We start from the raw sequence: 84,528 nt of genomic DNA on the forward strand, positions 1-84,528 counted from the left end.
CCTTAGTGCGACAAATTTCATCATTTTTTGTCACAACTAACTGATTTTCAATAGCGATTTTTCAACATGGCAACAGGGGCGGACAAGTCAGGAATTAAAGTCGGGCGGGGAGTTTATCCTGCCGCGGCAGGAACAAAATGTTGGGTGCTGTATATCTCTGTCACGGAAAGCATTTCCGCGCCAGAGCATTAATTGTGGCAAATACGCCATAATTAAAATCAGGATTGTAATCCGATTCCCATACCCCACGATACTCAACTGTATTCCTGTTACGAAGCCAGTCTGAAATGAATTACGGCATTTGCATTACGTCGTTATTGCGCTATTGTTTTACCAGTTGCATTTCCTGATATGGTGTTTTCAGAATGTATATTCCGTTTTCAAAACCATGCAGATCGATAATGTCTGCACCCTTTTGCAAAAAACCTTTTTGAACGAGCCTGCCTTCGGCATCTGAAATTTCATAGGGAGTAGCTGATTCACCTGTGTTTTCAACGCGGAACATGCCTTCGGATGGATTGGGGAATACGCTCAGCTGATATATTTCTTCATTTTCAGTGAATGATGTAATGGTCACCTGAAAACAATCCGACATTTCGAAACAACCATTCTGATAGACAACCACCGCATAGTTTCCGGATTGAGCTGGAGTGAACGATTGAGCAGTTTCTCCGGGAATGGTCAAAAAGGCGTTATTGCAATCGACCCATTGATACAGGGCTGGTGTTGCCTGAGAAGTAAGAGTGTTGCCATTTTGAGTAACAGCGGTATTTGGTGGAACGATGGAAAGGTTGATGGTGATTATGCTGTCGCAACCTACCATGTTGGGAATGGTGTCGTGATATGTTCCGTTCGCATTATAGGTGTAATTGCCGCTGGGAACCGTATAATTGTCGCAAACCACGGGGTTAATGGTGCTGTATGTATTTTGAGCAATGGTCAGATGAAATGTGATAACGCTGTCGCATTGTTCAGCATTGAATATGGTATCAGTGTAGGTTCCATTGGTTGTCCAGATATAGTTGCCACTGGGCGAAACCATCCCTGAACAAACAGTCATAGTTGTATCCGATGCTGTTGGCATGCATGGAGTACATGCAATCAGTTTTACGACAAATGCATCGGTAGACCCGCTGGCGGTTAGATTTAACGTCGTTATTTCAGGATCGAAATCGGCATTACCACTATAGCTGCCTGCATAGTAGGAAAATCCGTTGTTATCAATGGCCATGGCCATGCCATAATCGGTAGAACCGGAGCCTCCCATACCACCGGCACAAAAAAAAGCGCCGGACGAATCGAGTGTGCTTGCAAACACATCATAACCACCATTCGTTACGAGATTGAACTCTGCTACACCCGGGTCAAAATCGGCATCACCTGAAAAATAACCTGTCGAATGAACAAATCCCGATTTGTCAACTTTGACTGCACGCCCTATGTCATCATATATACTGCCCATATTGGCAACCCAGGCCAATTGGCCCATTGAATCAAGTTTTTCAACAAAAACATCCATTCCTCCGTTGGAAATCAGCTTGTGCAGGGCAGGCGCCGGATCGAAATCAGCCGAATCGGTAAACGTGCCGGTAATAAAAACATTTCCAACGCTATCGGCATCGATGCCATAACACCAGTCGGTTGCCAGGCCGCCGATTCCCGAAGCCCATTTAAAAACACCAGCTGAGTCGAGTTTACAGGCATATACATCGGACAATCCAATTGAAGTAAGTTGAAATCCTGCACCGCCTGGATTGAAATCGGCTGTGCCATTGTAATAACCACCCGCATAAATATTTCCTGCCCGATCAGCAGCAATACAGTTTGCCCTGTCTACTCCTGAACCGCCCATGCGTTTGGCCCATTTGTAACTACCGGAAGAATCAAGCTTGCAGATGAAAATATCGTCGCTGCCTGCCGAAATCAGGTTGGCGGTACCTGTTCCCGGGTCAAAGTCGGCTGTCCCGCCGAACCAACCAGATGAAAAAACATTGCCCATGGTATCAACGGCAATTGCATAGCCGTAATCGCTTGTTGCTCCACCCATTTTTTTTGCCCAGAGCAAATTTCCGGTATTATTGAATTTGGCAACAAAAACATCCCAGCCACCAGAAGAAGTAAGTGGATAACTGGCAGCACCAGGATCAAAATCGACCGTCGAATAAAAGACGCCTGTGATATAGAAATTTCCATGACTATCTGTGCAGATGCCATATCCATAATCAGCACTGGTGCCGCCAACGCGGAAAGCCCATTGCAACTGGCCCGAAGCATTTGTTTTGCTTACAAAAACATCATCATTTCCGGCAGAGGTCAAGGAATAAACTCCCGCACCCGGATCAAAATCTACAGTACCCCAGAAGTGGCCAACAGAATACACATTCCCGTTATTGTCAACTGCCACACCGTAAGAATAGCATGTTGTTGACGTTCCACCCGTGTGATTGGCCCAGACAAGTTCAGGCTGTGCCTGCGCTTTTGCAAGCAATAGAACTGCTAACATTGAAAACAACAAAAATTTCATATTAAATGATTAGTATGAATTATTCAAGAGATCTCCGCTTGATAAACAACAGAATGCTGCATTTTCTCAAACAAACAAAGATATACAAAAAACAAGATACATGTTGTTAGTGCAAATCTGGGTTGATGGCAGCTCAGCACCCAACAGCCTGTCCGCCTGCCGGTAGAATTTCGTGTCCGTACCTTCTCCTAAATTAAGGTCTGACGGATGACAGAATGCTGGGTGCTGTATACCCCTGTCACGGATAGCATTTCCGCGCCAGGGAAGAGTCCTTTATTTCCCTGTCACGGAAAGCATTTCCGCACAAGGGATGAGTGAAAATATTTTACAGTTGAGCGAAGTATCCTTACTTCGCTCAACAATTTTTAATATCTTCGCATTCCGCATGGACAACTACCACAATCAATATACACTGGGTGAAGTTTTGCAGCAGCTGATCGATAAATTCAGATTGCGCAACCGCATGAACAGTGAATCGCTGCAGGCTGCCTGGCCCGAGATAGCCGGCGCGCTGGTGGCGCGTCACACCAAATCGGTGCAGCTCGACGGACCAGTGTTGTATATTGAAGTCGATGAGCCTGCGCTGCGCAACGAGCTGCTGTACATGCAGAGCGATATCATCAGCGCTGTGAACAAACGTCTGCACAACGATGTGGTTGAAAAAATAGTAATCAGATAATTTAAGAACATATGAATATAAAGCTGCGTCCGGCCACTGAAGCCGATTTACCTGAAATACTCGGCATGATAAAAGAGCTTGCTCTGTTTGAAAAAGCCCCCGAAAAAGTGACCAACTCCGTTGAACAAATGCAACGCGAGAAAGACTTTTTCCGCTGCATCATGGCTGAAAATGAGGATGGGACCATCGTTGGAATGGCGCTCTATTTCTTTGCTTACTACACCTGGGTAGGGAAGTCGCTCTATCTTGACGATTTATACATTAAACCCGATTATCGCGGAAACGGCATTGGCACAATGCTTTTGAACGAAATAATGAAAATTTCCAAAGAAGAAAAATGCACCCGAATCCGCTGGCAGGTCCTCGACTGGAACACCCCGGCCATTGAACTCTACAAAAAGATGGGCATGACCCTCGACGGCGAGTGGATTAATTGTGACTGGATCAATGAATAGCAGTAAGTGGTGAACAGGAAATCGTTTACAATTTCATATGCAGAAATTCCAGTAGATTAATTTGTTTTATGCCCTTAAAATCATTTCCGATTATTGGGTCGTTCAGAGTAACAACATATTTCGGATAATTGTCGGGGATTAGCATCAGATTGCCGAATTCGCGACCGACAACCTCTTTGCCAGTAAGTTGCAGACACACCTGAACATAAATCTGAAGCCCGTTGCGGTTAGCAACAAAATCGATTTCCTGTTGGTCGAGTTTTCCAACCTTTACAGCATATCCCGATTGAATCAAGTGCAAAAACACAGCATTTTCAAGAGTCTTATGTAAATCGTTTCTGGTGTGATGGCCGGTGATAGCATTACACAATCCGGTATCTTCGAAATAATATTTTTCGCCGATTTCAAATATTTTCAATCCATTTATTTCGGCGCGCTGAACCTTACGGATAATGTATGCATTAGCCAGTGCCCGAAGATAATTCAGTGTCAGTTGCGGAGATATTGCGATATGCTGTGACTTCAGAAATTTACTAATGTTTGCAGCCGAAAAAAGGCTTCCAACATTGTCGGCCAGATAACGGATCAGATTTTCCAGGAACGTTACATTCCGTATGTTTTCACGTGCAACGACATCTTTTAGCATAATGGTTGAATAAACGCTGCGGAGATATTCGAACGGCAAATCTCCACTTAGCTCCACATTAGTCAGATAGGGCATTCCCCCATAAGTGAGGTATTTCATCATACTGCTATACTCAGACTTCAACTTATGAAAACGAAGAAATTCACTAAAACTGAGCGCATGGATTGGAATCTCTATATACCTTCCGGCCAAATGGGTGGCCAGCTCTCCTGATAACATGTGCGCATTGCTCCCCGTACAGTAAATATCACATTTTTTTTCAGCAAGCAAACTCCGCACTGCCAACTGAAAACCCTCTATTTCCTGCACTTCATCAATGAAAAGAAAATTCTTTTGTCCTTTTTCCAACTGTTCCTTTACATATGCCAACAAATCGGTATGTGTCTTTAAATGAAGGAAACTTTCTGTCTCGCAATTGATAAAAACAATATTAGCCTTGGGATTTTCTTTGCGGATAACATCTGCTATTTGCATCATAATATAGCTTTTGCCGACTCTTCGTTGCCCCGTAAGTATCTTTATCAGAGGCTTTGAAATATAAGGACGGACTTTTTCAATATAATCAGGACGTAGAATGTATCTGGCCATAATAGTTTCATTTATACATGAATGATTTTACAAATATACGAAATATTTCATTTATATCGTAAATATATTTTAATTAAAAATCGCCATAGAACTCAAAAAAGATGGGCATGACCCTCGACGGTGAGTGGATTAATTGTGATTGGATCAATGAATAGTAGCCAGTTGTGAGTGGTCAGTGGACAGTACGCGTTAGGCAGAAGGGGTAAGGAGTAAGGGGTAAGGAGTAACCGGGGAGTGGCCAGTGGTGAGTTGCCAGTTGTGAGTTTATGCAGTGATAATAAACGTTTATCCCAAAAATTATCATAGTCGATTCCTTTGAAAACGATCCGCCAGCTGGCGGATCGAATAATAATAGCCCGATGCCCTGATTGCTGAGTATGCGAAGCTCAGGGCTGCGGGGATAAGAAGAGCGACATGTCACGTTTTACGTGAAGCACCTTCGAAAATACGAATTCGCCGCGGCGGACGAGATACGAATGGATGTTAGAATGTGAGTGGCATTAATAAGTGGCTACTGGCTAATGACAACTGAACACTTGCAGATCTGTCTCTGAGAAAAAATCAGTAGCCCCCATGCAACCAATTTCCCCTAAATTTGCACTGATAATCAAAGACTTTTTTATGCGCGCATTTTTTGTTCTTATGGCGGTCGTTTCGATGACTGTTTTTTCTGTTGCCCAGACCGTTGAATATTCCTACCGTTTCGGCGATTACAAAGTTGTTGATAAAGGCGATTTTCAAACCATTATTTTTGACGGAACCCAGCAATACGGCGTTGTGGGCGAACCTACGTTGCCATATCAGCAAGTTTCGCTGCTGTTGCCGCCTGGCGCTGAAGTGGCGTCGGTTGAATATATTCTTGAAAATGAAATCGTCATTCCGGGAAAATACAATCTGCCGCCGGTGCAGCCCGATTATCCGTACAGTGTTGGAAGCAAAGGTCAGGAAGTAAAAGACGAAAACGTCTATTCACTCAATGCAGCTTATCCGCATAAATACAGCAGCTCGCTTGCGACGCAGTTTCTGAATGGTTATTCATTTGCACTTGGAAAATTTACGCCTGTACGATGGAACCCTGCAACCGGTTCTCTGTCATATTTCTCGAATGTCAGAGTCATTGTTCATACAACACAAACAGCACTTTCATTGAAAGCGATTGAGAATATCAGTTCTGCTGAAAATGCGCTGTTGCGCGTTCGCACACTGGCACAGAACAATGCCATGATGGATCGTTATCCCACCAAAGAACCCATGGATGCGTATCAGTTGCTGATAGTGACAACAACAACGTTGAAAGCCGGATTTGCGCCACTTCAGCATTATTACGACAGTCTCGGCATCAGCACACGCGTAGTGACAACAGATAGCATTAATACAGTAATGCCAGGAAGCAGTATTCGGACAAAAATCAGAGATTATATCATTCAGGAATACCAGAACAATTCCATTGAATATGTGATTCTAGGCGGTGATGTGAATAAAATTGGCGCACGCGGTTTCTATTGCTATGTTGTTTCCGGATCTGGTTACGAAGACACCGGTATTCCGGCCGACTTGTATTATTCGGCGCTGGATGGCACTTTTGATGAAGACGGAGACGGCACCTATGGCGAAGCACTGCAGGATTCTATCGATCTGTTGCCCGAAATATCCATCGGACGTTTTCCTGTTGAAACAACTTCCGAACTCGCCATCATGGTGAACAAAACCATCAATTATCAGAAAAATCCGGTCATGGCTGATATGAATAAAATCATCATGTTGGGCGAGCTGTTGCTCGATGCACCACTCACGCTCGGACAGGACTATCTTGAATTGTTGATTGACAATCAAAGCAACAATGGTTACAATACGAGCGGGATTCCTTCGGCAACAACCTCCATCGACACATTGTACGATCAATGGAATTCTGCAGGCGGATATGTTTCGTACGAATGGGATCTGCCCGAACTGTCCACCTCGTTGAATGCGGGTTCATCTTTCATTTATCACGTCGGACATTCTTCGGAATTGTACATGATGCGCATGAGTGATATGGAACTCGACAACACCACCTTTTCATCAATGAATGGAACCGATCATTCTTATGGACTTTTGTATTCGCACGGCTGCATGTGTGGTTCGTTCGACTGGGACGACTGCATTGCAGAGATCTCAATGACACTTGATAATTATCTGGCGGCTTGCGTTGTAAACTCGCGCTACGGCTGGTTTAATGAAGGTCAGACAGAAGGCCCGTCGCAGCATTTGAATCGTGAATTTGTCAATGCCATTTACAATCCGGCCATAAATGAGCGTAATATTGGCGATGCATTTACCATGTCGAAAATTGCAACGGCGCCCTGGGTTGATTTGGCCGGTGAATATGAATTCGGCGCCCAGCGCTGGGTACACTACGATAATAATTTATTGGGCGATCCGGTTTTGCGCATGTGGGTCGATGCCATTGAGGTCGGAGTGGGTGATTCAGAAAAAATTTCGTTCAGTGTTTATCCGAATCCATCGGATGGAAATATTGTTCTTGACCAGCAATTTGACGGAGCTCAGCTCAGCGTTTTCAATGCAATGGGTGATTTGGTGTATTCCGGAATTGTTGAGAGCCAGAAAATAAATCTGACACATTTATCTTCCGGATTATATTTGATGCAAATCAAACAAGGCAACGAAAGTTCAAACTCTAAAATCATTCTTCGCTAACGTAAGAGGCTGTCTCAAAATTGCCGGTTGTTTCGACATTCCACCGTTCCGGCCGCAATTAACCCTCGACGAGTTACGAACTCTTGGAGGGTTTTCTAAACAGGCCGGAACATGGAACCGTCGTAACAACAGCAAAAACAACGGTTCCATGTCCTTCAGCTTCTTCGTCGCTTCGGACGGTGGAATGTTGTTTTTGCACTTGATTTCTTTTTGAGACATCCTCGATTACGAAGGTCGTGAGCAATGAGCAGAATGAAGAGGTTGGAAAGTTAGAAATTGAATTGGCAATGCGTTGAATAATAATCCACGTTGTGTAAATCTCAAGACTTTTGTGTCCAATTCAAATAAAACATCAGTATTGCCATTTTTTTTCACAAGGTAATTTTAGTACCTTTGTGATTCTTTTGCTTTAATTTTCTCAAATAATTGATTATCAATATTTTAGATTTCAGAAGATGAACGCAAAATGAACTGAAAACAAAAATGACATGAAAGAGAAAAACGAAAAAACAGTTGCGGCCAACGCAATTGAAACAGCTGCAAGAAAAATTCAAAGCGAAAATATTGTGCTCCGCGAGCATGCCGAATTTCACAATTGCTACACCGTGCAGAGTGTTCAGGACGATATTCGTTTTCTGCAGGTTGTATATGGAAAACCAATTTCCATCAAGCCCGAAGACGTAACCATTGATTTTGTGAACAATCTTAAAGTGATTGGAAAAGATATTTATTTCTTTTTCAAATTGCTCGAGACCGACATGAACCCGCACAACTATATTAAATCGAAATACGAGTTCATTCGTCACCGCATTCCCAATGGCGATCCAAACCTATTTTATATAGCCTGGAATGGATTGATCAGAAATGACAGTTTTCGTCGCTTGCTGATTCAAACCTTTAATCTGAGCCGATTCAGCGACATTCTGTGTCCGCAAAGTATTGCAACACCCGGCGCATCTTTTACACGTTACAGAACCAAATTGGTGTTAGCCGACGACATGGCCACAACACCCGACGGAAAGCGTCGCACAACTGGCCGTGCACTTGAAGACGGCAGCGGGTTGATGATGAACGAAGAAATTGTGTGGTTGCCCAATGGCAAAGCCATTCCATTGTTTCCACAGGCCTATGTCCCCTTGAATCAGACACACATCATCATGATTCGCCACGGAAAATCGGAACATGAATCAGGTGGCGAAAATCCAGAATTTGTAGGCTCGGGTATTTGGGATACCTGGAGCAGCAACCGGCGCCTCAGTGGCTCGATGAGCAATTTTCTGAGCGATGCAGGGAAGAAAACCGCACAAGAACTTGGGCTTGATTTTAAAGTAGCTGTTGACATTCTTGATAAGGCCGGATATCCGATGTGGTCATGGTCGAAAGACAATCCTGTTCAGGTTTTCGGAAGCGAATCGGAAAATACGGAACAGACCGCACGCTTCTTTTTGCAGAATGCAGGATACAACAACATGCAGTTTCATGCTATGTTTGGACTCAATTCGCAGAAATACGGCGCATTGACATTCAAGTATAAAAACGAAATTATTGAGCAACTGGCCCGCATTCATTCCAACGGAGTAGAACCAACACCCGAAATTAAATCGAAGGTTTCGAAAATATTTAAAAATCGTTTTTATCATTATCCCGAAGGCGAGACCCTGATAGAAGCTGACTGGCGGATTGCGTATTCGTTTATTGATTTGTTGAACCAGAATTTAGGCAAACGCATTTTGCTGGCCGATCACTCGGGTGCCATCCGTGTATTCGAAGCTGTTATCCGCACTCTCGACTTTGCAGAATACAGCACCATTAAAGAAGCGCAGGACAGCATTATTGCCATGAGTTATCAACCCGGCAAAAACCTTCGCTACGACTATTTGCAGCGAAAAGATTTTCCACTTCGTAAACGCGAGAAGAAATAAGATCATGACCACAACACTAGTAATTTTATTGGCAGCTGGCTGCATGATTGCAGGGATTGCAGCAGCCATCCTGCTCATTCACCCGCGTTTGAGGTATTTGCACCGCCGCCTGATGACCGATCACAATACAGGTTTGATGAATTACGAAGGCTTCCTTCATTATCTGAAAAAACATCAGAAGAGAGAATCTTTTGTTTTGTTTCTGCTCGATCTGGATGATTTCAGGCGTTTCAACCGCCAGGGCTACGACACCGGCGATGAAGTGCTCAAATTATTTGCAGCAAAACTATCGAAGGCCATGAGTGGTCATGCAGTATGTGCACGCTACAGGTTGGGCGATGAATTTCTGGTCATAGTTCGCGAAAAAGACTCCCACAAAATTTCCGAAATTCTGGAAAAACTCAATCAGCAAGTGAATTATAAAAATGATTCTGTCCATTTTTCATGCGGCATTGCTGTTATTGAAGGAAGCGATACCGATTGTTTCGCGGCCCTCAGAAATGCACATGAAATCCTGATGAGTAAAAAGAAATAATTGCAAGGGGCTGGCTCAAATAGAAGGTTGTATCCGACATTCCACCGCTCCGGCTGCTGATTTGGTAATATTCTGGACAATTGAGCCGGAACATGGAACCGTCGGAACAACTTGCAAAAACAACGGTTCCATGTCCTCCAGCTCCGTTGTCGCTTCCAGACGGTGGAATGTTGTTTTTGCCGCTAAAGTCGTTTTGAGACAGTCTCAATTTTATTTTACTTCAATCAACATTTCTTTTCTTTCCGTCAGGTAGCCCAACGATGTTGAAGGCATATTGTTGGATTTTAAAATTTCTTCAATCTCGCTGCAAAAGCCAGGTTCAACGGCTATCAGCAGTCCGCCGCTGGTTTGCGGATCACACAGAAGCGACTTCCAGTCATCGATTTCGAGCTGTATATTGTGACCATAGCTATCCCAATTGCGGTTAGTTCCGCCCGGAATGCACTTTTGAGCGATATAATCATCAATCGCTTCGAAGCGCGGAATGTTGTTATACTCAATCAATGCAGATAAATTACTGCCTTCGCACATTTCGCGCAAATGGCCCATCAGGCCAAATCCAGTGACATCGGTCATGGCTGTGATTCCCGGCATTTTGGCAAATTCAGCACCGATGATATTGGGTTTTATCATCGATTCGGTTGCAACGCGTGCATGTTCAGGCCGCAGTTTACCTTGCTTTTCGGCGGTCGTTAGAATCCCGATGCCGAGCGGTTTGGTGAGATATAATTTGCAACCGGCTTTTGCTGTGTTGTTTTGCTTTAAGTTTTTAATATCTACGCGTCCGGTTACAGCCAGTCCGAAAATGGGTTCAGGACTGTCGATGCTGTGGCCGCCGGCCAAAAGAATTCCTGCATTTTTACACGCCTGACGACCGCCATCGACCACAATGCGCGCCACTTCAGGATCAATTTTTCCGATGGGCCAACCCAGTACAGCAATGGCGACGAGCGGTTTTCCACCCATCGCATACACGTCACTGATGGCATTGGTAGCGGCAATCATACCGAAATCGAAAGGATCATCAACAATCGGCATAAAAAAATCGGTGGTACTTATAACAGCAGTACCATCGCCCAAGTCATATACTGCCGCATCGTCGCAGCTTTCGTGACCGACCAGCAAACGCGCATCGGCTTGAGTTTCAATCTGACTATCGAGTATGGTGCTCAGCACTTTTGGCGATATTTTGCAGCCGCATCCCGCACCATGACTAAATTGTGTGAGACGTATTTTATTTTCCACGTTCATATTCATCCAAGATTAATTCTGTATTTTTTTCAGTGTTGATGCTCTCTGCTGCAATCATCAGCACCTTTTTATTATCATGAAATTCAAGGCCGCGGCTATAGGCTTTGTCGTAATACGAAAGCGACAGAAACGCCACCTCGTACAAATTCCCTTCATCGAGCCATTGCAGTGCCTGATTGACATTCTGACCGCCCAGCCGGCGTGAAATTTTCAAAATAGATTCTTTCAGATCATCAATGCTGGCAGCAGCGTAATCAGTAACCAGATATTCAGCCCGGACGCTGCGCGGGATATCAAGAAAAAATACCGGAGCCGCACGCATTTGCGTAAACAGCGCTGCCGGCAGATTTACTTTGCCAATATTACAGCTTTCATCTTCGAGCCAAACGGGCAGGGCCGGATTGAAGCGGCTCCAGATGTCGTACAAATTATTTTCGAACTGTTCGGTTGTTGGCTGTGGCTTCTGGCCGATGGCACCAAAGGCCGAACCCTTGTGACAAGCTAACCCTTCGAGATCAATGGCCTGATGGCCGAGCTCCTGAAGTTTTTTAACAATCGGCGTTTTCCCGCTGCCGGTATAACCACCCAGAATCAGCACCTGATGCGGTTTCGACCAATGTTCATTCAACAGACGTCGCCACGATTTGTATCCACCCGTGATGACCGAAATATTTTCAAAACCGTTTTCGTGCAGGTGTTCCGCAAACAAGCGACTGCGCATTCCACCGCGCCAGCAGTGAATTACAACAGAACCATCGGGCGCCACATTGCGCACTTCGTCAATAAACCATTGCTTTTTCGGATTGGCATATGCATAACCAATTTGCATCGCTTCATCGCGCGAGCGGCGCACATACACGGTTCCGATATGCGCACGTTCGTCGTCAGAAAACAAAGGAACATTTACCGCACCCGGGATGTGACCCTGTTCAAACTCGCCCGGCGAGCGCACATCGATGAGTGGCTTTGGATCTGCTAATAATTCCTGTATGGAAATGGATTGAATCACGATGTAAAAGTAGTGAAAGATATTTTAAGTAGCCAGTGGTGAGTAGCCAGTGGTCAGTAGTGATGAGTTATAGAACTAGTAATTTAATTATTATTAATCGACATCTGGCAAAATGCTCATTTTCGTTCTTTTTTTAGTCCGATGGCATCTTTTCTGATCGATTTTCGCCAGCGTTTGCCGTATTGCTGATCAAGATAACGGAATATTTCACGATTATAACCAACATTATCCTGTTGCGGCAGAACCTCACAACCCTCAAACCAGTATTCGATATGATATTTGTTTTCAAACAAAGTGTCCTTTGCTGAAAGCGAATAATCGCGTGCACCATTTATTTCAAGAATAATTCTCATTGTATTATTTTCTATATCACTTATAGCACCTTGACTATTGTAATGCGAAGGATACAGCCAATATTCTCCCAAACTGCTGTCGCGCACCTGCGGCAAAATAAATTGCTCAATATTTCCAGTAACTGTAAGTGCCGTATCGAACTTATAAAAATGAAAATATTGTCCATAAAGGCGATAATTACCAGGCAGTAGATTTTCAAAAATAAATTCTCCATCGAAACCCGAATACTGATGCGTATGCATTTCCATTCCTTCCATAGTAACAAGCACAAATGGGACAGGTTCAAGCGTTCCGGCATTGATTGCTTTCCCTTTTAAAACAAACGTATCCTGTGCAAACACAATACTAACCATCGATAGAGTCTGCAACAGCATAAAAACAATAAAATTCTTCATTTGAAAAATTCATAATTTACATTCAACAAAGCTAAAAATAAAACGGATCAGTCATTCATTTTTGTTCGGCTGAATCAGGGCCAACGCATTAAACTAAACAATTGTCATCAGAGTCGACTGGCGTTCTAACCAGTTCGAAACTACCGGCACGCAAAATTTGCTCCTGAGCCTGCGTGATCCAGGGTATTAAAACGAACCATCCTATCAAAACACAGCGGATCATCGGCTCATTTTTCATGAAAGATAACAACGATTTATGGTTGTATTTATAAAATCAGTTTCCAGATTAAATAAAAAACTGACACAGGATGTAAAACAGTTCGTTATGCATCAAATAACATATCAAAACCCTTGACAGAGCCTGATTTTTCACTATCTTTGCTCTCTTTTGCAAAAAATATTTCACATGGAAGAAAATACAGAATTGAACAATGGCAACATTGAAGAAACAAAACAGGAAAACCCTGTTGACGAAAAAAAAGTAGATGTGCAATCGCTTGTTGGCTCAAACATAAAAGCATTATTGGTTGATGTGGGCACTTCGATGTATCGCACCATCCGATATCCGGTTGGACAGTTTTTTGGGCCGGTTGACCTTGGGCTGCATCATTCGACCAAATATAATTCGATGAACATCGGGACCGGCTTGCTGGCAGGCTCAATTTTTCCTGGTTCAAACCGATTGATTTTTACGGGCTTCAGTCCTTGCTGGACCGGATTTTATATTTCAAGTATGGGTGGTGCCGGATTGGTTTTCGATAACCTCGGAATCGATTTACTCAGTATTACTGGCCGAGCTGCATCACCGTCGGTACTTATTCTCAATCGTATTCACGGAGAAGAAATTCAGTTGCGAGTTGAACCGCTCGAAATTCACGATATCTGGCGTTCAGGCAGGCAAGGAGTGTATTCACTTATGGATTATGTGAACGAAAATTTCCGCGACGAATACAGTGATGCCTACCGCATTCTGGCAACCGGTCCGGCCGCCGAAACAACAGATTTTGCAGGAGTTGTGAGTGTGCCTGTTCGTAAGCGCGAGCTAACGTTTGTCGATACCTGGGCCGGGCGGGGCGGATTTGGCTCGAAAATGTTTCAGGATTATAATATTGTTGCAATCATGTACGGAGGTACTTATATTGATAAGGACTTCCGCGATCGCAGCGTAGCGGATAAATGGTTTCAGGACCGATACAATAAAAAGCTGGCTGCCAAAGATCTGGAAGCCACGACCAAGTATCGCTTTGATCCGAAATTCGAGACCGGTGGTACTTTTGGAGTGAATTTCGCCACCATGAGCGGAAATATAATGGCATTCAATTACGATTCAATGTTCTGGTCCGAAGCTGACCGTAAGAAAGTGCACAAAGAATTTATTCTCGATCATTATCTCAAGCAATTCAACGACGAAACCATCAAACAAAAGCAGAACTGGACCTGCGGTGAGCCCTGTGTGGCCGTTTGCAAGAAGATGAACGCTGAGTTTAAAAAAGATTACGAGCCATATCAGACTATGGGTCCGCAGTGCGGTATATTCGATCAGCGAGCTGCAGAGCTTCTGAATCACCATGCCGATATGCTTGGATTTGATGCAATCTCGGTTGGCGGCGTGGTTTCGTGGCTAATGGAATTGCTTGCCCGAGGATTGCTCACCAAAGAAGATCTGCAGGTAACCCGCTACCCGATCTGGCACCGCGAGCGCTTCGATGTGGTAAAGGATTCGATGCATAATGCCCGACTTGGCGTTGAAATTTTAGATACCATTGTTCAAAAACGCGGTATCGTTGACTTCCAGCTTGGACCACGCCGTTGGGGCCGCAAACTGGCTCGTGAACGCGGCCGCGAAATTCTTGACAGTTTCCTCTACCTGGCTTTTGGACGTCGTGGCTGGATGGTGCCAAATCAATATTGGGTTCCCGGCGTATTGTCGCCCATGCCTATTGTTGGCAAATACTATATGTATTACGGAAGCGATTTTATGCATCCGCGCGAGCTTGGGCATACCGATACTACACGCTTTCAGAAAGAGCTGATCATGGACAATCTTGGGCTATGCCGCTTTCACCGCAATTGGGCCGAAGATTTCATGCCCGATATTATTGGTCAATTGTATGGCGAGGAGATCAAGGATAAATTTCTTGAAAGTCTGAAAAGCATAGCATACAACATCAACAGCCGTAACAACAGTACCTTGTGGGAATCGTGGCGCAATGTAGAATTGCTCGAAACTTATCTGAAACGCAAAAACGAAGAAGAAGGCAACAACGATCCCGATCTGATTGGCTGGATTGACTATTTCAAACGCGACCGACGCACAGCAGCCATCGATTATTGGTACGAAGTGCATAAGGGTATTTGCGAGTCGATGAATGAGTTCTAGATTAGTCGACAGGCGAGAGGCGTAAGTCGTTAGGCGTAATTAGGGAGTTGCCAGTGGTGCAAACATGCGCTAAATGCGCGCAGCACATGAAATGTAAAATGCTCTGGCGTCAGGAGACGTACGCCCATCGTGTTGCAGTTTGCGTCAGCGTAAAACAGCTTGCCACGTTTTACGTGGTTGTAAGCGAGAGACGCGCGCTCAGGTTGAGAGGACGAGATCAAGGTTCAGGAGCCTATGGCAAAAAAAAGCTGCGGAGCACAAATAGCACCTAAGGCGCAGCAGATATTAGCCCAGGGACATCGTCCCGGGTACACAAAAATGTGAGCAGCATCTATAAAATAAAAGAGCATTAGAATTTTAAGAGCAGGTTAAAATTCCGGATAGTGTAGGATTTCAATAAAATCCATATTTGATGCGGGTTTCGAATGATTTTTTATTGGAAATAAGTCGCTGAGAATTTAATAAAAACAGTTTTCAGCCCACATGGCAGCAAATTTAAGATTTCTGGAAGGGTAGAGCATCGTGTCGAAAATTCACGAATGTTTAAGCGGGGCAATAGATGAATATATTCCGGACCAACTGATAAGGTCCATGAAAAATCACTGTATGGTAAGTAAGAAATGTGCTCGAATGTTACATATGTCACCACGCTTTTCTTTACAAATTAAGGTTACATATGTAATTACAATTGTAATTATTAGTTGATATTTGTATACATTGGGTATAAGTATAAATGATAACAATAATTATGTTTATATAGCGGATTAACAATACTATAAGTGTAATCATATAATCCATATATTCAAGTTAAGTAGTATCATTTGATAGTATTAATGAATATAACCAGTCGAATATGTTAGGCTGTGTAAAACAATGCCTTAGCAATAGTATCACTATTGTCACATCACATATGGATTGTTTACAAATGTAATTACAATTGTAATTTAGCACAATTGCTATTTGTAACATTAAATAGTTTAATTTTGTAAACAAACCCAACGGTCATGATTGAAAGAATTCAGCTACTAATGAAAATCCATCAGATGTCGGCAGCCGACCTGGCCGATAAGCTTGGCACAGAGCGTTCAGGAATCTCTCATTTTCTGTCAGGCAGAAATAAACCAAGTCTTGCCTTTGTAACTAAGCTTCTGGAAAAGTTTCCTGATGTGAGTCCCGATTGGCTGGTAATGGGAAGCGGGCCAATGATGCGTGGTGATCAAAACGCGTTGCCGATGGTAGATGAGAAAAATATGAATTCATCCCCTGTGAAGGAGAAAGTAGGCCAGATGACTATAGATCAAGCAAATACAAAACACCCAGCCGTTAACGACGAGGAACCAGCCCCCTATAATACAATCACAACTAAGACTGAAAGGCCTGCAAAGCTGGAAAGCAAAAGCAATCTTGCTCCGCTGCCCGTCTCAAACAGTGGAGAAATAGAAAGAATAGTCATTTTTTACAATGACCATTCTTTCAGTGAGTATAAAATGAGATAACTACCTGATTAAAGACCTCTTAGTCGAAAAGCTCTTCAGGCTTAAACATCAGATTCGTTTCGCGTTCGGCATTTTCGTCACTGTCTGAACCGTGAATAGCGTTCATGGTGATGTTGGTGCCGAATTTACCACGAATGGTATCCGGAGCTGCGGCTTTTGGGTCAGTTGCTCCAACGAGTTTGCGGAAATCATCAACAGCATTTGGAGCTGTAATGCTGGCAACCACAATGGGGCCTGAAGACATAAAATCGATCAGTCCTTCGAAAAATTCCTGTTTTTTATGCACGGCATAGAATTCCTCAGCCTGCTTACGGGTTAACTGAATCATTTTCATTCCACGGATACGAAAACCACCGGCATTGATGGTGTGAACTATCGCGCCGATGTGACCGTTGGCTACTGCCTTGGGTTTAATGATTGCAAGTGTAATTGATCCTGCCATAGTTTGAACAGTTTAGTGAAACAATTGATGCAATTTATTAAATTTGCACTTTGAAACGTCAAAATTACTATTTTTTGAACACACCCGACAAAAATCATATCTGCAAGTTTATTTGCACTGATCCTCAGAATGTTGTTGTAGTCTCACATACAAGCCCCGATGGCGATGCCATTGGATCTGCGTTGGCCATGCAGAAAACAATGACGGCCTACGGACATAATGCTGTAGTGATAATTCCCGATACTTATCCTGACTATTATAGCTGGCTGCCTGGCATTGCCGATATTGTGGTGGCCGAAAACGAGTTTGAAAAAGCTGCTGAGCTCATTGCTAATGCAAGCCTTCAGGTGATTGTCGATATGAATGCATTCAAAAGAGGACAAATTATTGAGAAGGCGCTGGAACAGGCCGATGCAAAACGCATTCTGATTGATCATCACATTCTTACCAACAATATTTTTGATGCGGTTTATTCAACTCCCGACGTTTCTTCGACTTCTGAGCTGGTGTATGATGTGATTGAAAGTCTTAATCCGGAGCTGATCACCAAAGATGTGGCTGAATGTATTTACACGGGCATTGTGACTGATACTGCCAACTTTTTCCATGGCAATATGTCGCCCCGGACATTTGAAATTACTGCCAATCTCATGCGCAAGGGGATCGATATTGTGAAAATCAATCAGGTGCTCTATCACACTTTTTCTGAAAACAGGATTCGCCTGCTTGGATACAGCATCAGTGAGCGTTTGCGATTGTTGCCCGAATTCAATGCGACTTATATTTTTCTTACTAAGGAAGATCTGGTCCGATTCAATTATTCGGAAGGCGATAGCGAAGATATCGTGAATTATGGTCTTGCCATTAAAGGTATGCACATCAGCGCATTTTTTATAGAAAAAGCGGATTTTATTAAACTCAGCCTGCGTTCGGAGGGCGATATTAATGTGAACGCGATGGCATCGAAATATTTTAATGGTGGTGGTCATAAAAATGCTTCTGGCGCTCATTTCTATGGTTCTTTGCAGGATGCAATATCATTGTTCGAAAAAGCGTTAAGGGAATTATGATCAGAATTATATTTTACATTCTTTGCGGTTCATTCCTGCTGACTTCTTGTGGTAGCAAAAATACTGAAGAACAGCAAATTACCAATCCGGAACGCTACAGTAAGGATTTAGAAAAAGCCAATAATCTTTACACACAAAGTGAAGAAGTGCAGATCGATGATTATATTGCCCGCAATCAGTGGGAGATGACCAAAACGGGCAGTGGACTGCGTTCGATGATTTACAAAGCCGGGCAGGGCAGGAAGGTGGCCGATAAAACCATTGTGCGCTATCATTATAAAGTAAATCTGATAAATGGAACTTTGTGTGATGAATCGGCCAAAAGCGGTCCGAAAGAGATATGGATTGGTCATGCCGATGTTGTAAGTGGGCTCGAAGAAGGTCTTTTGTTGCTTCGCGAAGGCGATAAAGCCAAATTCATAATTCCTTCGCATCTGGCTTATGGCTGGATTGGTGATTCCAAAACGATTCCGTCGCGTGCTGTGCTGATCTATGATGTGGAAATTTTGCAGGTGCGCGATTACAATGCCGAATAATATGAAAAATGTACTTTTTTTAATACTGGTCGCTCTGTCGGCCATTTCTTGTTCTAATTCCGATTATCCGGGTTATGATTTGTCGGACAATGGTTTGAATTATAAAATCGTTGATGACCAGGAGGGCACACCGGTTGCTGTGGGCGATTTTATCAATGTCCGGATTCAGTATAAAACGATGAACGACAGCGTGTTTTTCGATAGCGAACAGGAAATTGTGCCTGTCTGGATTCCGGTGAATAGTGTTGCTTTTCGTGGCGACATTATGGAAGGGCTGGCAATGTTGTCGGTGGGCGACAGTGCCTCTTTCATTCTCAGAGCCGATACTTTTTTCCGCATGACAATTGGTGCACAGCAATTTCCAGCTTTTTTGGAAAATGATTCGATGATGTACGTCAATCTTAGAGTGCTGGAAGTTAAGACTCAGAGCGAATTTGCTCAGGAAAGACAGATTCTGGAAGAGGAAGTGGAAATGCAGTTTAAAGAGTTGAAAGAAAAAGAAGAACTCGATCTTAAATATTACCTGAAGCTCAATAATATTACGCAGACGCCTACAGGCTCAGGGTTGATTTTTATCCCGAAGAAAAACGGTTCAGGAGCTAAGCTTGTGGCCGGACAGACGATAAAATGTCATTACACAGGGACCTTGATCGATGGGCAGATTTTCGATTCATCCATCGGGAAAAATCCACTGGAAGTTGTTGTGGGTTCGCCCGATTTGATTGATGGGTTTAACGAAGCACTCACCATGATGTCGGTTGGAGGTCAGGCAACTGCCATCATGCCCAGTAAAATTGGTTTTGGTCGTTCCGAAATCGATTCTCCGATTCCGCCCTATGCCACTGTGATATTCGACATTACCGTTGTTGGAGCAGAGTAATTGCGTTGAAATAAATTTTCTGATTTTGATAAAATGAGATCTGGAATTAGTTTTCAGACCGGTTTCTATTGGTTGGCATTAAGGAAAATATAAAAATTTTACGGATGCATGATCAGCCATAAATTATCTGTTATATTTGCACAAAACAAACCACCATGAAGAAAAAATTATTTTATGCTCTATTTTTAGGATTTCTGGCTGTTACGGGCCTTTCTTTCAATTCATGCAGCGGAAACGCGTCAGATGATGGCAAAAATTCCGAAGCGACGACTGATACCGAAGCTGAGGAAGAAGAAATGTTTGTCAGCAAAGACGGCCAATTCAAAGCTTTTTTTCCCGGTGAACCGCAAAAAGATGCTCAAATGGTTGCTACCGAAGCCGGCGACATTGAAATGATTTCGTTTGTTTATGAAAAAAGCGCCACTGAAGCCAGCATGATTGCCTACAGCGATTATCCCAGCTCACTCATTGACGGTCAGGAACCAATGACTATTCTTGGAAATGCCCGTGATGGATCGCTGGAAGGAAATTTTGTTGAATCAAACGATGAAATGAAAGTGAATGGCTGGCCTGCAATCCGCACCAAAGCCATTGACAAGACCCAGAATCTGTATTATGTTCTTGAAGTGATTCTTGCCAAAAACCGTCTGTATCAGTTGCTGATGGTTCGCGACGGCAGCTATCCCACCGATGATGCCGTTGAGAAATTCATGGATACATTTGAAATCACCATGAAGAAGTAATTTTATTAAAGGGCACAAAAAAAACCGCAAAATGATCTTTTGCGGTTTTTTTTATGGATAGTTATTCACCACCAATTCTGAATCCCTGCTTGTAGCCCGTTACATAAACCTCAAAGTAAGGATTTGCATCTGACAAAGGTTTCAGATCGAAAATGAGATGATGTTTCACCTGTTTTTTGCCTTCTGTAGCTGCCACTCCGGGTATTATATTGAGGTAAGCTTTGGGTGGGTATGATTTGAGCCAGGCACCGTTGAAAACCATCGAAAATGCAACGTCAGTCTTTTCACCGGTATAAGTAATCAGGGTGTGAAGCATCAGATTTTCAATCCACACTGTGTCGATGGTAAAGGGCATTGTTTCAGCCGCCATTTTTTCGTCAGGATTTGTTTTGAGAACCTGTACCTGCTTTACTTCCTGCGTTTTTTCGATCATTTTATTGCATTTACATGAATACAATCCTGAAGTCAGAGCAAGCAGGATAAATAAATTACTGTTGATTTTCATAGCTGAGTTTTTTTTGTGCATAACAAAATTAATACCTTTTCGTTAAAAAACCAGAAACGACATTTTACTACCTTTGTATTAAATAAACGATTTGAAACCCCATATTGTCTTTCTTGCGGCCTGGTATCCCGATGAGCACGATCCGATGTTTGGATTGTTTGTTCACAAACATGCTGTACTATTAACGAAAGATTTCAATGTTTCCGTGTTGCATGTGACCAATTATTCCTGGGATGGCAATGGATTGTTTTTGAGTGAAAAAGATGGGGTGTCTATTATCCGGCTGAATATCAGCACTCAAAACCGGCTATTGCGATGGATTTACTTTTTCGTAGCGGGTTTAAAAGCATATCGTTACATCTGTAAAAAAGAAGGACGTCCAGTGCTGAATCATGTTCATGTGCTAACCCGCATGGGCGTGTTGGCAGCTTGGATCAAATGCAGGCGCGGAATTCCCTTTGTGATAACCGAACACTGGTCGAGGTATTGTCCTGAAAACAGTTCATTTAACGGCGTATTCCGCAAGGCTTTCACCCGATGCGTTACCCGCAAAGCGGCTGCTATATCCACTGTAAGTCTTTATCTGGCCAGGCATATGCACACTGCCGGACTTCGAAACAGTAAGCCATACTCAATACTACGCAATGTAGTTGATGAAAGCGTTTTTAAACTGAAAAACAGTTCGCCAGACAAGCAAATTAAGTCATTCATTAATGTCAGTTGTTTCGAGAATAAATCAAAAAACATCCGGGGAATGTTGGATGCGATAAAAGAACTGATATTGAAACGAACTGATTTTCAACTGATTTTAGTTGGCACCGGCATCGATTTCGATGAAATGGTTCAATACAGCGAGCAGATTGGAATTTCGGAATTCGTCAGGTTCACCGGCTTGCTTGCTGAAGCCGAAGTAGCTGATTTGCTTGTCACTATGGATTTTTATGTCCAAAGCAGTTTCTATGAAACCTCGTCGGTGGTAATAGCCGAAGCACTGACCTGCGGTTTACCCGTAGTTTCAACAGCAGTAGCTGCTGTCCCTGAAATAGTTAACAGCAGTAATGGCTATCTGGTCAATTCAACAAAATCCACCGAACTGGCAGCAGCCATCGATCTGATGCTTGATTCACACAAAGACTTTGACAGCCAGCAAATCAGGCAAAACGCGCTGAATCTGTTTTCGAAACCAGCCGTGTTGAAACAATTCAATGAATTCTACACAGACACATTAATCAGAAAATCATGAATAAAATCAGATTTGCTGTAATGATTAATGGGCAGGTTCTACGTCAGTGGCAGGTAGAAAGTATTGAGAAAATTCTGACGGAAACAAACAGTGAATTAGTTACTTACATTTCCAATCCCACGAATGGGCCGGCATCAACCTCTAATTTATTTCAGAAATTATTCAGGAAGAACGCGTTGTACACATTTTTGCTCAACCGTACTTTTCGGGTTCCACAGGACAAACAAGCAACGGTTTCATCACAAATACCTGTCATTGAATGTATTCCGCAACAAAAAGGCAAGTATTCTGAATACTTTTCGACAGAAGATGTGACCAAAATCGAAGGCCTGCAACTCGATTTCATTCTGCGATTTGGTTATAATATTTTAAGAGGCAGCATTTTAAACGCTGCGAAATATGGAATCTGGTCCTTTCACCATGGCGATGAGCGGGCATTCAGAGGCGGACCTCCCGGATTTTGGGAAATTGCAAAAAAGGCGCCCTCGACTGGGGTAATTCTACAGAAACTTACAAACAGATTAGATTCCGGAAATATCTTATTAAGAAGAGATTACATTACTGTATCTCATTCATTTAGTGAGATGCGACAACGATTACTTGCCGAGAATACCGATATGCCTATGCTGGCTATCAGGAAGTACATTCTCAATGGGCAAGAAATGCCGGAAGAGTCTGATTCTCAAGCGAAAATATATCAATTCCCCAACAATTTCCGCACACTGTCTTTCCTTTTTCAACTGGGCTGCAACCGAATTTCATTCTATTTCAACCGATGGTTTCAATTTGAAGATTGGCGAGTCGTTTTTGGGAATCACAAAATTCACAAAGAAGCTGATATTAAGGAGCTTGCAAGCAGTATTTACAATTGTAAACACTTGATTCCGGAGCAAAAATCACATTTCTACGCTGATCCATTCCTTGTTAAATCGGGAGACAATTACACAGTTTTATTTGAAGACTATTCCTACAAGGATGGAACTGGCTGTTTATCAGCATGGAATAATCAAACTGGGCTGCAGCCGGTTATGCAAAAACCCACTCATGTTTCATACCCTTATGTGTTTAATTATCAGTATTCAACATGGATAATTCCTGAAGAATCTGAGACGGATGAATGCAGGGCTTATGAATGGCTGGATAATAAGTGGTCGGGTAATAGCTTTGTTCTTCTTAATCAGCCAGTTGTTGATCCTTCAATGATTGAATGGGAGGGAAAGTATTATTTGTTTTGCGGATTGAAGGATGATTTGCCCAATGAAAAGCTGTATGTGTTTTATTCTGAGTCATTTGAAGGTCCTTATTTGCCTCATTTTCTCAATCCGGTGAAAGTATCGGCACAGGGTGCGCGGCCTGGTGGAAGTTTTTTTTCGATGGAGGAAAAGACATTCCGGCCAGCTCAGGTTTACAAAAATTATTATGGACATAATGTTTTAATAAACAAATTGATACAACTATCATCTCATGTCTTTGATGAAGTGGAATTTGTTTCGTTTTCTGCTGAAAAATTCGATAAAAATGCAGTAGGTTTACACACATTGTCGATTGCTGATAATTTTGTTGCTTTTGATATTAAGACTCATCGGGTTGGATTCAGGGCCTTTCGCATGAGATTGAACGAAATCAGGGAAAGAAAGGCAAAATATGATCACTAATATGCTGCGCACTTTGGCTGTTCGTGTTTTGACTGCGCTAATCAGTCTTGGAATTGTTGTTGTTTCAAGTCAAATGCTTGGTGTTGAAGTGGTTGGAGAAATTAGTCTCGTAATTATTTCTATAACTATCATCAATTTGGTGGGTGGCTTTGCCGGTGGCGCTGCCTTGGTTTATCTGATTCCCCGAAACGCGGGGGCAAGGTTGTTACCTGTTTCGCAGTTTTGGGCGCTGAGCTCAGGATTGTTTACAACAGCAATTTTGTTTTTCATAGGTGCGTTTCCGGCCGAAATGGTTTGGCATGTGCTTATTCTAGGCACCGTGGGTTCGCTTATTCAAAATTATCTGTCGGTTTTGCTTGCCAATCAGCGCATTAAAGCGCACAATTTTCTTTCTTTGATTCAAGCTGTGCTGATGATCGGGAGTTTGCTGGTTTTTACGTTTCTATTTAAAGTTACGGATATAAGTGCATACGTCTTTGCCTTGTATGCTTCTTACTTGCCGGTGCTGATTGTTTCTTTTATTCTTGTCAGGAATGAAAAGCAGATCGGGCAGGGTAGTTCTAAAGCGGCTTTGAAGGTACTTTTTGGTTATGGAAGTCTTGTTCAGGTAAGTTCTATCCTGGCGCTGCTGACCTACCGACTGACTTATTACTATACCGAAGCGTGGCTGGGACTGGCTGCACTCGGATTACTATCGGTAGCTGCGCAAATCAGCGAAGCAGTCTGGATATTGCCAAAGAGCATTGCGCTGGTGCAGTTCAGCAAAATATCGAACCTGAAAAATGACAATGACTCCGCCCATCTGACGTTTTTTCTGGGAACCGTAACTTCCGTTCTGACGTTGGTGGCACTTGCAATTCTGGTGCTTTTACCCGATCAGGTTTATACTTTAATTTTCGGAAGCGATTTCAAGGGCATCAATGCCGTGGTACAAATATTTGCTCCGGGTATTTTAGCTATGTCTCTCAATATAATTCTCAGTCATTATTTCAGTGGCACCGGGCGAATCATATTTAATTTGAGTGGCTCGGCCATTGGCCTTGTTACAGTTGCGCTGGCTGGCTGGTTTTTCATCCGGCAGGGCAATGTGAGCGATGCGGCAATGGTTTCTACCATAGGCTATGCCGCCAATTTCCTTTTCGCGTGGCTGTGTTTTTTCTGGATTACACGCCGCAAAGAGCTTTCACTCAGAAAAGGATTCCTGGTTTTTCGTGAAACGCCTAAATAATCAGGGCTGCTGACCAATTAATAATTCTTTCGATTTTTTCTTGAAGCCAACTTCATCGAAAGTCACGAAGTCGATGATCACGTTTTCGCCTTTCACTTTTTCAAGAAGTAAAATGACCGGGAAAAATGAGCCATTCAACGGGCGGGTGAAAGAAACACCGGATCTAAAGTTCTGTATTTGCTCACCATTTTTCAAACTTTCAACAATAACAACTTCTCCACAGGGAATCCCTTTCAGAGTGCCCCCTTCATAGAGGCCCTCGCACAAAAACAACTGAATCGTGAGCTGACCAGTAGTGCGTGAATGAATGTTGGTGACTTTGTCAGTAGCTACTACAGCCGTATTTGAATCGAGGTTGATTCTGTAACTGGTTTGGCCTTCGAATCGGGCGCTTTGTGATTTTGTTACCAGCGGAAAACTGATTAACAATAGAATGAAAAGAATTTTAAGAAGTTTCATGAGGGGGAATCAATTAACTATTTGTTTGTGAATTATTTGTCGATGTTAATGAGCCGATATTTTTTATTGCCCATGCCCATTTTCGCAGCATATTCAATCTGATGCTTTCCGCTCACTGAGTTGGCTTTCAGAAAGGCGTCATCGCATTTATGGGCTTTATCGACCAGATCGTGCGCAGCGGTTTCAATAGCTACAATATCAGTCGAAATCAGTATACCGATGTCGGATACAAAAGGCTTTTTGGGATTACCTGAGCAATCGCAACTGGGCGAAACATTCATGATCACATTGAAATACAGTGAATTTTTCATTTCGCAAACAGGTTTGGCATATTCAACCAACCCTTCCAGAAAACGCTGGGTTTTGTCGGCTGCTTCAGGATTGCTGATAGCATCGAAATGGCACGAAGAGATGCATTTACCGCATCCAATGCATTTTTCCTTATCAATGGTCAAAGGATTCAGTGTAATTGCGCCTGAAGGACAATCGGCCACACAAACACCACAACGCGTACACTTTGAATTGTCGGTTTTCGGAAAATTGTTGAAATGCATCAGCTTTTTCCCTTCAATGGTGGCCATACCCATCGAAACGTTTTTGATACATCCACCGAAACCCGCACTGCCATGACCTTTGAAATGAGTGAAATAGATGATGGTTTCGTAGTTTTCGATGTTTTTTCCAATGCGGGCCGAATCGAACCAGGTGCTTCCCTCGATAGGCAGCATCAGGGTTCCGCCATCATCGAGAATATCGATGGGCGCAAAAGTAAAGCCGTGATCTTTGGCCAGTTCTTTATGAGTTGTCGTTTCATGCCGGCGACCTTTATAAGCCACATTGGTTTCAATCAGCGTTGCATTCAGTTCTTTGCAAAGCGGCTCTACCAGCGTTGCCGGCAAGTAATAGGCATTGCCATCCTCCCCGAAATGTACTTTAATGCCAACATTGCCACGGACGCTGTCTTTAAAATACGTAAAGAGTTTCATGACGCCTTCGGGTGAAATATCTTCTGTAAAATAAACATCGGAGCGTTTATCGTCGTTTTGAGATGATACTTGGTTGCTAAATATTGTCAATAAAACAAGCAGCGGCAGCAGGAAGAATTTGATATTCATGAATGCAGTTAAATTATTTAGGTACAAAAATACACGAAACACCTTAAAAAACAAATCAAAATCTGTTACTGAAATAAAAAATGTAAGTATTTTTGCCTTTGCAGAATTACGGGGTAGAATTTGTTAGTCGAATTGTTAGTCAAATAGCATCTCCGTTTTCTGAAACCCGCATCTGCGGCAGTAGCTCAGTGGTAGAGCATCAGCTTCCCAAGCTGAGGGTCGTGGGTTCGAGCCCCATTTGCCGCTCAAACAAAACCATTTCCGAAAGGAAATGGTTTTTTGCTCTCAGGCTAGCCCGGAACGAAGTTACGAAGGCAGGACTGAGAGTAAAAAACTCAGCGCACAGAGTGCGATGGTTTTGTCTGAAAGCCCCCCGTCGGGTCCGCGGTATCGGGAGCGCCAGCGGACGATGCCGCAATCCCATTTGCCGCTTGTAATCACTATCACGGATTACAAATCCGCGTTAGTGAAAGGTTCAATAGTCCGGGCAAATGCAAAAAACTCAGCGCACAGAGTGCGATGGTTTTGTCTGAAAGCCCCCCCCGTCGGGTCCGCGGTATCGGGAGCGCCAGCGGACGATGCCGCAATCCCATTTGCCGCATTACCGCACCAGTTTAATAACTGCTTGCTGATCAGCCATCTGAATGCTGGCATAATAAACTCCTGCAGATACATTACCTAAAAGCTGGCCAACAGGTACCTGTAATGTTCCTGCTTCGGCACTTTCTTCATAAGTACTGATAATAGTACCGGTAGCATCAAATATGCAAATGTTTACCTCTCCGGCTTCCTGCATATTCAGAGTCAGAACCGAATTCTGCTGCATCGGGTTGGGGTAGACGTTTGTATTGTTACTGGACGTTTCAAAGCCTGTTGCCAAATTATAACTTCGCAAACTCGGAGACTCAAGTAAAATTCCGGAATCGTATATTTCGTCGCCGGCATCTGCTATAGCCAACTTCAGATGATAGCTTGCCATGGGAACAACCTGAATAGTAACAGTAATGGTAGTGGTATAACCATCATATACAAATCCGGTACCGCCAAGTATTTCATTATTAATATAATAACCCGAGTTTAATGAATCATTTACATTGTTGATTGACACAGGCATGGTTGTTCCCGGAACCAAAGCTACATTCATATTATCGTAATAATTACCCGCAGTGTCAGGGCCGCTGATGAAGAATCCAAAAACATCGTTAAAAGAAGAGTTAACCCATTCGAGATATTCTTCAGATGCAAAAACAAATTCAAATTGAAGCACAGATCCCACTGGCACCAGATCGAACTCGAGGACACTGGCATCGTAGGTTGAATAGCCCGGAATCAGCAAATCGAGCAAACTATCGCCAGGCTGTGAATTTGTGGTAGATGCAAAATTGCTTACTGGTGAACCGATTGCTGGAGACCCGGTTAACGACCCGGTTGTCAGAATAATGCCATGGTCAATATTCAGATTAGACGTAATTCCATTGGAAAAGGATCCGCTGGCCATTGAATCGCCGGTGTATTGAACGTTTGAAACCGAAACACCGGTCATGATGAAACTGTCTACCAAAGCAACAAAATTTGAACTCAGGCTAGTAACAATCTGACCATGGCCAACTGACGAAATCAGCACAAAAGCTGTAAAACAAAGTATTATTTTTTTCATGATGAGGTTGGTTAAATTGCCGATCTATTAATATTGAAACGCGTTTAAATTCGTCTAAAAACATTCAAAGATAAACGAAATTGTAAATTATTTGTTACCTTAAACTGATTTAATTTGACAAATTAATGATCAGCCCATCTTCAGCAGCCACCGTTTCAGGAAATATTTTCCTTGCTTCTTCCAACAGCAACTCCGGGGTGCGATAGCGCGACGAAAAATGCCCGATCAGCAGTTTCTTCACTCCGGCTTCGACGGCTATGGTTGCGGCATCGACCGAGGTGGCGTGCATTTTTTCGGCTGCTGAATTCTGCAGTGATTTATCATAGGTAGTTTCGTGATACAGCAAGTCGGCTCCTTGAATAAACGGAATCATGCTGCGATCGAATACGGTGTCCGAAACATAGGCAAAAGAGCGGGGCAGGGCAGGCTGCATAACAATTTCGTCGCGAGGAACTTCTTTGCCGCTGGCATCAAAAAATGGCTCGCTCCGAAGAATTGCATGAATTTGATCGTAATCGGGACTATATTTTTCAATAAAATCCTTTTTGATCTTTTCCTGACGCGGCTTTTCGGTTATGCGGAAACCAGAGGCTGGAATGCGGTGTTTGAGCGGAAAAACTTTGACAGAAAAATCATCGAAATCAATATTTTCCCCTGGTTTCATATCATCGATATCATGAAAATGAATAGGATACTTGGGAACGAAGCCCGCCATACCAAAATTGTAGTCGAGCAGCTCTTTCAGCTTGTGATGACCAACAATATGAAGCTCTTTCTTACGTCCAAGCAGATGAAAGGTGTTGAGCAATCCGGGCAATCCGAGGTAATGATCGCCATGCAGGTGCGAAATCAAAATGAGTTCGATACGGTTGAAATTGATTCCGAAGCGACGCAGATTGATCTGTGTGCCTTCGCCGCAGTCGATTAAAACAAAACGCTCATGCACATTGAGTACCTGAGCGCTTGTAAATCTACCCGGCAACGGGGCTCCGGATCCGGACCCTATGACGGTGAGACTAAATGACATTTATCGGTTGATAATTAGCTTACGGGCAACTGATTGAGCTCCCTTGGTTACAGAATAAAAGTATACACCTTCTGGCAGCGAAGCGACATTCAATGCAATGGTATTTTCACCGGCATTCACTTTGTGACTGGTGGATGAAACATTGCGACCAATCATATCCGTAATGTTTACAGCCACAACCGAAGTTTCATTATTGGTAACCACGATGTTAGCAACATCAGCGGCAGGATTGGGATACAGATCGGTAACGCCGAATGAATAATAGTCATTTTCGCCAAAACCAACAGTTCCAATCACGAGTTTGTAACCATTGACATCTTGAGGAACCTGGAACGGCATTGTCATTGCCGTTAAATGAATCATGCCTTTCACAACAAGAGGGTAGGTACCGACTTGTCCGGCAGTTGCTGTACCAGTAATTGCAACACAACCAGAATCGCCCCCATGAAAAAATGCTGAAACAGTATTGGCTGCCCATGTGAAACCAGCAGGGAGTCCCTGAATATCAGTAACTCCAACAGAATCAATATCCGCAGCGTAAGTCATGTACACGGTATCAGTAGGAATAACCGCTGTAATTACACCCGAGTAGGCAACTCCTACAGGAACAGGAGGCAGGTTGGTAACGGTATCCGGATAAAACCCAGGCGAAGTGTATGAATTGTTAGGAATGCATGGTTGAGCATTAACAGCAGCAACCAGAGATAAACCAGCAATCAGGGTGAAAATTCTTTTCATAGGATTTTTGTTTAGTGCAAATATAACAACTTTTTATATCAGATTATAAAATTAAGGAAGAAGTTGCAACCGAAAGATAAATTTTTCAGGTATGAATATCCCAAGTTTTTGGGAGAGACTATTGTGATTATGACAGTGATACACCCCGAAGGCTATCAGGGCCGCGCCATGGAGGTGTGATTATGCCGTAAAGACACGAAGGCGTCATGATATCCCGGCACAACTGAGTTTATAAAGTAGAAAGTTATCAAGTTTTTAAAGGCACTTCAAAGAATGTTTTGATTCATAATTCAAAACATCTGGAATCACTTCAAAAATCTAAAATTACTACCCTGAGCTTGTCGAAGGGCACCAATCTGATATCTTATATCGTCTGGTGTCTTTGTGCCCTTGTGGCCAGCCATAAAAAAAAAGCCCGCATTTCTGCAGGCTCTTATAATAATGGAAGAAAACTATTCTTCTCCTTCGCTGCCGTCTTCGGGAGTAGCTTTAGGAGCTTTTTTAGTTCCTTTCAGGTTGGCAAAGATATCGAGATCGCCAAGGGTTTCCTTATCAGCGTTCGGTTTTGCTTTCGAGAAAGAATCGTCCTGTCTTTTTTCAGGAGCTTCGCGTTTTCTGTCTTCTTTCACTTCCTGGAAGATTTTGCTGTGTGAAACAACGATTTTACGTGATTCCTTTGAGAATTCTATCACTTTGAAATCGAGTACTTCGTCCATTTCAGCTTTGCTGCCATCTTCTTTCTGCAAGTGACGGTTAGGAGCGTATCCTTCAACACCATAAGGCAGAGAAACTACAGCACCTTTGTCATTCTTCTCAATGATGGTTCCTTTATGAATGGAATCGATCGAGAAAATGGTTTCGAACACATCCCATGGATTTTCTTCCAGCTGTTTGTGACCGAGACTCAGGCGGCGGTTTTCAACATCAACATCGAGCACAACCACTTCGATTTCTTCACCGATTTTGGTGAATTCGGCCGGGTGCTTGATTTTCTTTGACCATGAGAGGTCGCTGATGTGAATAAGTCCGTCAACACCTTCTTCGAGTTCAACGAAGACACCAAAGTTGGTGAAATTGCGGACAGTTGCTTTATGACGTGAATTGATCGGGTAACGATCTTTAATATCTACCCATGGATCGGGTATAAGTTGTTTGATGCCGAGAGACATTTTGCGCTCTTCGCGGTCGAGACTGAGAATGATGGCTTCAACTTCGTCACCGACTTTCAGGAAATCCTGAGCCGAACGGAGATGTTGTGACCATGACATTTCAGAAACGTGGATGAGACCTTCAACGCCGGTAGCAATTTCTACAAATGCACCATAGTCAGCCAGAACAACAACACGACCTTTCACCTTGTCACCAACTTTGAGTTCGGTGTCGAGTGAATCCCAAGGATGGGCGGTGAGCTGTTTCAGACCAAGAGCGATACGTTTTTTGCTTTCGTCGAAATCGAGAATAACCACATTGAGTTTCTGGTCAAGTTCAACAATTTCTTCCGGGCGATTGATACGTCCCCAGCTAAGATCGGTAATGTGGATAAGACCATCAACACCACCCAGGTCGATAAATACGCCATAGGATGTGATGTTTTTGACTGTACCTTCGAGTACCTGACCTTTTTCGAGCTTGGCAATGATTTCTGCCTTCTGGGCTTCGAGTTCGTCTTCGATAAGCGCTTTGTGAGAAACAACAACGTTTTTGAATTCATTGTTGACTTTCACAATTTTGAAATCCATGATTTTACCGACAAAAACGTCGTAATCGCGGATTGGTTTCACATCGATCTGTGAACCCGGGAGGAATGCCTCAATGCCGAATACGTCGACAATAAGACCACCCTTGGTGCGGCATTTAACCTCACCTTTGATGACTTCGCCGGTTTCATACAGCACGTTGATGCGATCCCATGCCTTGAGCAGGCGCGCTTTTTTGTGCGACAGGATAAGCTGTCCAGTGCCATCTTCCTGACTTTCAACATAAACTTCAATAACATCACCGATTTTCAGATCGGGATTGTAACGAAGTTCGTTGGCGGCGATAACACCGTCGGATTTGAAGCCGATGTTTACGAAAATTTCGCGATCGGTTTTGGCAATGACGGTACCATCAATCACTTCTTTTTCTGTAATCTGGCTCAGGGTTTTTACGTAGAGACCTTCCAGTTTTTCACGCTCTGCAGCTGAATAAATCTGGTCTTTCTTTCCGATCGCATCCCAATTGAATTCTTCAACTACTGCGGTTGTTGCAGCCGGTGTTTCCAGAGCTGGCTGCTGCTCCTCTAGGTTAGTGTTTTCTGTTTTGTTAAGTTCGTCACTCATTAATTTTTCTCCTTTCCTTGTCTGGTTCTCAGACAATAGGGTGTTTTTGTAAATGGGCTGCAAAAGTAGAAATATTTTCTTATTTCGCCAAATAAATAATGAAGAATCAATCAATTAGTTTTTGTTTTCAGCTTGTCAGCATACAATACATGGCGCGGATTTGCAATCCGTGACAGTGAGCGAGGCCGCTTCATGCCGCTTACCGCATGCCTCATGCCCTATGCCGCAAGCCTCATGCCTTATGCATCTCCATGTACTTCTTCATCAATCCTTCCGGGTCGCTGACAGTTTTCAGAATCCATTGGGCGACAAGCAATTTTCGTTCGCTTTCATCAATAAAACGATTGATATTCAACGATATGGACTTATCGACAATTTTTTGCATGAATAAGGCGGCCGAAACCGAAATATTGAAGCTTTCTGTAAAACCATACATGGGCAAAGCAACGGTGAAATCTGCGCCCTGCAAGGCTTTTTCAGATAATCCTTCTTTTTCGGTGCCGAAAATAAGCGCCAGCGGCCGACTAACGTCAATTTCATCAACAAGAACCGGATTTCCGTGCGGAGTGGTGGCTGCAATGGCATACCCCTGCCGGCGCAGTTCTGCATAGCATTCATCAACTGCATTATCACCACTGAAGTTATTGATATTGAGCCACTTTTCGGCACCCAACGCAATCTCTTCATTAGGTTGAAATTTATACACATTTTCAATGGCAAAAACATTCTGAATTCCAAAACAATCACAAGTTCGCAGAACTGCGCTTGCATTGTGTCCCTGAAACAAATTTTCGAGTGCAACCGCAAAATGCCGCGTGCGTTTCGAGGCAACGTCGTTAATCCGCTCCAGTCGCTTTTCAGTGATAAAATCTGATAAAAATGTAGTCAGATTGTCAATATCAAGGTCTTTCAGATTGGGTTTAAATGCCTTCATATGCTGCGAGGAATTCTGAGGTTGAGGTTAAGGTCAAGGTTAAGTAGCTTTAAGCTGTGAGAATAAAGTTGAGTCGGAATTGTGCTAATGTACTTATTTGCTGCTGATTTGAAAATTTGAAAGTGTGATAATTTGAAAATTTGTAACGCCTGTAACGTGTAACGCTTGTAACGTTTGTAACGCGTAACGATTGTAACGTCTATTTCTGCGATGCAAGTGCGTGAATACAAAGCTGATAGAGCAGGCGACAGCCGACCGTTTCGTCCCACTGATTCTGATGATCAGGTCCAACTTCAACCAAATCGAAGCCAACAATCTGACGTCCGCTCTGAACCAGTTTTTTCAATACATACGCAGCCTGTTCAAACGTAAGTCCTTCGGGCACAGGTGTTCCGGTATGCGGGCACAGCGATGGCTTCAATGCGTCAATATCGAATGAAATATACACCTGCTGCGGTAAAGCCGCCACAATTTCTTCGGTGATTGTTTTCCAGGTTTCGCCTTCAAACATTCGATGGACCATGGCTGTATTGTAAAAAGTCTCAATTTTTTCCGAAGCTGCAGCAAAATTGGCTTCGTCGGTGCAGAGATCTCGCACAGCTACCTGAACCAGTTTTCCAACTTCGGGCACATTTTCAATCACGTTGCGCATGACCGAAGCATGTGAAAACTGAAAATCAAGATAATGCTTGCGCAGATCGGCATGGGCATCAAATTGAAGCACGCCTAAGCCAGGATATTTTTTTGCTGTTTCAGCAATAGCACTGAAGCTCACACTATGCTCGCCACCCAACACAGCCGGAATTTTATCGAAGGCCAGACATTTATTTACTTTGGCTGAAACATAGGAATTCATCTGAATACAAGCATTGTTTACTTCTTCCTGGGCTCTTTTAAGTCGCTCTGGAAGAGGCTCGTCGCTGTTTTCGCGATGGTCGATTATGGTTTTCGACTTGCGTCGTTCGAATGAATTCAGATCCATGATCCAATCCTCGAAAGGCGCATAAAAAATACCTTTCTGCCACTCATCTGGAACCATTGTATCAAACAGATCGATCTGATACGATGCTTCAAGAATGGCTTCAGGTGCGTATGCTGTGCCTTCCCGGTACGATGTTGTCACGTCCCAGGGAACAGGTATTATCAGAATTTTCGCATTCTTTTCATCTTTTGGCAATCCGAAAATTCCATTGTTTTTACTGAAATTCTCGTCAGGGTTGAATTGAAAGAGCATGTTTTAAATAGTTTGATGCAAAAATACAATTTAATGTGCTAATGTGGAAAATGTGGAAATGTGCGGCTCACGTAAAACGTGACTCGTTCGCCGATGTGCGCTTCGCAAATGTGGGAATATGATTGACATTTAGAAATATAAAATACGAGATACGAATCATGCGATAGGCGTTAGTAGTTATGAGTGTTGAGTTGCCGAAGGCGTTAAAAATAAGATGCGAAGCTCCATCAGATGCGCCTCCGCCTCCTGTGGAGTAAATTCCAGCGCAATAATTTGTTAGCCCTTGGGCCCCGCTGGGCGGGATAAACTCCGCTCCAGGAACAAGGTGTGCGATGTGTCACGTTTCACGTGAAGCACCTTTGAATATGCAAAATGCGTCATTGCGCTCTCTGCGAGATAATAATGTAATTTCTCTGCGTTACTGCGCTCTCTGCGCGCGACTTTTGTAAAATCTCTCTGCGTCACTGCGTTCTCTGCGAGACATTATTTTGTGCTCTCTGCGAGAGGAAATTTGAATGCTTTGCGAAAAACAGCAACTCTTAAGCGAGAAAAAAATGCAAAATCATGTCTATGGATGTAAAAAAGAAATATATTTGTAAAAAAAACAACGAATATGGGACTTCTCGGAAAAATTAAAGGCGAATTTATTGATATCATTCAATGGCTCGATCCGACCAATGATACTATTATTCACCGATTTGAAAGGTTTAACAACCAGATAAAATACGGCGCGAAACTTACTGTTCGCGAATCACAAATGGCTGTGTTCATCAACGAAGGCCAGATTGCCGATGTCTTTGGACCTGGCATGTACACCCTTGAAACTCAGAATGTCCCTATTCTTTCTACTCTGAAAGGATGGAAATACGGTTTCAACAGCCCTTTCCTGGCCGAAGTTTATTTTATCAATACCAAGAATTTCACCGACCGCAAATGGGGAACGAAAAATCCCATCATGATGCGTGATGCTGAATTCGGAATGGTGCGCCTCCGTGCTTTCGGAAACTATCAGTTCAGAGTAGGCGATCCGGCCAAATTCATTAAGGAAATTGCTGGTACCGATGGCGCTTTCACTACCGACGAAATCGAAGGTCAGATAAAAGATATTATCATGACCCGTTTCACTGACTATGTTGCTGAAGCCAAGATTCCGGTACTCGATCTTGCCTCGAATTATAATGAGCTTTCGAAAGGAATTCAGGAGCATATTAAACCTGAACTCGATGAGTATGGCTTGAATCTGACCAAATTTTTGATCGAGAATATTTCGCTTCCGCCTGAAGTTGAAGCGATGATCGACAAGCGTTCGAGCATGGGCATTGTGGGTGATTTGAATCAATTCACCAAATTCCAGACTGCCAACGCTATTGAAGAAGCTGCCAAAAATCCTGGTGGCGATGCCGGTGCCGGAATGGGCATGGGTATGGGCTTCGCGATGGCCAACCAGATGTCGCAAACACTCAATCAGCCAAATCAGCAACAGCAACAAGCTCCGCCACCACCGCTGATTCAGTATTTTGTGGCTGTGAATGGACAGCAAACCGGTCCTTTCCCGATGCCTACTTTGCAGCAGATGGTTCAGCAAGGCTCCCTCACCAAGGAAACCATGGTGTGGACCAATGGAATGGCCAACTGGGAACCAGCAGGTCAGGTGCAGGCAATTGCAGGAATTTTTCCTGTAACTCCGCCTCCCATGCCGCCGCAGTTATAAACCAAAATTGATAAAACGTCCCGCTCCGGTGGGACGTTCTTCGTTTGTTGTTAATAATAAAAACTGAAAATCATATGAGTGATCTTTCTCCGGAATTTGAAGAAAAACATGCCGAAACGCTGGAAACAAAATGTACCAACTGCGGTGCTGTTCTCAATTTTGCACCAGGCACCAACCACTTGAAATGTCAGTATTGTAACGCGGAAAACGAGATTTTTCCTGCAGAGGCGCCCATTGACGAGCTTGACTTTGACCAATATGTTCAGGAAGGCGCTACGAATGCCGATACGGTTCAAATAGCTACGGTGAAATGTTCGGGCTGCGGTGCTTCTACTACTTTTCAGCCCAATATTGCCAGCGACTCCTGCGCTTTCTGCGGCATGCCCATTGTCGTTAATGAGTCCTCGACCACAACAGTCATAAAACCGAAAAGTCTTCTTCCTTTTAAGGTAACGCAAAAAGAAGCTTTCGAAGGTTTTTTAAAATGGATTAAAAAACTCTGGTTTGCTCCTTCTTCGCTCAAAAAATATGTAACACAGCCCGATAAATTGAAGGGAATGTATATTCCTTTCTGGACTTATGATTCGGATACTACATCCAGGTACACCGGCGCACGCGGAACGCATTACTATGTGACTGAAACCTACACTTCGAACGGGAAAACCGAAACCCGGCAGGTTCAGAAAACCCGCTGGACACCGGTTTCAGGTACGGTTTTTAAATTCTTCGATGATGTACTTGTCGTTGCATCGACTTCATTGCCAATGAAATATGTCAACAAGCTGGAGCCATGGGATTTTGAAAATCTGGCCCCATTCGACGACCGCTATCTCAGCGGTTTCAGAACAGAGACCTATCAGATTGACCTGAAAAATGGTTTTGAACTTGCCAAAAAATTCATGGAACCCGGAATCCGCAGCCTTGTGAGGCAGGATATCGGTGGCGATGAGCAACAGATTTATTCGCTGAATACACAATACAGCAATGTGACATTCAAGCATTTACTGCTTCCGATCTGGATCAGTGCCTATCGCTTTAAAAACAAAATTTACCGATTCCTCATTAATGGCCGCACCGGCGAAGTTCAAGGCGAACGTCCATACAGCTTCTGGAAGATTTTCTTCTTTACACTTGGTTGTATTGCCGTTGTTGCAGGGCTTCTATGGGCCTTTGGGGTGTTCAAATAAAGAATGATTGTTCATTTTATATAAAGCACCGGTATTTGCCGGTGCTTTTTTTTACTTTTGTTGCGAAATCAATTTCCGCCAATGAAATCGTTCGAAGAAATACGCAAAAACATTGTAGGCGACGACGCCGTTTTGAAAACTCCCTACGGAGAATTTCCGCTCATTTACGCCGACTGGATTGCATCCGGACGTCTGTATAAGCCAATAGAGGAGCGCATTTCCGATGTTATTGGTCCGTGGGTAGGGAATACACATACTGAAACCAGCGCCACCGGCACGTTGATGACTCACGCCTACCAACACGCACGCGATATTATCAAGAAGCACGTAAATGCTGGCCCCGGCGATGTTTTTCTTCCGGTTGGCTTTGGTATGACGGCCGCGGTGAATAAACTTCAGCGAATACTTGGGTTGAAATATTGTGGCAAAATCAGCCATATATCAAAATGCTTAGGCACCGATGAACGTCCGGTGGTGCTGATCAGCCATATGGAGCATCATTCCAATCATACCAGCTGGTACGAAACCGCTGCCGATGTAGTGGTAGTGCCGCCTGGCAAAGATATGCTTGTTGATCTGAACAATCTGGAAACTGAATTACAAAAATATCAGGGACGTCGCATCATTGGCTCATTTTCAGCCGGATCGAATGTAACCGGAATCGAAACCCCGATTCACGAAATGGCAGCGCTGATGCACAAATACGGCGGTATCTGCTTTGCCGATTACGCTGCCACCGCTCCATATTGCGACATCAACATGCATCCGGGTCCCGAAGGCCATGATCTGGACGGCATTTTCTTCAGTCCTCATAAATTTCTGGGAGGTCCGGGATCGAGCGGGGTACTGATTTTCAATGGAAAACTTTACAGCAACAAAGCCCCCGACAATCCGGGCGGTGGCACCGTAGAATGGACCAATCCATGGGGCGAATACCGGTATATCGATGATATTGAGATACGCGAAGACGGTGGTACGCCTGGATTTCTGCAAACAATGCGAACAGCTTTGGTCATTCGGCTGAAAGAATTGATGGGAACGAAAAATATTCATATTGCTGAAGATCAGTTGCTTGCACAGGCATTTGAGCGCTTCGACAAATTGGAAGGAATTCACATTCTTGCCACCGAGCACCGGAAAAGAATCGGCGTGATTTCGTTTTATCATGAAAAAATGCATTACAATCTGATCGTGAAGCTGCTGAACGACCGTTTTGGCATTCAGGTCCGGGGTGGGTGTGCCTGTGCCGGAACCTATGGGCATTATCTGCTCGATGTGAGTCATGAGAAATCGCAGCATATTACCGACATGATCAATCACGGCGACCTGTCACTCAAACCAGGGTGGGTAAGACTGTCACTTCACCCGACCATGACAGCCCAAAATATAGATTACATTTGTAACGCACTACAAGGTATAATTGTAAACCATGAATCGTGGATTAAGGACTACAACTATGATTCACACAAGAATGACTTCGTTCACAAAAGCGGCAAAAGCACGTTTACAAATGTAACAAACTGGTTTAATCTCTAGCAATCATTTAGAATTTATAAGTAATTCCGTTGCTCAGAAACTGGGTGCTGTGCACCACGTTTTCGGGTGGATTGGAGTCGAAGAAGTAGCGCCATGAAGTAGTAAACGACAGATTTTTGGTGATTTTAAAGTTTAGGTCGAACTGATTGAATAAACGATAATCGGCAAAGGAACTGATTAATGGCTGATAATACAAGGTGTTGGTGACGATGGCGCTGGATTTAAACTTCCAGGTAGCTGAAATATAGTTGCTTAAACGATGATCGCGGTGAAACAGGCGGGGAGATTCAACTTCTTCAAATTCATACATATATAACGCTGCAGCATATACCCGGAAATGCTTTTTCCCGACGACCTTAAAACGCGGCCCGCACCCTGTAAGCCATCTGAATTGCACATTGAGCAGTTTGTTGAACTGACCTTGAGTAAATGCTTCAAACGTCAAATATGGCTTTATTTTATAGTTATAACGAAAGTGCAGGGTTCCGGCGTTGTCGAAGTCCGATTCTTTACTTTTTGTAAGTCCATAATCAAGAAAAATGAGATAAAGCGCCGAATCAGTTTTGTACTGAACATGATCTTTCATATTGACCGACAACAAAGTTTCAGTGTTTTTTGTCAGCGACGATGAAAACCCAACAGTGCCGGACCAACCCGTGGTATCGGTGATAATACGCTGTTGTTCAATGTTCAAAACCTGCCCTGAAGCGGACAACCCTGCCATCAGTGAGAGCAAAAGAAGTGAGTATCGCATGAAAATTTTTCTTCAAAGTAAATATATTTTGTCCAAAATGGAATGATTTATTACTTTTGCACTCCCAAATGGCGGGGTAGCTCAGGTGGTTAGAGCGACGGATTCATAACCCGTAGGTCACGAGTTCAACTCTCGTCCCCGCTACAAAAAACAGAGTGAGAAAGAGAGCGAGAGCGAAATTTCCACTCTGTTTTTTACTTCGCTCTCACACTCATTCTCGTTGTAGGATTATTGTTTTTTATATATTTTGAATTATATGAAAGAGTTTGATTTTCAAAAGCTTGATGTATATAAAAAAGCTAAACTATTTCACAAACAAATGAAGAGTTTCATAAGTGAAACTAAATTAGAGCGATACGTGAAAGACCAGTTGGGGAGAGCCTCATTTAGCGTTATATTGAATATAGCTGAGGGTTCAAGCCGTTTTTCAAAACCAGATCGAAAGCATTTTTTTGTTGTCGCCAGAGGTTCCTTGTTTGAATGTGTTGCGGTTTTGGATGAAATGAACGATGATAATCTTCTTGAAACCAGCAAGTATGAAGCACTTTTATCTGATGCTGACGAGCTGTCGCGTATGTTGTATTCTATGATTGTGAACCTGTCTTAAAAAACAGAACGAGAATCAGAGCGAGAGCGAAGATCAGCCATTCGCTATTACTCATATATTTACATACCTTTTCACTTTCAACTTAAAACTTTCAACTTGCGTAGCGCACAGAGCGGGCGAGTGGTCTCGTTTTTAGCTCATTCATTCCCACCCCTTATAATCTATCCATTAAACCTAAAAAGCTTAAGGATTTGCATATGCGCAGGTATCGAAAGTCCTGCAAAATATTTCTGTACGTGTATAACTGGCAGCCATCTGAACAATGTGTAGAATAGGTCATTTTAAGAGCTTCAGCTGAATATTTTTTATCAGGATATGAAAACGTATTTCACAATAATATTTTCTTGACTGAACGCTTACAATTTTGATTTTTTTTTCATTTCGAAACCGAAGGGGACAATGTCAGAAAAAATGATTCGCATTGAAAAATGAAGCTTTATTGTTAAAAATTTCTAGGAGAACAAAGGGGATGGATTTCTCTTTATTCAAAACAACAACTTGACATAATATTAATTATAGGACAATAGACCAGAGAAATTCATAAAACAAAATGGCCCTTAAACTTCTCCATAAATCGAAGTTTCAATTGAACGAGTCTTTGTATCATATTGATATTCTTTTGTTTACAGATACTATTTGCGATTTATAAAAATCCGAAAAGATTTAAAGAGATTTTATTTGTGACAAATCAGATATTTTTAAGTCGAAATTTCAGTACTTAAATTTTTAGAATTTTCTGAGTCACTGAAATTTTATCGTCCGAAATTTTCAACATATAAATTCCGGGATCTAAAAATCGCACATCCATTTTTTCTGCCGGATTTTCGATTTCGAATTTTCTCAACACTTGTCCATTCATATTCAAAATTTCGGCATATGTTCCCTGCCCGATTTTTACGCCGCTGACTTCAATGAAATCACTGCACGGATTGGGATAAATACTGAAATCAATATTCAGTTGCTGAATGCCCTCTGTTATACCATAAAGCTTCGCCAGAACAAATGAACCATATTCCGAATCCGGAACAAAGGCTTCACCATCAAACAATGTAGTATCGCGACAGAAGACACTTGCATAAATAGCATCATTCATGGAAATAAGTGCATTTGAACAGATTCTTTTTGTTGCTATGAGATTATCGAACAGCCAGTTTCCATTATTGTCAAAACCGGCAATAAAAGTATTTGGATAATAATGGTATTGATCCAATGCGAACAGGCTGTCATTTTCAATATATATTTTTGTCGGAAAGCTTCCTGCAACCACGACTTTGTCATTGTTTACACAAAGCATGTCTGGTATGTCGTTTTGAGGGCCACCACATTGATACCCCCAGATATAATTACCATTTGAATCCAGTTTTGCAACCAAAATATCACCGTATCCTAAAGAAATAAATGCATCGGTACCAGCAACAATTGTATCATAAAAACTTCCGGCCATGTATATATTATCAGCCTCATCCAACGCCAGTAAAGCATGGTCATCATTATGAACAACTGAAATAAACAAAGGTTTTGTCCAGATCGTATTGCCCTGGGGGTCGCTTTTAATCAGGAGTGTGTCGGAAATATAAATGATATCGCCCGAAGGCCCGATATCCATCTGATGAATAATTTGCTGCTGACCCTTAACCCAGATAAAATCACCGTCCGGAGAAAACTTAGCCATAAAGCGAGGCGCTACATTAAAATCGAGAACTGTGTCGGTGAAATGCATATCATGAGTTGATCCGCCACCGCAAAACACTATATTGTTGTCGTTATCGACAACTGTTTTGTAAATGTGAATACAGCTGGAATCCGTTGTTACAGGAACCTTGTACCAGTCAAGGTCTCCGTTAGAAAGATACTTCACCAGCAGAATGTTATGAGCCCAGTAATTTCCGGTAACTGTGTCATTCTCAATGATGGCAGTGTATGTAAACATGGCGCTGATAATCAGATTATCATCATTATCAACACAAATATCCTGAATGTCTTCCATATCCCAGCCACTGATCTGCCTTGCCCAAAGCATGTTTCCAAGACTGTCGAACTTGGCTGCAAATGCGTCGTATGAACCATCAGCGCTGTCGCAGATAAGTACGTTTCCCTGATAGCTTAATGTGTCGGCAAATGTGCCTGCAATGTACAAATTATCATGTGAGTCTGTGACCATGCGGACAGCTCCGGGAATCTGTTTCACCCACTGAAACTGCAGATCCTGTGCTGAAAGCTGTGATGTGATAAGAATGAATGTGAGGAGTAGAAATTTCTTCATAGACTACAATTTTATATACATTTTCTGAACATTTTTTTATACGAAGTTCAAATATAACAGCTTGCATTCCGAAATGCAAATATTTTGTTTTATCGGCAGAGAGTAATCAGTTTGCGGTAAAAATGCTTCGAAGGTTTTCGGGGAGATCACGGCACCTAAGAACTCTGAACAAGGAACAAGGAAGTATGAAGTAAGAAGTCAATTTGATGTAATAAATCCTTTATCATTCTCACTTCCTTGTCCAATATTCAGTTTTTTTGTGCCTACGTGGCAAATCTCTCTGCGAGCCATTTTCTGTGCGACCCACCGAATCAGTTTTCACCGCAGGTGAAGGCTGATTCACATTCGCGTCCATAAGACCTGCTGAGGAAAGGAAATTTCTTCGCGAAAATTTGCGTTCATTCGCGGAAGAAAGAACGGAGGTGCAGCTACAGTTTTCGAGGAGATCCCGGCTCTTCGCATGCTGCATCAAGCGCTGAGCTGGTGCTGGCTTCGGCCGGGAACTCAGTAGTAAATGATTGTAGTGACTTGGTGCCTTGGTGGCGGCAAAAAAAAAGCGGACCTCTCTCGAAGCCCGCCTTACCCTTTACTTCAGATTACAAACTGAAAGTATTCATAGCCCGGATGATTTCTTCGGGATCCTGAAGCAGTTCAGGATGTTTATCCAAATGAATCAGTGCCGAAATTGGTAATTTGGCCACATGGAATTCTGCTCCGCCGTCAGCGTTGGACGTCTTTACAACCAGCAATGACCCGGTTTTCAGAATGATGTTTATTGCAGAAGATGATTCAAATTTGAAACGCATTATGGCTTTTCCAAGATCAACGTTTTTATCGCTGTTTCCAATCAACATCCGATAAATATCATCGATGCAATCATTCACCTGTTTCATGGTCATCGGCTCCTTCGAAATCCCCATGCGCTCGCTTGCTTTCTCAGCCTTTTTGTTGGGATTATAAAACGTAAATCCGGAGGCCTCGAGAATATCAAGCAACGCTTCATGTACCTTTTCAATGTTGTTCTGATCATCGGTATCAATGAAGATATTTACCGGCAGATGTCGCTTCAGACCACGTTTTTTATAGGTTGAATTGATGGAATTAAATGAAATGTATTCGCTGAAAGCATTCTGCAGAATATAGATCTGATCTTTCAGACGCTGCAATTCTTTCACGTGATTTTTTTCGAGTTTGCCAATCCGCTCTTTGTAATACTCATAGTATTGTTTCATCATGGCATTCTGCGGGCCAGCAGCAACCAGACGTTTGCCTTCGTCGATGTCAGTAAAGTTCTGGAAATTCTCAATGAATTTGTCTGCCAGCATCTGTGCCTGATTGTCGTACTGAGCCGGATATTTCCACGATTTGCGCGGATTCAGAATCTTTGGATCAACATCGCCCAACTGCTTTGGAATCTGCAAACCGAAGAATGGCATTTCTTCCATCGGCGCTTCATCGATGCTGCCATCAATAATAGCATCGATAATTTTTCGGGTACTTGGCAAATCAATGCGACGTCCTGTACCATATGGACCTTCGATCCAGCCTGTGTTTACAAGATATGCGGTGGCATTGTGCTCATCCATTTTTTTTGCCAGCTCCTGCGCATACATTGCAGGATGCAGCATCAGAAAAGCGGCGCCGAAACATGCAGAAAATGTTGGTGTCGGTTCTTTCACGCCTCGTTCGGTTCCGGCCAGCTTGCTGGTGAAACCACTCATGAAATAATACATGGCCTGGTCGCGTGTAAGCTTGGCAACCGGCGGCAGCACTCCAAAAGCATCGGCTGTAAGGAAAATAACTTTCTTCGGATGGGTGCCCCTGGAAACAGGTGTAACTATATTGCGAATATGATGAATCGGGTACGAAACGCGTGTATTCTCGGTTTTGCTTTGATCTGCAAAATCAATTTCACCGGTCTTTTCGTCATAGACCACATTTTCGAGCAATGCATCGCGACGAATGGCTTCGTAAATATCGGGTTCGTTTTTCTTGCTAAGATTAATGCATTTTGCATAGCAGCCGCCTTCGAAATTAAAGACGCCATCATCGTCCCAGCCATGCTCGTCATCTCCGATCAGGAAACGTTCGGGATCGGCCGAGAGCGTTGTTTTGCCCGTTCCGCTCAGTCCGAAGAAAATGGCGGTGTCGCCGTTCTTGCCCATATTGGCCGAACAATGCATGGCAGCCATTCCGCGCAGCGGCAGAAAATAATTCATGATGCTGAAGAAACCTTTTTTGATTTCGCCACCATACCAGGTTCCACCAACCACAGCCATGCGCTCTTTGATATTAAAGGCCACATACACATCGCTGTTGAGCTTTTGCTTTTCCCAGTTTGGATTCACAGTCTTGCAGGAATGCAGCATCACAAAATCCGGTTTGAAATTCTCAAGTTCGCTGTCCGACGGACGGATGAACATGTTCTTTACAAAATGGGCTCCCCATGCTATTTCCGTGACAACACGGATTTTCAGACGGGTGTTTTCATTGGCGCCCAGATAGGCATCCATTACATAAAGCTTGCTGTTTGAATTCAGCTCTTTCTGACTGGTGGCCAAAAGGTCCTGCCAGATTTCCGGCGAGATGGGTTTATTGTCGCTTCCCTTCCGGCCTTCGCCAGCCCACCAGATATTATCGGAGCTTTCCGCTTCGAAAACCACGTATTTGTCCTTGGGCGAACGTCCGGTGAAAATGCCGGTGTCCACGTTCACAGCTCCCAGATTAGTTACAAACCCCCGTTCGTATCCTTCTAAACTTTTGTCGGTTTCGTGTTTGTATAATTCGTCGTAGGAAAGATTGTAATACAATTCGCCGACTGATTCAATTCCATATTCAGCCAGTTCTTTTTTAATTTTAGGCAACAGTTTTTCCATAAGGCGCTTTTTTGCAAAATTAGAAATACAATATCGATTTCAGCGATTAAATATATCACTTTTTTGTCTGTTTTTTTAAAAGTTGTATTTTTGCCTACTTGACTTAGGATGTTTTGATCGTTTTCAACAATCAGAAGCCAGTGGTCAGCTTTCAGCTTCCTGACATTTTACCGTCAGCTTGAATAGGCCAACAATCAGACCTGCTGACGTGGAATCGTCAGGAATTGCAATATTTAGAGAAAAATCATCCAAACACCCAACGATTCCGTGTCCGCACCACTGCGCCGAAAGAAGTCTTGCGGACGCCAAAATGTTGGGAGCGTTGTGCCGCCCGCCTATTTCCTATCGCCTTCCGACTATCGCCTTACGCCTCATTGCCTTCCATTTCAAAGGTGCTTCGCACACCTTGTCCCTGGGGCCTTCAGCCCAAGGCTAACATATTATGCGCCTTCAGCGCATTCAATGGTGCTTCGCAACTTTCTTTTATGCCTTCGGCTCATTTTCTTTGTGCTTTTTGCCCCGCATGCCGCAAGTCTTTACGTCGCCTTAATAAATTTAATAAACTTTACGAACTTTCAACTGAAGATACGCTGCGCATTGCGCCTAATGCCTATCGCCTTCTTCACTGATATTCATCACACAGCTGCTGCAGTTGTACGATAATTTATAAATATAATCTCCCTGCGCAATATATTGCGGATCGTGCGCTGGCTGCGCTTTTTGATAGGTCGGACAGCAACCCATTTCGTAACGCAGACACAATTTCATGGTCATCAATGTTTTGCCTTGGTTGTCATCGTTCAGCTCAAATGCAGTTTCTGTTTTTTCAACGCCATGTCGTTTGTAAAACTGCTCTGCAAGCGCGTTTGAAATATTGCTTCGATAATCCGTTTCTTTTTCAAAATACGAAATGTCGTTCGGTTCAATTTTGTTTTCTTCTCTTTTATATGCTGCAAGCAGCATCTGATCAAATGCTTCGAAGGCCTCTCTGCGAATCCGGTTCAACTCCCCTATCGGAAAAAACAGGGGACTCCCCCACTTCATTTCGAAATCTGAAACATCGTAGGACGTAGATCCAGTCTTACATAACTGCGCTTTTAAGGTGTCGGCGGCTTTCTGCTCGTCGCGGGCAGGAACTTTTTCAATCACATTATTTTTATTCAGCGAATACCGTCCACCTTGGGTGCTGATGCGCAATTCAAATCCGTCTTCGGTTTCACTAAACATCATTTTCACCGGAATGCGGCGCGCAGAGTCGGCTGCAGCCAGTTGTTTATTGAATACAAGATCGAGGTTTCTATAAATTTCGGTTCCTTTGGCTATATTAATTGGATCGTCCGAAAATATTTTACCATTGTCGGCATACTGAACAGCAAAGCCCTTAAGCTCACCGTTTTCATCAAACCAGCAAAGCCCGTCACCATTGCTGATGAGCGGTGCGTCCTCAATTTTGAAATAATTCCAGCCCGAATCGCTCACCTGCCCCAGCCGCTTCCCGAGCGACTTTGATGTGTGTGCCGAGACTTTTTCGGTGCGGCCGTGCAGAAAATATTCCGTAAAACCACGGTTGAATGACTTCTCCGGATCGGGCTCGAAATCGAATGTGCAGCGCCCCAATGACGCCCCTGACAGTCGCTCATTTTTATTCAGAATTTCATCGAGTGTTCTGCGATAATAGGCGGTTATGTTTTTTACATAATTTATATCCTTGAGCCTGCCTTCGATTTTGAAAGTTGAAACACCGGCGCGGATCATTTCTTCGATATGTGCGCTGCGGTTCATGTCGCGCAATGAGAGTGCATGCGTGTTTGCCTCGAGAATATTTTTTGCTGAATCAAGAATATCGTATTTCAGACGACATGGCTGAGCGCACTCGCCGCGGTTTCCGCTCCGATGTCCGTGAAAAGCACTCATATAGCACTGCCCGCTGAAACTAACACACAGCGCACCATGCACAAATGCTTCGAGTTCAATCTGAGTCTTCGATTTTATTTCTCCAATTTGCTTCAGCGACAATTCGCGTGCAAGAATCACGCGTGTGAAACCAACGTCTTGCAAAAACTGAATCCGCCTGACATCGTAGTTGTGAGTCTGAGTGCTGGCATGCAACGCAATCGGAGGCAAATCCATTTCTAGAATTCCCATATCCTGCACAATCAGTGCATCGGCACCGGCATTGTAAATGTCATGAATCAATTTCTCTGCCTCTGCCAATTCATCGTCATACAATATTGTATTCAGTGCCACATATACCTTTGCGTGAAACCGGTGCGCATAAACACAGAGTTTCTCAATGTCGCCGATTGAATTTCCAGCCGCCGCACGGGCACCGAATTTCGGGGCACCTATATAAACAGCGTCAGCGCCAAAGTTAATGGCAGCCATGCCGTGTTCCGCATCGCGCGCGGGACTGAGAAGTTCGATTATTGATTGATTCATTTTGCAAAGGTAGGAAAAGCTTATGAAGCATTTTCTATTGCTGGTTTCAAAACTTTAACCGGCTTTATTCAAGACAAAAGATAAAAGTAAGAAGATAAAAGGAGAAGAAGATAAAAGAGGACAGAATATGTTGTTGTTTTTGGGAGGAAATATTTTGTAGCTTAGCCATGTGAAAACGATGCGGAATATAAAGAGCTTTGTGAGGACTGGTAAGGCTGCGGGAGCTCCCACTGTCTCCTTCCTTGTCCGCTGCGAAGCTGGCGGAGATACATTTTTTTCTTCGTTTCACTTCGAAAAAAACACTCAGAATGACAGCGGCGGGGCTCATGATGAAAGTGGGACTCACTATGGAAGCGTCGTACAAAACAATGAACTTCGGCTCATCAAACAATAGCTGACAAATATTTTTCAAAAACACAGAAAAAACCATGAAATACGGATTTGCATTTTTACTTTCAGCGCTGGTGCTCACAACTGTTTCAGCACAGGAAGCCGGAAACTACCTCATTGGACAGAATAACAATAATAATTATTATCCGGCTTATACTCCCCAAATAGCCAGCCGCGTATTTTTGTCCGATAGCACGTTTATGATTCAGGCCAATGTGATGATGAATGTAATTGCCGACTGTTATGTAGCCACTTTTGGTGTGTCAGAAATTTCAACCAGCCTTCCCGAAGCCAACTCGAAAATGGATGCCCGCATCGAAAAATTCGTGGCAGCGCTTACTAAATTAGGCGTATCGATGAAAGATATTTATGTTGACATGACGACTCAGACACTGCTGGCTGATTATAAAATCAATGGAAATTATGCTGAGCAGTACATTAGTGGCTATGAGCAAAAGAAAAACGTGATTGTCAAATTCAAAAACATCGATGACCTTGACAAAATGATTTTGGCTGCTTCGGAACAAGGCATTTATGATCTCGCCAAAGTCGATTACATTGTCACAGATATCAACACGGTATATACGCAGCTTTTTCAAGCAGCACTGGAGGTTATCAACAGCAAAAAAGCACTCTACCTTCATGCCACCGGGCTAAAACTGAAACCCATTTCAGAGATTTTTGCGGAGTCATTTTTATGCTATTATCCGGCGCAGCTTTATAAAAGCTACACCGTGAATGTGACGACCCTTTTTTATGATTACAACTCGAATCAAAAACGAAAAGATTTGCCCCGAAATACCACCTATTACTACGACAAAATCAATTATTCAGGTTTCGACAAGGTCATCAATCCAGTTGTCACTGAGCCAGCTGTGGAATATGTCATGGCGCTACAAATCAAATATAACATTGACAAAATCAATAAATAGATTTCGACAGAATCTGTCTAAAAGAAATTCAACCACAAAAACTACAGTTCATCGTCCCTGCAACATCCATAGCAAATCTCTGATACATAATGAACATTCAGAAATCCGCTTAAGGAGAGGCTTTCTCGAACTCCTACCATCAGTTTCTGAAAACGGAAAGCCATTGGACCACGGCGGAGCCCGGCACGTCGAGCGCCCCGTACGACCTCTATGCATCGCGGTACTAAAACTTGCTGTCACACTGTGCGGAGTCGAAGTGTGAATAGCAGCTAACAAACCTGTTCGCAAGCTGCATTGGGCACACGCAGCCGCTGTGCAGTCGCTGCCAGAGTCTAAGCTCCTGTCTAGTCTTCGACTTCGCTCAGACTGACAGAAGCAGAATTATGGAAAATCAGAATCGTGAAGTTTAAAGATGTAACCGGAGTGCGACAGTGTTAGGCTGATGATGCAGTCTCACGCCTCAGTACAGATAAACTCCCTTATTTCGCCGTCAGCTTTCTAATCACCGCAATCAGCCGGTTTTCATCAAAGGGTTTTGTGATGTAGCTATCCATACCCACTTTGAGAAAACGCTCTTCGTCGCCGGTAATGGCATAGCCGGTAATGGCAATAATTGGAATATGCAGTCCACTGTATTTTTCCTTTTCCCTGATTCTGCGGGTAGCTTCAAAACCATCCATTTGCGGCATCTGCCCATCCATCAAAATAACATCATATGTATTAATTTCATATTTTTCGAGCGCCTGCAATCCATTAAAAGCCGAATCGACAATCATTCCCTTGCTGGTGAGAAATCCTTTCAGATACAACTGATTCAAAGCATCATCTTCAACAAGCAGAACCCTGCATTCGGCCGGCGTTGTATCCTCAGAAACAATTTCTGTTTTTTCCGGTTCGCTCAATGCAACATTAAACGGGATTTTCAAAACAAAGCGACTGCCACTGCCAAACTCACTCTCAACACTGATTTCACCGCCCATCATTTCGGCAAAACTTTTTACAATAGCCAGCCCCAACCCTGTTCCTGAAAACTTCTTGGTGGAAGAGCTATCAAGTTGTGTAAACGACTGGAAGAGTTTTCCAATATCTTCCTTTTTTATTCCAATTCCCGTATCTTCAACTTCTGTTGTAAGCAGTGTCTGACCATCAGGAGCAGGCGTAGCCGAAACACGAACGTTTACCGATCCTTTGTCTGTAAACTTAACGGCATTTCCGACAAGATTGATGACCATCTGACGCAAACGAATCTCATCGCCGCGCAAACGGGCCGGCACAGAAACATCTTTGCGGATTTCAAAATGAAGACTCTTGTTTATAGCCACAGACTTAAACATCGACCTAACCTCATTGAATATTCCATCGACATTAAAATCCTTATTTTCAAGTTCGATTCTGTTTGCCTCTATTTTAGAAAGATCCAGCACATCGTTTATAATATTGAGCAGATTGTCCGATGAAGTCAGAATTGCATCGACAATGTCCTGCACATCGTTGCTGAGCTGAGTGCGGGATAGCGTTTTGGCCATTCCGACAATTGAGTTCAACGGATTGCGGATTTCGTGACTTACATTGGCCAGAAATTCGGACTTCGCTCTGCTGGCTGCTTCGGCCAGATCCTTTTCCATTTGAAGCTGTTCAGTTTTAATAATTTTACTGATATCGCGGCAGACAGCAACAATTTTTATTTTATCGGGGCCTTCGTCCCGTACAACCTGACAACTGGTCTCAAACCAGCTATACGAGCCATCTTTCATCAATATCCGATGTTTGAAAAGCTCGGGATTCAGCCCATTATAAATATCAGACCGCATTTTTAGCAACAAAGGAACCTCTTCTTCATGAATAAATTCGAAAACCGAATGACCGTAAACCTCTTCAGGTTCCCACTTCACATATGCTCCGCTTCCGGGCGAAACATAAGTGATGGCACCTACCTCCAAATCGAAAGCAATGATCATGTCGTTCGAATTCTCGGTTATTAGCCTGAATTGTTCACGGCTCACAAGCAATTCTTTCATTACTCTTTGCCTGTCGATATGACTCCACAAGGCAGATCCGAGAATGGTGAGTTGTTTAATGCATTCGTCGTAATACTCATCTTCTTTGTTGCCAACTCCTATTACAGCAACAATGTGCTCATTGTCGAAAATAGGAACTGATAAATGACGTTTCAAAACGACATGTCCTTCAGGATATCCTTTTTTCAATGGGCTTTCAGCCGCATAGTCATTGGTGATAACTGGTTTACGCTGCCTGACGGATTCACCCCAGAGCCCGGTTTTTTCAAGCGGGTATTCCCGGGGTGCATTATTTATCCGGCATTCATCCATCGCACTTTTCGACCATGAATGCATTGTCAGAATGCCTTCGTTTTCATTTAGAAAAGCGAGGTATCCTAATTTACTGCCCGTCAGATTAATGACTTCTTCCAGAACGAAATTTGTGATTTCGTTCAAGGGGGCATTGATCATTTCACTGAGTTTAAGCAATGCCAGGGTCCGGCGTGTATTTACATCGCGCAGCTGCTCCGCTTTCTTTCGTTCTGTTATATCGGTCACTGACGCAATACGCAGCCGCAATCCATCACTGAATTCGGCATGCTGCGGCGAAACCTCAATCGGAAAAATTCGGCCGTCTTTTCTGATATGTGCAGCCTCGTATTTATCAGGCAGCTCGTTCAAAATATGTTCTTTCACTGTGTCAACAAACGCCGGAGCAATAAAATCGAGCAGATCTTTTCCAACCATTTCGCTTTCATCATGTAAGCCCATCATGTTCAGGTATGCTTGATTCACATCAATGATAATTCCTTTATTATGGAAAATAAGCCCTTCCTGAGAACATTCAAAAAACTTGCGCAACCTGCTCTCACTCTTATTGAGTGCATCTTTGGCCTTAAGCTGTTCAGTTATATCTGTTGCAAAACACTGATAAGTACCATCGGGCATCAGACGCGAGCTCATTTCAATAATGATCTCTTCTCCGTTTTTTCGGATCATCGGCCGTTGCCGGGTGAGGGTTTGTCCGGCATTTAGAATGTCATAGCTTAAGGGTACAGAGTCAAGTACTGTCTTTGAGAACAGATCTTTCATGTTCATTGCAAGCAACTCTTGACGCGAATACCCGGTAATAGCAACCGATGCTTCATTCACCTCAATGAAATTTCCAACAGGATCGCCATGAAAGAAAGCTTCGGGGGCCAGAGCCAAAATAGTTCTGTATTTTTCTTCGCTATCTCTTAACTCTTTTTCAGTTTTTGTTCGCTCTTCAATTTCATGCTCAAGCTTGCGTGTCTCTTGTTTAATTTTCAGATTATTGAACCCTGATTCGGAAATAAAAGCGGCAATTTGACCAAGAAATGATGTGGCCAGCATCAGATCCTTTTCCTGAATCACCTTCACATCACTTAAAGCCCGCAGGTATTCTTCTTCATTATAATCATACTTCTGAGCCTGTTTTCTGAAAAATTCAATATCTGGTTTCTCCAGAAGTAATTGCCCGGTAATCAGTACTGCAACGAACTTGTTGTTGATGAAAATAGGTGTGGCACAATCGTTTAATCCGTTATCACATTTTTCAATAACCAGTTGTCCTGGAGTTGAAAGTTTCTCGAAAAGTTTCCTGTTGCTTGCATTACAATTAATACCTGAAGCCGGACAGGGACGATGGAATTTAGTGCAGATATCTTTCCATCCGGAAGAAATCAGCATATTCAGATCGGGATACTCAAACAGACCTATTGTTAGTCCGGTAATCTGCGTAAATTTATCACATAGTTCTTTCAATAACCTTATATCAACTAAATCGGTTATTCTGAATGAGTTGCCGTTTATGGGATCTTGACTGTTTTCAGGAATTTGCATAAAATTACTGTTTGAAAGTCATTAACTTAGGAACAAAGATATGATTTCAAGGCGATTTTTGCAAGAGTAATTGCAATTTGCCCCGAATAATCATTATCACAGCTTATCGCAGATATATTTTTTATCTTCGTAAAAAAAAGTGCGACTCGCTTTTCTGTTTGTGTATCTGTATTCGGGTTTGATAAATGCTCAGCCAATTATTAAAGAGCAGATTCTTTCACCTGATAAAAAAATACAGCTTTCTTTCTGGGTGAGTGAAGGTAAATCATTTTATTCTGTTAAATTCAATGGGATTCAGATAGTTGATTCTTCATCTTTCTCATTTGAATTCAGCAATCAGACCTCACTTGATTCAAATCTGACGCTTTATGATGTAAAAAAGTCCGCATTTGATGAAATCTGGAAGCCAGTATGGGGTACTGCCTCTTTGGTGCGCAATAATTATAATTCTTCTGTGTTTTTTCTGAAAGAAACAACGTCACCCCAAAGAAAAATTAATGTTGAGTTCCGGGTGTTCAATGATGGCGTTGCTTTTCGCTATCTGTTTCCCAAAAAATCGGGAGACAGCCTGCTGATAACTGCAGAAAAAACACAGTTTTGCTTTGCGAAAAACGACAGCGCCTGGTGGATTCCTTCCGATGAATTTGCCTACGAATCGCTCTATCGCAACACTCCGTTATGCGAGATCCATGACGCCAATACCCCCATTACAATTGTAGGTCATGATTATAATCTCAGCATTCATGAAGCATCGTTGAAAGATTATTCCGAAATGATTCTGATTCGTGATCCCAAAAACCACTTGCTTTTTATTTCCAGTCTCTGGCCATGGCCTGATGGTGTTTGTGTAAGAGCTGAAGGACCTTTCAATACACCCTGGCGCACAATAATGATTACGCGAACCGCAGGTGAAATGATGGAGTCGCACCTGATTCAAAATCTTAATGAGCCCTGCGCTATTAAAGATGTTTCGTGGATAAAGCCCATGAAATTCATAGGAATCTGGTGGGGAATGCATACAGGAAAATACACATGGTCTGCGGGGCCCGCTCATGGGGCTACCACTCAACGTGCAAAATATTATATCGATTTTGCTGCAACGCATGGTATTGGCGGATTTTTGGCTGAAGGCTGGAATCAGGGCTGGGAGACATGGGCCTCTGATTCATCACCAGTGCAGGATTTCTGCAAAGCTTATCCAGATTTCGATTTGAACGAAGTGGTCAGCTATGCAAAAAAAAGAAATGTTGAATTTATCTCCCATCATGAGACTGGCGGAAATATTCCCATGTATGAGAGTCAGCTGGAACCAGCTTTGAAACTTTGCAGGGATTTGGGCATTCATTCACTTAAAACAGGTTATGCTGGTCCGATTGTTCTGCAAGGAATGCCCCATCATGGACAATATATGGTGCGCCATTTTCAGAAAATAGTTGAATTGGCTGCAAAATATCAGATTACCCTCAATGCCCATGAAAGTATTAAACCAACCGGACTTGATCGAACATGGCCAAATCTGATGAGTCAGGAATGCGCACGGGGAAATGAATGGAACGCCACTTACCGTGCTACCCCGCCCTATCACACCACTATTCTCCCATTCACCAGGTTTCTCGCTGGCCCTTATGATTTTACTCCAGGCATTTTCAGAATCAATCATTCACCTGAAAAAAACAAACGTCTGTATGGCACGCTGGCTAACCAACTTGCATTGTATGTCACTTTCTTTAGTCCATTGATGATGGTGGCCGACATGCCTGAAAACTATGACGGAAAGCCAGCTTTCAGATTCATAGAGGAAGTTCCCTGCAACTGGGATGAAACAAAAGTTATTGCGGCACGGCCCGGAGATTGGCTTTGTGTGGCCCGGCGCAGTGGGAACAACTGGTTTGTCGGAGCTCAGACCGATGAAAATGAAGCACTGCTTAGCATTCCACTCGATTTTCTGCAAAGAAATCTAACCTATAAAGCCACTCTTTTTGCCGATGCCATCGAAACTGACTGGGAATTCAATCCTGAAGAAATTGAGATTGGACAATACCGCGTCACAGGCTCTGATACTTTGCTTATTCCAATGTCGAAAGCCGGCGGATTTGCAATGTCGATCAAGCCATTCGATGTCACCGACAATGATTCAACGGTGCGCTCAATCAGCATTTTCAATGATATTGCTGCAGCGAAAATGATTCAGTTTTCACGACTGAAAACCTTTGGCAACCTTAATGTAAATCATCTTGCAATAGGTGCAGAAGTGAAACTGAATAAACCGTTTTCAGCTAAATATCCGGCCTCGGGCAATAACGCAATCTGCGACGGCGCAAGAGGATCACTCAATTTCTCAGATGGGGGCTGGCAGGGATTTGAAGGATATGGTATGGAAGCAGTCATCGGGCTGCCTTCTGAATTGTTATTGAGCAGCATTGAAGCAGGGTTTCTTTATTCACCCAATGACTGGATTTTTCTTCCGGAAATTGTTGAATTGTATATTTCAAATGACGGAAAAGACTTTGAATTTATCAGTCGTTTCGATAATCCGAATGAGCGACCAACTGACATGAAAATTATGGAAATAAAAAATCTGTCAGCTACCTTCAGCCCAATGAAGGCGCGATTTGTCAAAGTGAGAGCTGTCAGTTCTGGTGTTTGTCCCGACTGGCACTACGCCCATGGGCAAAAGTCGTGGATATTTGTTGATGAAATCATTATTAAGTAGTCAGTGGCCAGTGGTCAGTATAGAGTTAGGTTAAGGTTGAGGTCAAGGTTAAGGTCGAGGTGTTTCATTATAGCTGACAGCTTCAGCTGTCAGAAGTCAGTGGCGAAGCTCCGGGAATAGAATTATCGTTATTCCTAAATTGATTATATTTGAAAATCAAAAAGTGAAAAAACATGAAGTGGCAAGGCAGACAAGGAAGTTCGAACGTTGAAGACCGTCGTGGAAAATCCAAAGGACTTTTGGGCGGCGGAATCGGTACCATCGTCGTTGTTATAATCATTTATCTGCTGGGAGGCGACCCTTCCGGTATTATACAGAATGCCACGCAAAACCCAACGCAATCAAGCGAAGAATATAAACCTTCGGCTAAAGAGCAGGAACTGGCCGATTTTTCATCCGTGGTTTTGAAAGAAACTGAAGAAACCTGGACAAAGCTGTTTTCCGAAAATGGTAAAACCTACCGCCTGCCAAAGCTTGTTCTGTTTACCGACGCTGTTCAATCGGGTTGTGGTTCGGCAAGTGCCAATTCAGGCCCTTTCTATTGTCCAGCCGATGAAAAAGTATATATCGATCTGAGTTTCTTCGAGGAGCTGGGCACTCGTTTTGGCGCTCCGGGCGACTTTGCTATGGCCTACGTTATTGCACACGAAGTCGGTCATCATATTCAGCTTCTGCTTGGAATAAATGAGAAATACGAATCCTATCGCGACCGACTGAGCGAAACGGAATTCAATAAAATGACGGTGAAACTTGAACTGCAGGCCGACTATTTTGCCGGTGTCTGGGCGCATTATGCCGAACGCATGAATCTGCTTGAGGAAGGCGATCTCGAAGAAGCCCTCAACGCAGCCAGTGCCATCGGAGACGACCGTCTGCAGAAAAAATCACAGGGACATGTAAACCCCGATACGTTCACCCATGGCACATCGGAACAGCGCAGCCGCTGGTTCCTCAAAGGGTTCCGCTCCGGCAACATGAATGGCGGCGATACATTTGCAGCTAGCTCTTTATAACAACGCTATTCGAAGTTTATACTTCGAATAGCGAAAGGAACAATTTTGCATAGCATTGCTATGCAAAATTGTTATGCACATAACTCATTAGCTCCATCTCGGCCTGAGTCATCTGTTGATCGGCCATGGCGGCCTTGTCCATAAGCCGTATAATCTTAGCATGCTTCTTCGGATCATCGGGCATGCGCAAAACCAGTTTTTTGTTTTTTGCCATCTCAATCGCAGGCTGGATCTTCGTTGGATTGTAACCGAATTTTTTCGCCAGTGCTTTGGCAAACAACTCTTCTTCAGTCGCGAAATGACCATCTGCAGCCATCACTATCAGCGCATTATTAAAAGCATAATCGCGTACATCCATCAGATCATCAGCTTTGTCAACCCCAAACGAAAGCAGCTCGTCGGGCACATTTCCAGCAATGCGTTGCTTGTATTCACCAATTGAATAAACGCCATCGACCACCCAGTCAAATTCAGGACTATTCACCTCGGAGCCGCAATACGGACATTTAATATCGGTTGAATCGCCGAGCGTTCCACCACAATTCGGACACTGGTGAGCATACAGCAATCCGCGCGGGGCCTGTGCGCCAGATTTCCGGCACAAGACAATGGTGGCTGACGATGTTCTGACAACCGGATCCATGATGGCTTCAAGCTCTTCAGGATTGTTGCGCTTCATTTCAAGGCGCTGATAGCTTTTCCTGATAAAGAAGCCAAGATATTCGCGCCCATTCTCGCTCCAATACGAAATCAGACTCACGTCGTTCAAATACAAACGGTTATAAAGAATTGGAGCCCATGATTTAATATTTTCATTCAATCTTGCGTATGCTTCATCCTGCATAAAGCGACGTGCCAGCGCAGGATTGAGAAAAGCCAATGCGATTTCATGCTGCAGAAATGCATTGCTGGCCTTGTCTTCGAGTTTCTGAACGCAGAAAGTAGAATCGCCGGCATGCATTTGCTGTATTTTCTGCTGCAGATTGTTTTGCTTGTGCCCCATTGAATGGCTCAGCGTGTAATCGTCGGCTTGCGTAATTTCACTCAGCACCCAGTCGAAATCGCCACTATTGACTACCGCTTTGCAATAGGGACAAATGCCAGTCTCGCCTTCAATTTCCGGTAGTGCCGCTCCGCATTGCGGACAGTTTGGATTTTCATAAATATCGCCGGGTGTGTAGCCCGATTTTTTTATAAATGTCCAGTACTCTACAAAAGACTCATATCCGCCAGATGATAAACGTGGAATTTTTTCGGAAACAAATTTATCCGTCAAGCTGGCATGCAGCGCCACATCTATTACATCATATTGTCCATCCTTGCGGAAGTCAGCAATGGTAACCGAATGCAGATTGATACCCGAAAGCTTGTTATACTGCTGCAGCTTTTTCATCATAATGAACTGCACATTGAAACGCTGATAAACGCCATCGCTGATGAACTTACGCACTTTGCGCATATCCTGCGCCATCCAGGCATCCTGAATTCCGTAAAATGCGATATTCACTTTTTTGCGAAACAACTCTTCAATGAAATCAGGATTTTGCTGCTTGTATTTAAGAAATGAAAGATTATCGCGAATGGAGTTGGCTGAAGGGACTTTGTTAAGCACCGAGGCCTGATTGGCTTTTTTCTTGAAAACAATGGCCAGCAGAATGACGATCCCAACAGCAATAATGTTGTAAGGAAAAGGCAACATCATGAACAAATAGATGATGATTTCAAAAATGCCACCATCGCCGCCACCGCCGTTTCCCCCACCACCGCCACCGGCCCGGGCAAACACTTCGGCTGATAGGCATAATAGAAATATGATTGCTGCAATTCTGAAAATTCCGGGAATTCTGCCTGATCTCATGAAATATTTCTTTGGTGTAAATGTATGAAGAAAATCATTTTCAACGTTCAAAGGTTATGGCGTACTTTTAAGAAACTATAAAAAATACGGCATTTTCTTTTTTCGAGGTGCGGAAATTAATTGATGTAACGCAAAGCTTTTGCTGCGCTCCCAACATTCTGTCGTCTGCCAGACATTTCTTTGAGCAGAGGTGCGGACACGGAATCGTTGGGTGCTTTATCGGTATTAGAATTAGTGTTAACTCGTGCAAAAGTGTGTTTCACAATTTCATTGGCAACTCAAAAAAAGAGGTAACCGAATGCTGTTACAATGAGTTGTTTTTAGACAGCCTCACTATTTTTAGCGTATCTAATTGCACAATATATTGTATTTTTATCCACTCTTTACCCGAAACAAGGATGAAAATCGGAATAATATCGGACATTCATGAAGACCCGGTTAATCTTAAAAAAGCATTGCATGCCCTGTCGAATCAATGTGATGAGGTAGCCTGTCTTGGTGATATCGTTGGATTTACACCCGATTTTTATTCATATACACCCGATGCGAATGAATGTATTAGGCTGGTAAAAGAAAATTGTCGTTTTGTGGTGGTTGGGAACCACGACATGTTTGCGGTTAAACGGATTCCGGAGCATTGCGGTAACTTTCATTTTCACGAAAACTGGTATTCGATGTCCACGGAAGCGAAAAGAAAGCTTGCTGGAAGAAAAATATGGCTTTACGAAAATGAACGATCGGCCAGCTTGAACGATACATCGCATGAATATCTGATGAATCTTCCAGAATTGCATATTTTAAACAGTGATACTGGTGATACATTGTTTTCTCATTTTATGTTTCCCGATATTTCGGGGTCTGGGACTTTAAAGCCATCGACGTATAAAGCGGTGGAAGCTCACAGATCTTTTATGGATAAACATAGCTGCAAAACTGCTTTTTGTGGTCACACTCACCCCGAAGGTTTATTGATTTCGTCGCCAGTAAAATCTAAAATGAGGCTATTGAAATTGCCGGTAGATGTACTTCGTTTTGAAAAAAAAGTGAATACTCCAGACCGATGCTTTTTTTCAGTACCGGCCATTGCCAACGGAAGCAGGCGTTCGGGCTATGCCGTTTTCGATACAACAGCCCGTGAGGTTTTTACATGTTCTTTATAAATAGAAATTTACCTATGAAAAAGAAGAACCGATACAGTTTTGCCATAAAGATTTTTCTTCCGGCCATCCTAACCGTGGTATTATTCATTATTTCCTTTTTCTGGGTGGTCATTCCGTCTTTTGAACGAAACATGATGGACGGTAAGCGCGAAACGATATACGAACTTACACAAACTGCATGTAGCATTCTTGATAAATACAATAAAGAGGTCGTTTTAGGGAGAATTTCGCTTAAAGAAGCACAAAATCTGGCAGCAGACGAGATTGGTCTGCTTCGCTATGGGGCCGAGAATAAAGATTATTTCTGGATTACCGATATGCATCCAAATATGATCAGGCATCCATATCGCATTGATCTGAACGGAAAAGATCTGACAAAATTTAAAGACCCCCATGGTAAAACGATTTTTGTTGAATTTGTGAATACCGTTAATCAAAACGGCGAAGGTTATGTCGATTATATGTGGCAATGGAAAGATGATTCCACCCGAATTGTTCCCAAACTGTCATATGTGCGCGGCTTCAAACCTTGGGGCTGGATAATCGGAACCGGCATTTATATAGAGGATGTGAAAACAGAAATCGCTCAGCTCGAAAAACGACTAATCATTATTTCTTCGATAATTACGGGCCTCATTATAATACTACTCACTTTTGTGATGCGATTGAGCCTGAAAGCCGATTCGTCGCGCATTCAAGCCGAAAAGGAGCTCAAGGAATCGCGCGACCGCTATAAGGCCTTGGTAGAGGCATCGACAGAAGGAACGGTTATGCTTTTGGATTCTTATGTATATGCAAATAAAACATTTTTGTCAATGACTGGTTTGTCAGAAGATGAGCTGAATTTTGGACATGTGTTTGAATTCCTGAGGCTTGATCGTCTTTTTGGCTGCGACCGCGAAAATTTTTCACGTTGTGCATCCATTTTTACTACTCCCCGAAAAGCAGAAACAACACTGTTGGTTGCTAATGGTGAGCGCATCCCGGTAATTCTCAACGGATCAGTAGCCGCATTAATGGGACGCGAAGCAGTCATAATTAATGTTCGGCATATTCCTGGAGTGCCTATATATCAGGGCGAAAGTAGTCTTCAGATATTTTCCGATCTCGGAATGGCGAGTTTTGTTTCAACTTTTTCGCGTAAATCGAGGTTTATATCGTTTAGCCCAAGTCTTGTAAAACTAATCGGAGTTAATTCGCCCGACGATCTGATGAGCAGCAATATTGCAGATTTATTTGCTGATCCAATTGAAAAGCAGCATTTTTTGAAAACGTTGTTGTCGGAGCGCCATATCACTGATTATTTTATTTCTGTGCTCAGACCCGATCATTCAGTTTTTCCTGCAACCATTTCAGCAGCACTGCACCAGAATGAAGGAACTGATGAGACCTTATGTACAGGAGTAATTGCACCAGCATCTCATCTGTTTAACAGGATTAAAGAGATTGAAGCACTTTTGAGCGAGAGACTTGCACCCGATATTTATTTGCAACAACCACTAAAGAACTTTGCCCGGGCACCTCTTTGGTGTCGCCTATCCGATTCGGTTGCACTTGCATCACATAAAATGATTAGCGAAGACACCGACATTCTTGCAGTTAAAACGGCCGAAGGTGATTTTGCAGGATTAATAACATTGAAAAGTGTTTTAAAGTTGTTGACCGAAGGATATGACCCTGCAACCACACCGACTTTGCGAATAATGGAAGCCCCCTTGCCCGTTCTGGCTTCAACAACCTCTTTGTCCGATGCGCTTGGAATTTCTGAAAAAACAGGAAAACAAGTATTCTTCCTTTCAGAATCTGATGCCTCGCTTAAAACATATGTCAACCTGAAATTCCTACCTCTTTCACAAGCATTGTTTCCGCAAATGTTGCTGCAAAACATTGATAGTGCTATGAGTATCAATAATATGGCCGATTTGTACATAAAGTATCGTTCGTTGGTCGCCACTTTGCTGAAAAACGGGTTAACCCCCGAAAGAGCTACGGAAATGTTGTCGTCGTTTTCAAAGCGTGTTATTGCCAGACTCAATACCATGGCTATTGCAGAGCTGGGAGCGCCTCCTGTGGCGTACACCTATCTGATTCTAGGCAGTGTTGGACGCGGCGAACAAACATTTGCCACCGATCAGGACAATGCCATCATATTTGCAAACACCGACAGCGACAACCATGAATTTGTCAAAAGATATTTTCTTGAACTGGGAACGCTGGTTAGTGACTGGCTGAGCCGAATAGGATATGATCATTGCCGGGGTCAGATGATGGCCAGTAATCCAAGGTGGTGTGTTTCGCTAAATGATTGGAAAAAATACTTTCGCGAATGGCTTAGTAATTCAGAGCCAAGAAATTTACTGGAAATATCAGTTTTCTTCGATTTTGTCCCAGCTTTTGGAAATACTGAAATGGCTGAGGAATTGAGAAACTACATTATTGCCGAGTCGAAAAACAAAGGAGCCTTCTATTTCAATCTGGCTCAAAGCATTATGCAGTTTAAACCACCTCTCAACTTATTGGGTAATATCGTTTCGGAAACCACAGGAAATCAGGACGGACTTGATATTAAAAATGCAATATCGCAGATGGTTATGATGATGCGTTTGTATTCAATTTATCATGGCAGAATCGAGTCAAATACATTGGAACGATTGGAAGGCCTCCGTTATTCTGGTGTTTTCAATCCCGCATTTAGTGTTGAATTTGCTATTAACTACAATTATCTGATGTTGTTGCGTTTCAAACATCAGATTTCGAATATTGAAGCGGGCGAATCACCGGGAAACATGATAAATCCACGAAAACTCAGCGATTACGACCGAACACAATTAAAACGTGTTTTCAGTTTCTTTTCGGGTTATCAATCAAAGATAGGATACGACTTTACTGGAAATATGGGTTAATGCTACCCAACTTCGCAAATTTTTTGCAAAATACGGGGATCGAGTATGGTAATCTCGCGATTCTCAACATCGATAATCCTTTCTTTTTTCAGTTCCGACAACAATCTGACTGCATTTTCTTCGGATATTCCCGATAATTCACCCAGTTCGCGCCGAGTTAAACCGAGCTGAAACTGATGGCTCCCATGGATTTTTGATAAATACAATAAACTCTCGGCTATACGACCTCTGATTTGTTTCTGATTGAGCGAAATCAGCTTGTTCATTATATTGGCAACAGAACGACCAAATGCGGCGTTGAGAGAAACCAGCAATTCATGATCTTCGCGGTATAATTCCTTCACCAACTCCAGGTCAATCATGCAAATGCTGCTTTCTTCAAGTGCCATAATTGAATAAAAATAATGTGGTGACTCGAAAAATGACAGAAGCCCTATATAATCGCCCGGGCGCATTATGTATAAGATGATGTTATGGTTGTTGATACCTTCAATGTACAATTTTGCAGATCCACTCAAAAGAAATATTGCATGAGTTACATCGTTACCCTGACGGCAAATTTGTTCATGACGTTTATATGTTACATGTATTGTGTCAATATCAACTGCTTTTGGGGCGCGTCGGCAAAGCGAAGAAAATATTTCGCACTTGTAAAGGCAACTTTCGCATTTGATATTTTTACTCAATTTCATGGTAACTATTTATTCATGAGTACAAATGTAAAAAAAAGTTGTTACAAAAGGTTGTTTAATATCAATGTTAACATGCAATTTTTATAGACGTGAATAAATATCAATAAAAACTATTTTTGATTTTTAAAATAACTAAAAACAAAGGAGGTTTAAATGCACCATGGACCAGCTGCAGAAATGGATAAAGATAACTCCACAGCTAAAAAGACCAAGCTGGGAATTATTTTGTTCCTGATTTACCTGTTTATTTATGCAGGTTTTGTATTTATTGGAATGGTATTCCCAAAAGCAATGGGAATGGAACTTTTTGGGGGCCAGAACATTGCCGTGTTGTACGGCATGGGCTTGATTATACTTGCTGTTCTAATGGGTATTATTTACAATATAATATGCACCAGATATGAAAACAAAATGAATAAGGAGAAACAAATATGATTTATGAAGTATCTACTACAGCTATAATTATTTTCCTCATTTTTGTTGCTTCAGTACTTAGTTTGTCTTTTTATTTCGGACGTAAGGCAAAATCAGCCAGCGGTTATTACGCAGCTGGAGGAAATATTCACTGGTTTGTAAACGGAATCGCTTTTGCCGGCGATTATTTGTCAGCAGCATCATTCCTTGGTATTTGTGGAATGATTGCGTTTTTTGGTTATGACGGTTTTCTGTATTCGGTTGGATATCTTGCAGGCTGGGTTGTAGCTTTATTTCTGGTAGCCGAGCCACTTAAAAGACTTGGTAAATACACTTTCGCCGATGCACTCGATGCAAAATTCAATTCCCCGGCCATTAAACTCACTGCAGCTATCTCAACGCTTGTTGTGTCATTATTCTACCTGATTCCGCAAATGGTGGGTGCTGGTGTTCTTGTAACACCTTTGCTGGGATTTCCGCATTGGGTTGGCGTTGTTTTAGTAGGGTCAATTGTAATCCTGATTGTTGCAACTGCAGGTATGACTTCGACCACATACGTACAATTTATCAAAGGTGGTTTGCTGATTATTTTCTCCATTATTGTAGTATTCTATGTATTAAATGTTGGCCTTAAAACCAAACCCAGCGCTGATTACCACAATTTTGTTACTCTGCCTGTTGAAATGCAGGACGGAAAAGTAACAGCTCTGTCCGATAACTCATATAAGATATTGGCTCAACACGACGAGAAAGATATGAGCTTTGTGAAGCTCGAAAAAAACGGTTTTGTAAATTGGTGGAAAGTCAACACTAAAGGCGAAAAACCTGTTCTGGAAGAAGCTTTATCTATTATTGTTTCACCAGATGGTAAAAAGCTCTATAATGGTGCTCCTAAAGAAGATAGAAGGTTCTTTCAGGTTGGTCATATCAAAAAATTGGTTTACAAAGGAAAAGAAGTCCAGGAAACCGGACCTTTGAGTCCTCTTGCCTTTATTAAAACCATTGAAGAAAGCGAAATTGTTCGTTTCCCGAAAAAAGCTTTTAATGACGGCAATGATAAGGTTACAGTTTTTTATCAGGTTGTTACATCTGGAAAAGACATAGTGAAACCAGGCCTTTTTTATAAACTCGACGAAGGTGCATCGTTTTGGACCCGCCTTGATTTTCTGTCGCTCATGCTGGCGTTGTTCCTTGGAACATCGGCGTTGCCTCATATTCTGATTCGTTACTACACCGTGCCCAGCCAAAGAGCTGCACGTAAATCAACTGTTGTTGCTATTGCCGCAATTGGTCTTTTTTATATGCTTACCCTGTATATGGGTTCAGGTGCTATGGTTAATGGCGGTCTGGATGTTGACAACAGCAATATGTCAGCTCCTTTGCTGGCAAAAACCTTTGGAATTACCATCTTTGCTATAATTTCAGCCATTGCTTTTGCAACAATACTTGGAACTGTCAGCGGTCTTATTGTTGCAGCTTCGGGTGCTGTGGCTCATGACCTTATGGACAAATATATGAATCGGCAAATGACCGAAAAACAAAAAGTCCAAGCCGGTCGAATTGTTGCTGTTATTGTTGGTATTATTGCTATTGTACTCGGTATAGTTTTTCAGAAACAAAATGTTAATTTCCTTGTTGGACTTGCTTTTGCCATTGCGGCCTCGGCAAACCTTCCGGCTATTCTTATGTTGCTTTTCTGGAAAAAAACAACGGCAAAAGGTATTTCTTGGGCTATCGTAGTTGGTATGGTAACGGCTTTGGGAATTATCCTTCTGTCACCAACCATGTATGAAATATATGGCCTCCCCAAGGAAAATGCTCCCATTCCTCTTGCAAACCCTGGTATTTTCTCAATTCCACTCGGATTCCTTACTCTTATTGTGGTGTCTCTGGCTTCACGTAAAAAGAAAATACAAGCCGATGCTTGATGATGAAATAATTAATTTTTGAATAAAAAATCAAAACTCATGAAAAGTACTTGCATTTTCATTTTTCTGGCCATTGTCTCATTTTTCGGATTTGCACAAGAGAAGCCATTCGGGATCACTCTGTCGGGTTATGTCAAAACTGATTTTAGCTATGATACCCGACAGTGCTCTGCTGCAAATGGTTTGCGCGAAGGACATTTTTTTCTTTTTCCGGACAATGTGTTATTTGATGCCGATTCGAATGACATCAATGCCGCTCCGTCTTTCAATATTCTTAGCATTCAAACCCGGGTCACTGGCAATATTACTGGCCCCGATGCTTTCGGAGCCAAAACTTCAGGCGTGATTGAAACCGAATTTTACGGTACCAGCGATGCCGATTTGAGCGGTTTACGCTTACGTCATGGCTACGTGAAACTAAACTGGACCAAATCGGAATTGCTCATTGGTCAGACCTGGCACCCCATGTTCCCCACCGAAGCCTTTGCTCAGACACTGAGTGTAAATACAGGTGCCCCTTTTGTTCCATTCAGCCGAAACAATCAGATCCGGTATATGTACAAACCAGGCAAAGTCAGTCTATATGCCATTGCTTATATGGAACGTGATATTGCCAGCTCGGGCCCCGACGGAACCAGCACTAAATATATGCGCAACAGCGGCATGCCTGCCTTGAATCTGCGAATGGTTACCGTTCTGAACGATAAGTTCCAGTTTGGCCTTGGAGTCGATTATAAAACACTACGCCCGGAACTGAAAACAACTGCTAATTATGTGACCGATGCGACCATCGGCAGTTATGCCAGCTGTATCTGGACTAAATTGAAAACAACTCCTGTTACCATCAGTCTTATGGGAACCTACGCGCAAAATGCTACTGATATGCTCATGCTGGGGGGATATGCTGTTTCGGAAATCACGGACACTGTTCGAGAACTGAAAACCTACACCAATCTGACTACGGCTGCGGCATTCATCGATATTATGACCAATGGAACCAAGTGGAAATTTGGCGTTTTAGGTGGATTCAGCAAAAACCTCGGAGCCGATGACATTATATCTGGCGGGGTTATTTATGGGCGAGGAAGCAACATTGATATGCTTTACCGTGTTTCGCCACGCGTTTCATGCACCGTTGATAAATTGACTTTTGGCGCCGAAATCGAATACACCGTTGCTGCTTACGGAACTACACAATCCAACGGAAAAGTTACCAATACAAATGATGTAGCCAACATCCGAGGATTACTCTGCGCTATTTATAAATTTTAATTTTTTTAATTATCAGTTCTGATATCAAAAAACCACCCCTCAAAGAATTTAAAGTCTTCGAGGGGTGGTTTTTTGCGGAGAAAAAACAGCTTATTCCCCTTATATTTGCGGAGAATAAGGTTTTCTTTTAGTGCGTTATTCAAAGCCATAAAGAAATAATGATCCTCACTCCACCACCTCCGGATAAAAGAAGCCCGAAAGCTTCTCGCCCAAAACCTGAATGCGGCGGGCTACCAGATCGGCCCATCGGTCGCGAGGCGGCTCTTCCCTGCTCCGGCGTTTTTTGTTCACTTCCTTAATGTCTTCAACTCGCTGCCAGTTGATAACAATTTCAGTTTTTAGCGTATTTCGCTCCTGATTTGCGGTTTTTCTATATGCACTATATACTTTCATGGCTGAATATTTTTGGTAAAGATATTATGCGTAAATGACTGAAAACAAATATATTAAGCATTTTAAGTGCTTAATAAATTAATTAATCAGCTTAATAAGTGCTTAAATTTATTTGCTTTTATAAAATAAAGTGCTTAATTTTGTGGTTAATCTACTTATGAAGTTTAGTTTTTCAGACGGTCCCTTGTCCTTAATTTTGGATCAGCTGTCAGGTCTTTATCCGACAGCAACGCGATTTATTGCGCTGGAAAACAGTGGATTATCCTCAACACAAGTTAGGTTCTACGACAGCGATCAGCAGGAATTAAGCGATGGCGGCATCCGGACTGATATACCCGATCTGGCAAAACTCTTTAGTGTCCGCAACAACCCCTTTGTCTGGCAGAACGAGAGCGACCTGCCATTCTCATGGGCTCAGGTCCGCCACAGCAACAATGTCGATATGTTTCGCGAACTTGAACGCAATGTTTTGGTGCTGCGGGTAAATAATCCCAGCTGGATGGGCTTTATCCTGATCTATTTCAGCAAGAATAAAAAGCATTTCGGATTTCTCGATTCTGAGTCGAGCTTCAGTCACGAAAATCGTGAAATCATTGGACAGACAGCCGGAAATGCCATTCAGCTTTGTCTGAAAAATGCAGCGCGCGACAGCCAGGTGCTCGACAGCATTCAGAAAAGCATGCAGGCGCTCACCGGCAACCGCAAAATGGAAGACCGTGGCAATCAGAATCAGGTGAAACTGCTTGAAAACATGATAGTTGAGATGGCCGTTGAATATCTGCATAATCTCAGCCGCGATCAAAAAATCAGTTTGACCCTGAGCCCAGACGCCCGCGAAAAGATACAGTCATTCCGTGGTAATCCGGCCAGCTTGCGCAGTATGCTAAATCAGGCCAGCGTTCTGGCCGTCAACCTGAGTCAGAGCGTTCCGGTCATTATTGAGTCATGGCACCTGATTTCAGGCGCAGCAGAAATAGAAGAAGACGTTGACCAACCGATATCGGTCATTCAGCACCGTCATATGAAAATATATCAATGGCTCGACCGGATTGAGGAAGCAGTGAAAATGGTTATTTCGGGACATGAAAATCCTACCGGCGTTTTGGTTGGAAAAGCCATGCAGCCCTCTGTTTCGGCACCAGCCATCAGCGACATGATGAATAAGCAAAAGCAAAAGATCATGGTTCTGCTGAATGAGTTCCCCGACCGCTGGCCGCAAACCCGCAATCACTTCAAGCCACTTCAAAACCTGCTGATCCGCAAGGATTTTGACGAGAGTAAGAGTGCATAGATTGATGTTCGTTTTGCAGCTTAATTGAAAAAATGACACTTTAATATGCAGTCATCCTGAGACAACCAGCGATGCGCGCCTCGCAACCTAAAATTTAATGGCACCCCTCGCTGTCATCCTGAGTGCCGCTCTCGTAGCTCTTTGCGAGATATCTGCTTGCGGTGTATCGAAGGAGGCAGCGAAAATCAACAAAAGAAAAAGTCTGGAGAATAGCATGAAATCCCAGCTCAGCGACAGAGAATAATATTCGACTTATTTTGTTGAATTTTAAAGTTTTATGGCTCAATAAAATCAAAAAGCTCCAGCTGTTTCGGATTGTGCTTTTCCTGTTTTACATAGCCTTTAAAGCCCGCCAGATTCACGTCAATCACCTTTCGCAAATAAAGGTTGGGCGTCATGCCTTTCGATGCACAGAATTGTGCAAATTTCTCGGCTTTCTGAGTCGAAATGCCAAGTTTGATGGAGCGGTATCTTTTTTTCTTACGTGCCAAAACCGAGGTATTTGTGGCAAAAGTAAAGAAATTTTTATAACCCTGTTTTTTTCACGTTACAATCGTGGAATTTATCGCGCTGAAGGCGTGACGTTACAATCGCTACATGGGTGACAATAAATAGGGTCGTTGTCATCGTTGCGAAATTGAGTAGCCGACCTTGTCACGTTTTACATGAAGGCCCAAAAATTCCTAAGTGCCTTCACGCCTTTGTGGCAAAATCACTACCCTCCATGGCGCGGATTTGTAATCCGTGACATGGATTTCTGAACGCAAAGTCACAAAATTTTCTTCGTGTCTTCGTGCCTTTGTGGCAATTTCAAAATCCACGCTTGATCTCTTTATTGAGCTCGCAAACTAAAATTAATCTGTTGTCATCGAAGATGAATGCGGATTCTCACGTTTCCGCCCATCATGTAGCGACAGTGACTGATGCTGGCGGGTTCGCGTGAATGAGACCCGCTGAGGTAGAAATGATATTAGCGAAAATTCGCGCCATTCGCGGAGAAGAAGTGTCTTCGTGCCTTTGTGGCAAAATCAAAATTTCTGTGGACAGATGTTTTCCCTTTTTAATTAAAGAATATACTATAAGCTTCATGATATATATCTAATCATTACATGTGACTGATTATTAATCAAAAGCATATTTATTTCAATATTTGTGCGGTTTTGTACAAATGCAATCTGTATCTTTGTCACGATTAAAAAATGAAAAATGGAGTTGACAAAGCAACAAATTGAAATTGTTCAGGCGGATGGGAACATCCGTATCAATGCAGTTGCCGGATCCGGAAAAACAACCACCATTATCGAGTATGCCCGCAGGATTCCAAAAAATAAGACAATTTTATATCTGGCTTTCAATAAATCGGTGCGGATTGAGGCTCAACGCCGGTTCGAGCAATGCGGGCTACAGAATGTACGCATCGAAACGGCTCACTCCCTCGCTTTCAGTCATGTGGTGCCAAGGTTCGGATACAAAGTCAAACCTGCGGGATATTCCATTTCGGATTTGGCCAATTTGCTTCGGATACGCAGTGTTGGTGATAATCTGAGTGAATTTGTCATTGCAAATCATGTTTCCAGACTGACTGCCTATTATTGCAACAGCGACAAAAAGTCTGTAGCCGAACTTGAATATCTTGATGTCATTACAGATAACAAAGCCAGGGAATTTGTAAAACATCATTACAAAATTATTGAATCGAAAACCGCACTGTTTCTGAGTTTGATGGATGAGGGCAAAATTGAAGTTACGCACGATTTTTATCTGAAGAAATTTCAGCTCATGCAGCCAAAGCTGAAATACGACTATATTTTGTTCGATGAAGGCCAGGATGCGTCCCAGGCTATGCTCGATGTGTTTCTCCGGCAGGATGCTGTGAAAGTGATTGTAGGCGACACTCACCAGCAAATCTATGGATGGCGCTTCGCGGTCAATTCGCTCGAACGGGTCGATTTCAAAAATTATTATTTATCGGATAGCTTTCGTTTTGGCAATGATATAGCGCATCTTGCCACTTCGGTGCTACAATGGAAGTCGCATCTTGTTACCTACAACCCTGTTGCAATGCGGGGGTCTGGGAAAGCAAATGCTGTCCGTTCAAGGGCTGTTCTGGCAAGAACCAATATGGGACTGCTGCTGAAAGCCATTGAAGTTTTGAGAGGTCCTGAAAAAATCAGCAGGATTTATTTTGAAGGAAATTTCAATAGCTACACGTACGCCGATGAAGGCACATCGCTCTACGATGTACTGAATTTGCATCTTGGGAAAAAGCATCTGGTGCGCGATCCGGTCATTGCCCGCATGTCCGGCATAGAGGAGCTTGAGGAATATATTGACAAAACAGAGGACAAACAGCTCTCGATGATGGTTGATATTGTCAAAAAATATGGCGACCAGATTCCCGTCATACTGCGCGAAATCAGAGAGAAACACGTTGCCGATCATCACCGGAATCAGGCTCAAATCATATTTTCAACGGTACACCGATGCAAAGGAATGGAATACGACAGCGTTGAACTGGTGGATGATTTTTATTCGGAAGAGACATTCGAAACCTGTACGATTCCAAAGAAAGAAGCTTACAGAATGGAACTGATGTTGTCGGAAATCAATTTGCTGTATGTTGCGATAACACGCGCCAAATGCGAACTACACATGCCGGAATCGCTGATGCCGGAAGGATTTCCGCCTTCAAAATACATTCATGTGCTTGCGAAGAAAAAGAAAACCGAATCCATTTCAGCTGAAGACTGGCGCAGGATGAAATATAGAAAATCATTGCCTGAAACCCAGGATGAGATACTTGCGATGGCCCGTTCCAGAAACAATAAACCCTCGGCAAATAAAACGTGGACCCGTGAACTGGATGACGAGCTTCTTGAGATGTTTCAGCATGGTTTGGATATTTCAAAAATCGCCGAACAAACCGGTCGCTCCAAATATGCCATCATGGCCCGAATACGATTGCTTGAAATGATTGATGATTAGCTCCCGATTTCAATTCTGAAATCTAAAATCAACAAAAGAACGACATAGGAACCCTGAACAAGGAGGTGAGAATTTTGAAGGATTGTCACTTCACCCTTACTTCTCTCTTCAAATATCCATGCTCTTCCTGATCCGTCAGAATGCACGAATTGTTCATGATTCAAAGTTCAGACAGCGCCCGTGAACTCATCAGCCGCAGCGGACTTGCTTCTTTTGATTTATCCGCATTTATAACACTTAGAATGCCCATAAAAAAAGGATCCCCGGCCTCCTGCCCGCTTTTCAGCGGACAGGCGCAAGGGGAAATCAGAATCGCTTGTGTATTGGAATAAACTATAGTATAGGTTGGTCTATAGGGTGACAATTTTAATTGCTACAAATATATAGCTGATAACTTATATACGCAAATACAATTTGCTGCAAATGTAATCATTTTGCAACCTGATTCTTGACAGAGTATTTTGACAAAATTAGTGAGGAAACCCGTGATTTTTTGTTCAGCAATCAGGTGAAACATCCCGACAAAATGAAGATTTTTTACTTTCGAAACAAACCCAATCGAATTTCTGCGCTACTCCTCCCCTTCTCTATGCTTCTTTTTCCGCGAATACAATTTCTTGCTCTTCACCACCCGCTCAATGGGCTTTGCGCCTGATTCGAGCATGGCTTCGCGGTTGAGCTTTTTTATTGTCTTAACGTAATCAAGAAGTAAGTTGGGCTTCTTCTTTTTGGTGCGTTTCTTTTTCATTCTTTTAATCTTTGATGGCAAAAATCACGATTCCATGTCTGCACCGATCGCTCCGAAAAAGGCTGTGGCTGACGATGGAATGAGATGTTTTGCCATTTGCTCCCGTTCAACCTGAGTGCGTCCGACGAAGGAGGACCTCTCTGCGTTGAACGGCCTTTCTACGCATTCCTTTCAATCAGCTCAACAAACCGTTTCGCCAACGCATCTGCATCAGCTTCGGTGCGGCTTTCGGTGTATATGCGTATGATGGGTTCGGTGTTCGATTTGCGCAGATGCGCCCACTCATGGCCGAACTCCAGCTTTAAGCCATCGACTTTGTTGATGTTTTTGCAAAGATCTTTTGCCTGCTCTTCAACCCGGAGCAGAATTGCATCCACATCAGTTCCGGGCTTAAGATCCACGCGGTTCTTCGACATAAAATACGCCGGGTATTCCGCTTTGAGTTGCGACAACGATTTTTTTCGTTCGGCCATCAGCGACAGAATCAAAGCAATGCCCACCAGCGCATCGCGTCCGTAGTGCAGTTCCGGATAAATCACGCCGCCGTTTCCTTCGCCGCCGATAACAGCTCCGACTTCTTTCATCTTATTCACCACATTCACTTCGCCAACGGCGGCTCCGGTATATTGTCCGCCACGGGCTTCGGTCACATCGCGCAATGCCTGTGTGGAACTCAGATTCGAAACGGTGTTGCCACTTTTGTGCGACAGAATATGATCGGCTGCTGCCACCAAAGTGTATTCTTCGCCAAACATTTTTCCATCGTCGCAAACAAGTGCAAGGCGGTCAACATCGGGATCAACGGAAATTCCCAGGTCGGCTTTCATTTCAATCACAGCATCCGACAACGCAGTCAGGTGGCCGGGAAGCGGCTCGGGATTGTGTGCGAATTTTCCGCTGCATTCGCCGAATAATACTTTGTACTTCACACCAAGTGCATCAAAAAGCATCGGTAAAATAATGCCGCCTGTTGAATTTATTACATCTGCCACTACTGTGAAACCCGCTTCAGCAATGGCTTTGCGGTTAACCACAGGCATATTCACTACTGCATCAACATGCTCCTGCAAATAGGTGTGATTGACTTTTTTTGTACCAAGTTCACTTTCCTTTGCCATCTCAAAGTCGCTGGTTTCAACCATTTCAAGCAATAAGCGTCCGGTCTCAGGCGAGATGAATTCTCCATTTTCGTTGAAGAATTTCAACGCGTTCCAGTTTGCAGGATTGTGACTCGCTGTGAGAATAATGCCGCCATCGGCCTTGGCAAAAATCACCGCCATTTCAATCGTCGGGGTGGTAGTATGTCCGGTTTTTATCACATCGATGCCGGCCGCACGCAAAGTCGATACCACCAGGCTTTCGAGCACTTCGCCCGACACACGGCCGTCGCGCCCCACCACAACATTGATTCGCTGCGACTTGCGATTGCGCTTCAGCCAGGTGGCATAGGCCAGACAATACTGAACAATCAGCAACGGATCAAGTCCTTCGCCCGGCTTTTCGCCCAGCGTGCCGCGAATTCCTGAAATACTTTTTATGATCGGCATATTTGAAGTTTATAAAGTTCTTAAAGTTGAAAGTTTATAAAGACACTTTGAAGTGATGAACGAAAATTCATCTAAAAACAAGAAACTCGTATTTTCAAATTTTCACACATCCAAATTTTCAAATTATCGAATTTTCAAATTTTCAAATCACCACACATTTCCACATCGACGTACTTGTCACGTTTTACGTGAGTCGCACATTCCCACATTATTTCACGTCTCTCATATTCCCACATTTCCATATCGACGTACTTGTCACGTTTTACGTGAGTCGCACATTTTCACATTATTATTTCGCTTTCCCCTGCCCCGCAACCTTATCCAATGCGGCTTTCAGCGTTTCCTCATCGGCCAGATATTTCGAAGAAATCACTTTCAGATCATCGTCGAGTGTGTACACAAGCGGGATTCCTGTTGGAATGTTGTATTTCAGAATGGCTTCGTCGCTCATGCCTTCGAGATATTTCACAACCGCGCGCAAACTGTTGCCATGCGCAGCAATGATGATGCGTTTGCCACTTTTAATAGCGGGTGCAATTTCATTTTCCCAAAGCGGAATCACGCGTTCAACCGTATCTTTCAGACATTCGCCACGCATGTAAATCAGATTGTCAACATCTTTGTATCGGGCTTCGTTCAGCAATGGTTTTACATCGGCTTCATCGTACAGCGGCGGACGCACATCGTAGGCTCGGCGCCACAACAGCACTTGTTCTTCGCCATATTTGGCAGCCATTTCCGATTTATTGAGCCCCTGCAATGTGCCATAATGTTTCTCGTTCAGGCGCCACGAGTTCTTCACTGGAAGCCACATGCGATCCATTTCTTCGAGGGCCAGCCACAGTGTTTTTATGGCGCGGCGTAGCACAGATGTATATGCAATATCGAATTCAAATCCGTTTTCTTTCAACGCTTTTCCGGCGGTGCGGGCTTCTGTAATTCCTTTTTCGCTCAGATTCACATCGGTCCAGCCCGTGAAACGGTTCTGACTGTTGTATTCACTTTCTCCGTGACGTAATAAAACTAAAGTCTTCATATCAATCGATTTAATTACAAAGGTAAAATATTTAAATCGTGCGGCAAAATATGCTGATTTCAGTGCGAAATCATTCATTTTTAACATCTTCGAAAAAATATTTGGTGATATTGACAGAAAATTATTACCTTTGCAGCGCATTGGAAGAAATAAACTGATTGTCATTGTTGTTATTAATAGTGCTGTAGTTTCGTCACTTTCAATGGAAATCGTACTATTATCAACAAAAACAAACAATGAACATTTACATTTCAAACCTGAGTTATCGTCTGAAAGACGAAGACTTAAAAGCAGTTTTCGAAGAGTATGGCGAAGTTTCTTCTGCCAAAATCATCATGGATCATTTAACCGGTCGTTCAAAAGGATTCGGTTTTGTGGAAATGCCTGACAATGATGCAGCAGCCAAAGCCATTAAAGAACTTCACGAAGCCACTTATGACGGCAAAGTGATCTCTGTTAACGAAGCTCGCCCACGCGAAGATCGTCCAAAAGGTAGTTTCGGTGGCGGTGGAAACCGTGGCGGTGGCTACAGTGGTGGTGGCAACAGTGGTGGTGGTGGAAACCGTGGCGGTAGCGGCGGTGGCCGCGGTGGATACAACTCCGACAGCAAACCAAAGCGCTGGTAATACCTGCCTTGTATAAAACATTAAGTCACAATCTGAAAAGGTTGTGACTTTTTTTTTACGCTTCCCGACATTCCACCGTCCGAAAGAAATGAGGACGTGGAACCGTCGGGAATGAAATCCGTGCTAATGTATTTCTCTGTCACGGATATCATATACGCGCCAGTGATAGGGCCAGTGAATGGGATTTCCGCACCTGTGAAGCAGCTGTGGGGTGAAACAGTTTTTTTATCTTTTTCATAAAAACATTGTTTTTTCTAACATATATTTTTTACATTTGAAACTTGAACCAACCTATGAGAATTATGAAAAAAATCTTTTTATTATTGATTGCTGGTGCATTCTTTTGCTCATCAGTATTTGCTCAATCTGTGGAAGTGCAGAATGTCCGCAAGCGTGAATTCCGTGGTGTATCCCCGATTAGAAATGTCGTGACAAACGAAGTAACCGGCTATTATACATTCTATGTGAATGAAAAGATCGGCGACGGTATGGTGAATTTTATAGTCGATATTTTTGATAAAGAACTTAAGCTGATTAAAGAAACACCTATCACCATTACCAAACGCAGTAATGTTGATGGTGCCGAATTTAACGGCAATGAATTTTTGTTTGTCTTCAACGATGTAATGAAAAAAACGCTCACTTATGTCACTATGGATACTCAGGGTGATATTATTAAAAAGCAATCCATTACCGAGGAAAAACGTTATGCTGCAACGGCAGATGTTTTTACAGCGCAGGATGGTTTCTTTATTGTAAAACCCATTAAGGAAAAGAAGTGGGGATATTCCATCGAAAAAATAGACCGTGACCTCAACTCACTTTGGGAAAAACGAATGACTGTTGAAAAAGGCATGGTGGGTGTTGAAGCCGTTAGTGCCTCGGCTGATCGGATTGTTGTGATCGAAGTGAGCAAGCCTACGCTGATGTCGACAAAAGCCACGGCTAAACTTGTATGCGTGTCGGATGAAACCGGCGAAGTAATTTACGAATACTCGCTCTACGACGGCACTTCGACTTGTATGCCATCGGCTTTCCTTATTGATAAAGACAATAATGTTATTACAGGTGGCATGTATTTCGATGGTGAGCGATGGGACGATGTTAACTCTGACGGAATTTTCTTTCTGAAGCTCGATGCCAATGGCGAAAAATTAGCGTATTCAACCGAAGACTGGGACGAAGGAATTTCGAAGTATATCAAAAACGCTTCGGCAAAATCTTTGACCATCAGCAGCAAACCTAAAGTTCTTTTTCATGAAATAGTGCAAACAGCCGATGGGCAGTATCGTTTGATTGGGGAAACATTCAAGAAAAACTATCAGATGGTTAGCATGAAGATCAAAGATGCAATTACCGGTCGGTTTATTGGCGATATCAGTAGTAATGACGAAAACAACAAACCCATCACATTCGAAATCCTTGATTTTATTTTGTTCAAATTCGATGGCGAAGCGAAAATGACCAATGTGTCTATCATTCAGAAAGAACATACAAAAATTTCATGCTACTATCCTTTCAATGGCTTAGGCGGAATGAGGCTTGCACAAGTTGTAAAAGACTACGGGTTTTTCAATTTCGCATTTGTAACAACCATGCCCGATGTTGCTGAACCATTGCTGGTCAGCGCCAACTTTGTTGATGAAAAAGCTTATATAGGCATCAACACCATTGACCTCGAAAACGACAGTAAGTTTACCAAAATTCCCATCACACGCCGTACCATCAAAGGTGGCAGCATTGGTGTGATGCCGGCTCTTTCAGGCAAACTTGCCATTTACATTTATTCAAAGAAAGACGAGAATATTCTCATCTACCTAGAAGATATAAAACTGTAATTCTGCGAGGGGCCTTTTGGCCCCTTTTTTTTATTCCCGAAATTTTCTAAACACATCCACAGATATTTCACCTTCAGAAAAAAATGTGGACATGGAATCGTCGGGGAAAATTAAATCTTTTAATACACCCAACGATTCCGGGTCTGCACCTCACCTATTTCTGTGTCTGGCCGACGCCAAAATGTTGGGTGCGGACTTCCCGACATTTTAGCGCCAGTGAAAGTTCTGCAAACTCACCAAAGCTTTCGTGACTGAATGACAGCGGGCTTAAAGTTTATTTCATCTTTAAGCATTAAGCTTTCAACCTTAAACTTACGCACCAGGCTTTGAGCACTGAGCGTTGTAACTCTTCAACGCTCACGATAGCAATCGTGACAGGTCGCTTCACGTGAAACAGCTTGCCACGTTTTACGTGGTGACACAGTCGCGACGCAGAGAGGTTGAAGAAGAAGCTGGTCATTATGCCCAAAGCCCCGAGCGTTGCTTACCCAATTTCATAAATTCTTTTCAGCTTCTCCGGATCAATAATTCTAACCGATTTTCCGCTCAACGAAATGATGCCATCCAGCTCAAAGCTGCTGAGTGTGCGGATTACGTTTTCTTCGCTGCATGAGGTGAGATGCGAAATCTCGCGTCGTGTCAGCGGAAAGATAAAGTCGTCTGAATTATAAAATTTCTCCCTAAACATGAGTAATACTGCTGCAATACGCCCCGGAACGCGCTTGCAGGCAAGTGCAAGTTGTTTGTCAAGCACTCTTTGATAAAACGATGACAGCATTTCAAATATCTGTACGCTGAACAACGAATTCTGCTTCATTCTGTCTCTGACAACATCAATGTCGATAAGGCAAGCACTGGTTTCTTCAATGGAAATGATCGAATATAAATTAACTGGAGAAGAAAATTGGAAACTTCCGCTCACCAGCGCCGGCGCCTTTATTATTGCCGGAATATGAACTTCCTTGTTAACGGGTGTGTGCTCCAGCTTTACCAATCCCGACGAAATATATAGCAGACTACTGATCTCACTTCCCTGACTAATGATGATTTCTCCCTTTTCAAAGGTCATCGTCCGGGTGCTTTCATTCAACTGCGAAAACTCCTCATTATTCAATAACTTACATACCTGATTCTTGAATGCACAGTTACTACAAGTGGCTTCTGCCTTAATCATATCTGCTATTATTTATGTGCAAAGATAATCATTTGAATCCATTCGTTTTGAATCAGCTGTGTGTATACACTTCCCGACATTCTACCGTCATTATTAAAGCAGTCACTTCTATTTCACCGATAAAAACAAAACCTCTTCTTTCTGGGAGTCAATCTGCTTTCCAGCACCCAAAGACTCAGCAATCACTTCGGCAATATCTTTCATCTTGCCATCGGCATGTTTAGACATGGTCTTTTTGCATAGTGGGCATGCGGTTACTATCACATCAGGATTGTTCGCTGATAATTGCTTTACGGCATCGGCAGCCATTAGTTCACGCTTATCATACGACACTTTCAAATTGGAAATACTACCACCACAGCACAATGCTTTTTCTTTTTCCTGATCGATGGAAACAACATTGCCGATCTGTTTCAAAACCATACGGGCATTATCGTATTCGCCGCATCCACGGCCAAGCTCACACGGATCGTGATAGACTATTGATAGGTCTTCTTTTCTCAGTTTTATGCGTTTGCTCTCAATGAGTATTTTTATTAATTCTGTATGATGAACCACATGCATTTTCAGATTGAAATCGTCCTTGAAAGTCTTGTAACAAATCGGACAGCTTGTGACCAAAATCATTGAATTTTTTGATCGGATCATCTGAGATGTCTTTTCCCGCAGATCAGCTGCAGCATCTGTCAATCCGGACTGCATCAATGGACGGCCGCAACAAATACTTCCATCTTTATCAACAAAATCAAAAGTGATTCCTGCCTCATTGAAAATAGAAATCATCGCTTGCGGAATAGATGGCGTCAGATGCGACATGCAACCAGCAAAATATACCACATTGGTCACTTCAGCCAGCTCGTCTTTTTTTATTTCCGGTAAATAATCATAGCGGAACGAAACAGTTTCATTAGCGAGCTTTCTAGTAATGGTGCGAATATTAGTCACATCAATTTTAACCGGACAATAAGTGTTGCAGCGACCACACATTAAACAGTTATAAGCCCGGTCTTCGAATGGCAAATTATACCGAATGCCCTGAATAAAATAAGCGGGCTGAACATTGCTGATTCCCGCAGCTGAACTGAGCTGGCACTTATCGATGCAAATTCCGCAACGACTGCATGCATTGATTTCGAAGCGCGTATAACCCTGAAGGTTATTGGCCGACTTAATGCCCAGATGTCGAAATGCAATCAGAAATATTTCCGTCAGAATATGCATGTAGCGCGAGAATGGCATGGCTACAAAGAATGCTGCAAGCATAATGGAATACACCCACCACATCGTATATTCTGCATTGATCACCTGCCCCGCCGACATGAATGAATTGAAAAAATTTCCAATCGGCTGCGTCATAAAACCACCGTTGCTGTAATGAGCCGCATTGAGTGATTCAGCAAACAATCTGGCAGGGAAAATCATCCACAAAGAATACAATGCAAACTGATCGGCAATCATCAGCTTTGTGGTTTTCTTCATTCCGAAAAGTCTCGAATAGAACCGCTTGATAATGGCGAAGGTAACGGAAAGTAAAACAACCAGCAATAGAAAATCCATCATGAAAACGAAGAATTTTCCGTATTCAATTCCATGTTTCACGGGTTCGAAAAAATTGAAGAAAATGGGATCCCAGGGCATGTTGAAAACATCTTTCTGCCCAAATTTTGATTCGATTGAGCCCATCACAATCAGCAAAAACCAGCCAGTAGCAAGGCTTGCATGCATATAGCCGAGCAGCGGATTTATTTTAAAAATTCTCCGGTGCAGCAATCCTTCCATGATGGCTTCTTTGAAAGCGCGGAGTGAGCGCACCGTAAAAATATTTCTGAACATCACACGTCGGTCACTGACGGGAATCGTCTCAAGCCATACAATGTATTTCCAGATGAGGATAACTCCCATCACAAGCAAGCCGAGGAAAAACGGCAGCACAAAAGGATCAAAGTTCATTTCCATCGAAGTGCTTTTTTAAATGATACAAAATATGACGTGTATTTACATTGCGCGGACACACCAGGGTGCATTTGCCACACAGCATGCATTTCGAAATTTCTTCTTTCACTTCTTTAATCAATCCCCGACGTAGTTCTACTGACAAACGCCGAAAACTGAATGATGTGAATTGGCCGGCAGTACAGGTTGCAGCACATGATCCGCAAAAAATACAGGTCTTCAGACTTGGCTCAAGCCCACATATTTTGCGATACAGCGAATCATCGGCCTTATCGAGATCGATCTGCGCTGATTTGTTTATTTTAAATCCGAATTCGGGCATTTGGATGTTGGTTATCGGTTAATAGTGAATGGTAAAATGAATTATGCAAAATGTTGAATTTCTCACATACTCAATGGTATCCACTTTCTTTTTTGTCTTTCGCCTTTTGTCTTTTATCTTTTTTCTGTTTTCCACTCATTCAGATATCCGGCAACCCTCAGTGCAGTACTTCGTGCATCCAAAATGCTGTTGGTGATGGTGCGCGGAGCTGTGCAGGTACCAGCCAGAAAAACGCCCGGGACATCAGACATGCCCGTTCCTGTATGTTCATCTTTGCCATGAAGAAAACGATTGGCGTTAAATGGAATTCCAAACAATTCACCCATTTTGGTTGTACCGGGCGAAGGAACAAACCCTACGAGAAGAACCAGAAGGTCAACCGACATTTTCAGCGGCAGTCCGCTCAGCGTATCTTCAACCTTCACAATCACGCTTCCATCCTGAGCTTCAGCAGCTTCCGACAAACGGCCGCGAATAAATTGTACCCCATGTTTTTCCTGAGCTTCTTTGTACAATTCCTCGAAATGCATTCCGAACATACGCAAATCCATGTAAAAACAGAAAACTTCTGTATCAGGAATTGCCTCATTGATTTCTATGGCCTGCTTCACGCCGGTGACACAACAAACTTTTGAGCAATAAATGTTGCCTACTTTTTCGTCGCGCGAACCAACGCAATGCACAATGCCCACCCGTTTCACCGGCTTGCCATCGGCCCGGACAATTTTTTTATGTTCTCTGAAAAGCTGCTCCAGATCTTTGCTTGTAATCACATTGTCATAAATGCCGTAGCCGTATTCTTCTTTTTTTGTAGCATCGAATGGCTCGAATCCAGTTGCAATCACAACGGCATCCGCATCAAGCTGTTCGCCTTTGCTGGTGCCGAGTTTCATTTGATTACCAACGCGTTCAACCTTATCAATTTCGGTGTTTAGGATGACATTCACGCTGGATAACTGATTCCCTTTCGAAAGAAAATCTTTCACTTCGCCACCCGGACGCATGCTTGGAAACAGCCGATCCCAGGAATTGAGCTTTCCGCCCACTGTATTTTCTTTTTCAATCAGACTCACTTCGAAACCAAAATTGGCCAGATATGTAGCGGACTCCATCCCTGCAGGGCCACCACCGATTACAACAACTTTTTTCGACATTCGGAATTTTTTTTCGATTAATATTTTTTCAAAATGAATATCAGCAGCAGATTTTTAAATTCATCGGATCTTCGGGCTTGCCGAGGTTTGCTCCATTCATTCCTTTGAATTTAGCATTTTTGTCATACTGATATCCCAGCTTGTCAAGTAATGGCTCAACAGAAACCTGATGCATCTGCAAACCAAGCTCCCACGGATCGTAGCCGAGAATGATTCCTGCAAGCTCCTCATAAGTCAATACAGGAATGCCCATGCCATTTTCACCATACGTTTTGCCTTCTGTTTCGGCAATAAAATACTGCCAGCGATCCAGAAACATGGGACAACCCGGACAGTTCGTCAAAATGAAATCGGGTTTATACGGCTCCATGCTTTCAAATTTCTTGTGCGAGTTGGCAACGGAATATCCACGATTGGCTTTAACGGCATATTGCCTGAATCCAAAGCCACAGCAGTGCCTGCGTTCGGGATAGTCAACCACTTCCCCGCCCCAGTCTTCGATCATGCCGGCAAGTACTTGCGGATATTCGGCACCACCGACTCCTTTGTGCGGAAACATTTTTGAATAATGACAGCCAATGTGTTCAACGCCACGCAACGGTTTGCCTGTATGAACATTTACAAGTGCGTGTTTTTTCTTTTCAAAGATTTCTTTTCTGAATTTGAAAATAATATCGCTGGTGTGCGCAAGATTTTCAGGTACTTCAAACGTGCGCCCTGTGGCCTTGTACAGATTTTCCCGAACACGCTCCAATATTTCGGGATGCGATTCCCAGGTCTCCAAAATCTCTGTGTAAACACCAAACGAAGTGATGCAGCTGGCTGCATAGTTTTTATACCCTTTCTCGGTCATCAGTGCAAACTGGCGCGCCACCACTGTCATGGTTGTTTCGAACGGCACTACATCGCAATGGTAGCCAATTCCGGTGCAGGTGGTATGGCAGGCCGAATCGTGCACATCTTTTCCCAGTTCCTGCTGAAGGATCCGCAGAAATGCTGTTTCAGAGCCAGGAAAAAAATTCTGACGAATGCAGCTTCGGGCGTACCAGAATTTATCGCCTGAAATTTCTTTTTGATATTCTTTCCAAATATGACGTTTGCCTTCTGCTTTCATTCGTTTTCTAGTTTATGGGAATTATAAGAATATATGTGTTTAAAATATTCGCAATCTTTGGTTTCATCGAACTGCAGTCCCATTTCTCCGGCTTTCATGCGCGAGAATTCTTCGATGGTTTCGTACCGCTTTGTTCCGCCGGTAACGTCGAAAATTCGTTTCAATTCATCCAGATCTTTCTGCGGAATTTTGCGCAACGCCCCTGCTGAATCTTTGCGATAACTGGCGCCTGTTTTATCCAACACTTCCGACGCGTTGTCGCGCACCCACTGCCATGTTGGACCTTGTTCGGGAAACATTTCCAGATTGATATGGTCAAACCACATGCAGTAACCGTTGTCAAGTATGCTCTCTCCAATCATGCGTTTTAGTGCCAGCACTTGTCTGCCTTTTTCAGACTCGACAAAATAACCAGTCTCTTCCGACAACACACGCAGAGCTATGATGATTAAACCTGGTGCATTACCGCGCGGGCAGCGTGTTTTACAGCTCATGCACTCACCGCATGCCCAGATAGTATCGCTTTTCAATAAATCCTCAATTGTTTGTTCATCGCGGCTGCCAACGGCTATGGCAATCTCCCGGGGATCGTACTTGTAGAACATGGCTGCCGGGCATATGGCGGTGCATGTTCCGCAATTAATGCAGGCACTCAGCCCTTCCTGCATATGTATATCGGCCATAAGACGTTCGTAGAGAGATCCGGAATTTTCCACCATACCTTTGTATATTAATTCAGTCGACAAAGTAATAAAAAATATTTAACCTGACAAAATCAAAGGTGCATGAGAATTTCCAGATCTTGTTATGATTTTTCGCAGCTTTTGGATGTTCGGTGTTTATTGTACGTCTAAAGTCAATTATCAGGGCCAACGCATTAAAACATGCAAAAAGCTCCCTGAAACGTAGTTTATTCGCTCATTAAATCACCTGTGCAAGGTGCTCATGAGCTCGCACCGCTGGTGCTCGGTTCACAGAGGAACACAGCGGTATCACGGAGTTTCACAGAGTGACGAAAAAGCAAAAGTCGATTGGAAAGGACACAACGTAGTTGTGTTAATCAATTACAGCAAAATGAATTCTGAAAGCGCGCTTTCAAATTAACTTTGCTGTAATTG

At 43.0% G+C, this 84,528-nt stretch carries 64 protein-coding genes and 2 tRNA genes; 34 read left to right on the top strand and 32 right to left on the bottom strand.

The annotated features are described in order from the left end of the window. Positions 1-322: 322 nt before the first annotated feature. Positions 323-2,503: a hypothetical protein gene (locus A2W93_16020; GenBank protein OFY54234.1), complete on the bottom strand. Its 2,181-nt coding sequence runs from the start codon at positions 2,501-2,503 to the stop codon at positions 323-325. Positions 2,504-2,909: 406 nt separating this feature from the next. Between A2W93_16020 and A2W93_16025 the strand changes: the two genes are divergently transcribed. Both A2W93_16025 and A2W93_16030 read left to right on the top strand, forming a co-directional pair. Beyond that, positions 2,910-3,203 (top strand): hypothetical protein, encoded by a 294-nt coding sequence (locus A2W93_16025; GenBank protein ID OFY54235.1) that lies wholly within the window; start codon positions 2,910-2,912, stop codon positions 3,201-3,203. Between the two features lie 11 nt (positions 3,204-3,214). Beyond that, a complete protein-coding gene (locus A2W93_16030; protein OFY54236.1) occupies positions 3,215-3,658 on the top strand; it encodes a GNAT family N-acetyltransferase in 444 nt (147 codons plus the stop codon). 25 nt (positions 3,659-3,683) lie between these two features. Here the strand turns inward: A2W93_16030 and A2W93_16035 are convergent, their stop codons facing one another. Continuing rightward, entirely contained in the window at positions 3,684-4,892 is a 1,209-nt protein-coding gene (locus A2W93_16035) for an ATPase (GenBank protein ID OFY54237.1), read from the bottom strand. Positions 4,893-5,513: 621 nt separating this feature from the next. Here A2W93_16035 and A2W93_16040 point away from each other — a divergent pair. From A2W93_16040 to A2W93_16050, 3 genes are all read left to right on the top strand, one after another. After that, the gene (locus A2W93_16040; protein OFY54238.1) at positions 5,514-7,589 is read left to right on the top strand and encodes a hypothetical protein; all 2,076 of its coding nucleotides are present in this window, start codon (positions 5,514-5,516) and stop codon (positions 7,587-7,589) included. A 488-nt stretch (positions 7,590-8,077) separates the two neighbouring features. Further along, positions 8,078-9,511, top strand: a complete 1,434-nt coding sequence (locus A2W93_16045; GenBank protein OFY54239.1) for a hypothetical protein — start codon at positions 8,078-8,080, stop codon at positions 9,509-9,511. Positions 9,512-9,515: 4 nt separating this feature from the next. Next, entirely contained in the window at positions 9,516-10,046 is a 531-nt protein-coding gene (locus A2W93_16050) for a hypothetical protein (GenBank protein OFY54240.1), read from the top strand. 210 nt (positions 10,047-10,256) lie between these two features. Here A2W93_16050 and A2W93_16055 read toward each other — a convergent pair whose 3' ends face one another. The 3 genes from A2W93_16055 to A2W93_16065 form a co-directional block, all read right to left on the bottom strand. Beyond that, complete coding sequence (locus tag A2W93_16055; protein ID OFY54292.1) at positions 10,257-11,297, bottom strand: selenide, water dikinase SelD; 1,041 nt, start codon at positions 11,295-11,297, stop codon at positions 10,257-10,259. Beyond that, positions 11,281-12,306: a tRNA 2-selenouridine(34) synthase MnmH gene (locus tag A2W93_16060; protein OFY54241.1), complete on the bottom strand. Its 1,026-nt coding sequence runs from the start codon at positions 12,304-12,306 to the stop codon at positions 11,281-11,283. Before A2W93_16060 ends, A2W93_16055 begins: the two co-directional genes overlap by 17 nt. Positions 12,307-12,422: 116 nt before the next feature. Next, on the bottom strand, positions 12,423-13,055 hold the full coding sequence (locus tag A2W93_16065) for a hypothetical protein (GenBank protein OFY54242.1): 633 nt from the start codon (positions 13,053-13,055) through the stop codon (positions 12,423-12,425). Between the two features lie 544 nt (positions 13,056-13,599). Here A2W93_16065 and A2W93_16070 point away from each other — a divergent pair. Next, positions 13,600-15,435: an aldehyde ferredoxin oxidoreductase gene (locus A2W93_16070; GenBank protein ID OFY54293.1), complete on the top strand. Its 1,836-nt coding sequence runs from the start codon at positions 13,600-13,602 to the stop codon at positions 15,433-15,435. Positions 15,436-16,439: 1,004 nt separating this feature from the next. Then, positions 16,440-16,931, top strand: coding sequence for a hypothetical protein (locus A2W93_16075; GenBank protein OFY54243.1), 492 nt, complete (start codon positions 16,440-16,442; stop codon positions 16,929-16,931). A gap of 19 nt (positions 16,932-16,950) precedes the next feature. On the opposite strand, the gene A2W93_16080 is transcribed toward A2W93_16075, so the two are convergent. Beyond that, positions 16,951-17,373, bottom strand: a complete 423-nt coding sequence (locus A2W93_16080) for a nucleoside-diphosphate kinase (GenBank protein ID OFY54244.1) — start codon at positions 17,371-17,373, stop codon at positions 16,951-16,953. A 74-nt stretch (positions 17,374-17,447) separates the two neighbouring features. On the opposite strand from A2W93_16080, the gene A2W93_16085 reads away from it, so the two are divergent. From A2W93_16085 to A2W93_16100, 4 genes are all read left to right on the top strand, one after another. Next, positions 17,448-18,443 carry a hypothetical protein gene (locus A2W93_16085; protein ID OFY54294.1) on the top strand — a complete coding sequence of 332 codons (996 nt, stop codon included), beginning with the start codon at positions 17,448-17,450 and terminating at the stop codon, positions 18,441-18,443. Then, positions 18,440-18,979 (top strand): hypothetical protein, encoded by a 540-nt coding sequence (locus A2W93_16090; GenBank protein OFY54245.1) that lies wholly within the window; start codon positions 18,440-18,442, stop codon positions 18,977-18,979. The genes A2W93_16085 and A2W93_16090 overlap by 4 nt, the downstream gene beginning before the upstream one ends. Continuing rightward, entirely contained in the window at positions 18,969-19,859 is an 891-nt protein-coding gene (locus A2W93_16095; GenBank protein ID OFY54246.1) for a hypothetical protein, read from the top strand. The genes A2W93_16090 and A2W93_16095 overlap by 11 nt, the downstream gene beginning before the upstream one ends. Positions 19,860-20,014: 155 nt before the next feature. Then, on the top strand, positions 20,015-20,602 hold the full coding sequence (locus A2W93_16100) for a hypothetical protein (protein ID OFY54247.1): 588 nt from the start codon (positions 20,015-20,017) through the stop codon (positions 20,600-20,602). A gap of 61 nt (positions 20,603-20,663) precedes the next feature. Here the strand turns inward: A2W93_16100 and A2W93_16105 are convergent, their stop codons facing one another. Beyond that, positions 20,664-21,128, bottom strand: coding sequence for a hypothetical protein (locus tag A2W93_16105; protein ID OFY54248.1), 465 nt, complete (start codon positions 21,126-21,128; stop codon positions 20,664-20,666). Between the two features lie 70 nt (positions 21,129-21,198). Here A2W93_16105 and A2W93_16110 point away from each other — a divergent pair, with 70 nt between their 5' ends. From A2W93_16110 to A2W93_16120, 3 genes are read left to right on the top strand one after another with little or no spacing between them, the layout of a single operon-like run. Then, positions 21,199-22,350: a hypothetical protein gene (locus tag A2W93_16110; protein OFY54249.1), complete on the top strand. Its 1,152-nt coding sequence runs from the start codon at positions 21,199-21,201 to the stop codon at positions 22,348-22,350. 20 nt (positions 22,351-22,370) lie between these two features. After that, a complete protein-coding gene (locus A2W93_16115; GenBank protein OFY54250.1) occupies positions 22,371-24,005 on the top strand; it encodes a hypothetical protein in 1,635 nt (544 codons plus the stop codon). After that, positions 23,995-25,233: a hypothetical protein gene (locus A2W93_16120; protein ID OFY54251.1), complete on the top strand. Its 1,239-nt coding sequence runs from the start codon at positions 23,995-23,997 to the stop codon at positions 25,231-25,233. Before A2W93_16115 ends, A2W93_16120 begins: the two co-directional genes overlap by 11 nt. Here A2W93_16120 and A2W93_16125 read toward each other — a convergent pair whose 3' ends face one another. Next, complete coding sequence (locus A2W93_16125; GenBank protein ID OFY54252.1) at positions 25,234-25,662, bottom strand: hypothetical protein; 429 nt, start codon at positions 25,660-25,662, stop codon at positions 25,234-25,236. Positions 25,663-25,724: 62 nt separating this feature from the next. Beyond that, a complete protein-coding gene (locus A2W93_16130; protein ID OFY54253.1) occupies positions 25,725-26,807 on the bottom strand; it encodes a hypothetical protein in 1,083 nt (360 codons plus the stop codon). Between the two features lie 174 nt (positions 26,808-26,981). Here A2W93_16130 and A2W93_16135 point away from each other — a divergent pair. Then, positions 26,982-27,056, top strand: a tRNA-Gly gene (locus A2W93_16135). 352 nt (positions 27,057-27,408) lie between these two features. On the opposite strand, the gene A2W93_16140 is transcribed toward A2W93_16135, so the two are convergent. The 6 genes from A2W93_16140 to A2W93_16165 form a co-directional block, all read right to left on the bottom strand. Continuing rightward, the gene (locus A2W93_16140; GenBank protein ID OFY54254.1) at positions 27,409-28,464 is read right to left on the bottom strand and encodes a hypothetical protein; all 1,056 of its coding nucleotides are present in this window, start codon (positions 28,462-28,464) and stop codon (positions 27,409-27,411) included. A gap of 109 nt (positions 28,465-28,573) precedes the next feature. Continuing rightward, on the bottom strand, positions 28,574-29,491 hold the full coding sequence (locus A2W93_16145; GenBank protein ID OFY54255.1) for a ribonuclease Z: 918 nt from the start codon (positions 29,489-29,491) through the stop codon (positions 28,574-28,576). Continuing rightward, on the bottom strand, positions 29,492-30,229 hold the full coding sequence (locus A2W93_16150; GenBank protein OFY54256.1) for a hypothetical protein: 738 nt from the start codon (positions 30,227-30,229) through the stop codon (positions 29,492-29,494). It lies immediately after the preceding gene. 452 nt (positions 30,230-30,681) lie between these two features. Beyond that, positions 30,682-32,493, bottom strand: a complete 1,812-nt coding sequence (locus tag A2W93_16155) for a 30S ribosomal protein S1 (protein ID OFY54295.1) — start codon at positions 32,491-32,493, stop codon at positions 30,682-30,684. A 289-nt stretch (positions 32,494-32,782) separates the two neighbouring features. After that, a complete protein-coding gene (locus A2W93_16160; GenBank protein OFY54257.1) occupies positions 32,783-33,484 on the bottom strand; it encodes a hypothetical protein in 702 nt (233 codons plus the stop codon). A 199-nt stretch (positions 33,485-33,683) separates the two neighbouring features. Then, positions 33,684-34,718 (bottom strand): hypothetical protein, encoded by a 1,035-nt coding sequence (locus A2W93_16165; protein ID OFY54258.1) that lies wholly within the window; start codon positions 34,716-34,718, stop codon positions 33,684-33,686. 613 nt (positions 34,719-35,331) lie between these two features. On the opposite strand from A2W93_16165, the gene A2W93_16170 reads away from it, so the two are divergent. The 3 genes from A2W93_16170 (at position 35,332) to A2W93_16180 (ending at position 39,152) form a co-directional block, all read left to right on the top strand. Further along, positions 35,332-36,429, top strand: coding sequence for an antifreeze protein (locus A2W93_16170; GenBank protein OFY54259.1), 1,098 nt, complete (start codon positions 35,332-35,334; stop codon positions 36,427-36,429). A 74-nt stretch (positions 36,430-36,503) separates the two neighbouring features. Further along, positions 36,504-37,616, top strand: a complete 1,113-nt coding sequence (locus tag A2W93_16175) for a hypothetical protein (protein ID OFY54260.1) — start codon at positions 36,504-36,506, stop codon at positions 37,614-37,616. Positions 37,617-37,697: 81 nt separating this feature from the next. Then, positions 37,698-39,152: a selenocysteine lyase gene (locus A2W93_16180; GenBank protein ID OFY54261.1), complete on the top strand. Its 1,455-nt coding sequence runs from the start codon at positions 37,698-37,700 to the stop codon at positions 39,150-39,152. 7 nt (positions 39,153-39,159) lie between these two features. Here A2W93_16180 and A2W93_16185 read toward each other — a convergent pair whose 3' ends face one another. Then, entirely contained in the window at positions 39,160-39,876 is a 717-nt protein-coding gene (locus tag A2W93_16185) for a hypothetical protein (protein ID OFY54262.1), read from the bottom strand. Positions 39,877-39,976: 100 nt separating this feature from the next. Here A2W93_16185 and A2W93_16190 point away from each other — a divergent pair. Both A2W93_16190 and A2W93_16195 read left to right on the top strand, forming a co-directional pair. Continuing rightward, a tRNA-Met gene (locus A2W93_16190) sits at positions 39,977-40,053 on the top strand. A 109-nt stretch (positions 40,054-40,162) separates the two neighbouring features. Beyond that, positions 40,163-40,513, top strand: coding sequence for a four helix bundle protein (locus A2W93_16195; protein ID OFY54263.1), 351 nt, complete (start codon positions 40,163-40,165; stop codon positions 40,511-40,513). 718 nt (positions 40,514-41,231) lie between these two features. Here the strand turns inward: A2W93_16195 and A2W93_16200 are convergent. The 3 genes from A2W93_16200 to A2W93_16210 form a co-directional block, all read right to left on the bottom strand. After that, positions 41,232-42,776: a hypothetical protein gene (locus tag A2W93_16200; protein ID OFY54264.1), complete on the bottom strand. Its 1,545-nt coding sequence runs from the start codon at positions 42,774-42,776 to the stop codon at positions 41,232-41,234. A gap of 596 nt (positions 42,777-43,372) precedes the next feature. Further along, positions 43,373-45,652 carry a phosphoenolpyruvate carboxykinase (ATP) gene (locus A2W93_16205; GenBank protein ID OFY54265.1) on the bottom strand — a complete coding sequence of 760 codons (2,280 nt, stop codon included), beginning with the start codon at positions 45,650-45,652 and terminating at the stop codon, positions 43,373-43,375. Positions 45,653-46,255: 603 nt separating this feature from the next. Next, positions 46,256-48,091, bottom strand: a complete 1,836-nt coding sequence (locus A2W93_16210; GenBank protein OFY54266.1) for a hypothetical protein — start codon at positions 48,089-48,091, stop codon at positions 46,256-46,258. A 178-nt stretch (positions 48,092-48,269) separates the two neighbouring features. On the opposite strand from A2W93_16210, the gene A2W93_16215 reads away from it, so the two are divergent. Together A2W93_16215 and A2W93_16220 are read left to right on the top strand one after the other, a co-directional pair. Beyond that, a complete protein-coding gene (locus A2W93_16215) occupies positions 48,270-48,485 on the top strand; it encodes a hypothetical protein (GenBank protein ID OFY54267.1) in 216 nt (71 codons plus the stop codon). 34 nt (positions 48,486-48,519) lie between these two features. Next, on the top strand, positions 48,520-49,413 hold the full coding sequence (locus A2W93_16220) for a hypothetical protein (protein ID OFY54268.1): 894 nt from the start codon (positions 48,520-48,522) through the stop codon (positions 49,411-49,413). Between the two features lie 479 nt (positions 49,414-49,892). Here A2W93_16220 and A2W93_16225 read toward each other — a convergent pair whose 3' ends face one another. Continuing rightward, on the bottom strand, positions 49,893-53,276 hold the full coding sequence (locus A2W93_16225; GenBank protein ID OFY54269.1) for a hypothetical protein: 3,384 nt from the start codon (positions 53,274-53,276) through the stop codon (positions 49,893-49,895). Between the two features lie 139 nt (positions 53,277-53,415). On the opposite strand from A2W93_16225, the gene A2W93_16230 reads away from it, so the two are divergent. Continuing rightward, complete coding sequence (locus A2W93_16230) at positions 53,416-55,989, top strand: hypothetical protein (GenBank protein ID OFY54270.1); 2,574 nt, start codon at positions 53,416-53,418, stop codon at positions 55,987-55,989. A 173-nt stretch (positions 55,990-56,162) separates the two neighbouring features. Beyond that, on the top strand, positions 56,163-57,002 hold the full coding sequence (locus tag A2W93_16235; GenBank protein OFY54271.1) for a metalloprotease: 840 nt from the start codon (positions 56,163-56,165) through the stop codon (positions 57,000-57,002). A 58-nt stretch (positions 57,003-57,060) separates the two neighbouring features. On the opposite strand, the gene A2W93_16240 is transcribed toward A2W93_16235, so the two are convergent. Beyond that, positions 57,061-58,911, bottom strand: a complete 1,851-nt coding sequence (locus A2W93_16240) for a hypothetical protein (GenBank protein OFY54272.1) — start codon at positions 58,909-58,911, stop codon at positions 57,061-57,063. 347 nt (positions 58,912-59,258) lie between these two features. Here A2W93_16240 and A2W93_16245 point away from each other — a divergent pair, with 347 nt between their 5' ends. Together A2W93_16245 and A2W93_16250 are read left to right on the top strand one after the other, a co-directional pair. Next, positions 59,259-60,020 carry a hypothetical protein gene (locus tag A2W93_16245; protein ID OFY54273.1) on the top strand — a complete coding sequence of 254 codons (762 nt, stop codon included), beginning with the start codon at positions 59,259-59,261 and terminating at the stop codon, positions 60,018-60,020. A 14-nt stretch (positions 60,021-60,034) separates the two neighbouring features. Continuing rightward, the gene (locus tag A2W93_16250; GenBank protein ID OFY54274.1) at positions 60,035-62,923 is read left to right on the top strand and encodes a hypothetical protein; all 2,889 of its coding nucleotides are present in this window, start codon (positions 60,035-60,037) and stop codon (positions 62,921-62,923) included. A 2-nt stretch (positions 62,924-62,925) separates the two neighbouring features. On the opposite strand, the gene A2W93_16255 is transcribed toward A2W93_16250, so the two are convergent. Then, on the bottom strand, positions 62,926-63,615 hold the full coding sequence (locus tag A2W93_16255) for a hypothetical protein (GenBank protein ID OFY54275.1): 690 nt from the start codon (positions 63,613-63,615) through the stop codon (positions 62,926-62,928). Between the two features lie 153 nt (positions 63,616-63,768). Here A2W93_16255 and A2W93_16260 point away from each other — a divergent pair, with 153 nt between their 5' ends. From A2W93_16260 to A2W93_16270, 3 genes are read left to right on the top strand one after another with little or no spacing between them, the layout of a single operon-like run. Next, positions 63,769-64,050, top strand: a complete 282-nt coding sequence (locus A2W93_16260; protein OFY54276.1) for a hypothetical protein — start codon at positions 63,769-63,771, stop codon at positions 64,048-64,050. Beyond that, positions 64,047-65,957 (top strand): cation acetate symporter, encoded by a 1,911-nt coding sequence (locus tag A2W93_16265; GenBank protein OFY54277.1) that lies wholly within the window; start codon positions 64,047-64,049, stop codon positions 65,955-65,957. Before A2W93_16260 ends, A2W93_16265 begins: the two co-directional genes overlap by 4 nt. Positions 65,958-65,996: 39 nt before the next feature. Continuing rightward, entirely contained in the window at positions 65,997-67,229 is a 1,233-nt protein-coding gene (locus A2W93_16270) for a hypothetical protein (GenBank protein OFY54278.1), read from the top strand. 165 nt (positions 67,230-67,394) lie between these two features. Here A2W93_16270 and A2W93_16275 read toward each other — a convergent pair whose 3' ends face one another. Further along, on the bottom strand, positions 67,395-67,622 hold the full coding sequence (locus A2W93_16275; GenBank protein ID OFY54279.1) for a hypothetical protein: 228 nt from the start codon (positions 67,620-67,622) through the stop codon (positions 67,395-67,397). A gap of 196 nt (positions 67,623-67,818) precedes the next feature. Between A2W93_16275 and A2W93_16280 the strand changes: the two genes are divergently transcribed. After that, complete coding sequence (locus A2W93_16280) at positions 67,819-68,913, top strand: hypothetical protein (GenBank protein ID OFY54280.1); 1,095 nt, start codon at positions 67,819-67,821, stop codon at positions 68,911-68,913. Between the two features lie 275 nt (positions 68,914-69,188). Here the strand turns inward: A2W93_16280 and A2W93_16285 are convergent, their stop codons facing one another. Continuing rightward, positions 69,189-69,404: a hypothetical protein gene (locus A2W93_16285; protein OFY54281.1), complete on the bottom strand. Its 216-nt coding sequence runs from the start codon at positions 69,402-69,404 to the stop codon at positions 69,189-69,191. A 715-nt stretch (positions 69,405-70,119) separates the two neighbouring features. Here A2W93_16285 and A2W93_16290 point away from each other — a divergent pair. Both A2W93_16290 and A2W93_16295 read left to right on the top strand, forming a co-directional pair. Beyond that, on the top strand, positions 70,120-71,898 hold the full coding sequence (locus A2W93_16290; GenBank protein OFY54282.1) for a DNA helicase: 1,779 nt from the start codon (positions 70,120-70,122) through the stop codon (positions 71,896-71,898). Positions 71,899-72,038: 140 nt separating this feature from the next. Beyond that, complete coding sequence (locus A2W93_16295) at positions 72,039-72,230, top strand: hypothetical protein (GenBank protein OFY54283.1); 192 nt, start codon at positions 72,039-72,041, stop codon at positions 72,228-72,230. A 574-nt stretch (positions 72,231-72,804) separates the two neighbouring features. Here the strand turns inward: A2W93_16295 and A2W93_16300 are convergent. Together A2W93_16300 and gpmA are read right to left on the bottom strand one after the other, a co-directional pair. Next, complete coding sequence (locus A2W93_16300) at positions 72,805-74,193, bottom strand: phosphoglucosamine mutase (GenBank protein ID OFY54284.1); 1,389 nt, start codon at positions 74,191-74,193, stop codon at positions 72,805-72,807. 289 nt (positions 74,194-74,482) lie between these two features. Then, positions 74,483-75,229 (bottom strand): phosphoglyceromutase, encoded by a 747-nt coding sequence (gene gpmA / locus A2W93_16305; GenBank protein OFY54296.1) that lies wholly within the window; start codon positions 75,227-75,229, stop codon positions 74,483-74,485. A 236-nt stretch (positions 75,230-75,465) separates the two neighbouring features. On the opposite strand from gpmA, the gene A2W93_16310 reads away from it, so the two are divergent. Together A2W93_16310 and A2W93_16315 are read left to right on the top strand one after the other, a co-directional pair. Continuing rightward, positions 75,466-75,855: an RNA-binding protein gene (locus A2W93_16310; protein OFY54285.1), complete on the top strand. Its 390-nt coding sequence runs from the start codon at positions 75,466-75,468 to the stop codon at positions 75,853-75,855. 293 nt (positions 75,856-76,148) lie between these two features. Continuing rightward, entirely contained in the window at positions 76,149-77,693 is a 1,545-nt protein-coding gene (locus tag A2W93_16315; GenBank protein ID OFY54286.1) for a hypothetical protein, read from the top strand. A 484-nt stretch (positions 77,694-78,177) separates the two neighbouring features. On the opposite strand, the gene A2W93_16320 is transcribed toward A2W93_16315, so the two are convergent. The 6 genes from A2W93_16320 to A2W93_16345 all read right to left on the bottom strand — a co-directional run bounded on the left by A2W93_16320 (position 78,178) and on the right by A2W93_16345 (position 84,129). Continuing rightward, positions 78,178-78,867, bottom strand: coding sequence for a hypothetical protein (locus A2W93_16320; GenBank protein ID OFY54287.1), 690 nt, complete (start codon positions 78,865-78,867; stop codon positions 78,178-78,180). A gap of 108 nt (positions 78,868-78,975) precedes the next feature. After that, on the bottom strand, positions 78,976-80,817 hold the full coding sequence (locus A2W93_16325) for a hypothetical protein (GenBank protein ID OFY54297.1): 1,842 nt from the start codon (positions 80,815-80,817) through the stop codon (positions 78,976-78,978). After that, positions 80,807-81,142, bottom strand: a complete 336-nt coding sequence (locus A2W93_16330) for a (4Fe-4S)-binding protein (protein ID OFY54288.1) — start codon at positions 81,140-81,142, stop codon at positions 80,807-80,809. Before A2W93_16330 ends, A2W93_16325 begins: the two co-directional genes overlap by 11 nt. Positions 81,143-81,255: 113 nt before the next feature. Further along, positions 81,256-82,296 carry a hypothetical protein gene (locus tag A2W93_16335; protein ID OFY54289.1) on the bottom strand — a complete coding sequence of 347 codons (1,041 nt, stop codon included), beginning with the start codon at positions 82,294-82,296 and terminating at the stop codon, positions 81,256-81,258. A gap of 40 nt (positions 82,297-82,336) precedes the next feature. Continuing rightward, positions 82,337-83,410, bottom strand: a complete 1,074-nt coding sequence (locus A2W93_16340) for a heterodisulfide reductase subunit B (GenBank protein OFY54290.1) — start codon at positions 83,408-83,410, stop codon at positions 82,337-82,339. Further along, positions 83,407-84,129, bottom strand: a complete 723-nt coding sequence (locus A2W93_16345; protein ID OFY54291.1) for a hypothetical protein — start codon at positions 84,127-84,129, stop codon at positions 83,407-83,409. Before A2W93_16345 ends, A2W93_16340 begins: the two co-directional genes overlap by 4 nt. Positions 84,130-84,528 lie beyond the last annotated feature (399 nt).

The organism is Bacteroidetes bacterium GWF2_43_63, from assembly GCA_001769275.1.
In the GTDB taxonomy this organism is placed as follows: Bacteria; Bacteroidota; Bacteroidia; order Bacteroidales; family DTU049; genus GWF2-43-63.

Excerpts from the sequence above, each read along its gene's own strand:
- A2W93_16020 (OFY54234.1), bottom strand. The coding sequence starts at position 2,503 with ATGTTAGCAGTTCTATTGCTTGCAAAAGCGCAGGCACAGCCTGAACTT.
- A2W93_16025 (OFY54235.1), top strand. The coding sequence starts at position 2,910 with ATGGACAACTACCACAATCAATATACACTGGGTGAAGTTTTGCAGCAG.
- A2W93_16030 (OFY54236.1), top strand. The coding sequence starts at position 3,215 with ATGAATATAAAGCTGCGTCCGGCCACTGAAGCCGATTTACCTGAAATA.
- A2W93_16035 (OFY54237.1), bottom strand. The coding sequence starts at position 4,892 with ATGGCCAGATACATTCTACGTCCTGATTATATTGAAAAAGTCCGTCCT.
- A2W93_16040 (OFY54238.1), top strand. The coding sequence starts at position 5,514 with ATGCGCGCATTTTTTGTTCTTATGGCGGTCGTTTCGATGACTGTTTTT.
- A2W93_16045 (OFY54239.1), top strand. The coding sequence starts at position 8,078 with ATGAAAGAGAAAAACGAAAAAACAGTTGCGGCCAACGCAATTGAAACA.
- A2W93_16050 (OFY54240.1), top strand. The coding sequence starts at position 9,516 with ATGACCACAACACTAGTAATTTTATTGGCAGCTGGCTGCATGATTGCA.
- A2W93_16055 (OFY54292.1), bottom strand. The coding sequence starts at position 11,297 with ATGAACGTGGAAAATAAAATACGTCTCACACAATTTAGTCATGGTGCG.
- A2W93_16065 (OFY54242.1), bottom strand. The coding sequence starts at position 13,055 with ATGAAGAATTTTATTGTTTTTATGCTGTTGCAGACTCTATCGATGGTT.
- A2W93_16070 (OFY54293.1), top strand. The coding sequence starts at position 13,600 with ATGTATCGCACCATCCGATATCCGGTTGGACAGTTTTTTGGGCCGGTT.
- A2W93_16075 (OFY54243.1), top strand. The coding sequence starts at position 16,440 with ATGATTGAAAGAATTCAGCTACTAATGAAAATCCATCAGATGTCGGCA.
- A2W93_16080 (OFY54244.1), bottom strand. The coding sequence starts at position 17,373 with ATGGCAGGATCAATTACACTTGCAATCATTAAACCCAAGGCAGTAGCC.
- A2W93_16090 (OFY54245.1), top strand. The coding sequence starts at position 18,440 with ATGATCAGAATTATATTTTACATTCTTTGCGGTTCATTCCTGCTGACT.
- A2W93_16095 (OFY54246.1), top strand. The coding sequence starts at position 18,969 with ATGCCGAATAATATGAAAAATGTACTTTTTTTAATACTGGTCGCTCTG.
- A2W93_16100 (OFY54247.1), top strand. The coding sequence starts at position 20,015 with ATGAAGAAAAAATTATTTTATGCTCTATTTTTAGGATTTCTGGCTGTT.
- A2W93_16105 (OFY54248.1), bottom strand. The coding sequence starts at position 21,128 with ATGCACAAAAAAAACTCAGCTATGAAAATCAACAGTAATTTATTTATC.
- A2W93_16115 (OFY54250.1), top strand. The coding sequence starts at position 22,371 with ATGATTAATGGGCAGGTTCTACGTCAGTGGCAGGTAGAAAGTATTGAG.
- A2W93_16120 (OFY54251.1), top strand. The coding sequence starts at position 23,995 with ATGATCACTAATATGCTGCGCACTTTGGCTGTTCGTGTTTTGACTGCG.
- A2W93_16130 (OFY54253.1), bottom strand. The coding sequence starts at position 26,807 with ATGAATATCAAATTCTTCCTGCTGCCGCTGCTTGTTTTATTGACAATA.
- A2W93_16140 (OFY54254.1), bottom strand. The coding sequence starts at position 28,464 with ATGAAAAAAATAATACTTTGTTTTACAGCTTTTGTGCTGATTTCGTCA.
- A2W93_16145 (OFY54255.1), bottom strand. The coding sequence starts at position 29,491 with ATGTCATTTAGTCTCACCGTCATAGGGTCCGGATCCGGAGCCCCGTTG.
- A2W93_16150 (OFY54256.1), bottom strand. The coding sequence starts at position 30,229 with ATGAAAAGAATTTTCACCCTGATTGCTGGTTTATCTCTGGTTGCTGCT.
- A2W93_16160 (OFY54257.1), bottom strand. The coding sequence starts at position 33,484 with ATGAAGGCATTTAAACCCAATCTGAAAGACCTTGATATTGACAATCTG.
- A2W93_16165 (OFY54258.1), bottom strand. The coding sequence starts at position 34,718 with ATGCTCTTTCAATTCAACCCTGACGAGAATTTCAGTAAAAACAATGGA.
- A2W93_16170 (OFY54259.1), top strand. The coding sequence starts at position 35,332 with ATGGGACTTCTCGGAAAAATTAAAGGCGAATTTATTGATATCATTCAA.
- A2W93_16175 (OFY54260.1), top strand. The coding sequence starts at position 36,504 with ATGAGTGATCTTTCTCCGGAATTTGAAGAAAAACATGCCGAAACGCTG.
- A2W93_16180 (OFY54261.1), top strand. The coding sequence starts at position 37,698 with ATGAAATCGTTCGAAGAAATACGCAAAAACATTGTAGGCGACGACGCC.
- A2W93_16185 (OFY54262.1), bottom strand. The coding sequence starts at position 39,876 with ATGGCAGGGTTGTCCGCTTCAGGGCAGGTTTTGAACATTGAACAACAG.
- A2W93_16195 (OFY54263.1), top strand. The coding sequence starts at position 40,163 with ATGAAAGAGTTTGATTTTCAAAAGCTTGATGTATATAAAAAAGCTAAA.
- A2W93_16200 (OFY54264.1), bottom strand. The coding sequence starts at position 42,776 with ATGAAGAAATTTCTACTCCTCACATTCATTCTTATCACATCACAGCTT.
- A2W93_16205 (OFY54265.1), bottom strand. The coding sequence starts at position 45,652 with ATGGAAAAACTGTTGCCTAAAATTAAAAAAGAACTGGCTGAATATGGA.
- A2W93_16210 (OFY54266.1), bottom strand. The coding sequence starts at position 48,091 with ATGAATCAATCAATAATCGAACTTCTCAGTCCCGCGCGCGATGCGGAA.
- A2W93_16215 (OFY54267.1), top strand. The coding sequence starts at position 48,270 with ATGCGGAATATAAAGAGCTTTGTGAGGACTGGTAAGGCTGCGGGAGCT.
- A2W93_16220 (OFY54268.1), top strand. The coding sequence starts at position 48,520 with ATGAAATACGGATTTGCATTTTTACTTTCAGCGCTGGTGCTCACAACT.
- A2W93_16225 (OFY54269.1), bottom strand. The coding sequence starts at position 53,276 with ATGCAAATTCCTGAAAACAGTCAAGATCCCATAAACGGCAACTCATTC.
- A2W93_16235 (OFY54271.1), top strand. The coding sequence starts at position 56,163 with ATGAAGTGGCAAGGCAGACAAGGAAGTTCGAACGTTGAAGACCGTCGT.
- A2W93_16245 (OFY54273.1), top strand. The coding sequence starts at position 59,259 with ATGAAAATCGGAATAATATCGGACATTCATGAAGACCCGGTTAATCTT.
- A2W93_16250 (OFY54274.1), top strand. The coding sequence starts at position 60,035 with ATGAAAAAGAAGAACCGATACAGTTTTGCCATAAAGATTTTTCTTCCG.
- A2W93_16255 (OFY54275.1), bottom strand. The coding sequence starts at position 63,615 with ATGAAATTGAGTAAAAATATCAAATGCGAAAGTTGCCTTTACAAGTGC.
- A2W93_16260 (OFY54276.1), top strand. The coding sequence starts at position 63,769 with ATGCACCATGGACCAGCTGCAGAAATGGATAAAGATAACTCCACAGCT.
- A2W93_16265 (OFY54277.1), top strand. The coding sequence starts at position 64,047 with ATGATTTATGAAGTATCTACTACAGCTATAATTATTTTCCTCATTTTT.
- A2W93_16270 (OFY54278.1), top strand. The coding sequence starts at position 65,997 with ATGAAAAGTACTTGCATTTTCATTTTTCTGGCCATTGTCTCATTTTTC.
- A2W93_16275 (OFY54279.1), bottom strand. The coding sequence starts at position 67,622 with ATGAAAGTATATAGTGCATATAGAAAAACCGCAAATCAGGAGCGAAAT.
- A2W93_16290 (OFY54282.1), top strand. The coding sequence starts at position 70,120 with ATGGAGTTGACAAAGCAACAAATTGAAATTGTTCAGGCGGATGGGAAC.
- A2W93_16295 (OFY54283.1), top strand. The coding sequence starts at position 72,039 with ATGCACGAATTGTTCATGATTCAAAGTTCAGACAGCGCCCGTGAACTC.
- A2W93_16300 (OFY54284.1), bottom strand. The coding sequence starts at position 74,193 with ATGCCGATCATAAAAAGTATTTCAGGAATTCGCGGCACGCTGGGCGAA.
- gpmA (OFY54296.1), bottom strand. The coding sequence starts at position 75,229 with ATGAAGACTTTAGTTTTATTACGTCACGGAGAAAGTGAATACAACAGT.
- A2W93_16310 (OFY54285.1), top strand. The coding sequence starts at position 75,466 with ATGAACATTTACATTTCAAACCTGAGTTATCGTCTGAAAGACGAAGAC.
- A2W93_16315 (OFY54286.1), top strand. The coding sequence starts at position 76,149 with ATGAGAATTATGAAAAAAATCTTTTTATTATTGATTGCTGGTGCATTC.
- A2W93_16320 (OFY54287.1), bottom strand. The coding sequence starts at position 78,867 with ATGATTAAGGCAGAAGCCACTTGTAGTAACTGTGCATTCAAGAATCAG.
- A2W93_16325 (OFY54297.1), bottom strand. The coding sequence starts at position 80,817 with ATGAACTTTGATCCTTTTGTGCTGCCGTTTTTCCTCGGCTTGCTTGTG.
- A2W93_16330 (OFY54288.1), bottom strand. The coding sequence starts at position 81,142 with ATGCCCGAATTCGGATTTAAAATAAACAAATCAGCGCAGATCGATCTC.
- A2W93_16335 (OFY54289.1), bottom strand. The coding sequence starts at position 82,296 with ATGTCGAAAAAAGTTGTTGTAATCGGTGGTGGCCCTGCAGGGATGGAG.
- A2W93_16340 (OFY54290.1), bottom strand. The coding sequence starts at position 83,410 with ATGAAAGCAGAAGGCAAACGTCATATTTGGAAAGAATATCAAAAAGAA.
- A2W93_16345 (OFY54291.1), bottom strand. The coding sequence starts at position 84,129 with ATGGTGGAAAATTCCGGATCTCTCTACGAACGTCTTATGGCCGATATA.